This window comes from Sphingomonas turrisvirgatae, assembly GCF_001721295.1.
GTDB lineage: Bacteria > Pseudomonadota > Alphaproteobacteria > Sphingomonadales > Sphingomonadaceae > Sphingomonas > Sphingomonas turrisvirgatae.
This window is the reverse complement of record NZ_MDDS01000005.1, coordinates 1-110,545: the sequence shown is the minus strand read 5'-3', so window position 1 is coordinate 110,545 and position 110,545 is coordinate 1. Positions and strand designations below refer to the sequence as shown.

The window sequence follows — 110,545 nt, the reverse complement described above, 5'->3', positions numbered from 1 at the left end:
CGCTGCGGGAACGGCCTGGCATCATGAAGTCGGCAAGGGCCGGCTGTTCTATCGCGACGAGCAAGGTGAGATCGAGACACCACTTCCAAGACTTTCCGGTCCTCATCAGCCAGCCAACCTTGCCCTGGCAATCGCGACGCTGCGGCATCAGCAGGATATTCCCATTCCTGACTCCGCGCTTGCGTCCGCCGCCGCCAACGCCCGGTGGCCCGCGCGCATGCAGCGGCTGACCGGCGGTCCGCTCACCGCGCTTCTGCCGCCCGGCAGCGAACTTTGGCTGGACGGCGGTCATAACGAAGCGGCCGCACGGTCAGTGAGTGCCGCTTTGGCAGAGGTCGCCGAGGATCGGCCCGTTCACCTCATCGTCGGCATGTTGGCGAACAAGGACGCAGCCGGGCTGCTCGCGCCATTCGCCACACTGGCCAGATCGCTTACCGCCGTGCCTGTACCCGGCCACGCCCATCACGCCCCAACCAACCTCGCGGCCGCTGCACAAGGGCTCGGCATCGCCTCAGCCGACGTGGCAAGCGACGTCAAGACCGCGCTCAGCCGGATTGCGCAGACCTCGGACCGGAATTGCACGGTGTTGATCCTCGGCTCGCTGTACCTCGCCGGCGAAGTGCTCGCCGCCAACGACGAGCTGCCTGACTGACACTTATTGCGATTGACTATCAATAACAGAATGGCAGGATGCGGCGACGGATCACGGAGTCGCTGTATGTCGCAATCACCGCCTGCCCTCGCCGTGCTGGGCCAGACCTTGTATCGCCTTCAGCCAGAAGGCGCAGGTTCCAGGCTGTTGCTGTTCGGAATCCGCCAGATCGGGTCCAGCGGCCTGTATGATGCCGCCACGGCGCACGCCTTCGTTACCGCCTTTGGCAAGGGATTCCGCCGGCCGCTGCTCATGCTTCGAACGCTGATGGCGGAAATGTCGGGCGCGGCGTCCGGTCCGATCCAGATCGCGCCATGGTGCTGCGCACGCGTAACTCCCAACGAAGGCGCGCTGCTCGACCTCATCGCGCTCAGCACCACCGATCCATGTCGCGCCCGCATACTCCTTGCAGATCTGCTCGGTGCGCGTCACGTCGACGGCATGCTCGCGACCTCCGCCGGCTTGGCCCAAGCGTTCAGCGATCTCGGCTTGCCGCTCGACGGCTAGGCGGCAGGATCGGCTCGCGCATCGCCTTCCCCTTCGATCCCGGCGCTGCCGATCGAGCGATCGACCAGCCCGCTTCGCACCATCCACGCGAACAGCACGACACCAGGCAGCGCGAGCACGGTGGTAAGCAGGTAGAAATTTAAATAGCCGATACCCTCGATCATCTTGCCGGCCGACGTACCGCTCAAGAACCGGCCGAGAATGCTGGCCGCTGCCGAGAGCATCGCGAACTGGGTCGCCGTAAAGCTCAGGTTGCATAGCGAGGCGAGATAGGCGCCCACGCAGACACCGCCGATGCCGCTCGCGAAATTTTCGAACCCCATCGCGACGGCCATTCCGGCATTGGTGTGGCCGACGGCCGCCATGCCCGCGAAGCTCAGGTTCGATACCATCATCAGCACAAGCGAAATCAGCACCGACCGCTTCATGCCCAGCTTGGCATAGAGCACGCCGCCCACGAAGATGCCCGCCATCAATGCCCAAAACCCGACGAACACGTCGTAGAACGCGACCTCCTTGAGCGTATAGCCCTGGTCAGTGAACAACAACCGCAGGGTCAAGTTCGCCAGCGTGTCGCCCAGCTTGTGCAGCAATACGAACAGCAGGACGATTAGTCCGCCATCGCGACGGAAAAATTCCATCAGCGGCCCGATCTTGCCGCCTTCCGCCACGGCGGGGTCGCGCGGCTGGAGCGAGGCAATCCACAACAGCGTCGCCGCTCCGAGGACGAGCAGGGCCACTGCCTCCGGCGCAGTCCACCCGCGCCACAACGCAAGCGCCACTCCGGCGATCGGGACCAGTCCGATCCAGGCAAGTGCGCTCGGCTTACCGGCGTCGCGTGCACGGCGGGCCGACAGGTCGAACAGCGGGAATAGGTAGCCGACCAGCACCATGTTGGAGAGGATGTTGACGCCGAGCGCCGCATCGACCGAACGCGCCGCGACATAGAGCGGGACAAACGCCAGGATAAACAGCAGGTAAGGACGCCGGGCCATCCGCTCGGGCCATTCGCGATAGACCTTGCGCGTCGGTTCGCCGACGATCAGGCCGGCCAGCACCGCTGGCAGCGCGAAAAGCGCACAGATCGCATAGGCGGCGGCCCAGCCATAGTCGGCGGCCATGTACAGCGCTAGCCCGCCGGCCGCGTTCGACCCGATCCGCCAGCCATATTGCGACATGCCCGAACCCACGCCCAACTGACGCGGCTCGAGCAACTCGATGCGATAGGCGTCGATCACGATGTCGAACGTCGCACCAGCGAGCCCGACCAGGATTGCCGCCGCCGCGACCCAGCCGAGTGACGCCTTGGGATCGAGGCTGCCGAGGAAGATCACTGCGGCCGCGACCATGGCTCCGGTGACGATCAACCACGACCGGCGGGCGCCGAGTGCGCCGAGCAGCGGGATGCGAAATTTATCGACGATGGGCGCCCACGCCCATTTGAGGTTGTAGGCAAGGAACGTCAGCGCGAACGCGGTCACCGCCGACTTGGTGATGCCGTCGGCTGCCAGGCGCGACGTCAGCGTCGCGCCGATCATCGCAAACGGGAATCCAGATGAGATGCCGAGTGCAAGCGCGGCGAGCGGCGCTTTTTCGAAATACGGCCGAATGCCGTCGAGCAGCGTGCCCTGCCCCTCAACCGCCACGCCAGAACTCATGAAACCCTCTCCCTCGACGCAGGCGACCGTAGCGGGAAAAACGGCAATGCAAAGCCCGGCGCGGGCTATTGCGCGGTCGATTGGAACAGATGAAGGCTGGACGGCAGGCGTCGCGGCGACTTTCCGGCAATCAACGCTTCGATCGCATCAATGGCGACCAGCAGGTCGCGCTGGGCGTAGGGTTTTGAGAGGCAGCCCAGCGCAATCGCCTCTACCTCCTCGATCGGCCGTCCGGTGACGAACAACGCGGGAATGCCCTCGGCTCGCGCAGCGTGCGCGACGTCCGCGCCAGTCCCATCGGCAAGGCCCAGGTCGATCAGTACCAGGTCGACCTTGTCCGGCGCAATGATGTGGCCGATCGCCTCACCCACCGAATCGGTGGTGGCGACGACGAGGAATCCTTCTTCGGTCAGGAAATGTTCGGCGTCGAACGCGACCAGCGGCTCGTCCTCAACGATGAGGAGCCGCGTGATCCGCCGCTTCTTTCTTCCGAACACCATCCCGCACTCATCAATGTTACGGTTGGACAACGCGATAATGCGCGCACCGGCTCCCCTCGCACAAGAATTTTTGCGTCATGCCGCGCGCCCCTGTATCGCGCTTCAAATGTCAGTGCCTCCCCCCGCCGAACCGTCCAAACAGGAACACCGTATCGCCAAGTTGCTGGCCCGCGCGGGGGTCGCATCGCGGCGCGAGATCGAACGGATGATCGCCGACGGCCGGGTCGCGATCGACGGTCAGGTGCTCACCACGCCGGCGACCACCCTGTCCTCTCTCAATGGCGTGACCGTCGATGGCGAACCGGTCTCGGCGGCTGCGCCGGCGCGGCTGTTCCGATTTCACAAGCCGGCCGGCGTGCTGACGACCGAGCGTGACCCGGGCGGGCGGCCGACGATCTATTCGCGTCTGCCCGGCGGCTTGCCCCGGCTGATGCCGGTCGGTCGGCTCGACCTCAATACCGAGGGCTTGTTGCTGATGACGACCGACGGCGAGCTCAAGCGTCAGCTGGAGCTGCCATCAGTCGGCGTCGAACGGAGTTACCGCGCCCGTGCCTATGGTCAGGTCAGCCAGGATCAGCTCGAGGAACTCATGCTGGGCGTCGAGATCGACGGCATCCGTTACGGCTCGATCGACGCCAATCTGGAACGGCGGACCGGCGCGAATGTCTGGATCGAGTTGACGCTCACCGAGGGCAAGAACCGCGAGGTACGTCGGGTGCTCGAGCATCTCGGGCTCAAGGTCAGCCGACTGATCCGCACCCGCTACGGCCCGTTCCGGCTCGACGACATGCCGGTCGCGGCGGTGGACGAGGTACGTCAACATGACCTGATCCTGTTCCGCAAGGCGCTGTCCGGTCCCGCCGGCGGCAAGGCAGCGTCGAACCTGCAACTCTCCGGCCGGCCCAAGCCCGAGCGCGCGGCGCCTGCCGTCCAGGCAGCATCGCTGGACGCTGCGCCCGCAAACCGTGCCGAGCGCCGCAAGGTCGTTGGGAAGCGGGCAGCGACAACTCCCCCGCCCAAGGCCGCCGCAAAGCCTACGCGCGCGGCGATCAAGCCGAAACCGGACGCGAAGTCGGGACCCAAGGGCTGGGGTGCAAACCAGAAGCGCAGATTGGCCAGCAAGCCTCGGGATGACGACGCCGGCGAATTGATCGATCGGCCTAAGCGGCGCTATCGATCCGCTGACCGGCGACCGGCTCCCAAGGGCCCGCGCAAGGGACCTCGGGCATGAGGATTATCGCCGGGAAGTGGCGCGGTCGTGTGCTTGCCGCGCCCAAGGGCGACGCAACGCGCCCGACGGCCGATCGCACCCGTGAGGCGCTGTTCTCGATGCTGACCAGCCGGGTCGGCGATTTCGAGGGACTTGCGGTGGCCGACCTTTTCGCCGGATCAGGCGCTCTTGGGTTCGAGGCGCTGAGCCGGGGCGCTGCGTCGTGCCTGTTCGTCGAGCAGGACCGCGCCGCGCTCGACGCGCTGCGCGCCAACGCCGACAAGCTGGGGGTGCGGGCCGACATTCGCGCTTCCTCGGTCATGGCGCTGGGCCCTGCGCCGAGGCCGCTCGACGTCATCCTGATGGACCCGCCCTACGGCACCGGCGCGGGGAGCGTTGCGCTCGACAAGCTGGCGCGGCTCGGCTGGACGTCGCCGGCGACCTGGGTCAGCATCGAAACGGGCAAGGCGGAAACCGTCGACGTCGCCGGCTTCGTCATCGATGCCGAGCGTGTGCACGGAAAGGCCAAGCTGACGCTGTTGCGCGCGGCCTAACCCGCGCCGGGAGGGGCAATGACGGGGTTCGATCTGGTCTTTGCGGTGTACGGCCTGCTGCTCGGGCTGGCGGTCGCGGAAGTGCTTGGCGGGTTTGCGCGGGCATTGAAGCTCAAGCGCGGCGCGAAGCCGGTCAAGATCGGGTGGCTAACGCCGCTGCTCGGGACGCTCGTGATCTTCGACCTGACCAGCTTCTGGCTGCTCGCCTTCGACGCGCGGGAGCAGATCGGGGCGGATTACCTGACGCTGCTGGGTGTGCTGATCATGGTCGGGATCTACTACCTCGCTGCGTCGGTCATTTTCCCGGACGAGCCGGCGGAATGGCCGGACTTCGACCAGTGGTACGACAAGCAGAACCGACTGGTGATCGCCGGCCTGCTCGCCGCAAACGTGCTGAGCTGGATCGGGCTTGGCGTGCTGGACGCCATGGCGCCGGCCGCCGTGGAGGCGCCGGACACCTGGCATCCTGTGTTCACGCCAGTCTACCTGCTAAGCGGGCTCGGCATCCTCGTGCTGCTCGCCGCGCTGCTGAAGGTCAAGTCGCGGCGGTGGAACGTGGCGCTGCTGGCGACGCTGATCGCCCTGTTCTTCATCAGCGGCGTGGTGGAGCCGTTCGCTTAGCCATCGACCAGCGTGGGCCGGCCCAGCGCCGGGGCCAGCGCGGCCTTGTCCTCAGCCGTCAGCGGCGCGTCCATGTTCGGGCGGAAGTGCGGGTCAGCGCGGTCTTCGGGGCCGGGATGATCGGCGCGCTCGAGGTCCGGCGCGGGGTGCCCGTCGGCAGGCGCGTCGGGATCGCGGCGAGTGAAGAAGATCGCCGCGGCGGTCGCCGCCGCCGCGCCGGCGAGCGCACCCGCCAGCGGCAGGGCATTGCGGCGTAGCGTATCGGCGACGCCGCCGCCTGCGGTCGATTTGGATTTCCGGGTCGTGGCCATGAGGCACCTCGTTTGAATGACTTGCATTCCAAACGGCGAAACGTCGCGAAGGTTGCCCAGAAGCGGGCCGGCGCGAAACGTGGCGAACGTCGCGCCACCTTTGCGATGTTAGCCCAGCACCTCGATCGCGGCGGCACGGGCGATTTCGCACGTGCGGGAATCGGTGGCGGGGCGGCGGAACAGCGAGAGCTTTGCCCGCTTGATATGAAGTTCGATCGGTAAGTTATTCGTATGATTGATATTCACGTAAGGTCCTGTGTTGATTTGACCGCCGCTTCACGCACGGCGCGAGCCTCGTCCACCCGCTCCTGGCGCTCGGCCATGGCAATCCAGGCAGCTTCGGCACGCAGATTGCGGTCGCGGACATTGTCCAGCGTCGCCGAATTGGCGTCCTCGCGGCACTTGGCGGCGTTGGCACGGTAGCTGAGGATCTGGGCCATGAAGGCTCCTTTCGGACGGAAGTGAGGGTCATGGGGTTGGGCGGCACACCATGGCATGCCGCCCGAAAAGCGAATTACTCGGCCGGCGAGATATTCACCGCGGCCATCTTGCCACGGCGATCCTCTTCCAGCTCGTACGTCACGCGCTGATCCTGGTTCAGCGTCGCCATGCCGGCGCGCTCGACCGCCGAGATATGGACGAAGGCATCGTTGCCGCCATTGTCCGGCGCGATGAAGCCATAACCCTTGTCGGCGTTGAAGAATTTGACGGTACCGGTGATGCTCATATTCATTCCTTCATGTAGAAGCCCATCCCGAGTGGACGGACCTGTGGCCGCGGAAGCAGATGAAGGAAGAAGGGGCCGCAAAGCTCCGTAGACCGACGATTTGCGACAGTAGCGGACCCAATATGGGGCGTCCGTCAGGGATTACAAGGCCAGGCGTGAGCCGCGGCCGAAACGAGCCGCGCGGCCCGCCCGATCAGCCGGCGTCGTGCAGCGCCGCCGCGCTTGCCGCGACCTGCATCGGCGCGTCGGTATGCGGGCGCAGCGCGTCGATCCGCTCGGCATAGAGCGTCGCCATACCGCGATGCGCATAGCGCGCCTCAGGACAGACGGCAGCCTGCGCGCACATCAGCGCGATCTGGTGGCGGTGAAGCAGTTGATTGAGATCCATGAAAACGCCCCTGCAGCTGTAAGCAAGAGCGCGTTTCGGTCTCTCAGCCGCTGAAGCCTACGATAATGTTTTCAGCGATTTAGCCGATATGGGGTGGCGGCCGCCGGTTGCAAGCGCGGGCGCCGCTGGCGTGGCGGCGCAGGGCGTGGTAGGCCGGACTCATCAGTGGCTATCGACCCAATCGTGAGCGCCACTGGCTGAGAGACCCCGTGTGCTCCCGCTTGCCAGCCGGAGACACGTCATCGAACAGCCCTTTATCATCAGCTATGCCGTCGCGGTTGCGCTGACCACGATCGCCGCGACTACCGCAGTCGGCGCCTTGCGCTGCTCGCTGGAGCGGCAGGCTCGCGCGGCCCAGGCGCTGGCCCCGCGCGTTCGACCGAAATGGTCGTGGCGCCGGTAAGTGGAACGCGAGCTGGCGCTGTGGACCGACGCGCTGGCATTTGCCGACAGCCATGGCGGCGAAGGCCCCGATGCGATCGCGCGCAAGATCGACGACCTGCGCACGCGTGAGCGAGTCGAGGAAGCGGCGTGGTGGCTGTCGGTCGGCCGCCGGCTGACGCGGCTGTACCAGATGCACGCCGCGCCGCCGAACTAGCGGCAGTCAGGCGACGGCGGGCGCGGCGGCGCGAGTCAGCCCCTGCGGTTCGATCGAGCTGTAGCCGGCGCGTTCATGCTGCCGCGCGGCGGCGTCCCCCTCCCCGGCCCGTTTCGGGCTGGCTTTGCCGGTTTCGCGGTCGAGGCCGCGCGCGGTGAGAATATCGACGGTGGCGGCGGCCGCGACGAAGGCGATTGCGCCCCACACGGCGGGGTTGCGCGGCGCGCGGGTGACGGCAATGCCGAGCGCGGCCATGTCGATCCCGTCGCCGGCGACGCGGTTCCACATGTTGGTCGAATGCGCGGGCGCGGCGATGAGGTTGGCCCCGGCGGCGATCTCCCGCACGCCGAACGCCTTGAGCGTGGTGCGCGCGGCGTCGTCATCCTGATCCATCGCCTGCGCGATGCGCCGGTTGGCAATGATCTCCACCGCGCCGAGCGCGATCGAGAAGATGCCGAGGCCGAAGGATAAGCCTTTGTAGTTCATGGTGGTTTTCCCGTTGCGAGCGGTGTGCGGCGGGAACGGGTGGCGGGGGAAAGAGGTTCCGCGCCTTATATTTGACGAAGCAGGTTCGCTATCGCGAATGCTAATTCAGTTCAGGCCCAACGGTATCTGCCCATCATCATTGGCGATGGGAATTACCACAAATCGCTCAAGTTCAGTATAGCTTGGCGCAAGAACGTCTACCATTGGACAAGGCACGTCATAAAACCATTTCTTAGCTACACTACCGCTCTTTCGCTTGCCGCGCTTTTCAAAAATATCTCGGTACCGAAACGGTGATATGCCTAAAAATGGCAAAAATGATACTCGCTTGTCTGATATGGTATCCAACTCGATCTCGTTATTGTGGAGCTGCTTAGCTTTGCTTTTCGGATACGGCTCCATAAAACTACTGTTTGAACTCCAGCAGCGAGAATATGCTTCGCGCAATTGTGACACGGAAAAGTAGTACAGAAGAGTATACTTCTTTTTACAGAACGCCCCAATCTTGCGGCATCACATAGCGCGCACATTTCAGCGTGAACCACGCGACCATACTCGGTAAGATCGAGTATCTTGGAGCCCCTTAAAGCTCCTAACGATTTGTCGCGATGATCTTTCTTCGAGCTCGTCAGATGATCGATGAGATCGTTAAGATCGCGCTTCGACTTGGTCGGAAGTTTAATCATTTCTGCAGTGTCAAGGCGCTCTAGAACATCTCGAACAACTTCTCTTTTTTCATCTTCATTTGGGTCTGATCCACGGGAAATATCTCTATAGTCGGGTGCTTCGCAATCCCAATATGTGCCACCAAACGCCTTTGGAACCTCATTGCATCCCTGGACGATTAGCTCGCCGTCCTCACTGAATATGGCAGCTCCAACTTGACGAGATAGATCCGCCGAGCGCAGCGAAGCGGATTTAGCGCAATACATGCCGTACTCAAACTTGTTTGGCGTTATAGAGTTCAGCCCAAATAGAGCGTTGAAGAATCTACCCAGAGTAGAAGCCATTGGAGCTTTCGATATTCCATCCACGAAAACATCAGCTAAATGAAAAGCGTCTCGAAGATGTTGCCCATGGCTATCCTCACCCTCATCAGCATCTCGGTCCATCAACTCTTGAGCGCTGAAGGAAACAGTATTTCCAGATGTGTTGAGGGGCATCGTTCGCCTTATTTTTTCCTCCAGAATGGCTTTCCGGTCACCTTCTGATCCGTATGCCGACACTAAAATGAACTGTCGACCATAAACGCGTCTCATCATGTCCACTTCGTCGGGGCGTTTGATCTGACGAACAATGTACGCCACCTTCTGCGCCACACGGTCGGTTGCTCCCACCGCTTCGTAGGCGACCGGTTGAACAGGGCCGATAAAGTCGTTCTGGCTGTTAGCGGGAGCGTCTTCGACCCATAATCCTTTCCCATCTGCAATAAAGGCGTCGCGCTCACGACGAATTGCTGCGATCGCAATCCGCATCATGAACGCGGAATCTTCACGCGATCGGCATAGATCACTTGCATGATCCATCTTGAATTTCATGAGATGATGAAACCCTTTTCGAGTGGGCTTCTTATATGACGAACTCAGATCTTTGATCTCATCCGTCAATTTGATCGTGGCACTCTCGTATTCCACAGATCTGAGCGCGTCGCTCACTGCGCTGCAGATCGCATCCACGTCCACTCCGATCGGTCCTGCGATACCGATCACGAGTTCCGGAAACCGGATTAATGCCAGATCATCGTGCAACAGGCCAGCCCCTCTTTGCGTTTGATAACCACACTCGAATGAGTAGTGTGGCCGCTAGCAGGGGAGATGCAACATGGATTCGCGCAAGGCAGATGTGGAAATCCGGAAAGTTGCATTTTCGAACCGAAAAATTGCGACGCAATTGGGCCGCCCTGTGAGGGACGCGCCTCGCTCCACATCGATCTATGCGACGATTTTGATGCGTCCTACGTCAAATCATAAGTAAGTTAGGCGATCAGATAAATCTGTCCAATTACATCAAAGGCTACCCGCAGCGACGATTCCAAGCGGTTTAGTCACTCCGCCGCCACGCTCTCCCCTACCCCGCCCCGCTCCAGCAACGGCGCAAGATACTTCCCGGTATAGCTGCGCGGTTCCTTCGCGACCTTCTCGGGCGTGCCTTCGGCGACGATCTCGCCGCCCTTGACGCCGCCTTCGGGGCCGAGGTCGAGGATCCAATCGGCGGTCTTGATGACATCCAGATTGTGTTCGATCACCACCACGGTGTTGCCCTGTTCGACCAGCGCGTGAAGCACTTCGAGCAGCTTGCGCACATCCTCGAAGTGAAGCCCGGTGGTGGGCTCGTCGAGGATGTAGAGCGTCTGGCCGGTGGCGCGGCGGGCGAGTTCCTTGGCGAGCTTGACGCGCTGTGCCTCACCGCCAGACAGGGTCGTCGCCTGTTGCCCGACCTTGATATAGCCAAGGCCCACTTCGGCGAGCATCGCCATCTTGTCGCGGATCGGGGGGACGGCCTTGAAGAATTCGACCGCATCCTCGACCGTCATGTCGAGCACGTCGGCGATGCTGTGCCCCTTGAACTTCACTTCCAGCGTTTCGCGGTTGTAGCGTTTGCCGTGGCACACATCGCACTCGACATAGACGTCGGGGAGGAAGTGCATCTCGATCTTGAGCACGCCGTCGCCCTGGCACGCTTCGCAGCGGCCGCCCTTGACGTTGAAGCTGAAGCGGCCGGGCTTGTAGCCGCGCGCCTGCGCTTCGGGGAGGCCGGCGAACCAGTCGCGGATCGAGGTGAAGGCGCCGGTATAGGTCGCGGGGTTGGAGCGCGGGGTGCGGCCGATCGGCGACTGGTCGATGTCGATCACCTTGTCGCAATGATCGAGGCCAGCGATCCTGTCGTGCTTGCCGGCGAGGATGCGCGCGCCGTTCAAGTGCCGCGCGGCGGCGGCGTAGAGCGTGTCGATGGTGAAGCTGGACTTGCCCGAGCCGGAGACGCCGGTGATGCAGGTGAAGGTGCCGAGCGGGATCGACGCGGTGACGCCGGTCAGATTGTTGGCGGTGGCGTTGTGGACGGTGATCTTCTTGCCATTGCCCTTGCGACGCTTGGCCGGGACCGCGATGCTGCGCGTGCCGTTCAAGTAATCGGCGGTGACCGAGCCTTGCGTCGCCAGCACCTGATCGAGCGTGCCTTGCGCGACGATCTCACCGCCATGGACGCCGGCGCCGGGGCCCATGTCGATGAGGTAATCGGCGGTGCGGATCGCATCCTCGTCATGCTCGACCACCAGGACGGTGTTGCCGAGGTCGCGCAGGCGGCGGAGCGTGGCGAGCAGCATGTCGTTGTCGCGCTGGTGAAGGCCGATCGACGGTTCATCGAGCACGTAGAGCACGCCGGAGAGGCCCGAGCCGATCTGTGACGCGAGGCGGATGCGTTGGGATTCGCCGCCCGAGAGCGTGCCGCTGGTGCGGTTCAAGTTCAGGTAATCGAGGCCGACATTGTTGAGGAAGCCGAGGCGCTCGTCGATTTCCTTCAGGATCGCGCGGGCGATCTCCTGCTGCTGGGGCGTGAGGGCGCCGGGCAGGTCGCGGAAGAAGGGCAGCGCGTCGGTGACGCTGAGCCGCGTGACGCTGGAGATGTCGCGGCCGGCGACCTTGACCGCCAGCGCTTCGGGCTTGAGGCGCGCGCCGCCGCAGGTCTCGCACGGGTGCGCGGCCTGATATTTGGACAGCTCCTCGCGCATCCAGGCGCTCTCGGTCTGGAGCATGCGGCGATTGAGGTTGCCGATGACGCCCTCAAACGGCTTCTTGACGTCATACGACTTCTTGCCGTCGATGAAGGTGAGCGTGACCGGCTTGCCGCCGGTGCCGTGAAGGATGATGAGCTGGACCTCGCCCGGCAGGTCCTTCCACGGCGTGTCGAGGTTGAAGCCGAACTCGCGCGCGAGGCTGCCGAGGACCTGCATGTAATAGGGCGAAGGCGGGTTGGATTTCGCCCAGGGGACGACCGCGCCCTTCTTGATCGTGAGGTCGTGGTTGGGAACGACGAGGTCCTCGTCGAAGATCTGCTTTTCGCCCAGTCCATCGCACGCCGGGCACGCGCCCTGCGGGGCGTTGAAGCTGAACAGGCGCGGCTCGATCTCGGGGATGGTGAAGCCGCTGACCGGGCAGGCGAACTTCTCGGAGAAGACGATGCGGTTGGCCGGGATGCCCGCGCCCTTCATGGCGCCGGCGTCGGCCGCCTCCCCTTCCCGCCCCGGCACCACGCCGTCGACGATGTCGACATAGGCCAGGCCATCGGCGAGCTTGAGCGCGGTTTCGAAGCTTTCGGCGAGGCGGGTGGCGATGTCTTCGCGGACGACGAGGCGGTCGACCACCACCTCGATGTCATGCTTGTACTTCTTGTCGAGCGCGGGGGCTTCCTCGATCAGACAGGTCTCGCCATCGATGCGCACGCGCTGGAAGCCGGCCTTCTGCCACTCGGCCAGCTCCTTGCGATACTCGCCCTTGCGGCCGCGCACCACGGGCGCGAGCAGCAGCAGGCGGGTGCCCTCGGGCAGCGCGAGGACGCGGTCGACCATCTGGCTGACCGTCTGCGCGGCGATCGGAAGGCCGGTCGCGGGGCTGTAAGGGATGCCGACGCGCGCCCAGAGCAGGCGCATGTAATCGTAGATCTCGGTCACGGTCGCCACGGTCGAGCGCGGGTTGCGGCTGGTCGTCTTCTGCTCGATCGAGATCGCGGGCGAGAGGCCCTCGATGTGCTCGACATTGGGCTTCTGCATCATCTCGAGGAACTGGCGCGCATAGGCGGAGAGCGACTCCACATAGCGCCGCTGCCCCTCGGCATAGATGGTGTCGAACGCCAGGCTGGACTTGCCCGAGCCGGACAGGCCGGTGATGACCGTCAGCGTATCGCGCGGGATGTCGATGTCCACGCCCTTGAGATTATGCTCGCGCGCGCCGCGGACGGAAATGTGGGTCAAGCTCATGGGACGTGGTTCTAGCTTTGTTCTGAAGGGGATGCCAGAGGGGGAGATAGGTGCGGGTGCCCGCCTTCGCTAGCCGTCACGAGATATGCCCGAACTGGACGCAGTTTCTCACGCGCTCCGATTGCGAAATCCATGACATAGAGGTGATAGGCGCAACCATATTGGAGACAGTCGTCGTCGCCACGACATAGCTCGCCGTCGATCATGGGGCGATGGGGAGACAACATCGCGAAACCGGCGACGGTTACGTCCGAAATCGAGTTTGTTCGCGACTAGTTCGCGATATGTTCGGATACATTCAGCGGCCTTTGCAGACGGGCGGAGCCGCAACGTGAGCCAGCTATATTATGGAGACAATCTCGACGTTCTGCGAGAGCACGTCCCGGACGAGAGTGTGGACCTGATTTATCTCGACCCGCCGTTCAACTCGAATGCCAATTACAACATTCTGTTCAAGTCACCAGACGGGCAACAGTCTCAATCGCAGATTGAGGCATTTGAGGACACATGGCATTGGAACGACCGTGCCGAGGCCGCTTTCGACGATGTGATGCGGAGTGGCAATACCAACGCCTTCACGCTGCTGCGCGCAATGCGCGAGTTCCTGGGCGACAATGACATGATGGCGTACCTCGCCATGATGACGGTGCGGCTAATCGAGCTACACCGCGTGCTGAAGCCGACTGGGTCGCTGTACCTACACTGTGATCCAACCGCGAGCCATTATCTGAAGCTGTTGCTGGATGGGGTGTTCGGGGCCACCAATTTCAAGAACGAGATCGTATGGAAGAGAACGACCGCCCACTCAGCAGCTAGGCGGTTCGGTGATGTCCATGACATCATCCTGTTTTACAGCAAGTCGGGCGACTTCACTTGGAACGAGATATTATTGCCCCACTCGGATGGTTACTCGGATCGGTATAGGAACGAAGACGAAAAAGGTCGAGTTTGGGCTGACGACAATCTTACGGCGCCGGGCATTCGGAATGGGCATTCGGGAGAAGCCTGGCGCGGCTTCGATGTGACAGCGAAGGGGAGTCATTGGAAAATCAGTCGAAAAGCCGTCGAAAGAATTGTGGGAGCAGACAAAGCCGCTTCAATGACGACGATTGAGAAGCTTGATTTGCTCGATGCGGACGGCTTGATCCACTGGCCGCGCAACGGCGGATTTCCGCGGTTCAAGCGAGTCCTATCATCAGGAACGCTTGTCCAGGATGTGGTGACGGATATCCCACCGCTAAATTCACAAGCCCAGGAACGCCTGGGCTACCCCACGCAAAAGCCCTTAGCCTTGCTCGAACGCATCATCGACGCTTCCTCAAACGAAGGCGATCTCGTCCTCGACCCGTTCTGCGGCTGTGGCACCGCTGTGCACGCCGCGCAGAAGCTGGGGCGTCGGTGGACCGGGATCGACGTCACGCATCTCGCCATCGGCCTGATCGAAAAGCGCATGAGCGACGCCTATCCCAGCCTGCAATTCGATGTGATCGGCCGTCCGCAATCGCTGGCCGATGCGGAGGAACTGGTTCGTCGCGACAAGCATCAGTTCGAACTGTGGGCGCTGTCCGTCGTCGATGCGGCCCCATGGAAGGGCGGGCGCAAGGGACCGGACGGCGGCATCGACGGCATCATCTGGTTCAAGCCTGATGGGAAGAAGACGGAAAAGGCGATCGTCGAAGTAAAGGGCGGCGCGACAGGGGTGAAGGATGTCGGGCGGCTGGCACAGGTCATGGAGCGTGAGAACGCAAAGATCGGTGTGTTGCTTACGGCGCAGCCACCGACACGGACGATGGAGCGTGACGCAGCGGCCGTGGGAATATGGGAGAATAAATACACCGGCCGCAAGCATGCACGGCTTCAGATCCTGACCCTCGACGATCTGTTCCACAACAGGAGGCCGGATATCCCGTGGGTCGATACGACCGTCGGCAAGAAGGCAAAGCGCGAGACGACGCAGCAACAAGGCACGCTGCTTTAGTATTGTGTGCGGGACGGCGGCGCTTCCATTTGCGCCGCCAGCGCGGCCCACCATCTTGCCCTCGCTCCAAATGTCGGCGGTGGCACATGTAGCTGAGCCGAGAAGCACCCCAGTGCAGTGCAGTGCTGCGCTGCCGCGGCTCTGGTCGAACCAGCAGCTCCCCTCAAACTTCGACGCAGCTTGGCAGCAGCAGCGCGTAGCGGAGGTTCCGCACTGCCGCCTCGGGCCTCTCGACGGTAGCGGCGGCGGGTGCATGGCGGAGCAAGCACGATTGAGCCACCCGCCCTTTGCGGTTCAAGCGCTGCGCTCGTCCACCCCACTAAACGGCAACACCCCGCGATACTGCTCCAGCGGCGGCGCGCCCGGCAGGAGCGCGCCGTTACGCAGCAGGAAGACGTGGCGGACGATTTCGGCCTGTTGCTCGAGGCCATAGCGGCGGAGCGTCCAGCCGGGCTTGAGGCTGTAGCCATAGCGGCAGAACGGGTGGCGCCGGATCGGCAGGAAGATGCCTTGCTGGTGCTGCCAGATATGCACCATCTCGTGAATGAAGAGGCCTTGCAGGTCGAGGCCGGCCGTGGCGAAGTCTTCGCGGTAGCTGCCGCCCCCGGGGTGGAAGTGGATGCAGCCGAGCGGGGCCATGGTCACGGTGCGCGGCTGGAAGAAGATCCATTTGCGATTGGCGATGCTGGCGCGTGCGTAATCGATCGCATCGCCGAACATGGTGCGGGCAAGCGTGATTTCGCCTTGGGTCAGCGCGCGACGGTGTTTCATCTGTGCTAGGTGGCGCGAGGTATGATTCCTGTCCAGTGCGGCGGCGTGCTGAACGCCCTCACCCTTTCGGCGTTTTGCGCCTCCTTGCCTCCTTCACAGGGCGAGGAAAGTGAGCCTGTGCGATGACCCTGATCCTGTTCAACAAACCCTATGGCGTGCTGTCGCAATTCACGGACGAGGGGAGCGGGCATCCGACGCTGGCGGATCATATAGACGTGCCCGGCGTGTATCCCGCAGGACGGCTGGATCGCGACAGCGAGGGGCTGTTGTTGCTGACTGACGATGGCCGGTTGCAGGCGCAGATCGCCGATCCGCGGCACAAGATGGCCAAGACCTATTGGGCACAGGTCGAAGGCGTGCCGGACGAAGCGGCGCTGGATGCGTTGCGCGCCGGCGTGCGGCTGAAGGACGGGCTGACGCGGCCGGCATTGGCGGAACGGATCGATCCGCCTGCGCTGTGGCCGCGCGATCCGCCCGTGCGATATCGCAAGAGCGTGCCGGATTGCTGGATCGCACTGACTCTCCAGGAGGGTCGCAACCGGCAGGTGCGGCGAATGACGGCGGCGGTCGGGCACCCGACGCTGCGGCTGGTACGCCAGCGAATATGGGGGCGGTTCGGCGACTGGTCACTCGAAGGACTTGTGCCCGGCAGCTGGCGCGAGGCGTAAGGCCGCTCAGCCCGGGATCAGCGGATCCGTCGCATGATCGGCATAGGCCTGAAACGACTTGAGCTGCGCGCGCGTGGCGGACCAGGCCTGCAGCGAGTGCGCGCCGGAGAACAGCGCCAGATCGCCCGCCGCAAGGAAGCAGATCATGATGATGACTGACTTCATCCGGCCATGCTAGCGTGCAAGGCTGAACAATTCGTTGCCGTCGAACGAGGCATGATTTGAGTCAGGCGACGGCCCGCGCCGGAACTAGTCGGCGTCGCCTGCCGCCTTCACCTTGGCGCTTACTTCGAGAACGCGGCCGTCGGCAAAGCTCAGCTTGAGCGGGACTGCCGAGCCGGCCCTTACGCTGGGCGAGATGTCGTAGAGCATGACGTGGATGCCGCCGGGCTTCAGTTCGACCGTCTGGCCCGCCGGAACCGCGACATCGCGGCGTGGCGCCATCGTCATCATGCCGCCCTCCTGCTTCATTTCATGCAATTCGGTGCGGATCGCGGCAGGACTGGAGACGGCGACCAGCGTGGTCGGTTCGCTGCCGCCCCGGATCGTCAAATAGGCAGCGCCCGGGCGACCCGTCACCGCCGGCAGCCGGACCCAGGCATCGTTCGCGCCAAGTTCGGCCTGCTGGCACGCGGCAAGCGTCGCAGTGACGAGGCAAAGAGCAAACAACCGGCGCATTGTCGAAATCCCTCCCGATTCGGGAACCATTTGCGATTTTCGTAAGTGGGGCATGACCTTGCGGCAAGGGAACGCTCACCTATATGCGGCTTACAGTTGCTGCGTTGCCGCTTCAGGGGCGCGGCAACGTATTGGTTTGAAACGATTTAGCAGACGGGGGCCTTAGAGGACTCATGGGTAAGGTTATCGGAATCGATCTGGGCACGACCAATAGCTGCGTCGCTGTCATGGAAGCGGGCAAGCCCAAGGTTATCGAGAATGCGGAAGGCGCGCGCACGACGCCTTCGATCGTCGCGTTTGCCAAGGATGGCGAGCGACTGGTCGGCCAGCCGGCGAAGCGCCAGGCGGTGACCAATGGCGACAACACGATTTTCGCGGTGAAGCGCCTGATCGGCCGCCGCTTCGACGATCCGGTGACCAAGAAGGACACCGAACTGGTCCCCTATACCATCGTAAAGGGTCCGAACGGCGACGCGTGGGTCAAGGCCGGTGGCGAGGATTATTCGCCTTCGCAGATCAGCGCCTTCACGCTGCAGAAGATGAAGGAAACCGCCGAGAGCTATCTGGGCGAAACCGTGACGCAGGCCGTCATCACGGTGCCGGCTTACTTCAACGACGCGCAGCGTCAGGCGACCAAGGACGCCGGCAAGATCGCAGGGCTCGAAGTGCTGCGCATCATCAACGAGCCGACGGCGGCGGCGCTGGCCTATGGCCTGGAAAAGACCGACGGCAAGACGATCGCGGTCTATGACCTTGGCGGCGGCACGTTCGACGTCTCGATCCTGGAGATCGGCGACGGCGTGTTCGAGGTGAAGGCGACCAATGGCGACACCTTCCTGGGCGGTGAGGATTTCGACTCCAAGGTCGTGCAGTTCCTGGCCGATGACTTCAAGAAGGCCGAGGGCATCGACCTTACCAAGGACAAGCTGGCGCTGCAGCGGCTGAAGGAAGCGGCCGAGAAGGCGAAGATCGAGCTGTCGTCGGCGGCGTCGACCGAGGTCAATCTGCCCTTCATCACCGCCGACGCCAATGGGCCCAAGCACCTGGTCAAGTCGATCAGCCGTGCGGACCTCGAGCGTCTGGTCGATGATCTCGTCACCCGCACGCTCGAGCCGTGCCGCAAGGCGCTGGCCGACGCTGGCCTCAAGGCGAATGCGATTGACGAAGTGGTGCTGGTCGGCGGCATGACCCGCATGCCCAAGGTGCGCGAAGTCGTGAAGCAGTTCTTCGGCAAGGAACCGCATACCGGCGTGAACCCCGACGAAGTCGTGGCGATCGGCGCGGCGATCCAGGCCGGCGTGCTGCAGGGCGACGTCAAGGACGTGCTGCTGCTTGACGTCACTCCGCTGTCGCTGGGCATCGAGACGCTGGGCGGCGTGTTCACCCGCATGATCGATCGCAACACGACGATCCCGACCAAGAAGTCGCAGGTTTATTCGACCGCTGACGACAATCAGCAGGCGGTGACCATCCGCGTCTTCCAGGGCGAGCGCGAAATGGCGGCGGACAACAAGCTGCTGGGCCAGTTCGACCTGGTCGGCATCCCCCCTGCTCCGCGCGGCGTGCCGCAGATCGAGGTGACGTTCGACATCGACGCCAACGGTCTCGTCAACGTGTCGGCCAAGGACAAGGGCACCGGCAAGGAGCAGCAGATCCGCATCCAGGCCTCGGGCGGGCTCAGCGACAGCGACATCGAACAGATGGTTCGCGACGCCGAGAGCTTTGCCGAAGAGGACAAGAAGCGCCGTGCCGCGGCCGAGGCGAAGAACAACGCCGAAAGCCTGGTGCACACGACCGAACGCCAGCTCGCCGAGAATGGCGACAAGGTGGACGACGTGCTGAAGGGCGAGATCCAGGCCGCGATCGACGAGACCAAGTCGGCGATCGAGGGCGGTGACGCCGATGCGATGAACGAGAAGAGCCAGGCCCTTGCGCAAGTCGCGATGAAGCTGGGTCAGGCGATCTACGAGAAGCAGCAGCAGGCGGAGGCTTCGCCATCGTCTGCTTCTGGGGCCGACGCAGGCGCGGAGAAGGCGGACGACGTGGTCGACGCTGAATTCTCCGAGGTGGACGACAACAAGGCGTAATGCGCATGCTCACCCCCGCCCTTTCCTATCGAAAGCGGCGGGGGCATGGGCGGGGGCCGAGTGAATGACCACCGAAGTTGATTATTACGAGCTGCTCGGCATCGAGCGGACAGCCGATGACACGACGATCAAGTCGGCGTTTCGCAAGCTGGCGATCAAATACCACCCGGACAAGAATGGCGGGGGCAAGGAGCATGAGGCAAAGTTCAAGGCGATCAACGAAGCCTATGACTGCCTGAAGGATCCGCAGAAGCGCGCCGCCTATGACCGGTTCGGCCATGCCGCGTTCCAGAATGGCGGCGGTGGCGGCGGGCGTCAGCATCCCGGGTTCGACGCCTTTTCCGACATCTTCGAATCCATGTTCGGCGAATTTGCCGGCGGTGGTGGGCGCCAGCGCCAGGCGCGCGGCGCGGACTTGCGCTACGACATGGAGATCAGCCTGGAAGACGCCTTCCATGGCAAAGAGACGGACATCACCATCGATGTTTCCGGCCCATGCGAACCGTGCGGCGGCACCGGCGCGTCGCCGGGCACGATGGCCAAGACCTGCGGCACCTGTCGCGGCCATGGCAAGGTGCGCGCGCAGCAGGGCTTCTTCATGGTCGAGCGGCCCTGTCCGACCTGTCATGGCGCCGGCCAGACGATCAGCGATCCGTGCAAGAGCTGCCGCGGCGAAGGGCGTGTCGACAAGACGGTGACGCTGGCGGTCAACGTGCCGCCCGGCGTGGACGATGGCACGCGCATCCGTCTGTCCGGCCAGGGCGAGGCCGGCGCACGCGGCGCGCCTCCCGGCGACCTCTATATCTTCCTGCACGTGAAGCCGCACGCGATCTTCGAGCGAGAGGGCACGACGCTGTACGCCCGCGCGCCGATCAGCTTCACCACCGCGGCGCTGGGCGGCGAGATCGAAATCCCGGGCCTGGACGGTGAGCTCCACACGATCCGCGTCGCCGCGGGTACGCAGAGCGGCCGCGAAGTTCGCCAGCGCGGCGCGGGCATGCCGGTCCTGCAAGGTCGCGGCCAGGGCGACCTGGTGGTGCGGATCGAGGTGGAAATCCCGACCAAGCTGTCCGCGCGGCAGAAGGAACTGCTTGAGGAATTTCGGGGCCTTGAGACCGGCGACGAATGCCCGGTGTCGCATGGCTTCTTCGACAAGCTGAAAAAGGCGGTGGGGGGCTGACCGCCCTCCCCGCTTATCTTTCGTTCATCGTCGACGCTATCGCGGCATGATACTGGCGCCAAAATGCCGCCGACATGCACGCTAGCGTTCGCGGAACCGTTGCCATGGCTGCTGCGGCTATCGACGGCAAAGGCCGACACGGGTGGTTAGCGGTCGTTTGCGGCAGCAGCGTCAGGGCCACCGACAAGGATCTCGAACAGCGTCAGGTCGTCCCCGGGACGTGACTCGAACTTTGAGATTCGAGTCAGATACGGACGGCTCACCGTGCTTCAGCATTTCGCCAGCGAAGGCTTGCGCCATCGCGCGCGCGTCATGTGCGCTTGCAAGCGCTAGACGCTCGAAGTGCTCCGCTCTTCCATTGTGCAAAAGGTGGAAGGTGTAGCAGGCCATTGCTCGCCCAACGCGACCTGATTGCATTATCTCCGCCAGTTAACATGCATTAGGGAACACTGAGACACAGCGGATCAGCTATGGTACGGTCTGTCATCGTGCATACCAACCGAGCAACGCACGCCTGAGAGATTGATTCTCCCGCTCCACTGGAGCAAGGCCATGGACATCAACTATTTTCTTCGTCGGGAGCAGGAAGAGCTGCACCGCGCCGAGACTTCCCCGTCGCGATCGGCACGAATTGTTCACCGCGCACTCGCCTTGGCGTATGCAAAATTGCTTATGAAAAGCACTTACCCCCATAATCGCCTCGAGACGGATGCAGAACGCAGCGTCAAACGTGACGAACGCCAGCAAGTTGCTGCTGAAGACGCTTCCTGGGAGAACGAGGGCGGCACCTCCCGTTAGTTACAATGCGGGTGAACGCCTCAAACTGGCCGAGACGCCACGAATATGCCGCGTGGGCTTACATCCGAACTACGGCAGCCCCATGTAAAGGCTATCGCTGCCCTAGCCTTGAGCCCCGCCGCGACTGAGAGATGCTTTGCGCTCCCGCTCGAATGGGACAAAAGCTATGACCATCGACCATACGGACGGGCCGCTTCCATCCACAGACGTTGAGGAATTGCTCGGACGATACGGCATAAAGCGTGTAAGCGCGGACAGCTTTTTGGTGAATGGCTTTCGCTATACGAACGCTCTGGATGCGATCGCGGAAGCGAAACGTCATCCGACGAGTTCGATCCGTGCAACGTCTGAGGACGAGCCCCTGCATACAGGTAGGTGACCGCCCTTGCGATAGTAGTGGCGATCGTCTGGAGCATTCCGCTGCTCGGCGGAGCCGTGATGTGGATCGCCTTTCCTTATTCCGCGAAGCTGCGGCAGAGCCTGTTTGGCGATGACGCGCTCTAAGCCGAAATGCAGGACGGAAGGACCTATCATGCATTTTACGCAGTATTTGCGCTGCATTCTGCGACGCGGACATCGTTATTTTGGCAGTCAATCGCGACCCGGCATGGAAACTTGCATGTATTGTGGCAAGCGCCGCCATCCCAGGGCGGGCAGTCTCAAAATCGGAGCACGTAGCCCACCTTAGTTAAACAGGGTGCTCAATCAGACGACGTTCGTGAGCGCTCGGCCGAACCGGCCAAAGCAGAAGAAGCCGGCCTCGGATCACCGTCCCTTAGCTCTCGTCCAGCTAGTTGCCGCAACGAACGGTCGATGCTTGCAAGAACCTCGAGCAAGCTGGACTCAAAATCGGTCATTTCAACTCTCCTGCTGTCAGCCCTCGGCTCAGACGACCGTACGTATCCGGAAAGAGGTAAGACCGGCGAGGAACGTCCACAATGGGGTCGTGAGTTGCCCGTCAGCATCGCCTCACGCCCACGATGACGTTGCCGACGCGCCGGATGGCCTGGTCGCACTTCCAAAAGTAACCGGACAGAAAAAGGGGGTCGGCGTCGCCGCCGGCCCCCTGTCGCCTTGTTTCCGGCGGCGCGGCCCGGGGGCTGCGCGCCTGCTGTCGGCGGCATGTCCATGTTCGCGCCGGCAAGGGCGGCGAACCTGGACATCCTTGGGTCCACGATCGGCAAGCCGTCCGCTTCTCCGGGTCACCGGGCGGGCGGGCATGTCCGAAGACCGCCCCGTCCGCCGCGATGTCCTTTGCTCCGCCGGCTCCTTGCGGTTCCGGCTTTGCGGGCGGTCATTGCAATTCAAGTGTCCCGAGGGGGCACTCGCTTGCAATCACCCTGCGCCGCGCATGTCGCCATGCGGCTTGCAGTTCGATCCCCGGTCTTGCGCATCGCCGAAGCGTTGCGCCGTTCCGAAGATCCGCCCATCGCACGCCTGAGCGCTCGATCAGCGTTCGGACACCGGTTCCGTTTCGTATCCGCCCAAGCCCGCTCTCGCGAGCCGGACGGGCCGTTTCCCGGGGTGGCGTCCCCGTCCCGACGGTGCGGTTTCCAAAAGGCACCAGCAGCTGTCGGTCCGTCGTAAACCTTTGACTTCTTTCCGATTTCTCGGCGTTCCGTCATCCGCTTACAGATGTGATGCTGTCATCGAATGCGAGTCGCGCAAAGCCGCAACCCGCTGTTCCCATCTGTGGATAACGTGGATTGCGGGGATCGGTCAGCCGCCCGGCTGCCAGCCGGGCGGAGCAAGGTTAAAGCCCGCAAAGTCGAAGCCGGGCACGACGACACAGCTGACCAGCGCCCAGCCGCGCCGCGCCTCTGCCGCCTGCCAGTGCGTTGCCGGGACGAGCGCCTGTGGCACATGGCCGGCAAGCACGTCGCCGCCCAGCGTGATCGTACGCGGTGGCGCGTCATCGCCCGGTGCGATCATCAGGTCGAGCGGCGCGCCGGCATGCCAGAGCCATAGCTCGTCCGCATCGACGCGATACCAGTGGGAACGCTCGCCTGCCTCAAGCAGATAGAGGATGCCCGTGCCCGGCGAACGCCGGCCGTCCGCCGCCGGCGCGCGCCCCGTTTCACGGTACCAGCCGCCCTCTGGATGTCGGGCCAGGCCGAGACGGGCGACGATGTCCTGCGATTGATCCTGCATCGCGCATGAACTGCACGAAATGTTACGTTCATGAAACCGGCCATAACGTCGGCCGTTCTTTGCACAGGGTTCAAGGTAGAGAATGGAGTTTTCTGATGCGTAACCTGATGATGGCGCTGGGCGCCGCGTCGCTGACCATCCCCGCCACCGCCATGCTGCCCAGCATCGGTGGACCGAGCTTTGGCACCGAGGCACAGGCGCAGAGCCGCGCCCGCTATCGCGAATGGCGTGGCCGCGACGGCCGCCGTTACTGCCGCAAGCCCGACGGCACGACCGGCCTGGTGGTTGGCGGCGTTGCCGGCGCGCTGGTCGGCCGGTCGATCGACACGCGCGGCGACCGCACGGTCGGCACGCTGCTGGGCGCGGCAGCCGGCGCGGTCGCAGGGCGCGAGATCGAGCGCAGCGGAAGCAAGCGTCGCTGCCGCTAAATCGATCCAGATCAAGATGACTTGGGGCGCGGGAGGAAACTTCCGCGCCCCGTTTCGTTGAGCAGACGCCAGAAGTTCCGCCAGGAGAGATGCGATGAAGAAGCTGATGATTGCCGCGAGCACCGCGGCCATGGCGCTGACCGGCGCCTGCACGGACTATGGCTCGGGCGGCCGGCCGGGCTATGCCAGCGGCGACGATTACTGGGATGCGCCGCGTTACTATCGCGATGGCAGCTATGAGGAACGCCGCCTTGGCCGCGACGACCGCGTCTATGTCGGTCGCGACGGCCGCTATTATTGCCGCCGCGGCGACGGGTCGGCCGGGCTGATCGTCGGCGGATTGGCCGGCGGCGTGCTGGGCAACATCATCGCGCCGGGCGGATCGAAGACGCTGGGCACGATCCTGGGTGCAGCCGGTGGTGCCGCGGTAGGCGCTTCGGTCGACAAGGGCGAAGTCCGCTGCCGCTGACCTAAGCGCGTTTTAACCGAAAGGCGTGTAGCGCGTGGAGCAATGCTCCGCGTGCTCACCCTTTCCTCGCTATATCCTGATGCGTCACGGCCCAATTTCGGCGTGTTCGTCGAACGACAGACGCTTGGCCTTGCCACGCATTGGGACGTCGAACTGCAGGTCGTCGCTCCTGTCGGCCTGCCGCCCTGGCCGTTTCATGCGGCGGGCCATTACCGGGCGCTTGGCAAGCTGCCGCCGCACGAAGCGTGGAAGGGCGTGCCGACATGGCGTCCGCCCTTCACCGTCCTGCCCGGCACGGCCGGGCGCTTTCACGTGCCGCTGCTGGTACGCCGGCTGACGCCGCTCCTGAACCGCATCCGGGCCGATTTCCCGTTCGACGTTATCGATGCGAGCTTCTTCTTCCCCGACGGCGTGGCGGCGATCGCGCTCGGCCGCCGGTTCGGCGTTCCGGTGTCGATCAAGGCGCGCGGCGCGGATATCCACTTGTGGGGCAATGCCCCGGCAACGCGACACCAGGTCGCCGCCGGCGGGCGCGCGGCGGACGGGTTGCTGTGCGTATCGCAAGCGATGAAGGCCGACATGATCGCCCTCGGCATGCCACCCGAGCGCATCCGCGTGCATCACACCGGGGTCGATTTGACGCGCTTCGCACCCGGCGATCAAGCCGCCGCCAAGGCAGGCCTAGGCATCCAGGGCCCGCTCGTCGCATCGATCGGCGCGCTGATCCCGCGCAAGGGGCACGACATCGTGATCGATGCGGTGGCGCGGCTGCCCGGCGTATCGTTGAGGATCGCCGGTGAGGGGCCGGAGCGTCAGCGGCTGGCGGCGCAAATCGTCAGCCTGGGGGTGGCCGATCGCGTCAAGCTGCTGGGCAGCGTGGCGCATGACGAATTGCCGCCGTTGCTGGCCGCCGCCGACGTCATGGCGCTCGCTTCCGCATCCGAAGGGCTGGCCAACGCCTGGGTCGAGGCGCTGGCGAGCGGCGCACCCCTTGTCACTTCCGATGCAGGCGGCGCGCGCGAGGTCGTGACCGCGCCGCAGGCCGGGCGTGTGGTCGCGCGCGATCCTGCCGCCTTTGCCGCCGCCATCGCCGAACTGCTCGCCGCCCCGCCCCCACGCGCGGCGGTGCGGCGCATGGCCGCCGGGTTCACCTGGGAAGCGAACACGGCGGCCCTCTACGATCACTTGCGCGGCTTGGTCGCCGCCCACGCATCGGCCTGAGTTGCGGCGAGCTTCACCAGGTCGCCCATCGCCAGGTTCATGTCGACCAGGTGCAGGCCCCAATCGTCCAGCCGGCGCGATCCGTCCATCACGTCGCCCGGAATATCGTCGGTGCGCGGGTCGGCGGGATCGGCGTCGAGCGTGATCGAGAGATAGCTCGCCCCGTCACGCTCGACGCATTCGCCCGCGACCATGCCGGGCAGCTTGACGAACGGCGTGATGACCGGCGCGCTGCCCTTGCTCCACTGAACGGGCTGCGGCGTGCCGACGAGCGATCCGGTCGGCAGATAGGCGTCGAGCCGCGCCTTGCCGCCGCCTGGTGCCGCGGGGTTGACACAAGCGACGCGCATCCCCTGCCCGGCCCGCGCGAAGCGGCTCTGTGCCGGTGGCGGAACGGTCGCACGGAAACTGACATAGCTGACGACGCAGCCAGTGTCGTTCGCGGTGGTGCAAGTCGGGATCGACTTCAGCACGCCGGTGCGCTGACCGGCCGTCAGATCGACATTGGCGCCGATCGGCATGGCGGAGATCAGCTGTTTCATCGCCTGCGGCTTGCCGTCGAACTCGCGCGCAAGCAGCATGGTGAGCATCCGCGACCCCTGGCTGTGCCCAATCAGCACGACGCCGCGCCCGCCATTGTCGCGCGCCATATAGCTGTCGAACGCCGCCTTCACGTCGGCATAGGCAATCGAGAAATCTGCGGTCATCGGCTTGCCCATCATGACCTCACGCAGCGCCTTCAGCGTTACCTGCCGGTACATTGGCGCATAGACGCGGCAGACGCTGCGGAAACGGGCGGCCTGGATCTGCGCCACCCTGCGCTCGGCCTCGTCGATATTCAGGTCGCTATTGGGCGTGTCGTCGGTCGACACCGTAGGATAGACATAGAAGCAATCGAACTTCGGGTTTGCCGCCGGGACGAACCGCTCGATCGTGCGCGAGCCATCCGCCGCGATCACCGTCGCATCGAGCGGCGCGGTGCACGCGTCTTGCCGGCCGGGGCGGCACAGCCAGTTTGCTTCCTTGGAATAGTCGGTCACTACGGGCGCGGCGGCCTGCGCAGCGATGAGCGCAATGACGGTGTTCAGCATGATCCTCTCCCCTGTTGCACCTGTGGTGCGCGCGCCGATCATGCATCAGTCGCAACGGAATTGGAAGATCAGGTATGGAACCGACGCTTGATCACCCGATGCTCATTGCGAGCAGTGGGGCCGTGCGGCCAAACGCGCGTCAGTCCAAGGGATAAAGCGCGGCCACAATCCAGCGCAGTTCCGCGCGCAGCACGCCCCAGGCGCGTGCGGCGGCGCGGCTGTCCATCACCTCGATCCCGAACGGCAGCGCCGCTTCCAGTGCAGGTGACGGGCGGCGCAGCGTGGGCCCAGTGCCCAGCAGCAAAAACTCCGGCTGCGGATCGAGCGCCAGCAGCGGCGCGAAATCGGCTGGCGTCAGCGCTTCGAGTGCAGGCGGTGCCCAGCCATCCGCACGGTTGGGCGTCAGCAGCAGCCCTTCATAGACATTGTCATCGACGCGGAAGCCCCGGCCGCTGAAGCCGGATACGACCGGCCCCTCCACCCGGGACCGGTCCATGCGCATCAGGGCATGTCCTTGAAGCTGACCTGGCCGGTCTTCGCCGCTCCCTCGGCCGCCTTGTCCTCATTCGACTTGAAGCTGCCCGGTCCGACCTTGAACTGGATCAGGATGCCGTTGCCGACGAACATCGAAGACCATGTGCCGATGGCGATGCCGAGCAGCATGGCGAGCGAGAAGCCGAAGATCACGTCCGGGCCAAGGATCACAAGCGCGGCCAGCGCGATGACGAGGGTGAGCGACGTCATCACTGTGCGCGCCAGCGTCTCGTTGATCGAGAGGTTGAGCAGCGGGATGATCTCCATCTTGCGATATTTGCGCAGGTTCTCGCGCACGCGGTCGAAGATGACGATCTTGTCGTTCAGCGAATAGCCGATGATCGTCAGCAGCGCGGCAACCGTATTGAGGTTGAACTCGAGCTGAGTCGCGGCAAAGAAGCCGAGCGTGACGATCATGTCCTGCGCTAGCGCGAGCAGCGCGCCGACGCCGAACTGCCATTCAAAGCGGAACCAGATGTAGATGGCGATCGCGAGCATCGCCAGGCCGAGCGCCAGCGCGCCCTTCTCGAACAATTCGCCCGACACCTTGCCCGACACCGCCTCGACCGAATTGACGCGCGCACCGGGATAGTTCTTCGCGATCACCTCGCGCACCTGAGCGGTCGCGCGAGCGGTCGCGCCATCCTCGTCCCCCGGCACCGGCATGCGGATCGCGACATCCTTCGCCGATCCGAACTGCTGGATCGTCGACTCGCCATAGCCGAGCGCGTCCACACGCTCGCGGAGCGTGTCGAGCTGCACCGGCTGGGCAAAGGTGACGCGGACGTTCTGGCCACCGACGAAATCGATGCCGAAGTTGAGACCGCGCATCACGAGGAAGGCGATCGACACCACGACCATCAGGACCGTGATGGCGGTCGCCCAATGGCGAAACCCCATGAAGTCGATGTTCGTGTTATCGGGGACGAGCTTTAGCGGGCGCATGTCGTTTTCCTCAGATCACCAGCTCTTTGGGCCGGGTCTTGAGCCAATTGGCAACCATCAGACGCGTGAAGGTCACGGCCGTGAAGACCGAGGTCACGATGCCGATCGTCAGCACGACGGCGAAGCCGCGCACCGGGCCGGCACCGAACACGAACATGATGACGGCGGCGATGACGTTGGTGACGTTCGCGTCGAAAATTGCCCGGCTGGCTTCCTTGTAGCCGAATTCGATCGATGCGTTGTTGGTCCGCCCGCGTCGCAATTCCTCTCGGATACGCTCGTTGATCAGCACGTTGGCGTCGACCGCCGCACCGATCGTCAACACGAAGCCAGCGATACCGGGCAACGTCAGCGTGGCGTTGAACAACGCCATCACGCCGATGATCATCAGAACGTTCACGACCAGCGCGATGTTGGCGTATATGCCGAAACGGACATAAGCTAGGATCATCAGCACGACCACGGCCAGCGTGCCGACGATGCCGGCGATGATGCCGGCCTCGATCGAATCCGCGCCGAGTTCGGGACTGATCGTCGATTCCTCGACGACGTTGAGCTTCACCGGCATCTTGCCCGAACGAAGGGCAATGGCGAGCTGGTTGGCGCTTTCGACCGTGAATCCGCCCGAAATCTGTCCGCGACCGCCCAGGATCGGTTCGTTGATGTTGGGAGCCGAGATGATCGTGTTGTCGACGATGATCGCGAACGGCTTGCCGGTATTGGCCTGAGTAACCTGTGCGAAGCGGCGGCCGCCCTGGCTGTCGAACGTGAAGGCGACGACGACGTCCTGATTCTGCCCGAACTCCTGCCGGGCGTCGATCAGCTGGTCGCCGCTGACGATCGTCTGCCGCCGCACCGCGACCATGGGAACCTGGCCCTCCTGAGTCGGATAGGCGACGTAAGGGATGCCCGGCGGCGCGCTGGGCCACGGCAGCACCTCTGCGCCGATCGGCGCGGTGCCGCGCGCGAGGTCCGCGGGGTTCGCTTGCTGATCGACCAGCTTGAACTCGAGCCGCGCGGTCTGGCCGAGCAGCTGCTTCAAGGCTTCGGGATCCTGCAACCCCGGCACCTGGACGACGATGCGGTCGGTGCCCTGGCGCACGATCGTCGGCTCCAGCGTGCCGAGCGCGTTGATGCGGCGGTCCACCACTTCGCGCGCGTCGCCCATCGCCTGGTCGATCGCCTGCTGCTGGCCGGCGCTAGTCTGGCTGACGATGAAGCGAGTCGAGTCGCGGACCTCGATCGTCCATTCGCGCTGGCCGGTCATGCCGACGCCGCTGCCGGTCAGCTGGAGCAGCCGTTCGCGGGCGGCATCGACCTGGGCGGGATCGCGCACCATGAAGCTGATGCGGTCATTCTGCAGCGAGATATCGCCGATATCGATGCGCGGATCCTGGCGGCGGAACTCGGTCTCGATCTCGTCGCGCTTGGCGGCAAGGCGCACCTTGCGGAAATCGGCCGTGTCGGCTTCGAGCAGAATGTAGCTGCCGCCGGCAAGATCGAGACCCAAATTGACCGTCGGCTGCGGCACCCAGGACGGCCAGTGCTGGCGCACGCTGCCAGGCATCAGGCTGGGAATGGCGCACAGGATGCCCAGGGCGATCGTCAGCCAGACCGCCCATACCTTCCACTTCGGAAAGTCCAGCATGGTTTAGTCGTTCGCCGGCTTGCCGCCGAGCGGCTGGACTTCCACGATGGTCGCCTTGACGACCTTGACCTTCACCGTCGGGGCGATCTCGACCTGCGCATAGGTTTCGTCGACCGAAACCACCTTGCCGACCAGACCGCCAGCGGTGACGACCGTGTCGTTCTTCTTGATCCCCGCGATCGAGGCCTGAAGCGTCTTCATCCGCTTTTGCTGCGGACGGATCATCAGGAAGTAGAAAGCGACGAAGATCAGGACGAGCGGCAGGATGCCCATGATGCCGCCCATCGCGCTCTGTTGTCCCGCGGCGCCCGCAGTTTGTGCATATGCTGGTGAGATGATCATGGTTCCCCGCGGCCCTGTGACATGGCCAGAAATGGTGGGGGCGCGCGGCCCCAGGTTCAAGCGGCGCGCGCTACCATGGGCGTTGCTGGCGCGCAACTGTGGCGGATGCGAAACGCCTGACCGGGCGCTTGCCCCTTCCCTCTTGCATCATGGGCTGCGCGGGCCTAGAGGCCGCTCCCTCGGTCGGGGCGTAGCGCAGCCTGGTAGCGCATCACACTGGGGGTGTGGGGGTCGCAGGTTCGAATCCTGTCGCCCCGACCAAGATTTCTCGAACCTTCAAGCATCATGGCGGGTCGCGCGGGCGCGCCAACAGGCGCCGCCGCCGGTCACTCGTCCAGTTCGTCGAGCAGCGCGGACACGCGCGCCAGCCGCGCCGGTGCATCGTCGATCCGCTCCGCCAGGATGAGGCGGTCGCCCTTTTTCTCAAGTCCCGCGAACGTCGTTGCAAATCCCCTGCCTGGGGTCAGTGCAATCGCCGCCGGGCCCGCATCGATGCGCCGGATATCGAGCGCGCGGGCCGCGATGCGGATGCGGGCGGTCGCGAGCAGCGTCGCCGCTTCGTCCGGGACTGCCCCGAAGCGATCCTCCAGTTCCGCCTCGAACGAATCAAGCGCACCCGGCTCGGTGATCCGCGCCAGCCGCGCATAAAGGCTGACGCGAAGCTCGGGATCGGGAATCCAGCTTTCGGGCAGGCCGCCGGTGATGCCGAGGTGAAGCTCGGGCTGCCAGCGCTCGACCGCTTCGCCGCGCGCCGTGCGCAACGCGGACTCGAGCAGATGCTGGTACAGATCGATGCCGATCAGCTTCATATGCCCCGCCTGCGTCTCGCCCAGCAGGTCGCCGGCGCCGCGCATGTCCAGATCCTGCGCGCTGATCGCGAAGCCCGCACCGAGCCGGTCGAAGGCTTCGAGCGTGCGCAGACGCTTCAGCGTGCGCGGCGCGATTTCCCTGTCCGGTTCGGTCAGCAGCAGGACCTGCCCGCGCCTGCTGCCTCGCCCGACCCGGCCGCGCAACTGGTGAAGCTGGCTAAGGCCGAACCGGTCGGCGCGCCAGATCACCATGGTATTCGCGCGGGGCACGTCGAGGCCCGCTTCGATGATGTTGGTGGCGAGCAGCACGTCGCCGTCGCCAGTGCCGAAGCGCACCATCGTCTCGTCGATCTCGGCCGCCGGCAGCTTGCCATGCGCTTGCAGGCAGTCGAGTTCGGGGACGAGCCTGGCGAGCAGCGTGGTGAGCGTTGCCATGTCCTCGATCCGCGGCACGACGACGAAGCTCTGGCCGCCGCGACTCGCCTCACGCAGCAACGCGGCGCGCACCACCTGTTCGTCGAATGCGCCAACCGAGGTGCGGATCGGTTGGCGGCGCGCGGGCGGCGTCGCGATGACCGACAACTGCTGGATGCCGACCAGTGCAGACTGCAGCGTGCGCGGGATCGGCGTGGCGCTGAGCGTGAGGACATGCCCGGCGCCCAGTTCGCGCAGCCGTGCCTTGTCCGCCGCGCCGAACCGCTGCTCCTCGTCGATGATGGTGAGCGCGAGGTTCTTGTACGTCACGCCCTTTCCGGCGACCGCGCCAGTGCCGACCACGATCCGGACCGAACCATCGGCAAGGCCGGCCTTCACGCGCTTCTTCTCGGCCGGCGTGGACAGGCGCGACAGGCCCTCGACCGTGATGCCGGCATCCTCGAAACGCGCCCTGAACGTCTCAAGATGCTGGCGCGCCAGCACGGTGGTGGGTGCCGTGATGGCGACCTGGAAACCGGCCAGTGCAGCAAGCGCCGCAGCACGCAGCGCCACCTCGGTCTTGCCGAAGCCGACATCGCCGACGACCAGCCGGTCCATCGGCTTGCCCGATGCAAGGTCGCTGCGCACGGCCTCGATCGCGCGCGCCTGATCGCGGGTCTCAGCAAACGGGAAGCCGGCGACGAAGCGTTCATAGGCACCAGGATCGGGTGCAAGGACCGGGGCCGACAGATCGGCGCGCGCCTGCGCCAGCGCGGTCATGCCGCGCGCGGTTTCGGCAATGGCGGCATCCACCGACTGGCGCCGCTTCTGCCAGCTCGATCCGTCGAGCTTGTCGAGCGTCACCGCATCGCCGTCGCCCCCATAGCGCCAGATGCGATCGGCCTCCGCCACCGGCACGAGCCGACTGCTCTCGCCGGCATAGCGCAAGACGATCGCGTCGCCCGGCACGTCCCCGCCCTCCCCCGGCATCGCTTCGAGACCGGCGACGATGCCGATGCCGTGATCCTCGTGCACCACGACATCGCCGATGCGGATGTCGCCAAATCCGAACAGGGCAAGATCGACAGGCCCCGCATCGTCCTGATGCTGCTGCGCGCGGCTGCCGAGCAAGTCGGCGGCGGCAACGGCAAACACGTCCTGGGTGGTAAAGCCGCGCTCGACCGGTGCCTCCAGCGTGAGGATGCTCCCGGGCGGAGCCGAGCGGATCGCGGCCCAGCCCACCGCTTCGGTTGGGTCCTGCTTCAGCGCCGTCGCAATACGCCCGCGCAGGAATCGCAGATCGCGCGCGCTGCCCAACAGGGCAACTCGCCGGCCGTCGTCTGTCGCTGCTCGCGCCGCCTTTACGAAGGCCCGTAACGGCGCCTTCGCTTCGACGAAGCGCGGTGGCGGATCGCCTGCCTGAGCAAGCTGAACCAGTGCCCGGTTCGCCATTGCCCCCTTCCATTCCGCATCCTTGACGACACGGCGATTGGCGCGATCCGGCCGCCGCTTTTCGGCGTCGGCGGCAAGCAGCAGGAAGCGGGCTCGCCGATCTTCGGCGGCGGGTTCGATCGCCAGCGCCGCGCCCGGCAGATGATCGATCAGGGCGACCGCCTCGCCCTGGGACACCGGCTCGGCAACCCGGCCGAGTTCGCGGGCGGCCAGTTCCTCGATCGTCAGCTGAGTCGCCGGATCGTAGCTGCGGATCGACACCGCCGTTCCGTCCGCCACCTCGATCCGGCACGGCATTTGCGCGTCGGCGGGGTAGACGTCCAGCACCTGGCCGCGGAGCGCCGCCTCGCCGGGTTCGTCCACCCGTTCGTCGCTCACATACCCAGTTGCATCCAGCTGTTCGAACAGTTCGCTAAGGCCGAGCGGCGCGCCGACCTTCACTTGCGGCGGAGCGGCCTCGTAGGCGGTCGGGGACGCATAGGCGTGAGCGAGCGCTTCGCCCGTCGTCACGAGTGCGACACGCGGGCGCGCGTCGTCGGCCTGCAGCAGGCGCAACCGGCGCAGCGCCGCCACGCGCCGGCCGACATTGGCGGGCGACGCCGGCGCGGCATCGCCGGGTAGCGCGTCGCTGCCCGGGCAGAACAGGATCTCTGAGCCCGGCGCCATCGCTGCCAGCGCGCCTGCCACCGCCATGCCGCGCTGCTCATCGGCGGCGGCATAGACGACGTCCTCGCGATCCAGCCACTCGCTCAGGATTGCGGCGGTTTCGCCGATGCCAAGTGATAAGGTCTGTTTCAATGGGGCCAGCGCTAGGGAAACGGACTTGGTCTTTGCCATGGGCGCTCGCACATTCGGGAGGGTGCACGGGAACGAGCGTGAGCGGCGGGTGTTCCGGTCAGCCTTGCGCCACGCCGCGTAACCGCCGCCGGCCGACCCGGCAGAGCCAGTCGCGCAGTGCCGGCGTTCGCCCCTCGGTCTGCGCCGCGAACACCCAGGCAAAGCTGATCGACAGCAGCAGCGCCAGCGCCACCAGCGCCATGCCATAGACGTCGGGAACAAGCCGCTCGCTGCCCAGCAGGAGCGCGCAGGCAAAGGCCATCACCGGAAAGTGCGTGGCGTAGAAGGAGAAGCTCGCGCGTGCGCCATAGCTGGCCATTGGCCGCAAGCCTGCAACCGCGGGCGGATCAAGCAGGATCAGGCCCAGCAGAAAGGCCGAGAAGACCAGCGCCAGCGCCGGGTCCTGCCACGTATTCTCGACGAAGCGCTCATCCGCCAGAGTGGCCAGCAGCGCGATGGCGGCAGTGACGGTGAACGCGAGGACCAGCCGACGCCGCGGCGGCGGGCGGCGGGCGAGCCAGTCGACGACGCCATACAGCGCCGCGCCGCACAGCCAGCTCAGAAACGCGAGCGCAAGCTTTGGCACGAACCAGCCGAGCGTCAGCGCGACAAGGGCGAGCGACAGGCGCCGATGCCGCAGCGCCAGCCACAGCGCGGGAAACCAGATGTAGAACCAGAACTCGTACGACAGGCTCCACAGCGGCCCATTGGTGCCGAACGTCGGAACGATCACTTGAAGAAACGCCATGTTGGCCAGCAGCACCTCCCATGACAGGTGCCTGGCGATATCGATCCGGAGCACATAGGTGTCGGTAAGGCCGAGATGCGTTGGCGAATGCAGCAGACGAACCGCAATCGTGTCGAGCAGGCCGCCCACCGCCAGCGCGCCGAGCAGAACCGGCATCAGGCGCGTGAGCCGGTCGACCAGGTAGGACCGCCATGACCAGCCGCGCACCGCCCGCCGCACGACACTGCGCGAGATCCAGAAGCCGCTGAGCACGAAGAACAGGATAACCGCCTGATGCCCGAAGCCGGCAAAGTAATAGCCGGCCTCCGCCAGCCAGCCCGCCGGCGGGCGATAGTCGCGGATGATCAGCGCCCAGGCGTGACCGAAGGCGACCAGCAGCGCGAACATCGTGCGCATCGCGTCCATGTGGAAATAAGCGCCGGTCGGCTCCGCACGCACGGTTGCCGCATCGGCATCAGGATCGGGTCGCGGGATCGTCATCACGGGCTCTGCCGCTGCGCTAGGCGCAGAGCGTGAAGAAAGCGGAAAGGTTCGCGGTGTGTTCAGTCGCCGCGAAGTGCGCGGGCACGCCGAATGTCATTGGCGATGACCGCGCGCGAGATGCGGCGCACCAGTCGCTGTGCGCTGCCCCAGGCGCGCACCTCTGCCCCGCCACGCTGGCGACCCCCGGCAAGTTGTCGCCCGCCCCACGCCTCGACCTGCGCACCCAGCGCAGGGTCGCGGTCGAAGTCGGCATCCTCTCCGGTCAGCACCAGCGCCGGGAACGGCAGGGCGACCGCGGGGGAAGCGAACAGCTGCCGCTTTTCATCATCTTGCGGCGGCGCCACCGGATCGAGCAGCAGCGCGCCGGCGACCTTCGACACATAATGCGACGGCGAGAGCCGCGCCCACCACGACGCCGCGAAACAGCCAACCCCCTCCGCGACGAACAGCACCGTGCGATCGGCCTGCATCACCGCGTCGTCCAGTTGAGTCGCCCACACGCTCTGGCGGCGTGGACGGTTCATTTCGAGCGCGATATGCGAGTCACCGGCATGCGGCCAATGCAGGCGCGATTCCCACACCGGCGGCCGCGCGCCGGCTTCGGCAATGGTGATGACGGAGAACAGGTCGGGCGAGAAGCCGCGCGGGTTCGTGGCAAGCGTCAGCGACATCGGCGTGGCTCCTTCGTGGCGCGCAACAATATCTCATCTGCCGTGACGTGGACGCAACAATTTCTATGGCCGACCCTGCCCTTTCGGCGCGTTGGCGCAACGGTTCACCGGCTGGGCGCGAATTCCCGAGCGACAAGCGGGCCGACCCTCGTGGCGATCTTCGCCACGCCTTGCGCGTTGGGATGAATCCCATCGGCGAGCAGCAGCGTACGGTCGGTGATCACGCCATCGAGGAAAAAGGGATAGAGCGGCAGGTCGTATTTCCTGGCAAGATCAGGGTAGATCGAATTGAATTGCCGCGCATAATCCGCGCCCATGTTCGGCGCGGCGACCATGCCCGTCAGCATCGCGGGGATCTCCCGCTGCTTGAGCTCGGCCAGGATCGCGTCGAGGTTGCGGCGCGTGTCGGCCGGGTCCAGCCCCCGCAGCATGTCGTTGGCGCCAAGGCCCACGATGACGAGGTCCGGCTTGCGCGCCTGTCCGTCCAGTGTGAAGGCGAGCCGTTGCAGCCCGGCAGCGCTGGTGTCGCCCGAAACGCCGGCGTTGAACACATTGGCCTTGACCCCCTGCCCCGCCAGCACGCGCTGCAGCGCCGGCGCGAAGCCCTGGTCCTGCGGCAGGTTATAGCCTGCGAACAGGCTGTCCCCGAACACGACGACCGCCCTGGTGTCCGCCGCGGGCGTGGCCGCTGTAGCGGTCGGACTGGCGGTCGCGGGCGCATCGGGCGCAGCGGGCGAGCAGGCGGCGAGGTGGACAAGCGCCAGCGCCGCTCCATATTGCACGGACTTCTTCAAGGGATTTCCTTTCACTGATGCACGCACCCGGCCAAGCGGACCATATTGCGATCCGCGCGCGCGATGTCACCCTGTCGCTCGGCACGCGCGATGCGCCGGTCGAGATCCTGAAGGGCATCGACCTCGACATCGCGCGCGGGGAAAGCATCGCGATCCTGGGCGCGTCCGGTTCCGGCAAATCCTCGCTGATGGCAGTGCTCTCGGGCCTGGAGCGCGCAAGCGGGGGCAGCGTGCAGGTCGGCGGCGTCGATTACGGCACGTTGAACGAAGATGAATTGGCCAGGGCACGGCGCGGCCATGTCGGCATCGTGCTTCAGGCGTTTCACCTGCTGCCGACCATGACGGCGCTGGAAAATGTCGCCGTGCCGCTCGAACTGTCGGGCGCTGCCGATGCCTTTGCGCGTGCCGAGGCGGAGCTGGTCGCGGTCGGCCTGGGGCATCGGCTGGATCATTACCCGGCACAGCTGTCGGGCGGCGAGCAGCAGCGCGTGGCGATCGCCCGCGCGGTTGCGCCGCGTCCGGAGATCTTGTTCGCCGACGAACCCACGGGCAATCTCGACGCATCGACCGGCGCATCGGTCACCGACCTGCTGTTCGAGCGGCACCGCGCTGCCGGGGCGACGTTGCTCATCATCACGCACGACCCGGCGCTGGCCGAGCGATGCCAGTGCGTGGTGGAGATGTCGGACGGCCGGATCGTGAGCGAGCGCCGGGCGGAAGCCGCCGCAGTATGACCCTTCCCTGGGCGCAAAGCTGGCGGATCGCGCGGCGTGACCTCAATGCCGGATTCCGGGGGCTGCGGCTGCTGTTCGTGTGCCTGTTCCTGGGCGTGGGCACGCTCGCCGCGATCGGCAGCCTGACCGCATCGATCACCGGCGAACTCGCCGCGCGCGGCCGGGTGCTGCTGGGCGGCGATGTCGAAGTCAGCATGACCCAGCGCGAGGCGAGCGAGACGGAAAAGGCGGAATTGCGCCGACTGGGCACGGTTAGCGAGACCATCCGCATGCGCGCCATGGCGCAACGCGGCGAGGGCGCAAATGCGAGCGGGCCGGCGGCGGTGCTGACCGAGCTTAAAGGCGTCGACGGCGCCTATCCGCTCTATGGCGCACTCACGCTTGCGCAGGGCAGCTATACGCCCCTGCCCGCCGATCGCATCATGATCGGAAAGGCGCTGGCCGAGCGGTTGCTGGTCACGTCCGGCGACCGGCTGCGCTACGGCACGGCCGACTTTACCGTCGCCGGCGTGATCGCCGACGAGCCGGACCGCGTGAGCGAGGGCTTTACGCTTGGCCCGGTCGCGATCGTCTCGATGGACGGGCTGCGGCGCACGGGCCTGGTCCAGCCGGGCAGCCTGTTCGAGAGCAAGTATCGCGTGCGCCTGCCCGCCGGCGCCGATGCCAAGGCGGTGCGGGATACGCTTGAGAAAGCGCATCGCAGCGATGGCTGGGACTTGAAGGATCATGAGCGTGCCGCACCGGGTGCGAACCGCTTTTTCGAGCGGATGGGCCAGTTCCTCTCGCTCATCGGTCTGGCCGCCCTGGTCATCGCCGGGATCGGCGTGAGCAACGGCGTCTCGTCCTATCTCGCGCAAAAACGCGGCGGCATCGCGACACTGAAGGTGCTGGGCGCGACATCGCGCGATATCGAGCGAATCTACCTCTTGCAGGTCGCGGCGGTTGCCGTGGTGGCGATCGCTGCCGGATTGATCGTCGGCGCGCTGCTGCCGCCGGCGATCGTTACGCTGGCAGGTGACATCCTGCCGGTGCAGCCCGGGTTCGCCGTGCATTCGCTGCCGCTCGCGACCAGCGCCGCCTATGGCTTGCTCATCGCGCTCATCTTCACCCTGCCCCCGCTCGCGCGAGCGCGCACGCAGCCCGCCGCCGCGATCTTTCGCGCGCATGTCGACCCACGGCGCAAGCTGGACTGGCGCAGCACGCGGATCGTCGCGGCGGCCGGCGCGGTGCTGGTGGCGGTGGCACTACTGACCGCGCGCGAGCCGATCTTCTCCGCCGCCGTGCTCGGCGCGGTGTCGGCTGTTCTACTCCTGCTGCTCGCGCTCGGCTGGGGGATCAGCCGCCTTGCCCGCCGCGTGCCGCGCCCCCGCCGACCGCTCCCGCGGCTGGCGCTGGCCAACCTCTATCGCCCCGGCGCGCAAACCTCGGCGCTGGTGGTAGCGCTGGGCCTGGCGCTCACGCTGTTCGTGACGCTTGCCGGCATTCAGACCAGCCTGAATGCCGAGATCGCGCGGACCGTCCCGCAAAAGGCACCGAACCTGTTCGTGCTCGACGTCCCCTCGACGCAGGAGGCCAACTTCCGCGCGACGATCGAACGCGAGGCGACCGGCGCGCAACTCAACATCGTTCCCGCGCTGCGTGGCACGATCGTCGCCTATGCCGGCAAGCGCGTCGCAGACATGGCCCGAAGGCCGGAGGGCGCGTGGTTCCTGCGCGGCGAACGCGGCGTGACCTACAGCGCCACGCTGCCGCAGGGTAGCGACCTGGTCGCGGGAACGTGGTGGCCGACGGACTATGCCGCCCCGCCGCTGCTCTCGCTCGACGCCGATGCCGCGCGGATCCTGGGGGTCGGCGTCGGCGACACGATGACGGTGAGCGTGCTGGGCCGCGAGATCGAGGCAAAGATCGCCTCCCTGCGCAAGGTCAACTGGGACACGATGGGGTTCAACTATGTCCTCGTCTTCTCGCCCAATACGCTGAAGGCCGCGCCGCACAGCCTGACCGCGACGGTGACGATGCCGGCGACTCGCGACGCCGCGGTTACCCGCGCGCTGCTCGCCGCCTTCCCCGGCGCATCGGTGATCGCCGTCAGCGAGGTGATCGGGCAGATCGGCGGCATCCTCGAACAGATGTCGAGTGCGATCGTCGCCGCGGCATCGATCGCGATCCTCGCGGGCATTGCGGTGCTGGTCGGCGCGATTGCGGCGTCGCGGCAGGCGCGTGGCTATGACAGCGTGATCCTCAAGACGCTGGGCGCAACGCGCTGGCAGGTGCTGGGGACCCAGGCGCTCGAATATGGCCTGCTTGCCGCGATCCTGGCGAGCGTGTCGCTGCTGCTCGGCATGGGCGCGGCCTGGTATGTGATCGTGCAGGTGTTCGAATTCGGCTGGGCGCCGGATTGGGGCACGGTACTGGCGACGCTGGGCGGCGGCGCACTGATTACGCTGGGCATTGGCCTGGCCGGTTCGATCCCGCTCATGTCGGTGCGCCCGTCACAGGCGCTGCGAACGCTTTGATGTGGGCGGCGCCGGCTAGCTCCCCCACTCGGCCACCCGACGGCAGGGTATTCTATGGGTGGCCGGATGGGGGAGCGGGCCGGCGCCGCGCGTCAGCGTAGCTGACCGGACAGGCTAAAGCCCTTCGCCGCCGACCCATTGCGCATTCGACAGTCGCCGCGCGACATCCCAGGTCTGCCGGCGGATGTCGGGAACCGCGACGATTTCCCAGAACGCGCCGCGCGTCATCGGGCCGATCGCATAGAGCCGTTCGCTCGGGCTTCCGTCCGCGCCGATCACCTGCCCGACGCCATTTACGTCGATGCCGAGATGCGCGGCATCCGGCCGGATCGCACCCCGGCCGCGCAGGGCGGAGAGCAGCGGGTCGGTGGTGCGCGAAAGGTCGCCGAGCGGCCCAGTGCAATTCACGATGCGCCGTGCGCGCAGGGTTTGCGGACGATCCGCCCCGCGCGGTCGCCAGACCATTTCGACGCCCCCGTCCTTTGGCGTGAATGCCAGCGTCTTGCCGGCCACGACCTGCAACCGCCGGCTTGCCTGCATCGCCTCGAGTCGATCGGCAACCTGTGGCGCCAGGCGATGGCGATGCACGTCCCACCATGGCCGCAGATGCCGCAGGAACCGTGCGCGTTCCGCTTCACTGGCATTGGCCCACATCGGCTGGGTAAAGGGGCGAAGCTCGTCCACCGCATGGCGCCAGCCGATGGCTTTGGCCCGATGCCGCACGCACCGGACCAGCGCTGAGGCGACCGTCGCCGGCCGATCCTCGATCCGCGCCCACTCGCCAGCGCCCTCGTGCCGGCGCGGCAGCAGGCCGCGCCGTGAAATCGCGACGATGCGGCCGGCAAAGCCCTTCGCCTCCAGCATCAGTGCCACGTCGATCATCGTCAGACCGGTGCCGATCACCACCACGATATCGTCAGGCGTCAGGCCATCGGCGAGATCGGACGCCCATGGATCGCCCTTGTACAAATCGTCAGGTAGCGAATCCGCAGTCAGACCCGGCGGGTCGTGCGGCGGCAGGTTCCCGACCGCCAGCACCGCCGCATCGGCATCGAACACCGTCCCGTCAGCCAGCGCCAACGCGACGCCCGCGCCCCGCGGCATCGCGTCCACGACCTCACCATAGCGAACGCTCAACCGCCCGCCGCTCGTCGCGATCGCCCGGTCCAGCATCTCGCGCAGATATTCGCCATAGGTGACGCGCGAGGCAAAGGTGGTCGCCGCATCCTTCACGCCGCGCCCTTCCAGCCAGCGCACGAAATGCGCAGGATCGTCGGGAAACGCGCTCATGTTTCCAGCGCGCACGTTCAGCACATGGCTGGGATGCGCCGCGCCATAGGCCAGCCCCTCGCCGGCCCGGCCACCGCGTTCGATCAGCGTCGCGCGCGGGCCGTCGTGGCGCAGCAGATTGATCGCCTGAAGCGTGCCGGAAAAGCCCGCGCCGACGATGCCGACATGCTGGATCGCCACGCCTCAAATCTCGTATTCGAGCTGCCACTCCGGTTCGGCGAAGGCCGGCGGACGACTTGCGAATGCGGGTTGGCGCGCCTTCATGCGGGCATAGAGCGACTTCACCGTGTCGCTCGCGGTACGCACGAACAACGACGGCACCACGGCATGGACGATGCAGGCCAGCCCGCCCACCACCATGCGTGCGCCAAAGCCGGCGGCGGTCGCGAAATGCTCGCCATAGCTTTCCCCCACCTCACGCGGATGGCCCAGAAACAGCCGGTCGAACATGCGAATCTCCTGGAACGTAGCGCGTGATACTATATCGCCGGTGCTTCCGGAGGGACAGCCGCGTTGCGCCAGCGGGCGACCGGAACGACCTCGACCGTGCGTTCGTCGAGGCGGCGGCGCTGGATCAGCGTCGCACCGTCCTGCACCGTATCGCCGATCGTCGCGCGCACACGCACCCAGAAGGTGTTCGACCTGAACGAAGTGCCGGGCGGCTGCGTGACCTTGAGATCGGACAGGTCGCGCAGCGTGATCTGGCCGTTGCGCTTGCGCAGGGCGACCAGCCGCGTGGCCACCAGCGGGTCGTCGAACAGCAGGGCCAGAAGTTCCTGATCGGCGGCATTCAGGTTGACCGCCGTGGTGCCCGGCAGGGCGGTGACCATTCGCTCCAGCCGCGCAATGGCGTCGCGGTCCGCGCCGGGGATCAGGCGGATCGGCCGCGTGTCGCTGACCGGCCCCTGCGCACGAACATAGGCGATCGCCTCGGTCGTCTGCGCTTCATCGAGACCGGCAATCGCGGCGAGCTTCTGGAACAGCACGACCGGATCGACCGCGCCGCTGCGCAGCGAGTTGACGTTGAAGCGCCCCTCCGCATCCGAAATGGCAAGGTCGAAGCTGCCACCATCGATCGACGCCCCCCTGGCGCCGATGCCGGCCCAGGGTTCGCCGGCGTGGTCGACATCCGGCGCATCGATCGCATCGCGTTGCAGCGCGGTGATCGCGGACAGCTCGCCGCCGCGCACGATCGCCGCCGCCCGTGCCGCCTCACGCCCGCGCAGTGACCGGTCGAGCGCCAGTTCCTCGCGGCTGATCATCAGCAGGACCAGGCCGCTGGCGATAGCGACGAACATCAGAACGTTGACCAGGATCATGCCCTGCTCGTCATCACGCGCGGAAGTCACGGCGTTTCCTTGGCACGCACCGGCAACACGACGATGCGGCGCAGCGTCCCTTGCGGCCCCTGCCCGGTCAGCTGGAACTCGACCGACACGGCGCGCGGCCACTCACCCCGGCGTTCCTCATTCGGTGGCCAGCGTTCGACCCACGCATTCCCGTCGCGGAAGCGCCACCGCGCTCCACTGACTCCGCTCAGCAGCGCCTGCGGCTGCGGGGCATTGCGGATCAACACGCCACGCGCTTCGCCATAGCTAATCGGAACGGCCGGCCCCCCGACGCCGCCGGCGACGCGGGTAAAGGCAACACCGTTCCCGCCGCCCGAAATGTCGCCGCGCGTCACCTGGTCGAGGTCGCTCTGCAGCACGAACATGGCGCGCTGCACCTCGGCAAGCCGGCTAAGTCGTGCCTCGGTGCGCCCCTGAACGTTCAGCACACTGTCGAGCAGTCCCAGCCCTGCGACCGAGATCAGCGCAAACAGGCCGAGCGAGATGATGAGTTCGAGAAGGGTGAAGCCATCCTCGCCTGGCGGAGCGGACCGGCGCGGACGACGGGAAGCGCTCACGCGCCCTGGCTCACCGCCACCGGCTTGTACCCCTCGCCACTCGCGACCAGGATCGCCATCTCACGCGACACGCTGCCGTCGGTGCGGAACCGGGCGCTGCCGGTGACGCACGGATAGCTCGTCTCCGCCAGCAAGCCCGCCGCACTCAGCGCACCCTTGTCGCGCAGTACCTTGACGATCCCGCCCGCGTCATAGGCCAGCGCCGCGAGCGCGCCGGGATCGCCGCCGTGACGCGCGCGATATTCGCCCGCGAACTTGCCGAATGCCGCCGGATCGGGACTTGCGATCCACGCGCCGTCCAGCACCTCCAGCGCGGCGGGGCGATGGTCGAGCGCCTGAACCGTGCCGAGCAGTTGGATGCCGGTGGACTTCAAGTTGCGCGCCGCCGCCAGCACCGCTTCCCCGCTGCCGGGCAGCAGCACCGCATCGGGCGCGTCGCCCGATGGCGGCAGCGGCTGGCCGGGCGTGACCTGCAGCACGCGCACATCGACCCCGATCTCACCCTGGATGCGTCCGGCGGCCAGCGCGGCTGCGGCGCTCCACGGCGTGGCATCGTCGATTACCACCACGTTACGCACCCCGCGCGAACGGGCATATCGCAGGATCGCGCTGGTCACCTGGGCTGGGGTAATGCCGAAGATGAAGGTCCCGGGCGCGCGTGCGACGGCGTTGTTGCTGAACGCGATCACCGGCACGCGGCCAGCGGTCTGCGCCGCGACGGCGATGGCTTCCTCAGCCGTGATCGGACCCAGGATCATCGCCGCCTTGGCCTTCAGCGCGTTGCGCGCAGCGAGCGTCGCGCCCGCCGCCGTGCCGCCGGTGTCATAAGCAATCATCTCGGGCCCAGAATCCGCGAGCAACGCCGCCTGCCGCATGCTAAGCCCCAGCGCGGCGCGCGGGCCGCTTAATGGCAGCAAAAGCGCGACCGGCCGCTTGTCGCGCTTGATCTTGTCGGCCGCAAAAGAGGGACTCGCCATCGATGCCAACGGCAACAACAGGCCTGATTGCAGCAGATCCCGGCGTCGCAGCACCGGCGTTGGAACGGGCGTCTTGGTCGGCACGGCGGCGTCTTACCGTGTTCGTCGTGCTCGGCATAGCCGCATATGCGCTGGCGATGGTCGCGATGATGCCGGCTGGCGTGGCGTTCAGCAACCGGCCCTGGCGCACCGGCATCGCCGGAACGGTATGGAACGGCGAGGTCGGCATCGCCGGCGGCACCAAGGTCGAATGGAACTGGGCGCCGCTGCGCTCGCTCACCAGCCTCGGCTTTGCGATGGACTGGAAGGCGACCGGGCCGGACACCGACCTTGGCGGACGCGGCCTGGTGCGGTTCGGCGGCACCGTGCTCGACAAGGTGAGCGGCAGCGCGCACGCCTCGCTGCTCCAGGCGCTTCAGCCCAACCTGCCCTTCACCTGCGACCTGGTGACGCAGAGCGAGTTCGATCGCATCGCCATCGGCGGATCGGATCAGATGATCGCGGGCAAGCTGACCACCGATCCCGGCACCTGCACGCCCAAGGGCGGCGGCGCGGCGGTGCCGGTCCCGTCGCTGCTGCTGACCGCCGAGAAGATCGGCACCACCACCCGCATCCGCATAGCGCCCGCAACGCAACGGCTACAGACGCTGATCGAAGCCACGCTGACCGAGGACGGCGCGCTGACGGTACGAATGACGAACGAGGGCGCGCGCGTCCTGCCGTTTGTCGGCATGCCGGCAGGGGCGTCGATCTCGGGCGTGATCTGACCAGGAAGGAAGAGGATGTTTCACGCAGAGGCGCGGAGGACGCAGGGATGTTGACCTACTGCGCGAAGCGCACGCTCACCCTCCGGCCGATCGGCTAGCGGAACCGTTGCATGGAAGAAAGCCGCTGGCGCGGCAGAACCACATTTCTGCGTCCTCCGCGTCTCCGCGTGAAAAAATCTTCTCATCTTAGCGCCTTCGCGCCTTCGCGTGCACCAACTCTACAACGTCACCAGATCGTTCAGGTTGATGATCGGCAGCAGGATCGCCAGCACCATCATCAGCACCATCCCGCCCATCAGCAGCAGCACCAGCGGCTCGACCAGCGCGACCAGCGCCGTCGTCACTGCGTCCAGCTCGCGGTCGAGCTCGTCCGCCGCGCGGCTGAGCGCGGGCCCCAGCTGGCCACTCGCCTCGCCAGATGCGACGATCGCAGTCAGCATCAGCGGGAATACCCCCGCCTCGGTCATCGCCGCGCGCAGGCTGATGCCTTCGCGAACCCGCGCCGCGACGTGCAGCGCGCGTTCCCGCACCCAGCGATTGGGCGTGACGGCGGCGGCGGCGTGCAGCGCCTCGACCAGCGGCACCGCGCTTGAGACCAGCGTCGCCAGGCTGCCGGCGAAGCGCGCGGCATTGTGCTGGCGCGAGAAGCGGCGGAACGGCCAGCGGATCGTGAAGCCACGATGCACCTTCAGCCGATTGGCCGGCACCGCTACCCAGCGGCTGAAGACCAGAAACGCCACCAGACCAGCGAGCAGGATGTACAGCCCCCAGTCCTGCAGGAAGCTCGACAGCGCGATCAGGATGCGCGTCAGCAGCGGCAGGTCGGTTCCGCGCGAGACGAATACCTTCACGATGTCGGGAATGACATAGACGAGCAGCAGCACGATGACGCCCAGCGAAACGGTCGCCAGCAGCCCCGGATAGAGCAGCGCCAGTTGCAGCTTTTGCGCGTTCGCCTGCCGATGCTCGACAAACTGCGCCAGGTGGTTGAGCACGTCGGTCAGCTTGCCCGATGCCTCGCCCGCCGCGACCGATGCGCGATAGAATTCGGGAAAGACCTTCGGATGCTGGCCGAGCGCATTGGCGAAGCTGCGCCCGTCGAGGATCGCGGCGCGCACGTCGAGCAGGATGGTCGACACACGCTGCGCCTCGGACTGGCTGGCGGCGAGCCGCAGCGCTTCCTCGACTGGAATGTCGGAACCGACCAGCGTCGCGATCTGCCGCGTGGCGGTGGCGAGTTCGCGCGACGACATGCCAGCGCGTTTGAGGCGCGGCAGCTGGATGCTGCCGACCGACCTGCGCTCGCTCGCGGCATCGACGCTGAGCGGCAGCAAGCCCTGTTCGCGCAGCAGCGCCCGGGCGGCGGCCGGGCTGGTCGCCTCCACCACGCCCTTCTTCTGCGCACCCGCCCGGTCGGCGGCGCGATAGGCAAAGCTCGCCACTATGCCTCTTCCCGCGTCACCCGCGCGACTTCCTCGATCGTCGTGACCCCGGCGTGCAGCTTGGCGACGCCGTCGTCGAGCAAGCTGGGATTGTCCTTGCGCGCGTGCGCTTCGATCTCGGCCTCGGACGCGCCGTCGTGGATCATGGCCTGGAACCGCTCGTCGACCGCCACGACCTCATACACCCCGGCACGCCCGCGATAGCCGTCGCCGCCGCATTCGTTGCAGCCGACCGCGCGCCACACCGGCTCGCCCGGCTTCAGCACGCCGCCCAGCATCAGCGAATCGCCTTCGCCTGCTACGTCCTGCCGCCGGCACGTCGGGCACAGCCGCCGCACCAGCCGCTGCGCCGCCAGACCCACCAGCATCGGCGCGAGCAGATAGCGCTCGACCCCCATGTCGATCAGCCGCGTCACCGATCCGACCGCGCTGTTGGTGTGCAGCGTCGACAGCACGAAATGCCCGGTCATCGCCGATCGCACCGCGACCTCGGCCGTTTCCTGATCGCGAATCTCACCGACCATGATGACGTCGGGATCCTGGCGCAGGATCGCGCGCAAGCCCCGGGCAAAGGTCATGCCGGTGCGCGAATTGACCTGAGTCTGCCCGATCCCGGCAAGTTCATATTCGATGGGATCTTCCACCGTCATGATATTGCGTTTGCGGTCGTTCAGACGCGCGAGCGCGGCATAAAGGCTGGTCGTCTTGCCCGACCCCGTCGGCCCGGTGACCAGCAACATGCCGTGCGGCCGCTCGAGCAGGCGCGCGAACACCGTTCGATCGCGCTCGCTCATGCCGAGGTGTTCGAGATCGAGCTTCAGCGACCCCTTTTCCAGCAGGCGCAGCACGACTCGTTCGCCATGCTGGGTCGGCAGCGTCGAAACGCGCGCGTCCACGTCGTGCCCGCCGATGCGCAGCGTCACGCGCCCGTCCTGCGGCACGCGCTTTTCCGCGATGTCGAGCTTGGCCATCACCTTGATCCGGCTGACCAGCAACGGCGCGAGTTCGCGGCGTGGTTCCAGCTTGTCGCGCAGCACGCCGTCGATGCGGAAACGCACGACGACGCGCTTCTCCTGCGTTTCGACATGCACGTCCGACGCGCCTTCCTTCACCGCTTCCAGCAGCAGCGCGTTGATGAGGCGGATGACGGGCGAATCATCACGCGTGTCGAGCAAGTCGTCCACCGCCGCCGCGCTGTCGGCCAGTGCGGCCAGGTCCATCTCGCCCAGATCGAACTCGGCCGCCGCCGCGCCGCTGCCCCCGTAAGTGGCGGCGAGCGCGGCATCGAACGCGGCATCGTCGGCGACGGCGAAGCGCGCGGCGGGGGCGATCCGCTGCACCTCGAGCAGCGCATCCAGCGACGCTGAGGCTCGGTGCAGGCACTCCAGCCCCGCCGGACCAGGGCGCAGCACCACCCCGGCGCGCCGCGCATAGCTATAGGGCAGCGTCACCGGCTCGACGTCGCTGACGATGATCGTCTCGTCCATCAGCCGAACACCACAGTGGCAAGCACGCGGCCCGCCGCGGCGCCCCTGCGCAACTCGACGCGGCGGGCGCGAAGCGACGTGGTGCGCTCGACATTGGCGATCCAGCCGAGCACGGCCTCATAGGGCGCTTCCGCGAGCGTGGTGGTCATGTCGGGCGCGACCGCGGCCGTCAGCCCTGCTTCCCGCGCGATATTCTGCACCGCCTGCGCTGGCGGCTCGGATCGCTGCGCCGGGCGCGCGCCCGCTGGCACCAGCACGCCGGCGGCGCGCACCCGTGCGGTCAGCGTCTCATAGGTGCGGATATCGGCCAGCGCTTGCGCCCGCGCGGCCTGCAGCGGCTTGACGACACCGAACACCAGGATCAGCGCCGCGAGCAGCCCGCCCAGCGTCCCGACCAGCCAACGCTCGCGCGTGGTGAGGCCGCTCCACCACAGCTCGGCCCGCAGCAAGGCGGCTTCCAGCGCGGGCATGCGGATGATGCGGATCACGCTCATGCGCGCACCGTCACGCGAAGTGCTCCATCGGGCGCGGCGATGACGTCGCCAGCCACCCCGCCCGCCCGCAACGCGCCGCGTACGCGATCGGCCAGGCCCGGATCGCCGGGATCGAGGTCCAGCACCAGCGCATTGCCGTCGAACCGCATCGCGCGCGCCGTCACCGCGCTCGACAGCGGGGCAAGTGCGGACGACGTGCGGGCGATCAGCGGCACGAACGCGCTTGCTTCCTGCCCGGGCGGCGGCAGCAGGTCGGCAACGCTGGTGCGCAGGTCGCCCGAGATGCTTGCACCCGGTGCGGCCTGTGCGATCGCGGCACGCGTGTCGTCTGCGCGGCGCTCGGCGATGACGCGCAACATCACGGTATCGGCGGCGGCGATGACGGTGTGCGCGGCGATGCCCGCGGCGGCGACCCAGCCCAGCCGGCGCAACCAGCTGCCGCGGGCCACCGCCCGCCGCGCATAGGGCCCCTGGCGCAGATCGACCGGCGGCGTTAGCAGCCGCTCGGCCAGCCCCCCGCCTCCGGTCACGCGCGGCTCGTGCGGCAGTTCGCCGATCGGCGAGCCGCCGATATTCCAGATGCGCGGCCGTCCCGCCGCTTCCCAGGCCTGAGCGATCAGCGCGGTCGGCAGCGCAAAGCCCGTGCCGTCGCCGGTGCGTACCAGCACGCGTCCGTCCGCTGCCTCGGCGCTCCACTCGCCCGCGTCCGGCACCGGCAGCGCGAGCGCGTCCGGAACCAGCGCCGCATGGCCGAGCGCGGCGGCATCGGCGAGCTCGATCCAGCGCAGCATGACGGAATGGCGCACCACCGCGACCAGATAGCGCTGCGGCGCGATCTCGGCGCCCAGCGCGATGTGCACCGCGTCGAGCGGATCGGCGATGCGGTCCTCGATCGCAAAGGGCAGCGCCGCCAGCCGCTTCGCCCGGCTTGCCAGCGGCAAGTCCACGGCCAGCAGCAACACCGACTCGCTCGGCACCAGCACGGTTGCAGGGCCGCCCGGCTCGGCTATGATCAGCCGCTCGCCCGAGAGCGTCCACACGCCCCCGGCACGGGCTTCGACGGCGTTGGGAACCGCCGGAGAAATCGCTGGGCCAGTCATGATTCCGCCGTCATGAGTTGTAACATTGCTTTCACGAGAAGGACGCATGGGGCCGCGATGCGCATAGTTTTGAAACAGTTCGATGACACCGTGGCATCCGCGCCGCTCAAGGGCAAGCGTCGCGCCATTCCGGACAGCGAGGCCGGGCTGACCCTGCTCGAGATGATCGTGGTCCTCGTCATCATCGCGATCGTCGCGGGCCTGGTCACGATGAACGTGGTCGGCCGCCCCGACCAGGCGCGCGTCACCACGACGAAGACCAACCTCGCCAGCCTGTCGAGCGCGCTCAAGATGTACCGGCTCGACAACGGCCAGTATCCGACGACGCAGCAGGGGCTAAAGGCGTTGGCGGAAAAACCGGTTACCCCGCCCCTCCCCGCCGCTTGGCCCGACGGCGGCTACGTCTCGGAAGACCCGGTCGACGCCTGGGGCAATCCCTATGTCTACAGCTCGACCGGGGCATCGTTCGAGTTGAAGTCGCTGGGCAAGGACGGCAAGCCCGGCGGCGAAGGGCTGGACGCCGACCTCGACACCAAGGGCGGCTGAGGCCCTTGCGGGGGGAAGGCATCTCTGACGCCGAACACGGCATGACGCTGATCGAGATGCTGATCGTGCTGGTCATCATCGGCATCGCCGCCGGCGGCGTCGCGCTCGGCATCGGCACCGCAACCCGCGCGCCGTCGGTCGAGACGGAGGCGCGGCGGCTGGCGCTGCGGCTCCAGGCGGCGGCCGACGATGCGATGCTGGGCGATCGGATCATCGCCTTCACGACCCAGGAACATGGCTATGGCTTTGCCGCGGTGAAGCGCGACGGGTCCATGGTCCCGCTGAGCGACGCGCTCGCCCCGCACACCTTGCCCAGTGGGATCGTCGTGACCATCGACACCGCCCCGCCCGTGATCCTGGGCGTCGATGGCGGGGGCAAGCCGCTGTCGGCCACGATCGAAAATGGCGAGCAGCGCTGGATCGTGCGCTATGACGGCGTGACGGCAACGGCCAGCAAGGTGGCGGTGCAGTGAGGGACGACGGCTTCTCGCTGATCGAGGCGCTGGTCGCGCTGGCCGTGCTCGCCATTGCCACGGTCGGCCTGATCCGCGCGGTCGAAACGCATATCGATTCGACTCGCGCGATGGAGCGCCGCGCCGCCGCGATGTGGGTGGCAGAGAATCGGCTGGCCGAAATCCAGCTCGCCGATCCCGCCGCCAACGCCGCCGAAACGCAGCTGTTGGGCCAGCAATGGCGGGTGGCGATCGCGCGCTCGCGCACCGCCGACGCCGGGATCGACAAGGTGCGCATCCAGGTCTTCGCACAGGGCGCCGAACGAACCCCGCTTGCATCGCTCGACGGCTTCGTGGAGGGCAGCGGGACATGATCCGCATCCTCGACCTCACCGCGCGCCAATCGCGCACCGCGCTCGACATCGTGACGGCGGGGGTGATCGTGTCGGTGGCGGTGGCACTGGCCGGGCTGACCTGGCGCATTGCGGGCCATGCCGGCACGGGCACGGTCACGGTGCCGTCGGGCGCACGCCCCGTCGCGCAGGTCGCCGACCTCACCCCGGCGCTCGCCTTCGCGCCGTTCGGCAAGGGCAGCAGCGAGGCGACGACGGCGACCGCCCTGCCATTGAAGCTCAAGGGCGTGTTCGCCGCCTCACCTGCCGCGCTTTCCGTCGCCTATATCGAAGTGGGCAGCGAGCCGGCCAAGCCGTTCCGCATCGGCGAAGCCCCGGGCGGCGGGGTGATCGAGGGCATATTGCGCGACCGCGTCCTGCTGCGCGTCAACGGCCGGATCGAATTCCTGGCCTTCCCCGATCCCACGCTCACCGCCGAGCAACAGGCCGCCGCGCTCGCTCAGCCCGCGCCGGCACCTCAGCCTCAGCCCGGCACCGCTGCATCGGCCTCGCCGCCGCTCTCGCCAAATGCGGTCGGGCTGGCGTCGCCGCTGGTTGCGGGACTGACCCCTGTCCCCGGCGGCGTGCAGATCGGCGCCGGAGCGCCCCCGGGCTTGCAGCAGGGCGACGTCGTGACTTCGGTCAACGGACGGCCCGTCAGCACCCAGGCCCAGGCCGCTAACGCCCTTGCCGCCGCGCAGTCGGCCGGTTCCGCTCAAATTCAGATCACCCGCGACGGAAAGCCACTGACGCTGACCGTCCCGACCCGCTAGGTATCCGACTCGTGCGCAATCCGATCCGCAGTTCGCTCCTCGCTCTTGCGGCCACCGCCATGGTGGCCCAGCCGGCCTTCGCGCAAAGCGGCGACGCCGCGGACATCGTCGTCAACATGCGCGGGGTCGAAATCGCCGATGTCGCCGACCAGATTTCGCGTCTCACCGGCCGCACGCTGATCCTCGACCCGGCGGTCAAGGGCACGGTCACCGTGACCTCGGCCCAGCCGCTCTCGCCCGCCGGCGTATGGGAGCTGTTCCAGTCGGTGCTGCGCGCGAACGGCTTTGCCGCCGTGCGCTCGGGCCGGGCGTGGCGCATCGTGCCGCAGGGCAATGCGGTGCGCGACGGCGGCGTCTCGACCCGCAGCGCGTCGGGACAGGAACTCATCACGCGCATGATCCGCCTGTCGAACGTTCCGGCTGCGGAGGCTGCGCGCGTCGCGCGGCCGCTGGTGGCAAGCTTTGGCAGCGTGGAGCCGCTGGCCCAGCCCAATGCGGTGGTCGTCACCGACTATGCCGACAATGTCCGCCGGGTCGAGGCGATCCTGCGCTCGCTCGACGGCAATGGCGGTGGCCTGACCTTTGCCACCGTCACGCTGCGCAACGGCAGTGCGCCCGAAGTCGCCCAGTCGCTTCAGGCCGTGCTGGGCGATGGCGGCGCGAAGGTCGCGGGCGATCCGCGCAGCAACACGATCATCGTGCGCGGCACGCCCAGCGCCGTCGCGGATGCGCGGCGCATGATCGCGTCGCTGGATGCGCCCGGCGGCGCGACGCCGATCACCCGCGTATTCCGCCTCGATTATGCCGACGCCGAAGCGGTGACCGAAGTGCTGCGCGGCGTGCTGGGACAGGAGGCAACGACCAACAACCCGATCGCGCGCAGCCTGTCCGCCGGATCGCGCAACAATCCTCGCAGCCCTAGCGGCGTGCTCGGCGGCCTGATCGCCTCTGGCGGACAAAGCCCTGCGCAACTGGCCGCCGCCGCCGGTGCAGCGGGCGCTGCCGCGCAGGACCGGCAGTCCGCGCAACTCGGCACGGGCGAACAGGGCGCGGTTCAGGGCTTCTCGACCCCCGACCTTACCGTCCAGCCGTCGCCCGACATCAACGCCGTCGTCTTGCGCGGCACACCGACAGCCATCGCCGCGCTCGAACCGCTCATCGCCGATCTCGACGTGCGCCGTCCGCAGGTGCTGATCGAGGCTGCGATCGCCGAGATCACCGGCGAGGAGGCGGAAGCGCTGGCGGTCCAGCTCGGTACCGGCGCCGCGGCGCTCACTCAGGTCGAGGGTGCGGCCACCTCCTTCAACACCAGTCCCGGCGTCCCCTCGCTTGGCACCATCCTCACCGCGCTTGGCGTGCCGGCCGCCGGTCTGGTCGGTCCGGGGCTGAGCGCGAATATCGGGATCGGCAACGATTTCTCGATCCTGGTCCAGGCGCTCGGCACCTCGTCCAAGTCGAACCTGCTCTCGACGCCTCAGATCACGACGCTGGACAACAAGGTCGGCGAGTTCGTCGTGGCGCAGGAAGTGCCCTTCGTGACCGGCTCGATCCTGCCGAGCAGCGGCGGGGCCGTGAACCCCTATACCTCGATCGAGCGCAAGGATGTCGGCATCACCTTGAAAGTGCTGCCGCGCATCAACGCCGGCGACACGATCCGGCTCGAGGTGGTGCAAGAGGCATCGTCGATCGCCGCGACTCAGCTCAGCCAGGCCAGCGACCTCATCACCAATCGCCGCGCGATCAACACGACCGTGCTGGCTGACAATGGCCAGACGATCGTGCTCGGCGGTCTGACGTCGGACGATTATGGCCAGGTGAAAAGCCAAGTGCCGATCCTGGGCGACATTCCCATCCTGGGCGAGTTGTTCAAGGGCCGGCGCGAGAGCCGGCAGAAGCGCACGCTGTTCATCTTCCTGAAGCCCACCATCCTGCGCAATGGCGAGGATGCGGCGGCGGTGGCCAGGGCGAAATATGCGCGGCTGCGCGCCGACGAACTGGATCACAACCGGCCGAGCAACCTGCTGCTCAAGCCGCTGCCACCACGCCTGACGCTGGAGATCGACGGGATCTATTGATCGGCGGCGCCGTCGGCCGCCATCGCCACCCGCACCCGCTCACGCCCGCGGGTAAAGAACGCCGCATCGATCGCCAGGCTCTCCAGCCGCCAGCCGTCGACGCTCTCGCCCAGCTTCAGGCTGCGCGAACTGCCGTCGCCGAGCCGCACAAGCGCCACCGCATCGCGGTTCAGCCGCCCGGCGATCCCGACCAGCGCGGGCGCGTCGGCGGGCGCCGTATCGCCGCCCTCTGCCGGCGCGAACAGGCTGCGCTCATAGATCGCGGCCACCGCTGGAATCGGTGGCGGTATCACCGTGCGCACCTCCGGCACGGCCTTGCGCGGCGTGGCGATGTTTCCGGACGACAGCAGCAGGGCGGGCAGCGCGACGGCGAACGCGCCTGCCCCAGCCAGCGGCACCCAGGTTGTGCGGCTTGGCTTCATGCCGCCACCGCCTCGCCCGTCAGCCGCACCTCGGCCTCGCCCAGCGCCTGAAGCTGCCAGCTGTCAAAGCGGATCAGCGGCGCATCGCGCTCGATCCGGTCGATCAGCGCGATGACGGCCTTGTCAGCCCCGGACAGCTTCACTCGCAGCCGAATAACGCCGCCTTGCGATGATAATATATCGGTCTGCTCGACCAGCACGCCGCCTGCCGCCGCAAGGCTGCGGATGCGCGCGATCGCCGCCTTCGCGCCGCCCGGCAGGCGCAGCCTGGCCGCCAGCAGCGGCGGCGCGGGCGTGCTCGGCCGTGCGGCAAGCGCCGCCGCCTCGGCCCGCGCGGCGCGCGCACGCGCCAGGTCCTCGAGCGCGGTGCCAGTCGCCGGCGCGAGCGACAGCAACGCCACCAATCCGCCCGCCAGCCCAGTCAGGGTCGTCGCCCGATTCACGCCGCGCGCCGATAGCGGATCAGGATCAGCGCGCCCGCCCGGCGCTGTCCGGCCTCGCGAAAGCCGGCGAAGGCCGGATCGCGGCGCAGCGCGGTCCGCACCGGATCGGGGTCCGGCGCTGTGATCTCCAACTCGACCGCGCCGTCCGCGGCCTGCGTCATACGCGCCACCCGCGCTTCGGCTGGCAGCGCCGCGGCGACCCGGTCCAGCCAAACCGAAGCAGTCGGGCGACGAACGGCGGCGCGCAGCAACTCGCGCGCATCGTGGTCCTGTGCGGCGGCTGCAATGCGCGGCGCAGCCTCTGCCTGCACTCGCGCTGCCGTCGCCAGTGCATCGCGCTCCAGCATCTTGGCGCCGCCGATCGTGAGCACCGGCCCCAGCGCGATCAGGCCGATCAGCGCCGCGGCCCATCGCCAATCGATCGCCGGCATGTCGGGCGTGCGCATCGGCGCTGCCGGCGGCGACAGCCGCTCCGTCATGCGGTCGATCAGGCTCTGGCGCGGCTCGTCCATCGCCTGCGCATTACATCGCTCCCCCGGCCGGCGGCAATCGCGTCATCGAACTGACGCGAAAGCGCAACGCCTTCGTCAACGCGCGCTCATCAACCTGTCAAATGCGCCCGCCACACGCCCCCTGTGGCTGTCCCGCGCCCGGGATAGTCGAGGGGACACGCAGCAATGACGCAGATCATGAACGCCGACTTCGCCTATTGTGACGGCGATATCGAGACCAACCGCTCCACCACAACGCCGCTCGGCGCGATGATCGAACAGCGCTATTCGCGGCGCGCGACGCTGCGCTCGGGCGGCGGCGCGGCGGCGGCGGCGCTGCTGGGCGGCACGATGCTGTCGGCCTGCGATGGCGGCGATTTCGATTCCTCGCCGACCGTCGTTTCGATCGGATCGAGCGGCAGCACGACCGCTGGTCGAGTCGTCACGCTGACGGCCGAGGCCAAGGACGATGGCGCGCTCACCGCTGCCTGGGTGCAGACGGCGGGACCGCCCGTCGCGCTGTCGGGCGCAAACACCAACGCGGCCTCGTTCATCGCGCCGGGCGTGTCAGCGCCGACGGTGCTGACCTTCCAGTACAACGCAACCGACACGTCGGGACAGATCGGCCGCGACACGGTCAGCGTGACCATCGCGCCCGCGGCGATCGGCTTCGCCGCCGTGGCCAAGAACAAGAACGACGTCGTCACCGTGCCGGCGGGCTACACCGTCACGATCGGCGGCCGCACCGGCGATCCCATCGCGGCGGGCGTCGCAGCCTATGCCAACAATGGCACCGATACCAACTTCGCGCAGCGCGTCGGCGATCAGCATGACGGCCTCAACTATTTCGGGCTCAGCGCCACCGGCACGCGCGACGACGCCAGTTCGACGCGCGGGCTGATCGTCCAAAATTACGAGAACATCCTGACCCAATATCTGCACGTCGGCGGATCGACCTCGCCCGGCGGCGTGCGCCCGGAAAGCGAAGCGATCAAGGAGATCGAGGCACATGGCGTGGGCGTGCTCGAATATGTCGAGGGCGCAGGCCGCTCCTGGGCTTATGTCCCGGCCAGCAGCTTCAACCGCCGCATCACGCCCAACACGCCGATGACGTTCAGCGGCCCGGTGCGCGGCACCGACTATCTCGTCACGCCCTATTCGACCGATGGCACGGCCGGTCGCGGCACGATCAACAACTGCGCCAATGGCAGCACCGCCTGGGCGACGTACCTGACGTGCGAAGAGAATTGGGCGGGCTATTTCCGCCGCTCGGGCGACAATGCCAACCGCACGGCAAAGGAAATCACCGCCCTGGCCCGCGCCGGCGTGAGCAGCAGCACCGGCAGCTATGGCTGGTCGACCGTGGTCGCCGCCGACAGCGGCAACACGCTGTTCCGTCGCTGGGACGCGCGCGCCACGACAGGTGGCACCGCCACGACCGACTGGCGCAACGAACCCAATCAGTTCGGCTGGGTGGTCGAGATCGACCCCTATGTGCCCACCTCGACCCCGCGCAAGCGCACCGCGCTCGGCCGCTTCAACCATGAAGGCTGCTGGCCGGGCAACATGGTCGCGGGCCGCAAGCCGGCCTGGTACATGGGCGACGACGCGCAGAACGAATATCTCTACAAGTTCGTCTCGGCGACGCCATGGACCGCGAACGATGCCGCCGCGACCGATCGCCTCGCGATGGGCGACAAATATCTCGACACGGGCATCCTCTATGTCGCGGTGTTCAACGCCAACGGCACGGGCGAATGGCGTCCGCTGGTGTTCGGCACCGGGCCGCTGACGGCGTCGAACGCGACCTATCCCTTCGCCAGCCAGGCCGATGTGCTGGTCAACACCCGGCTTGCCGCCGATGCGCTGGGTGCCACGCCGATGGATCGACCGGAATGGACCGCGGTCAATCCGGCGACAGGTGAGCTCTATCTGACGCTCACCAACAATTCGAGCCGCACGCCGGCGCGAGTCGATGCGACCAACCCGCGCGCCTATCTCGATCCGCCCAGCACCTCGCGCAGCAACCGCAACGGCCACATCCTCCGCCTGCGCGAAGCGGGCGATACGACCGAGGCACTGACCTTCGCCTGGGACATCTATGCCTTTGGCGCAGGCTCGGACCTCGACCCGACCAACATCAACCTGTCGGGCCTGACGGCGGACAACGATTTTTCCAGCCCCGATGGCCTTCGCTTCGGCCGCGCCAGCAACGTCAGCGGCCAGAACAAGCCGTTCGTGTGGCTGCAGACCGACGATGGCGCGTTCACCGATGTCACCAACAACCAGATGCTGCTGGGCCTGCCCGGCTCCGTGAACGACGGCGGCACGCGCACGGTCAGCAACGCCGACGGCGCGGGCGGCACGGTCACGGCGGTCACCCGCATCGGCGCGGCGCCCGGCGGCAATCTGCGCCGCTTCCTGATCGGGCCCGTCGATTGCGAGATCACCGGCGTCGATTCGACTCCGGACGGCCGCACGCTGTTCGTCGGCGTCCAGCATCCGGGCGAAGGCGGCACGCCGACCGCGCCGACCAGCAACTGGCCGGCGACCCAGGCCAGCGGCACCGCGCCGGCCGGAACGCGACCCCGGTCGGCGCTGGTCGTCATCACCAAGAACGACGGCGGCGTCGTCGGTCTCTAGAAGCGCCCCGAACTTGCGGGGGAGCGCGTCACGGCGCGCTTCCCCCCTTTTCTCGTTCGGATCAGCCGCGCGGGGCGTCGGTCCGGCTCACGATCTTGGCGGTGCCGTCACGCGTGATCGAGATAAGGTGCGGGTTGTTCCCGTCGCACGTCGCGCGCCAGGTCGGGTTGCCCTGGCGATCCTCCAGCCGCTCGCTCTTCGTCACCTTCTGACAGGCAAGGCGGGCATCGCGAACGGCGCGGAGGAACACGCCTTCCTGCGCGGCGACCGGCAGCGCGATGACTTCGGCCTGGTAATTGGTCGCGTCGGCCTCGTTCGCCGCCACCTCGTTCATCGCGACATTGGCGGCCGGTTGAGCGCCGTCGTTGCACGCTGTGACAAGCAGCGCGGCGAGGATCACGAAACTGGTGTTGCGCATCGATCGCTCCTTCTCTTTTGGCCAAACAACGCGGATCGTCACGCCTTCGATCCGACCATCTTTAGAAACAGTCGCGTGGCGCGACGCACCCGTCGCCGGATCGCGTCGACGCTCGGCAGCGGCGCCAGCCCCAGCTTGATCTCAAGATCCCCCGCGCCCAGCCACAGCCCGACCAGGTCGTCGGCGGCAAGCATCGGGTCGTCGACCTCGATTTCTCCGCGCGTTGCGGCAGCGCCGATCACTTCATTGAGCCGGTTCATGCAAAGCCGCGGGCCGGCCGCAAAGAAACGCTGCGCCAGCGCCGGGATCTGCGCGATCTCGTTCATCAGCACGCGATCGACCGCGACATGCTCCTCGCTGAACTTGAGCCCGGCCAGCGCCACGCCAAAGGCATTGAGCTGATCCTCCAGCGTCGTTCCCGCCGCGATCTCGGCCTCGAACACGGCGGCCATCCGCACGCTTTCGACCCGGATCACCTCTTCGAACAACGTCTCCTTGTCGCCAAAGCGGCTGTAAACGGTGACCTTGGACACGCCGGCGGCGGCGGCAATGTCCTCGATCGTTGCGGCGTGAAAGCCGCGCGCGAAAAAGGCTGCACGCGCCGCCGCGACGATCGCGTTGTGCTTGGCCGGATCGCGCGGGCGGCCGGCCTTGCGAGGTTCAGCATTCACGCAGCTGCCCGGCGCGTTCAACGTTCATATGCCTTGGGCAGCACACCTTCCTTGGGATCGAGGTAGCGCTGCTTGAGCTTGTCCTGCCGCGTGATCAGCGGCTGTTCGATCCCGTCGATATAAACGCGCACTGCCGCGCTGCCGATCTCCAGCGGATCGCCGTCCCACATCACCAGGTCGCCGCGGCGTCCCGTCCGCAACGAGCCGAACTCGGTGCCCATGCCCATTGCCTCGGCCGGCTTCGAGCTGATCGCGGCGAATGCCTGGCCCCAATCGAGGCCGGATGCGCCGGGGATCTTGTTCAGCGCCACCAGGTTGCCGGCATATTGCTTCACCAGCCGCGCCTGACGCGCCTCGTCATCGTTGATCATGCCGATGCCGACGGTGACGCCGGCCTTCTGCATCCGCCCGATATTCGACTGCGTCGCGGCCAGCTGCTCGAACGAGGCTGGCAGGTCGGCCAGCGCCGAGGCGAGCACCGGCACGCCCGCCGCCGCGATCTGCGGCGCGACCATCCAGCCTTCGCTGGCGCCGACCAGCACCAGCTTGAGCGCCGGCACCTCACGCTTGAGGCCGAGGATGGTCAGGATGTCCGACGCGCGCTCGACATGAACCAGCAGCGGCACCTGTCCATTGACGACCGGCACCAGCGCCTGCGCATCGGCCCGCGTGAGCAGCGCGTCCTTGCCGCGATCGGCGAAGCTGCCCGGCACGCGGGCATAGTCGCGTACCTCAAACAGGATGTTCTTGAGCATCGCATAGGCTGCCGGGCGGCTGCCCCCGCCGCGCGATGCGCCGGTCTCGCCATATTCCATGAACTGGAAGGCGCGCGGTTTGGTCACCGCGTCCATGTCCGCACCAAGGTCGATGATCGCCCCCTGCCCGGCAAAGATCGATCCGCGTGCCTGCGGCGCGACGACGGCGCGCGTGATGCCCTCGGCCCGGTTGAGCGTGATCGCGCTGGTCCGGGGATTGACGCCCGGCACCACGTCGATCGATGCGTTGAACGGCGTGTTGCCGGCTCCGGCATCGTTGGCCTCGCTCACGCCATCGACTTCGACGATGCCCATGCGAGTGAAGCCCGCAAAGATGCCCGGCGTCACATAGCGGCCACCGGCATCGACGACCGGCACGCCGGCCGGGACTGAAACGCCGCGGCCGGCGGCGACCACGCGCCCGTCGCGCACGACGACCGTGCCGTCCTCGACCGGGGCAGAGCCATCGCCGATGACCAGCCTGGCGTTGGTAAACGCCACGGTCTGCGCGGCGGCAGGGAATGCGGTCAGCGCCGCAGCGGCAAGCAGGAGGCGCTTCACTTCACGTCTCCTTCGCCCGGCTGGCCCAGTTCGAAATCGGACACCGGCCGCTTTTTCGGATCGAGCGCATCGTACATCATCGCACCGTCGATCCACACCTTTTCGGGCCGGGTATAGACGCTGAACGGATTGCCGTTCCACAACACCACATCGGCCATCTTGCCCGGCTTCAGGCTGCCGGTCACCTGGTCGATGCCAAGCGCCCGTGCCGGCGTGATCGCCGCCCAGCGCCAGGCGCGTTCCTCGGGAATGTCATAGCCCGCGCGCTTGGCCGCGGCGCGAACCTTGGCGATTTCCTGGTTCAGGCGCTGGATGCCGTTCGCATCGTCCGAATGGATCATCGCGCAGGCGCCCTCGCGCTCCAGGATGGCGAGGTTCTCCTGGATCGCATCATAGCTTTCCATCTTGAAGCCCCACCAGTCGGCCCACACCGCCGCGCAGGTGCCGTTGGCCTTGAGCAGGTCGGCGATCTTGTACGCCTCGACCGCGTGGTGGAAGGTGCCGACCTTGTAGCCGAATTCCTTGGCCATATCGAGGACGATGGCCATTTCGTCGGCGCGATAGCAGTGGTTGTGGACGATGATCTCGCCCGCCAGCACGCCGCGCAGCGTATCCATGGCGATGTCGCGCGTCGGCGCCTCGCCGCCGTCCTTCTCATAACGGTCCCAGCGCCGGCGATAGTCCTGCGCCTTGGCCCAGGTGCCGCGATCGACCGCGATATTGCCCATCCGGGTCGACGGCATCCGCCCCTTGCCGCCATAGACGCGCTTGGGGTTCTCGCCGCACGCCATCTTGAGCCCATAAGGCGCGCCGGGGAACTTCATCCCCTGCATCGTGCGGGCGTAGACGTTCTTGAGCGTCACCGAGCGCCCGCCGAACAGGTTTGCCGATCCCGGCAGGATCTGAAGCGTCGTCACCCCGCCATTGGTCAGCGCGCGCGAAAAGCCGGGATCCTGCGGCCAGACGCTATGCTCGGCCCACACCTCTGCCGTTACCGGCCCGGTCGCCTCGTTGCCGTCGGAATGCGCATCCACGCCGGGGCTCGGATAATCGCCGAGATGGCTGTGCACGTCGATCACGCCCGGCGTGACATATTTGCCCTGCCCGTCGATGACCGTTGCCCCGTCCGGCGCGGCGATCGACTGCCCTACCTCGACGATGCGGCCGTCACGAAACAGCACCGATCCGCCGTCGATCCGCCCGCCCTCGCCGTCAAAGATCGTGACGTTGGTGACCAGCGTCGGCACGCCGGGGTAAGCGCGATAGGTCGAGGGATAGGGATTGCGGTCATAGGCCTTGCCCGGGTTGCGGGAAGGCGCGTCGCTGGACGCGCTCTTGGGCCGTGCATCGCTGGTGCACGCGGCAAGCGTCGCCACGGCGGCGACACCGATAAGGGTGCGGATCAAGAGGCGGTCACTCCCTGTAACATTCGTTTCTTCGTTGCCGGGACGTTAGGAGCGAAAAGCGTTGCGCGCAAACGGGTGATTTGCTCCAACGGATGCGTGACGGGGGATTGCGAGTGACTGTACCGGCCGCGCCGGCAAGCGGCGCCCCCCCTCCCGCCGGGCCGGTCTTCGGCGATGCCGCCGCGGTCGATGCCGCGCATCGCGCGATCCGGGCCGACAGCAGCATCCAGTTCGACCTACCCTGGTTCAAGCCCGACACCGCTCCGCCGCCGCGCTGGCTGCTCGAGCTGTTCGACGCGCTCGGCCGCTTCGTCAAATGGGTCGGCGGCGGATGGACCGTGCTGATGTGGCTGGCGATCGCCGCGGCGGTCGCGGCGGCGCTGTTCATCCTCTATCGTCCGCTGCGCGAGTGGCTGGCGCTGCGGCTTGGCCGCCAGCCCCAGTCAGAAGCGCCGCGCTGGGTGCCGCAGGCCGCAGCCGCCCGCGCCCTGCTCGACGAAGCCGACCAGCTCGCCGCGCAGGGCCGCTTTGCCGAAGCGGTGCGCCTGATCCTCCATCGCAGCATCCAGGATATCGAGGCGTGGCGCGGCGATCCGCTGCGCCCCTCGCTCACCAGTCGCGACATTGCCCGCTTCGACGCGCTGCCCGATGCGGCGCGCGGCATCTTCGCCCGCATCGTCGCCGATGTCGAACGCAGCTTGTTCGCCGGCGGCATGCTGACCCGCACCGACTGGGAGCGAGCCCGCGGCGACTATGCCGGTTTCGCGCTGGGCAGCCGGTGAGCGAAGCGTCGCCCTTTCGCCGCCGCACGGTGCTGATCCTCATCGGCGTGGGGCTGGTGGCGATGCTCGGCTTCCTGCTGACCGCGACCTATGGCGACCGCTTCGACCGGCCGCGCAGCAACGCCCCTTCGCCGACCTCGCGCTACGCCACCGGCTTCCAGGCGCTGTTCCAGCTGATCGAACAGGCGGCCGGCAGCGCCTGGCTCAGCGGCGATAGCGAGGATCGCGGTGAGGGCCTGCTGGTCCTCCTGCCCAATCTTCGCACGCAGCCGGACGAGTTGCGCGCCGCGATGGGCGGGCATGAAGGGCCGACGCTGGTCGTGCTGCCCAAATGGCTCACCGCCCCGCAAAGGCTGCGTCGCGACCGGGAAGATCGGCATGGCATGGTGCCCCCCGCGGCGATCCAGCGGCTGATGAGCGCGCTGACGCAGGTTGAGCCACATCAGGAAGACGGTTCGACCAGGCTGCGCTATCCGTCCGGCCTGGCGCTGAAGCCGTTCGCGACGAGCGAACCGATCCAGGCGATCGCCGGGAAGGACCTGGTCGGCCTGATCGAAGCGCCCGACGGCGCGGCGGTGCTCGCCGAGATCAAGGGCACCAATGTCTATGTGCTCGCCGATCCCGACCTGCTCAACAATGTCGGCCTTGCCAGCGGGCAGAACGCGCAGGCCGCGATTGCGCTGCTCCGGGCGCTCGATCCGGATCATCCGGGCGAGGTCGCGTTCGATATCATGCTGCCGCATGGCGCGGGCGGGCGGAACATGGGGCAACTGCTGTTCGAGCCGCCCTTTGTCGGTGTGACGATCGCGCTGCTCGCCGCCGCGCTGCTGGCCGGCGTCGCGACCTTCAGCCGCTTCGGCCCGCCGCGCCGCGAGCCGCGCGCGCTGGCATTCGGCAAGCGCGCGCTGATCGAGAATATCGTGAGCCTTGCCCGCCGCGCGGGCCGCACGCGTGAGGGCGGCGGGGCCTTTGCCGATGCGGTGCGCGACTGGGCGGCGCGACGCCTCGCCCTGCCCCGCACGCTGCAGGGCGAGGCGCTCGATGCGCATCTCGATACCCTGCACACAGCGACCCCCTATGCCGCGACCGCGCAAAAGGTGCGCGACGCGAACAGCGAACCCGACCTGCTGCGCGCGGCGCAGCAACTCGACGACTGGCGAAAGGAAGTGAAGGCATGACCCTGGAAGACGTGCGCGCATTGGGCGCGGCGATCGATGCAGAGGTGAGCAAGGCAGTGGTCGGCCAGTCGGGCGCGACGCGACTGCTGACCATCGCGCTCCTTTCTGGCGGTCACGTCCTGCTCGAAGGCGCCCCGGGCACGGCCAAGACGCTGCTTGCGCAAAGCTTCGCGCGCACGCTTGGCCTCGATTTCGGGCGCATTCAGTTCACCCCCGACCTGATGCCCGGCGACATCATCGGCGCGAGCCTGTTCAACTTCCAGACCTCATCCTTTCAGCTGACGCGCGGGCCGGTATTCACCGAGCTGCTGCTGGCCGACGAGATCAACCGCACGCCGCCCAAGACTCAGGCCGCACTTCTCGAAGCAATGCAGGAACGGGCCGTAACCATCGACGGGGAAACGCAAAAACTATCCGACCGCTTCACCGTGGTCGCGACCCAGAACCCGATCGAGCAGCAGGGCGTCTACCCGCTGCCCGAGGCGCAGCTCGACCGCTTTTTGTTCAAGCTCGCCATCGACTATCCCGACGAGGCAGGCGAACGCGCGATCGTCGCGCAATATGGCGCGCGTACCGGTTCGCCCCGGCCGGCGGACAGCGGCGTTGCGCAGATCGCCGACGGCGCCGCGCTGGCCGCGGCGAGCGACGCGGTGCTCGGCGTGCGGCTGGCGGACGAGATCATCGGCTATGTCGTAGCGCTGGTGCGCGCGACGCGCGGGCATCCTGACCTCGCCAATGGCGCCTCCCCTCGCGCTGCCTCGGCGCTGGCCGCCGCCGCGCGTGCCGCCGCCGCAATGGACGGGCGCGATTATGTCATTCCCGATGATGTGAAGCTGCTCGCACAGCCGCTGTTGCGGCATCGCGTGGTGCTTTCGCCCTCGGCCGAGATCGACGGGCGGCGCGCGGACGATATCGTCGCGCAGCTGATTGACCGGGTCGAGGCGCCTCGATGAGCGCGGTGCCGCTCAACGTCCGGGCGCAAGCGCGTTGATCGTCCCGACTCAGCGGGCCGTGCTGCTGGTCGCCGCTGCCGCGCCGCTGGCGCTGGTGCTGGGTGTCCTGCTGCCGGGCGGCTGGCTCGCGGCGGTGGCACTCGTGCTCGCGCTCTGCCTCCTCACCCTGATCGACGGCCTGACCGCACCGGCGATCCGGGACGACGACCTTGCCCTCGCCGCGCCAGGCTCGGTCGAGGTCGGCGCCAAGATCGATCTGACGGGGCCGAACCCTGCACTTGCCTACGCCGCGCAGGCCACGGCACCGCTCGAACCGCAGCCGGAGTCCACCCGCTTCATCGCCGCCCGGCGCGGTGCGGCGCGGGTCGAGCGCGTCTGGGCTCGCGTCACCGGCCCGCTCGGCCTTGCCTGGCGGCAGCGCAGCAGACCGCTCGATCGAACGATCGCGGTCCTGCCCGACCTTGCTTCAGTGCGCGAACAGGGGATGCGCCAGTTCATGCGCAGTTGCCAGTTCGGCACGCGCATCCGCCCCGACAGCGGCGACGGCACCGAATTTCAGTCGCTCACCGATTTCCAGCCCGGCATGGAACGCCGCGCGATCGACTGGAAGGCGTCGGCGCGGCACTTTTCGCTGCTCGCCCGCGAATTCCGGCCCGAGCGTGACAACAGCGTCGTGTTCGCCGTCGATTGCGGCCGCGCGATGAGCGAGCCGGTCGACGGCCTGCCCCGCGTTGATCGCGCAATTTCGGCTGCATTGCTTTCCGCCTTCGTGGCGCTGAAGTCCGGCGACAATGTGCGTCTGTTCGGCTTCGCGGGACGCCCCAATGCGGATTCGGGCAGCGTCACCGGAACAAGCGGTTTGGCCACGCTGCACCGCACCGCCGCGCAGATCGACTATGGCGCAGTCGAGAGCAACTATACGCTCAGCCTCGTCAGCCTCGACCAGCGGCTGCAACGCCGCAGTCTCGTCATTCTCTTCACCGAATTCACCGATCCAACCGCCGCCGAGCTGATGATCGCCGCGGCCGCGCGAATGCTGAAGCGCCATCGCGTGCTGTTCGTGCTGTTCCACGATACCGAGCTTGAACGGCTGATCGACGCGCGGCCCGCAAGCGCCGACGACATCATCCGCGCGAACGTGGCACATACCCTGCTGCGAGAGCGGCGCATCGTGATCGAACGACTGCGGCGCGCAGGCATCGACGTACTCGAAGCCGCGCCCGACGCCCTCCCGCTCGCATTGGCCGAGCGCTATGTCCGGGATCGCGGACGGCCATGAGCGGAGCCGCCCTCGCCCCCAGTTTCGGTCTCAGCCAGTTCCGTGCCGAGCGCGAAAGCGATTGGCAGCGGCTGGAGCAATTGCTCGACCTGGTGGAAAAGAAGTCGCCCAAGCGGCTGACCAACCAGGACCTCATCGAACTTCCGCGGCTTTATCGCGCCACGCTGTCGGCCCTGTCGATCGCGCGCGAGACCTCGCTCGATGGTTCGATGATCGCCTATCTGGAGAGCCTGTCCACTCGCGCCTATTTCATCCTTTATGGCTGCCGCGAACCGCTATGGCATCAAGTCGGCTCGTTCTTCGCAAGTGGCTGGGCGGCGGCGGTGCGCGGCATTCGGGGCGAGATCGTCCTCATCGCCGCCCTGTTCTTCGCCAGCGCACTCGCCGGCTATGCGCTCGTGCTGAGCGATCCCACATGGTTCTCCGCGCTCGTGCCCGGCGAGATGGCGAGCGGACGCGACATGCAGGCGAGCGCCGACTATCTGCGCGGCACTCTATACGATCCTCCGGAGCAAGGCGGGCTGGAGGTCTTCGCCACCTATCTCTTCACGCACAATGCCCAGATTTCGATCCTGGCGTTCGCGCTCGGTTTCGCCTTTGGCATTCCGACTTTCTTCCTCATTGCGCAGAACGGCGTGATGCTTGGCGCCTTCTATGCCGTCTTCGTGCCCAAGGGGCTTGGCTGGGGCCTCACCGGCTGGCTGATGATCCACGGCACGACCGAATTGTCGGCAATCATCCTGGCCGGCGCGGCGGGACTGCATATCGGGCGCGCTGTCGCCTTCCCTGGCATGCGTACCCGCTTCGCTGCCGCCGGGGATGCGGGTCGCCGCGGCGCGCTGGTGATGATCGGCGTCGTCATCATGCTGCTGGTCGCAGGCCTGCTGGAGGGGTTCGCGCGGCAACTGATCGTCGACGACGGCGCGCGCTATGCCATCGCCGCGCTGATGCTTGCCTTCTGGATCCTCTATTTCACCCTTGCCGGGCGGAGCCTGGATGATCGACCCTGACGCCAGGCGCATTCGCGAGCTGGTGACGCCCGAGGGGGTCGCGCTTCATCTCAGGCTGGCGACCGCGGGCGCGCGCGCCGCCGCCTTCGCGGTGGACGCCGCGATCATGCTGGCCAGCCTGATCGCGATCACGATCCTGGCCTTCTTCATCCTCGGCGGCTTTCGCACCTTCGGCCCCGCCGCGATCATCTGGCTGCTCGGCCTGTTCCTGTTGCGCAACTTCTACTTCACCCTGTTCGAAAGCGGCGTTCGCGCCGCGACGCCGGGCAAGCGGCTGCTTAAGCTGCGGGTCGTAGCGCGCGACGGCGGACAACTGACCGGCGGCGCAGTGCTGGCGCGCAACCTGATGCGCGAGATCGAGGTGTTCCTGCCGCTGATCTTCCTTGCCAGCGCCTCGCAAGAGGGGTTCAGCAGCAAATGGCTGTCGATCTTCGGCTTCGCCTGGACGGGCATCTTCCTGTTCATGCCGCTGTTCAACCGCGACCGGCTGCGCGCGGGCGACATGCTCGCGGGGACTTGGGTGGTCGAGAATGAGCGGCAGAGGATCGCACCCGACCTGATCGCCCGACCCAATCCCGGGGCGGATCGCTACAGCTTCACGCCCGCCGAGCTTGCCGTCTATGGCCAGTTCGAGATCCAGCGGCTTGCCGACGTGCTGCACCATGACGACCCCGACACCATCGTCACCGTCGCCGGCGTGATCCGCCGCAAGCTGGGCCGCAGCGACGAGGCCGATGGCGCGGGCGACGATCGCGCGTTCCTCGACGCCTATTACACCGCCGCGCGCCTGCACCTCGAACGCGGCCTGCTGTTCGGGCAGCGCAAGCGCGACAAGCACGATTCAGCAAGCTAAAGGGCCGGCATGACTGAACCGAACCGCGACATTGCCGGCGTCATCGCCCCGCCGCCGCTGATCTTCCTGGCGTTCCTCGGCCTTGGCATCGCGCTCGAATATGGCCTCGTGCGCACGCAGGGGCTGGACATGCCCGCTTCGCTGCGCGTGACGGTGATCGGCGCGTTGTTCCTCGTCGGTGCGGCGCTGATCGCCGCCGCCACGCTGCGCTTCCGCAAGGCCGGCACCCCGGCCCCGCCCTGGCACCCCACCACCAGCTTCGTCGCGGAGGGCGTTTACCGCTGGACGCGCAACCCGATGTACCTCGGCATGATGCTGATCTACCTCGCCGGCGGTGTCGCCGCCGATGCGCCGGTCGTGTTCTGGCTGCTCGTGCTATTGATTCCGACGATCCACTACGGCGTCATCCTGCGCGAAGAGCGCTACATGGCGGGCAAGTTCGGTCAGCCCTATATCGATTATACGCACCGCGTACCGCGCTGGCTTTAGGCCTAGCCTTCGCGCTTGCCGAAGAAATGCTCAACGACATGCTCGGCGATCCGTGCCGGACGCAGCGTCTTGGCGTCGATGCAGCACCAGCTCGACTTGACCTCGGCCAGCACCTCGTCGCCGCGGCGGATGATCGTCTCGTAAAAGGCGCGCACGCCCTGCACCTTCTCCAGCAGCACCGTCGCGACGACCTCATCGTTCAGGAACGCGGGTTTGCGATAGGTGATCTCGTGCTTCAGCGCGACCCACAGGTGCCTCGCAACTTCGTCGCTCGGCGCCAGCTTCTGCCAATGGCTCAGCACCGCGGTCTGCACCCATTTGAGGTAGCTGGCATTGTTGACGTGCCCCATGAAGTCGATGTCGGCCGGATCGACCGGGATCGGCACATCGAACGGGGTGGCGGCATGGGTCATGGATTGACCTTAACGTAAAGCGCGTCGCCATGCGAGTGGAATATCGCGCACAATGCCGCTTGCCCGGCTTTTAGAACGTGCGGTATGGTCGATGCCAACCAAAAGAGAGGATGCCCATGACCGACTCCGCCTCCGCCCCGACCCAGGCGCGCCAGCTGTTCTCGACCGTGACGCAAGATGGCGCGCTCGAGCTGGACCTGCGCGACGTGCCGGTCCCGACACCGACCGGGGACCAGCTTCTGGTGCGGGTGGAGGCGACGCCGATCAACCCGTCCGACCTCGCCGTCCTGCTCTCGGCCGCCGATCCAAGCGGCTTTACGGCATTCGGCGCCAGCGCGCGCAGTCCCATTCCAGAGGCCGCCCGGCGCTTCACCGCGGCGCGGGCCGGGCACTCGCTGCCGGTAGGTAATGAGGGTGCGGGTACGGTGATCGCCGCCGGCGAAGATCCCGCGGCCCAGGCGTTGATCGGCAAGACCGTGGCGGCAGCGGGCGGCAGCTTCTATGCGCAGTACAAGCTGCTGCGCGCGCACGACTGCCTCGTCCTGCCGGACGGGGTCAGCGCCGCGGAGGGCGCATCGTCCTTCGTCAATCCGCTCACCGCGCTCGGCATGGTCGGCACGATGCGGCGCGAGGGATACCGCGGCCTCGTCCATACCGCCGCTGCCTCGAACCTGGGGCAGATGCTGGTCAAGCTGACTCAGGCGGAGGGCGTGCCGCTCGTCTGCATCGTCCGCAATCAGGCCCAGGCCGATCTGCTGCGCGGCCTTGGCGCGACTCACGTCGTCGACAGCACCACGCCCGACTTCATGGGCCAGTTGATCGAGGCGATTGCGCAAACCCAGGCCTTCCTCGCCTTCGACGCGATCGGCGGTGGCAAGCTTGCCGGGCAGATCCTCACCGCGATGGAACAGGCGGCGCTGCGCACCCAGCCGGCCAATGGCCCCTATGGCTCCAGCCAGATGAAGCAGGTCTATATCTATGGCCGGCTCAGCACCGAACCGACTGAAATCGGGCATAATTTCGGCATGAAGTGGGGCGTCGGCGGCTGGCTGCTCACCCCCTATCTGCAAAGCGCGGGGATCGAGGAGGTCGCCCGGATGCGCGCCAGGGTCGCGGCCGAAATCCGCACCACCTTCGCCAGCGCCTATACCGCGCGGATCACGCTGGATGGAGCCATCCAGCCCGATACGATCGCGGCCTATGCCCGCCGCGCGACGGGTGAGAAATACCTGATCATGCCGAACGCTTGAAGCGAAGGGGGTGGCGGCGCGGGGCCGCGATTGGCTATCGGCGGCGCATGATCAGATCGCTCCGCTTGTTCCTCGCCCTGCTCGCCATCCCCGTCTCCAGCGCGCCGGCCATCGCGCAGGTCGCCGCGCGCGCGCCCGCACCGGCAGCCCCCACGACGGCCGCGCCGCGCACGATCCTGTTCGTCGGCAACAGCTTCACGCAAGGCGCGCATTCGGCGGTGCGCAACTATCGCGCCGGCAGCGTCACTGACCTGACCGGACGCGGCTATGGCGGCGTGCCCGCGCTGTTCAAGCTGTTCGCCGAACAGGCGGGCCTCAGCTACGCGGTGAGTTCGGTGACGCAGGGCGGCAGCACGCTCGGCCTCCATTTGGCGGAGCGGCGTCCACTGTGGGACCGGCGGTGGGACGTCGTGGTGCTTCAGGATTTCAGCACCTTCTCGCGCGAGCGGCCCGGCGATCCCGCCAGCCATGTGCGCGACGCCGGCGCGATCGCGGCATTGCTCAAACGTGCCAATCCGCGCGCGCGAATCGAATTGCTGGCAACGTGGAGCCGTGCCGACCTCATCTATCGCCCGGGCAGCCGCTGGACCGGCACGTCGATCGACCGCATGGCGATCGACCTGCGTCGGGGCAACGACGCGGCACGGCGGGCCAGTCGCGACATCGACGGTGTCATCCCGGTCGGACAGGCATGGAACCGCGCCTTCGCGACGCGGGTCGCCGATCCCAACCCCTATGACGGAATCGCCTTCGGACAGCTCAACCTGTGGAGCTACGATCACTACCACGCCAGCATCGCCGGCTATTATCTCGAGGCGCTGGTGGTCTTCGGCAAGGTGACCGGCGTCGATCCCCGCCGACTGGGCGAGCGCGAGCGCGCGGCGGACGATCTGGGTCTGTCCGGTCCGCAAGCCAAGGCGCTGCAACAGGTCGCATGGGAGACGCTGTCCGCAGAGTGGCCGTGATTTTTAGAAGTTGGTGCCCCTGGCCGGACTTGAACCAGCATGCCTTTCGGCGTTCGATTTTGAGTCGAATGCGTCTACCATTTCGCCACAGGGGCAGCGCGCCGGCGTCGCTAGACCATCAGCGACGCCGGAGCAAGCGGCTTAGCCGAACACCTCTTCGACGTTGGTCGCGACGCCCTTGGGATCGTCACCGAAACGGTTGGGTCCGCGCGTGCCCTCCATGAACATCCACACCAGCAGCACCAAGGCGCAGATCGCGCCGATGCCCATCAGCACCAGGCCCGCCATCGCGGCACCGCCAGCCCCCGATCCGCTGCCATCGAGCGCACCCACCGCGCCCACGGCGAGCAGAATGCCGCCCAGCAGCATGGGACCGAGCGGCAGCAGGATGAACCAGCCGCTGCGATTGAGGTCGTGAAGCCGCCGCACCGCCACGGCCAGGCTCGGGATGAAGGTCGCGATCGAGAAGACGTTGGCGAGCAGCCCGCCGGTCAGCGCTGCCGATCCGCCGATCGTCGTGTCGGTCGCCACACTGTCGCTCGTGGCGCTGCCGCCCAGCCCTAGCGCCGCATCGATCAGGCTCAGCACGATCGACACGATCACCAGGAACAGGGTGTACATCCAATATTCCTTGCGCCGCGAGCGCCCCTTGAAGTCGAAATACCGCTTCAGCGGCAGGATCATCCAGTTCATGCGCCCCCCTGTGTCGCCCGCCAAGCGCGCGAGCCCGGCGACGGTAACTCAATGCCCCGGCAATGTGAATTCGCCCGCCGTCTCGCCTGTCGCCAGGTCGGCAATGGTCCGCGCCCCGCGCAGCATATGCGTACAGGTAAGCGGCGTCCGGTTTTTGAGCGGTAAGCGGACGGCGCGGATCTTCAGGAGATTAGCTGCTGTCCTGCCACTTGCCAGCCGTAGTAAACGATTATGAAACCTAGGGTAAGGATGTTGAACCAGCGTCGCCGCACGAAGATCATCGACACATACAAGACCGGATACAGGATCATGTTGACAGCCATTCCAATCGTCAGGACTGACGGAATCCCGTCAATGGCTATACTATATATGCGAAAGAGCAGAAGCGATAAGACCAAAGAGCCGAACGACAGCAATCGCGTGCTATCGTAATAGCTCCGCAGGTCGATAGGCTCGGCTACAACCGGTTCCGGAAGGCATGATGCCGCTGCAAAATAGAGCGTCAGCAACTTGGCGACTTGAAGCAGAGTTTGCCCAACAGTAACTTCCGCCTGCTCTCTGTCGCCCCATGCTCCCAGCCATACTGAGACGATTAGCAGAATAACGATGGCCGCCAGAAGAACCGGCTCAATCGCCCACTTAACCTGTTTACCTAAAAGCAGAAGCTTGTGGATCGTAGCGGCGATATGGGTCAGCGCCAATCCAAGGATAACCGCGCTTAGTGCAAAGGTAAACTCGAACAGGCTCATCACATGCTCCCCCCTTGGACGCGTATGTCAGCTCCCTACAGGGTCAGCAATAGGACGGAACCAGCAGACTAACTGGCTGTCAGCAATGGGGTCGTCACCGGTCCGTCTGCTGTTGGCGCGTCGCATAAATGCCGGAATGGCTCAGAGCGGGTGGGAAGCTGCCGCGAACCCCGTAATCTTACGCAGCAATCGCGCATTGTCCTCCCGTCCGTAGACAATCGCCAAGTTGACGAGTGTCGGCAATGGAATCGATTACCGCCATCAACTTACGGGCGGCCGCCGCCGATAGCTGAGCGCCTCGGCAACGTGAATGCGCGTGACCTGCTCGGAACTGGCAAGATCAGCGATGGTCCGGCTTGTCCTGAGCACGCGGGTATAGCCGCGCGCGGACATGCGCATCGCCTCGGCCGCCTGCGCCAGCAGCTTGCGGCCCGCCTCGTCCGGGGTTGAATGCGCGTCCAGAACCGGCCCCTCCGCCTCGGCATTGGTCCGCGCCGGCGTATCGCGATAGCGTGCCGTCTGCACCGCGCGCGCTGCCGCGACGCGCGCTGCCACTTCGGCCGATCCCTCGGCCGGCGGCGGCAGCACCAGGTCGGCGGCGGTCACCGGCTGAACCTCGACATGCAGGTCGATGCGGTCGAGCAGCGGCCCCGACACCTTGGCCTGATAATCCGCCGCGCATTTCGGTGCGCGAGCGCACGCCAGCGCCGGATCGCCAAGATGCCCGCAGCGGCACGGGTTCATCGCCGCGACCAGCTGCACCCGCGCCGGTAAGGTCACATGCGCATTCGCCCGCGCGACACTCACCGTCCCGGTCTCGAGCGGCTGGCGCAACGAATCGAGCACGGCGCGCTGGAACTCGGGCAACTCGTCCAGGAACAGCACGCCCAGATGGGCCATGCTGACCTCGCCCGGCTTCACCTTCAGCCCGCCGCCGGTCAGCGCAGCCATCGACGCCGAATGATGTGGGCTGCGAAACGGCCGGGTCCGCGTGAGCTTCCCGCCCTGCAGCGTGCCCGCGACGCTCGCCACCATCGATACTTCCAGCGCCTCGGCGGCTTCCAGTGGCGGAAGGATGCCGGGCAGGCAGCTTGCCATCAGCGACTTGCCCGCACCCGGCGGCCCGATCATCAACAAATTATGCCCGCCCGCCGCCGCGATCTCCAGCGCGCGCTTCGCAGTCTCCTGCCCCTTGACCTGATTGAGGTCGGGACCGCGCGCCAGCTCCTCCGCCTCCCCCGCAACCGGCGCGGCGAGCAATTGCTGGCCCTTGAAGTGATTGATCAGCCCGATCAGGTCGGGCGCGGCAATGACGCCGGTGGTACCCGCCCATGCCGCTTCGGCCCCCTGCGCCACGGGACACACCAGCCCCTTGCCCAGCTCAGCCGCATGGAGCGCCGCAAGCAGTACGCCGGGCGACGGCGCGATCCGACCGTCCAGCCCCAGTTCGCCGACGAAGACATGCTCGCTCAGCGATTCGGCGTCGACCACGCCCATCGCGCCGAGCAGAGCGAGCGCGATCGGCAAATCGAAATGCGATCCTTCCTTGGGTAGGTCGGCGGGCGAGAGGTTCAGGATCACGCGCTTGGGCGGCAGCGAGAGTCCGATTGCCGCCATCGCGGCGCGCACCCGCTCGCGGCTCTCCCCCACCGCCTTGTCGGGCAGGCCGACGACGACGAAATTGGGCAGGCCCGGCACCAGGTTGCACTGCACCTCGACCGCGCGCGCCTCCAGCCCCAGATACGCCACCGTCGAGACGCTCGCGACCATGATTCCCCCTTTGTTCGGCAGGTGGTAGCAAGTTTTCGCCGGCAGGAAACGGCTCATCGCAATGATACTTGCGATAAACGGCATCCTGCCCATCTCGGCTGGATGCGCCGCCCGCCGCATCCCGTTATCCGCGTCGCGCTGCTCGCGCTGGGCGTGCTGCTGTTCGCCGTGGTCGCGCCGTTGGTATCGCCCCTGCCCGGTCCTGGCGGCACGGTCGTGGCCACCGCCGGACTCGTCCTGATCCTGCGCAATTCGGTCTGGGCGCGTCACCGCTTCGTTCGGATGAAGGCGCGCTGGCCGCGCGTGGGCGCCTTTCTCGATCGCGTCCTCGTGCGGGCCAGCGCCCGGCGGCGGCGCCAGCGTGCCAAGACGCTCGCCGCGAATTGACTTCCACGCTGCTTTTGCATAGAGGCGCGCCATCCAAGGCCGTCCCTGTGGCGGCCCTTTTACGTTTTGATATTCAGGGAATGAACGATGAAGCGGACCTTTCAGCCGAGCAACCTGGTGCGTGCGCGCCGGCACGGCTTCCGCGCGCGGATGGCGACTCCGGGCGGCCGCAACGTGATCCGGGCGCGTCGTGCGCGCGGTCGCAACAAGCTGAGCGCCTGACTTCAGCCCCGCTTGCGCGGCTGACTCAGCGCAAGGATTATCTCGCCGCGAATGCCGGAAAGCGCGCCCCGATGCCGGGGTTCGTATTGCTGGTCCGTGCGCGCGGCGACGATGACATGACGATGCGGATCGGCATCACCGTTTCCCGGAAGGTCGGCAACGCGGTCGTGCGCAATCGCATGAAACGGCGGTTCCGCGAGCTCGCACGAGAGATCCTTCCAGAACAAGGGTTTCGCGGCTGCGATCATGTTCTGATCGGACGCGCTGTGGGCAACGATCGCGACTTTTCCGCGCTCCGCACCGATCTGGCCAGGGCGCTGGCGCGCCTGCGCAAATGATCGCCCGCCTGCTCATCCTGATCGCACGCAGCTGGCAACTCGGCCCCTCGCGCATCCTCCCGCCCAGTTGCCGCTTCGCGCCAAGCTGTTCGGCCTATGCAATCGAGGCGTTGAACCGCTATGGCGCGCTCAAAGGGGGATGGCTGGCGCTGCGACGCATCCTTCGCTGCCATCCATTTGGCGGGCACGGCTACGATCCAGTGCCGTGACGTGAACCGGGGACTGACGTGAAAGACGACCAGAAGAATTTCCTGCTCTTCGCGGTGATCGCGGCGCTGCTGCTGTTCGCGTGGCCGCTCGTCGCCGATCAGTTCTTCCCCACGGCGCAGCCCCCGGCGACGCAGGTCAAGGGCGGCAAGACGGAAGTCGTTCCGAACCCCGGCGCCGATCCCGCTGCCGATTCGCCGGCTGCGCTCCGCGACCGTCGCATCGTCCTTGCCGAAACGCCGCGCGTCGCCATCGACACGCCGCTGCTCAAGGGGTCGATCAACCTGAAGGGCGCGCGGATCGACGACCTGGTGCTGGTCAAGCACAAGGAAACGATCGCCAAGGACAGCGACCCCATCCGCCTGCTGTCGCCGTCGGGCACGCGCGACGCCTATTTCGCTGGCTTTGGCTGGAGCGGCCAGGGCCTCACCGCGCCCGGTCCAGACACGGTCTGGCAGGCGAGCGGTAACCGGCTGACAGTCGACACGCCGGTGACGCTGACCGCAACCAGCGGCTCGCAGCGCTTCATCATCGAGCTCGCGATCGACAGCGGCTATATGTTCACCGTGCGGCAAAAGGTGGCGAACCTGGGCCCTCAGGCGATCAGCATTGCGCCCTATGGCTATCTCTATCGCTACGGCGCGGGCAAGGACGTCGATACTTGGACGATCCATGCCGGCCCGGTCGCGTCCTACAACAACTCGGTCAATTACGGCGTCGATTACAAGACCGTCGCCGAGGAAGGCGCGCAGCGCTTCGATGCGACGGGCGGCTGGCTCGGCTATACCGACCATTACTGGCTGACCGCGCTGGTTCCCGATCAGGGCGCAAAGGGCTTGCTCAGCTTCCGCCCCGCGCCGGGCGGCGCCACCCAGGCCCAGTTCGAACCGGCCAGCGCGCAGCAGGTCGGCCCGGGCCAGATGGTCACGCAGACCTCGCGCTTCTTTGCGGGCGCAAAGGACATCAACCTGCTCGACGACTATGAGGAAAAGGGCGGCATCAGCCAGTTCGGTCGTGCGATCGACTGGGGCTGGTTCGAGATCTTCGAAAAGCCGATCTTCCACTACCTCAACTGGCTGTTCCGCATGGTCGGCAATTTTGGCGTGGCGATCATCCTCCTGACGCTGACCGTCCGTGCGCTGCTGTTCCCGATTGCGCAGCGTCAGTTCGCGTCGATGGCCTCGATGCGCGCGCTTCAGCCCAAGATGAAGGCGCTGCAGGAACGCTACAAGGACGACAAGCCGCGCCAGCAGCAGGAGATCATGAAGCTGTACAAGGACGAGAAGGTCAACCCGCTTGCGGGTTGCCTCCCCACCCTGCTTCAGATCCCGATCCTCTACGCGCTCTACAAGTGCCTGATGCTGTCGATCGAGATGCGGCATCAGCCGTTCATCCTGTGGATCAAGGATCTGTCTGCGCCCGATCCGCTGCACATCCTCAACCTGTTCGGCCTGCTCGATTTCAACCCGCCGGCATTCCTGGCCATCGGGGTCCTGCCGATCCTGCTCGGCCTGTCGATGTGGGCGCAGTTCAAGCTCAACCCCGCGCCGATGGACGAGGTCCAGAAGCAGGTGTTCAGCCTGATGCCGTGGGTGCTGATGTTCGTGATGGCGCCGTTCGCAGCCGGGCTCCAGCTCTACTGGATCACCTCGAACCTGCTCACCATCGCGCAGCAGAAGTTCCTCTACATGCGTCACCCGGCGCTCAAGGAACCAGCGCCCGCCGCCGGAGCCGTGATCGAAGGCAAAGCTGCCAAGAGGAAGAAGTGAGCGATTTCGATCCCGAACTGGTCGAGACGGCGCGCAAGACCTTTGCAGGTCCGGTCGCCTTCCTGAAATCGGCGCCGGCGCTTCACTTCCTGCCCGATCCAACGGTGCCGGAAGTGGCGTTCGCGGGCCGGTCGAACGTCGGCAAATCCTCGCTGCTCAACGCGCTGGCGGGTCGCAACGGCCTTGCGCGCACGTCGAACACGCCCGGCCGCACGCAGGAGCTGAACTTCTTCGACATCGGCGATCCGGTGAAGTTCCGCCTCGTCGACATGCCGGGCTATGGCTTTGCCAAGGCGCCGAAGGATGTCGTCAAGAAGTGGCGATTCCTGGTCAACGACTTCCTGCGCGGGCGCGATGTGCTGAAGCGCGCGCTGGTGCTGATCGACAGCCGCCACGGCATCAAGGAAGTTGATCGCGACATTCTCGACATGCTCGATGCCGCCGCCGTCAGCTACCGCATCGTGCTGACCAAGCGCGACAAGGTCAGCGCCGCCGAGGCGGACGAGGTGCTCGCCAGGACCGAGGTCGAAGCCCGCAAACGACCAGCCGCGCACCCCGACATCCTCGTCACCTCGAGCGAGAAGAACGTAGGGATCGCCGAACTGCGCGCTGCGGTGCTGGAGGCAGTCAGCGTCTGAACAGGCGGATCAGGCCGGGTTGTGCTTGGCCAGAAATGCCTCGAGCGCCTTCAGGAACTCCAGGCGGTCCTCCGCGCGGCTGAAGAAGTGATCGGCTTCCTTCTGGGCGATGAAGGTCACGTCCTTGCCAGCGGCTTTCAGCTTCTGGGCCATCACGCGCGACTGGATGATCGGCACCCGGCGATCCTTCTCGCCATGCATCAACAGCAGCGGGATCGACACCTGCTCGGGATAATTGACGGGCGAGACGCTCCGCAGGTCGGGCGCCTGTTTCTTGAGCCAGTCCGTGCCGGAGCCTGAAAACAGGAAGTTGCGCTGGTGCGCGACCATGCGCCCGAGGTCCGACACCCCGGCATAGGACACGGCGCAGCGATATTTTGCACCGTCACGCTGAGCTGCTCGCATGGCAGCATAGCCGCCGTACGAGCCGCCGACCATGCAGACGCGCGTGGAATCGGCGATGCCCAGATCGGCCAGCGCCTGCACCGCGTCATTCAGGTCGTCCTGCATTGCCAGGCCCCATTGCCCCTCCCCCTTCTTGGTGAAAGGCGTGCCGAAACCGGACGAACCGCGATAGTTGGGTTGAATGACGGCGTAACCGCGATCGGCCAGGAATTGCGGCCACCAGTCCCAGGTCTCGCTATCGCGCGCGAACGGTCCGCCGTGCGGCATCACGATCAGCGGCAGCTTTCCCCTACGGCCGCGCGGCAGGGTCATCACCGCCGGGATTTCCAGCCCGTCGCGCGCCTTGTAGCGGATCGTCCTGACCGGATGCAGCCGACGCATTCCCATCACGCCGTTGTTCTCGGCAAGCAACGTCAGCGCATTCTCGCTAAGCCGATACAGGTACCAGGCGCCCGGCGCGTCCGCGCCCCCGATGCGCAGAATCGCGACCGAGCGATCCTTGCTGAGCGAGGCGATCTCGACCTGCGCGCCTTTGACCAGCGCACTCACCCTGGTCTGCATTGCGCTCATCTCGGCATCGGTCCACCGCACTTCGGGTCGATCCTCCTCAATCGAGACGCCCAGATACCCAAAGCCGTCCTCGGTCGGCACGAGGCCGCCAATGTCATAGCCCTTGCTCGCTATCAGCTGCTTGCCGCGTTCCAGGGTGGTGAGGTCCAGCTCGTACAGCGCTGAATAGCCGCCCTCATCGTCGTCGATGATCAGGGCCTTGCGCTTGTCGCGCAAGAACATCGCCGGCACGGTGAGCCGGCTTTCGCTGCCTTTGGCGCGATCGATCGTGCGGAACGGCGCCTCTGCCGTGTCGCGATAGAGCAGGCGCCGGGATCGGCCGTCCTCGCTGATGCCGATCCCCATGCGCAGCACGCCTTGCGGATCGGCATACCAGGACAGCACGCCGATGCGCGGCCCCTGCACCTGCTTGCGCTTCCCGGTCGCTAGGTCGACCTCATCGACGCGCGGCCAGAACCCGGCCTCCTCCGAGTAGATCGACGTCTGATAGGCGATCATGACCCGGGCCGAACCGTCTCGCGCCATCCAGATCACGTCGTCCGCGTCCTGCGCAGCCATGCGATTGACGATGGGCTGCGGCTTGCCCGTCGTCGCTTCGACGCCGATCGCCCGTGATATGTACCATGGCCGCCCCTCGACATTCTGCTCGTCGCCGATCCCGACGATCAGCCAGGCATCGTTGACCCAGCGCCACCAGTTGAGGTCCGCTTCGCCGGCGGCGACGAGCGTGCGGCTGCCTCCGTCCACCGGCATGATCGCCAGATATTGCTTGCCGTTGATGGCAATCTTCGCCGCAAAGCGCGTGCCGTCCGGCGAGATTTGAGGCTGCTCCACCTTCGGGAGTTCGGCAAATGCCTCCGCCGGTAAAGGCGCTCGCGGGTCCGGCGCGGTCTGCGACGACGCAGTCCCGCCAAGCATGACAACCGCCAACGCCGACGCGCGCAATCGCAACATATGATTCCCACCATCCCCGGTCGGCATGGTGTCGGCGAATCTTCTGCGCCGCAAGAGGGGTCGGCATGGTTGCCCCGCTCCGCCGCCCCAGCTATCCCGCGGCCATGCTCAAGCTCTTCATCGGCAACAAGGCCTATTCTTCCTGGTCGCTGCGCGGCTGGCTCGCGTGCAAGCTGTCGGGCCTGCCGTTCGAGGAAGTGGTCGTCCCGCTGTACGATCAGGAATGGGAAAAGCGCCGCGAGGGTGACGAGTTCGCGCCGTCCTCGGGCAAGGTCCCCATTCTGTGGGATGGGGATGCCGTGGTTTGGGACAGCCTCGCCATCGTCGAATATCTCAACGAGAAGTCCGGCGGCGACAAGTTCTGGCCGCAGGACAGCGCCGCGCGGGCGATGGCCCGATCGATGGCGGCCGAAATGCACTCCGGCTTCGCTGCCCTGCGCCGCGAGCACAGCATGAACATCCGCCAGGTCTACGAACCCAAGATGCCGAGCGCCGAGGTGCTGCAGGATATTCAGCGCATCATGGAGCTGTGGGCGCAGGCCCGGGCGCGCTATGGTGGCGATGGCGATTTCCTGTTCGGCGAATTCGGCGCGGTGGACGTGATGTTCGCGCCGGTGGTCACCCGGCTCGTGACCTATTCGCTGCCCGTCGCGCGCTTTGCCCCACCCTATATGCAGGTAGTGCTCGGCCACCGTTTCATGCAGGACTGGATCGCCAGCGCGCAGGCCGAGGACTGGGTGATCGAGAAGTTCGAGCAGGCCCCGGCCTGATCGCGATGGACGTCGTCGAACTCACCAGCGCGCTGATCGCAGCCGAAAGCATTACCCCGGCGCAAGGCGCTGTGTTCGACGTGCTGGAACAGGCGCTCGTCCCGATCGGCTTCACGGTCGAGCGGTTCGTAGCGGGCGAGGCGCCCGACGGTCCGGTCGAGAATCTGCTGGCCGTGCGCCGCGCCGGAGCCGGACCGCATTTTGCCTTTGCCGGCCATCTCGATGTGGTGCCGCCGGGCGAGGGCTGGACGTCCAGCGCATTCGATCCGCAGGTGCGCGGCGATCTGCTCTACGGTCGGGGCGCGGTCGACATGAAGGGAGCGATTGCTGCCTTCACCGCCGCGCTCGCTCACCTGCCCGCCGCCGGCACCGTCAGCCTCATCATCACCGGCGACGAGGAAGGGCCGGCGACCTATGGCACCGTCGCGCTGATCGAACGGATGCAGGCGACGGGCCTCATCCCGGACCTCTGCCTGGTCGGCGAGCCCACCAGCAGCGCGCGCCTTGGCGATACGATTAAGATCGGCCGGCGCGGGTCCACCGTCATCGACATCGATGTGCCGGGTCGGCAGGGTCATGTCGCCTACCCCCATCTGGCCGACAATCCGGTTCCACGGCTGGTCCGTGCGCTGGCCGAGATCGACGGCATCGTGCTGGACGAGGGCACCGACTGGTTCCAGCCGTCGAACATCGAAATCATCGACCTGACCGTCGGCAATCGCGCCACCAACGTCATCCCCGGCAAGGCGGCGGCGCGAATAAGCATCCGCTTCAACGATCGGCATCGCGGTCAGGATCTGATCGAGCGGATCGAACGGATCGTCCACACGCACGCGCCGGCCGCCATCGTTCGCGGGCGCGTCTATGGCGATGCGTTCCTGACCGAACCGGGCAGGTTGTCCGACGTCATCTCGGACGCGGTCGAGGCGAGGCTTGGTTTCCGGCCCGAGCTTTCGACCAGCGGCGGCACGTCGGACGCGCGCTTCCTGTCGCGCATCTGCCCCGTGGCCGAGTTCGGCCTGGTCAATGCAACGATGCACAAGCTCGACGAGGCAGTGGCAATCCCGGATCTGCACGATCTAACCGCGATCTATGCCGACATCCTGCGGCGGGTGTTCGCCTAGCGCCTAACCGGCAGCGCGGATCGCCTCACCGGGTGCCGACCGCGCCCAAGCCAGGAAGTCGGCTTCCGCCATCGGCGGGGCGATTGCAAATCCCTGCAACACATCGCAACCGATCACGCGCAACACGTCGAGCTGCGCCTGGGTCTCGATCCCTTCCGCCACTGCCTCACAGCCCAGGCCATGGATCAGGCCGATAACGGCCTGTGCGATCGTACGCGCCTCGGCCTCTACCGCGACATGCTCGATCAGGCTGCGGTCGACCTTGACGCGATCGACCGGCAGGTCGCGTAGGCGGGCAAGGTTGGAATAGCCCGTGCCGAAATCGTCGATCGCGATACTGGCCCCGTCCGCCCGCAACATGGCGATCGCGTCGATCACCTCGTCCGAACAATGCATGGCCAGCGTTTCGGTGATCTCCAGCTCGAGCAACCTGGCAGGCGCGCCGGCGTCATGCATCGCTTCTCGCAAGCGACGGAAAAAGGCCGCATGGTCCAGTTGCCGCGGGCTGATATTCACCGCCATCCGCTGCTCGACGCCCAGCGCGCCCCAACGCGCGATCGAGCGCGCGACGCTCTGCACCACCCATTCGCCGATCTCGACCATCAGGCCGGTCTCCTCAGCGCGCGCGATGAAACTGCTCGGCAAGCGCTCGCCCTGCTCGGGATGTTGCCAGCGCAGCAGCGCCTCCGCGGCGACGATCCGCCCGTCCGCGGCCGCGATCTGCGGCTGGTAGACCAAGCTGAACTGGTCATGCTCCACCGCTTCGCGCAGCTCGCTTTCCAACTGAACGCGATCCGCCATCTGGATCGCAAGGCGGTCGCTGAAATGCTCGGCCCTGCCACGCCCGTTGCTCTTGGCATGATACATGGCCGCATCGGCGGCGCGCATCAGGTCGGTCAGCGTACTGCCGTGCTCCGGCCGCAACGCAATGCCGACCGAAGCGCCGATCGAGACTTCGTGATCGCCGAGGTCGAACGGCTCGGACAATGCAAAAAGGATGCCGCGTCCGATCCGTTCCGCCTCGCGCACTTGCGCCAGCGCTGGAAAGAACATGGTGAATTCGTCGCCCGACAACCGCCCGATCAGCGGCATGGCCGCTTCGCCATCGCGAGCGAAACGGTCGACGACGGCGCGGAGGCGATTGGCGACCATCGCCAGCAACTGGTCGCCCATCGCATGGCCGAGCGTGTCGTTGACCGTCTTGAACCGGTCGAGATCGATGAAGAGCAGCGCCGCGGTGCGGTCGGGCGGCATGTCAGTCAGCAGTTGCTCGCAGCTTCGGCGGAAATGGACGCGATTGGGCAGCGCGGTAACCGGGTCGAACAGGGCAAGCCGCTGAACGCTGTCGAGATTGGCGTGAAGCTGCCGGAACAGCGCATCCATCGCGGTGGACAGCTGGGGTACACATTCGCTGACCTCGGCAGGAATCGGGCTTTCCAGATCCCCACCTGCCGCACGTGCCATGCGGTCGATCGCGGCATCGATCGCCCCTGCGGTCGAGGCGATGGTCCGCTCGGCATAGGCCCAGCACATCACCGCACAAATGATCGCAGCCATCAGCGCGCGCGTGGCGTTGGTACCATCGAACCCGCCGCGCCATGTCGTCGCGAGCGCGAGGATGAACACGAACGCTCCGGCGCAGATCGCGAACACGATCGCACGGCTTTTGAGCGTAACGCCAGTCATCGCGAATTCGCGCGCTCCCCTTGCGGCCGCGAGATGCGACCTCCGGGTCTAACATAGGTTCAAAGCGTTAAGATTTTCGCGCGGTGCCGACGTCTTTGTCGCGTCGCAGCACAATATATAGCGCGCCCTGCCCACCGTGGCGCGGATGGGCGTTGCGCACCGCAGCAATCCGATCGGCATGGCGCGAAGCGGCCAGCCAGTCCCCCACGGCAGCACGAATTGCGCCCCGCGCATGCGGCCGCTCGGACTCGGGGCGCGGCGGCTTGCCGGTGATGAGCAACAGCACGCGATCGCCCTGCAGAATCGCGCGATCCAGTCCCCGGTCAAGCAACGCATGTGCGCTCGACAGCGTATGGCCATGCAGATCGATGCTGCTTTCGGGCGAAACGAGCCCGCGGGAGAGCCGGCGATCCCAACCACCGTCCAGCGTCGCGGCGCGCGGCGCTGCCGCTTTTGGCGCTGGCAGGCGTGGCGGCGGCACACGGCCTTTCGGCGCCTTGGCGACCGGCTTGGAAGCGATCGGAGCCGACGGTGGCGATGGCCGCGGCGGTGGCGGTGGCGGCGGTGGCGCCGCCATGCTCGTCTCGCGCTTGAGCGGAGTCACGCTGGCGATCACGCGCGCCCACAGCGCCCGCTCCTCGGCGGTCATGCTGCGAGACGGCGGCGCCACGCTATTTGCCGGTCAGGCGGGCGAGCGTTCCCTTGGGCAGCAGCAGCCAGGCCGTGCCGCGCGCCGCCATGCCGCCTGAAATCGCCCGCGCCTCTTCGCCCGCGCCCCAGAACGTGTCGAACCGGTTACTGCCCTTGATCGCGCCGCCCGTGTCCTGCGCCACCCACAGCCCATTGGCCTCCTGTCTGTCCATCGACAGAAATACTGGCGCGCCCAGCGGCACGAATTTCGGGTCCGTCGCGACCGTGGCCTGCCCCGTCACCGGATGTCCCATCGCGCCGAGCGGTCCCGGTCCGGTCAGCTCGCGGAAGAACACGTAACTCTTGTTCTCGCGCATGATCGCACGGCCCTGCTCCGGATTCGCGCGCAACCAGGCCATGATCCCTTGCATCGACGCTTGGCCCTTCGGCAGAATACCACGGTCGAGCATCAGCTTGCCGATACCGGTATAGTCGCGGCCGTTCTGACTGGCATAGCCGATGCGCATGACCCCGCCGTCGGGCAGCCGCAGCCGGCCCGATCCCTGGATCTGCAGGAAGAACAGCTCGACCGGATCGGCCGCCCAGGCGATTTCGAGCCCACGACCCGCCAGCGCGCCCTGCTCGATCGCCGTGCGGTCGTGAAAGGGCACGAGGTTCGTCCCGTCGACTCGCCCGCGGATCGACTTGCCCTTCAGCGCGTCGGAAAACTTGCCCAGATCGACATCGACCAGATCGGCCGGGCGACCATAGACCGGCACATCGTGCCCGGGACGGCGTGTGCGCGACCCGGCGATCTCAGGCTCGTAATATCCGGTGGCGAATGCCTTGCCGTCCGCAACCTGCACCGCCTCGAAATGGCGCGCGAAAAAGCTTGCCGCGGCGCTGTCGGCGGTGCTGCGCGCAGCGTCGCACGCGGCCTGCCAGCCCTCGCCGCGCGTCAGCCCGCTGGCGTCGGTGCGGCGCACCAGGCTGGGGCAGCTGATGCGGAACGCGGCCAGCGCGCGCGCTGCGCCGTCCGCCGCGATCGGCAGCGACTCGATTGCGGGACCGGGCACCAGGCTCGCCTTCGCGGCAATGGTCTGATCGGCCGAAAGCGCCGGCGCGGCAGCGGCCGGAATCGGGGTCGCCGCGACAGGCTGGCGAACCGGGTCAGCCGAGCCGGTCGGCGGCGCAATTGGACGGGACGCGGTCGATTGCGGGCGCGACGGCACCACGCCGGACGAGCATGCGCTCAACAGCGCGGCAACGGCCGCAACGCTCCAGATGCGCATACCGCCCCCTACGCCCGATTACGCCTCGTCGGTGTCGCTCAGCTTCCAGTTGGGATCGCCGCTCTTGAGATCGCGGCTGAATTCCCAGACGTCGTGAGTTTCGACCGCATCGCTCATCGATCCGCTGATGACATTGCCGTCGGCGTCGCGCGTGACCATCGCAATGTCGGCGTCGAAGCGCACCGTCACGCGCGCCACTCGACCGTCGATCTCGATGTTCGAGATACTGGCGCGTTCGATCGACACCAGTCGGTTTTCGACGACATGCCCTTCCGCCTCGCGCGCGTCGATCGCGGCGACGAACGTGTCGCGCACCTCATCCTCGACCAGCCAGGTCAATGTCTCGCGATCACCCTTCCAGAACGCTTCCAGGATCATGCGGTACGCCGATTTGGCGCCGTCCACGAACTGGGCGACGTCGAAGCTGGGGTCGGCTGCGACCAGCGCGCGCAGACCGCCCTCGGCATTCTGATCGATCGCCCGCGGCCCGCTTTCGCGCACCTCGGCCGGCATATCCAGCGTGCGCGGCATCGACGGCGCGCCGACCCGCTCCTCTGCGGGACGCGGCAAGGCCTGTTCATGCCCGGTGCGCTTGCCCAGCGCCGAGTAGAGACGAAGCGCCAGAAAGGCCGCAATCGCTGCGAATAGAACGACAAAAGTCACGCCAACCACCTCTTTTCCGTCTCTCACATAGGCAGGAAGCGCATTGCTTTCAAATGCCGAACCGCGCGCCCGTTGAATCGCCCGAACGCGCCTGCTAGGCGCGGCCTCTGTTTGAACGCGGCGCGCCGCAATCATATCCCAGATCAAAGAGGACTTAGTTAAGATGAGCGAGCCCGACAACGCAGGTTTCGGTAGCGAACCGCTGGCGAACGGCGCCGACACCTCGACCTCGGTCGGCGTGATCTCGCAATATGTGAAGGACTTCTCGTTCGAGAACCCGAACGCACCGGCGATCTATCAGGTTCAGGCCCAGCCCGCCTTCGACGTGCAGTTCAACATCGGCGCTGCCGAAGTCGGCGCTGATGTCCACGAAGTGACGCTGAAGATCGACGTCAAGGCACAGCTTGAAGATCAGGCTGCTTTCGTCGTCGAGCTTGCCTATGCCGGTCTGTTCGGCATTCGCAACATGCCCGCGGAGCATCTTCAGCCCTTCCTGCTCGGCGAAGCGCCGCGCATCCTGTTCCCGTTCGCGCGCCGCGTCCTGGCCGATGCCGTTCGCGACGGCGGTTTCCCACCGCTGATGCTCGAGCCGATCGATTTCAACGGCCTTTATTACCAGCAGCTCGAACAACAGGCGCTGGCGCAGGGCGACGAAGCCGGCCAGGCTTGAGCTCAGCCGAGCGCGCCCTTCATATACATCCGTCACCCCGGCCTCGCGCCGGGGGCCACGGTGCCGCACCGGAAGGACTGGAAGGGTGAAGGCAGTCCTGGCCGCGCGGTGGATCCCGGCACAAGGCCGGGATAACAGTCGGCGGCGAAGGCAGCACCCATGAACCTCGTCAAGGCTCTTGGCTCGATCGGCGGGCTCACCCTTGCCAGCCGCGTACTGGGTCTGGTGCGCGATTCGCTTTTCGCGCGCTATGTCGGGGCAAGCTTCGCGTCCGACGCCTTTCTCATCGCCTTTCGCCTGCCCAACCTTTTTCGCGCGCTGTTCGCCGAAGGCGCGTTCAGCGCCGCCTTCGTACCGATGTTCGCCAAGAAGGTCGGCGAAGCGGACGGCGACACGGCCCCTGCCCTGACCTTCGCCGAAGAGGCATTGTCGGTCCTGCTGCCGGTCCTGATCGTGATGACCGCTGTCATGGAAATCGCGGCCTTCCCCGTCGTCTGGGCGTTGTCGGGCGGGTTCAACGACGTGACGCCCGATCAGTTCGCCTATGCGGTCGAGCTGTCGCGCCTTACCTTTCCCTATCTTCTGTTCATCAGCCTCGTCTCGCTGCTCGGCGGGATCCTCAATTCGCTGCACAAATTCTGGGTCAATGCGGCCGCGCCGATTCTGCTCAACCTGACGCTGATCGTCGCGCTGCTGTTCTTCCATCATGACGACACGCTGATCACCGCGCGCAATCAGGCGATCGCCGTCACCGTATCGGGCGCGCTTCAGCTGCTGTGGCTGATCCTCGCCGCCCGCGCCGCGGGGGTAAAGCTTCGGCCCCGCATGCCGCGCCTGTCGCCCGACGTGCGCAAGCTGCTGTCGCTGATCGCCCCCGCCGCTGCCGGTGCTGGCGCAGTCCAGATCAACCTCGTCATCTCGACCGCGCTTGCCGCCAGCCTGCTGGCTGAGGGTTCGGTTTCGTACATTTATTATGCCGACCGGTTGAACCAGCTGCCCCTCGGCCTCATCGGCATCGGCCTTGGCACCGTCCTCCTCCCCACCATCGCGCGCCAGCTCGGCGCGGGCAAGGCAGCGGAGGCGATGCATACGCAGAACCGCGGCATGGAGCTGGCTCTGTTCCTGACCCTGCCCGCCACGGCCGCGCTGGTGATCTGCGGCGCACCGATCATCGCCGCCCTGTTCCAGCATGGCGCATTCACGCGGCAGGACACGCTTCTCACCGCGCAGGCGCTCGCCGCCTTTTCGATCGGCTTGCCGGCCTATATTCTCGTGAAGGTGCTCACCCCGGGCTATTATGCGCGGTCGGACACGAAAACGCCCGTGCGCTACGCCACGATCTCGATGCTGGTGAACCTCGGCGGCAATCTCGCGCTGATCTATCCGCTCCAGCATATGGGGCCGCCACTTGCCACCGCGATCGCCGCCTGGGTCAACGTCGCCCTGCTCTATCGCACGCTGAGTAGGCGCGGCGACTTCGTGATGGATGCGCAGCTTACCCGGCGCGTGTGGCGGCTGGTGGGCGCAGCGGTCGCAATGGGCGCGGTCATGTTCTTCCTCAACGACCTCTTCACGCCATACATATCGGGCAGCTGGACGATCCGCACCACGGCCATGCTGGTGCTGGTCGGCGCCGGCTGCCTCGTCTATGCGGCAGCCTGTTTCGTGACTGGCGCGGTGCGGATCGGCGACCTCAAGGCGCTCGTCCGCCGCCGCGCCTAACAGCAGAGAGCAATCATGCGCGTCATCTCCGGCATCAAGCCAACCGGCAATCTCCACCTCGGCAACTATCTTGGCGCGATCAAGCAATGGGTGGGCATGCAGGCGCAGATCGAGGCGGCCGGCGGCGAGAGCATGTACTTCATCGCCGACCTGCATGGCCTGACCGAGTGGATCGAACCACAGGCGCTGCACGCCAACACGTTCGAGATCGCCGCCGCGATGATCGCGTCCGGCATCGATCCCAAACGCTCGATCCTGTTCAACCAGACCCGCGTGCCGGCGCATAGCGAACTGTCCTGGCTGCTCAACAATGTCGCGCGCGTTGGCTGGCTCAACCGCATGACCCAGTTCAAGGACAAGGCGGGCAAGAACCGCGAGGGTGCAAGCGTCGGCCTCTACGACTATCCCGTGCTGATGGCTGCCGACGTGCTTCTGTATTCGGCCACGCACGTCCCGGTGGGCGAAGACCAGAAACAGCATCTCGAGCTTGCCCGCGACATCGCCGCCAAGTTCAACCAGGATTATGGCGTCGAGCTGCTCGTCCAGCCCGCGCCGCTGGTGAGCAAGGCCGCACCGCGCATCATGAGCCTGCGCGACGCTGGGTCGAAAATGTCCAAGTCCAATCCCTCGGACGCGGCGCGCATCAACCTGGTCGATGACGACGACGCCATCGCGCAGAAATTCCGCAAGGCGAAGACCGATCCCGAACCGCTGGGCGAAACGTTCGAATCGCTCAAGGACCGGCCAGAGGCGAGGAACCTCGTCACCATCTTCGCCGCGCTGTCCGATCGGACGCCTGACGATGTCGTGGCGGAATATGCCGGCCAGGGCTTCGGCAGCTTCAAGCCGGCACTGGCCGACCTCGCCGTGGCCAAGCTCGGCCCGATCCGCGACGAGATGGTGCGCCTGACCCCGGACCGCCCCGCCGTCGATGCCATCCTGCGTGAAGGCGCCGACCGCGCCGCCGCCCTCGCCGCCCCCCTGCTGCGCCGCGTGCAGGAAACCATGGGGTTGCTGGTCTAGCCTCCGTCCCAATAGACGAGCCATCCCCGCCGCCGCCGTCATCCCGGCGCAAGCCGGGATCTCGGGCGGCTCCTGCCCTGCGCTCTCGCCAGAGATCCCGGTTTGCGCCGGGATGACGAATTTAAAGGAGCAGCAGCCCGACGACCGCGCCGGTCTGCACCGCGACGATCCCCCACAACCAGGCAGAGAACGGCTGCTTGCGCGTCTTGTGGCGAAACACCCGGCGCGCAAGCAGCGCCCCCGGCGACCCGTCAATCGCGGCCAGTGCCAGCAAATTCGCCTCGGAAACTCGCCGCCCGCTCGCCATCGCGCGAGCTTTGTCGTGTCCGAAGACAATAAATGTCCACAGATTGACCGCGACCAGCGCGGCCAGCATCGCGGCGTTCAGGCTTCCAGCTGCCGCATCAGGCTGCGTACCGCGCCGTCGATCTCGCTGTCGGTGCCGCGCAGTTCCTCGATCCGGCGCACGGCGTGGATCACGGTCGAATGGTCGCGATTGCCGAACTTGCGGCCGATCTCGGGCAGCGAGCGCGTGGTGAGCCGCTTGGCGAGATACATCGCGATCTGGCGCGGGCGGGCGATCGCCACCGCGCGGCGCTGCGACACCAGGTCAAGCTGCTTGACGTCGAAGTGCGACGATACCGCCTTCTGAATCTCGTCGATCGTGATGCGGCGCTGGCTGCCGCGCAGCGCCTCGCCCAGCACGCTTTCGGCGAACTCGATCGTGACGACTTCACCGTTCAGCTGCGCATAGGCGACCAGACGATTGAGCGCGCCTTCCAGCTCGCGCACGCTGCTGCTGATGCGCGCGGCGAGCAGGTCGAGCACCTGGCCCGGCACGACGGCACCCGGCATATCCTCAAGCTTGCGGTCGAGGATCGTGCGGCGCAGGCCCATTTCGGCGGGCTTGATGTCCGCCGCCAGCCCGGAACCCAGCCGCGACGCCAGCCGCGCTTCAATCCCCTCGAGCGCCAGCGGGCTGCGATCGGCGGCGATCACCAGCCTTTTGCCCTCGCGCATGAACTCGTCGACCGTGTGGAAGAATTCTTCCTGGGTCGATTCCTTGCCGGCGATGAACTGAAGGTCATCGATCATCAGCAGGTCGACGCCGCGCAGCCGCTGCTTGAACGCGAACGTATCGCGTTCGCGCACCGCACGGACGAACTCGAACATGAAGCGCTCGGCCGGCATGTAGATCGCCGATGCCTCCGGCACCGCGTCCAGATACGCCTGACCGATCGCGTGCATCAGGTGAGTCTTGCCCTGCCCGGTATTGCTGTGAAGGTAGAGCGGGCTGAAGCGCGGCGCACCTGGCTCGGCCAGCGCCTTGGCGGCGTTGAACGCAACGCGGTTCGAAGTGTCGACCACGAAACGCTCGAAGGTGAAGCGCGTGTCGAAACGCGGCCGGTCAGCCGATGCCTTGGGTTCAGCCGCCGCGATGGGCATCACCGCCCCCGCTGACGCAACGGGTTCAGCAGCCAGTTCGCGCGTCGCCCGGGCACTGCTCGTCTCGATCGAAACGCTGCGCACCTGCGGCAACAGCGCCTTGAACTCCATCAGCAGTCGCTCGGCATAGTGGCCCTTGACCCAGTTGGTCATGAAAGGCGACGGCAGCCCCAGGCGCACCGTCTCGAGATCTTCGCTATCGAGCAGCACGATGGGCTTCAGCCACTGGTCGAACAGCCGCTGGCCCGCGGACAGCCGCAGATTGCCACGCACACGTGTCCAGGCCTTGGCTTGATCCATCTTCACACAGCCCCTCAGTTCGCGCCCGCGCGCCGTTCCAGCCACAATGCGGTGCGCTTCGAGCCCCCTCCGCACACCGATCCGCATCAGGCAAAACCCTCCCACAGCCGGAATCGCATCCGCCCTGGGCTGTTGTCTCACGCTGATTCCGCCGACGAGAACGCCGTGGCGGAGGTGCGTTTTAGGGCCGGATTTCGAGATCGATCAAGAGGGCCGGATGCAAAGAAACTGAAATAAGTAGGCTTGACTCATCCCCGCCGCGGAAATCCGTCGATCCTTACCTAAGCTATTGAATTATCTCGGAAAATCCAGATCGTTACGCCTTCGCGACACGACGACTCGTGGTCTGCGGCCGATTCGGGATTCGGCAGATTACCAAGCTATTGAGCACGCACGAAAAACCCCGCCAGCGCGTGCCGGCGGGGCCTGAATTCGCCCGAAAAACGGAGGCTTAGCCGAGCGCGGTCAGGCGCTTGGTCAGGCGCGAGAACTTGCGCGCCGCAGTGTTCTTGTGAACCACGCCCTTCGCAACGCCACGTGCCAGTTCCGGCTGCATCGCCTTCAGCGCCGATTCGGCGGCCGACTTGTCGCCCGACTCAAGCGCGCTTTCGACCTTCTTGACGAAGGTACGGATGCGGCTGACGCGTGCACCGTTGACTTCGGCGCGGACGGCGTTGCGACGGATGCGCTTCTTGGCTTGCGGCGTGTTCGCCATGGAGGTCTCGTTCCTGTTTTCGTGCGAATAGAGGCGCGGAACAGCGTCCAAGCCTCGGGAAAGCGCGGCCCTTAGCCATTTAGGCGATTCGGGTCAACTGCGCCGGCAGCGTTTCGGAGCCTGCCCACTCCCCACGCGCCGGCTCGACGCAGTCGAACTGACGATCAACGCTGGCATTTGGGGCACCAGAATGTGGACCGCCCGCCTTCGGCATAGCGCGCGACCGTGCCGCCGCATTCGCACGGCTGCCCCTCGCGGCCATAGACCTTGAACTGCTTGGAAAAATAGCCGAGCTCCCCATCGGGTCTCGCATAGTCGCGCAGCGTCGACCCGCCCGCTTCGATCGCCGCATCCAGCACCAGATGCACTGCCTCGACCAGCCGGGCCAGCCGCGGCCTGGTCAGCGATCCGCCGGCGCGTCGGGGTGAAATACGCGATTCGTACAGCGCTTCGCACACATAGATATTGCCCAGCCCGGCCACGATCTTCTGGTCGAGCAGCAGCAGCTTGATCGAAGCCGTCCGGCCGGCCAACGCGGCTTTCAGATGATCGGCGGTGAACTGCGCCCCCAGCGGCTCGGGCCCCAGCGCCCTGAACGGCGCCCATTGCTCAACCTCGGCCATCGGCACCAGATCGACCGACCCGAACCGCCGCGCGTCGTTGAGCGCCAGCCGCCTGCCGGCCTCCGTTTCGATCACCAGATGATCGTGCGGCAACAACTCGGCCGGATCGACTCGCCAGCGCCCCGACATGCCCAGGTGAAAGATCATCGTGTCGCCCCGATCGGTATCGATCAGGCCGTATTTGGCTCGTCGCCCCAGCGCCGTTACCCGCGCGCCGGTCAGCCGCTGCCCCAGATCCTGCGGCATCGCGCGGCGCAGGTCGGGCCGGCGCAACTGCACGCGCGCGATCCGCTGGTCCTGCAGCACGGGGCGCAGGCCGCGAACGGTTGTTTCCACTTCGGGGAGTTCTGGCATCCAGATCAGCTATGTTGCGTTTGCTCCCATCACAACCCTTGGCTAGAGCCTCGCCCATGACCAGCACCTCCGCCGACACCGTCTCCTTCGGCTATGAAGACGTCGCCCCATCGGAAAAGACCGCTCGCGTCGGCGGCGTCTTCTCCAGCGTGGCGTCCAGCTACGATCTGATGAACGACGCCATGTCGGGCGGGCTGCATCGCATCTGGAAGGACGTGTTCGTCCGCCGCGTGAAGCCGCGCGAAGGGGAAACGATCCTCGACATGGCCGGCGGCACCGGCGACATCGCCTTCCGCCTCGCCGAATCGGGTGCGGCGGTGACCGTCGCGGACATCAATCCGGACATGCTGGCAGTCGGCATCGAACGCGCCGCCAAGCGTGGCATCGACGGCCTCGTCTGGTCCGAAGCCAATGCCGAGACGCTGCAATGGCCCGACCGATTCTTCGACGCCTATACCATCGCCTTCGGCATCCGGAACGTGACCGACATTCCCAAGGCACTGCGCGAAGCGCATCGTGTGCTGAAGCGCGGCGGTCGCTTCTTCGTGCTGGAATTCTCGACCACCACGTGGCCCGGCTTTTCCGACGTTTACGACGCCTATTCGCACCATCTGGTGCCAAAGCTCGGCAAGCTGCTGGCGAATGACGAGGACAGCTACCGCTACCTCATCGAGTCGATCCGCCGCTTTCCCGACATGCCGACGTTCGAGCGGATGATCAGGGAAGCCGGCTTCGTTCAGACCCGCGTCGAGCCGATGCTCGGCGGCCTGGTGGCCATTCACAGCGGCTGGAAGATTTGACCTCCTCGACCACGCACGTCTGGCGGCTTCTCAAATGGGGCCGCATCCTCGCACGCCACGGCGCGCTGCGCGGGATCGAGCGCGACCGCAACACGCCCGCCCCGGTGCGTCGCCTCGCCCGCATCGCCCGGATCGGCACGATCCAACCCGCAACGCCGCGCTATGCCGATGCGCTTCAGGCGATCGGCCCGGCGGCGATCAAGCTCGGCCAGACGCTTGCTACCCGACCCGACCTGATCGGCGAAGCGGCGGCGCACGATCTGATGCGGCTTCAGGATCAGCTTCCGCCGGTCCCCTTCCCGATCATCCGCGCGGCGATTGAGCGCAGTTTCGACCGGCCGCTCGACTCGCTGTTCGCTGAGGTCGAGGAAACACCGATCGGTGCCGCGTCGATCGCTCAGGTTCATCGCGCCGTGACCATCGATGGCCGCCGCGTGGCGATAAAGGTGCTGCGCCCGGGGATCGAGGGCGACTTCGCCCGCGCGATCGAAACCTATGAATGGGCGGCCGCGCAGCTGGAGGGGATGGGCCGGGAAGCCGCCCGCCTGCGCCCGCGCCTGGTGATCGAGACGTTCAAGCGGTGGACCGCGCGCGAGCTGGACTTGCGGCGTGAGGCTGCCTCTGCATCGGAATTGTCCGAGGCGATGGAGGCCGAACCCGATTTCACCGTACCGCAGATCGACTGGCAGCGCACCACCGGCAAGGTGATGACGCTGGAATGGATCGACGGCATCAAGCTGTCGAACCGTGACGCGCTGGTCGCTGCCGGTCATGACACCGAAGCGCTCGCGAACACGCTGATCCGCGCCTTTCTGCGCCAGGCGATCTCCGAAGGCTTCTTCCACGCCGACATGCATCAGGGGAACCTGTTCGCACTCCCCGACGGCCGGATCGCCGCGATCGACTTCGGCATCATGGGCCGCATCGACCGCCGTGCGCGCGTATGGCTGGCTGAGATTCTCTATGGTCTCATCACCGGCAATTACCGCCGCGTGGCCGAGATCCATTTCGAGGCTGGCTACGTCCCTCCCCATCACAATGTCGCCGAATTCGCCACGGCCCTGCGCGCGGTGGGCGAACCGATGCGCGGGTTGCCGGTCAAGGACATGAGCGTCGGCATGATGCTCGACAGCCTGTTCAACATCACGCGCGACTTCGACATGCAGACCCAGCCGCATCTGCTGCTCCTGCAAAAGACGATGGTGATGGTCGAGGGCGTCGCCACCCGTTTGCACCCCGATATCAACCTGTGGGACAGTGCCGCGCCGTTCGTGCGCGAATGGATCCGCACGGAATTGGGGCCCGAGGCGTTCATCGCCGACCGGCTCGTCGAGGATATCCAGACGCTCGCGCGCTTGCCCCGTCTGATCCGCAACATCGAGCGGCACTTCCCCGATCCCGGCGGCGCGCCGCCTGCCCCGCCGCTGCGCGAGATCGAGGTGGTCAAGGTCGGCGGTGGCTGGCGCTATGGCGCGGTTGCGCTGCTGGCAGCCGGGTTGGGTGTGGCGACGACGCTGCTGCTGACCTAGCCTGCGCCGATGCCGGTCCCCCGCGCCATCTTCCTCGCACATGCCAGCCGCTTCGCAGCGCTGTCACCGGTGCAGGCGCGGTCGGTGCTTGCGGCGCTCGTCGTCCTCCTGCTCGCCGCGCTGGCCGTCCTCGCCGTTCCGCAACCGCCCGCAGCCACAGCGGGCAGCGGGATCGATCAAACGACCGATCTCGCGCTGTACGAAGGAGTCGCCTCCGCGGTACGCCACGGAGAGGACTACTACACCGCCGCTGCCGACGCATTGCGCGCCGGCGGCTATCCGCTGCGGCCGTTCCTCACCTTCCGCATGCCGGCACTCGCCGCGGCGCAGGGCCTGCTCCCTGTGCCGGCCGTGCTCGCTCTGCTCTACGCCCTGGCCGCCGCAACGGCTCTGGCATGGCACCGTCGGCTGGGCGAGGCGCTGACCGGCGTCCCCGCCCGCGCTGCCGCACTGGTCCTGCTGGCCGGCAGCATGCTGGCCTTCGTTCAGCCCGACCTCGTCGCCTTCCATGAAATCTGGGCCGGGCTGCTCGTCGCGCTTAGTCTCGCGCTGCGCCGCCCGGGCCGCTGGATCGAGGCCGTGGCAATTGCACTGATCGCAATGCTGGTGCGCGAGACGGCGGCGCTGTTCGTCCTCGTCATGGCCGGGCTGGCGCTTGCCGAACGCGAACGGCGCGAGGCGATCGGGTGGAGCGTGGCGCTCGCCGTCTTCGCGCTGGCGCTATCCGCGCATGCCGTCGCGGTCCATGGCGTGACCGGTCCACTCGATGCGATCTCGCCCGGCTGGACCGGATTGCACGGCTTCGGCCTGTTCGTGCGCGCGATGACGCTGGCGACCGCGCTTCAGCTCTTTCCCGTCGCCGCGGCTGCGCTGCTCACCGGCCTGGCGCTGTTCGGTTGGGCCAGCTGGCGCGACCCGCTCGCGCTTCGCGTCGTCGCGACGTTCAGCGCCTATGCAGCCGCGATCGGCTTGTTCGCGCGGCTCGACACCTTCTACTGGGGTTTGATGATCGCACCTGTCTTCCTGGTCGGCCTTGCCTTCGCACCCGATGGCCTGCGCGACCTTGTCTCACGTACGCTCGACAGGCGGCGCGTGCGCGTGCAGAGCGTGGAACGATGAAGCGTATCCTTCTGATCGTCGGCGGCGGCATTGCGGCTTACAAGGCGTGTGAGCTGATCCGCTTGTGCCGCAAGGCGGGGATCGACGTCACCTGCGTGCTGACCGAGGGCGGCCAGCATTTCGTCACCCCCATGACGCTCGCTGCCTTGTCCGAAAATCCGATCTACACGACATTGTGGGACCTCAAGGACGAGGCCGAGATGGGCCATATCCAGCTCAGCCGCAAGGCCGACCTTGTCGTGGTGGCGCCTGCGACCGCCGACCTGATGGCCAAGATGGCAGCCGGCATCGCCGACGACCTTGCCACCACCTTGCTGCTCGCCACGGACAAGCCGGTTCTAGCCGCGCCCGCGATGAACGTACGGATGTGGCAACACCCGGCCACGCGGCGCAACGTCGCGACGCTGCGCGGCGATGGCGTCACCGTGCTCGAACCGGACGAAGGCGCGATGGCATGCGGCGAATACGGCCCCGGCCGCCTGCCCGAGCCGGCAGCGATCCTCGCAGCGATCCAGGCCGCGCTCGCCCCCCACGCCGGGCCGCTCGCGGGCAAGCACATCCTGGTGACCGCCGGACCGACGCATGAGCCGATCGATCCGGTTCGCTACATCGCCAATCGCTCATCGGGAAAACAGGGGTTCGAGATCGCTGGCGCGCTGGCCGAACTGGGTGCGCGCGTCACGCTCGTCGCCGGCCCGGTCGCCCTTCCCACGCCGCTGCTGGTCGACCGCGTCGATGTCGAGACAGCGCGCGAAATGGCCGCTGCCGTCGATGCGGCGCTGCCCGCCGACGCTGCCGTCATGGTGGCCGCCGTCGCCGATTGGCGGCCGGTCGATGTCGCACGCCAAAAACTCAAGAAGGGCGATGTCCTGCCGCCGCTTGCCGTGGCGGAAAATCCGGACATCCTCGCCGCGCTGGCCAGATCCGCCGGCCGCCCCCGCCTCGTTGTCGGTTTCGCCGCCGAAACGGAACGGGTGGTCGAACATGCCACCGCAAAGCGGGCGCGAAAGGGCGCGGACTGGATTGTGGCGAACGACGTTTCGGGTGATGTGATGGGCGGAGATGCGAACACCATTCACCTTGTCACCGCGCACGGCGTCGAAAATTGGGAAAAGCTGCCCAAGGCCGATGTCGCGCGCCGCCTGGCTCAGCGGATCGCCGATGCGCTCTAGCCTCGCCCTGCTCGCCCTGCTTGCGACCGCCGCCGCGCCGGCCAAGAATCCGCCACAGCTTCAGGCGCAACGCTATGGCGAAACGCGCGCCGGCCGCGTGCAGACGCTCGCCGTCGTGCTTCACGGTGATACCGACAGTAGTGTCGCGTCAGCCTATTCCTTCAGCGAAGCGGCGGCGAAGGCGATGCCCGGCAGCACGGCGATCGCGCTGCTTCGCCCTGGCTATGTCGATGGCGCGGGCCGCAAGTCGCCGGGTGAGCGCGGCACCGGCAATGGCGATGGCTATACGCGTGAGCGGGTTGGCGAGGTCGCACGCTCGATGATCGATTTGCGCAAGCGCTACCGCAAGGCCAAAATCATCCTCATCGGCGATGGCGGCGGCGCGGCGCTCGCTGCCAACCTGATCGGCATCTACCCGACGCTGGCCGATGGCGTGATGCTGCTTTCCTGCCCCTGCGCGCTGCCCGAATGGCGCCGTGCGATGGCCAAGCGCGCGCCCGGCCAGGGCTATGACCAGCCCGTCGCCAGCCTCGACCCGCTGCAGACGATCGGCGGCATTCCCGCCACGATCCGTGCGGCCATGCTGGTCGGCGCGGACGACCCCGCAACGCTGCCGCGTTATTCGCGCACTTACGCCGAAGCGCTGGCGCTGCGCGGCATCGCCGTCGACTTTCGCATCCTGCCCGGCCGCAACGGCACGTTGCTGACCGAGCCTGAGGTGACCGATGCGATGAAGCGGCTCGTCTCCGGCCTGCCGGCGAAGCGGAAATGAGTTCGGCCCCGATCCGCATCGCGATCCAGCGACTGCCGCATGGCGAAGGGCTGCCGTTGCCAGGCTATGCCAGCGCGGGCGCCGCAGGCATGGACGTTGTCGCGGCCGAGGATCTGGTCCTTGCCCCCGGTGCCCGACATGCCGTGGCGACCGGCTTCGCGCTGGCGATTCCGCACGGCTATGAAGTTCAGGTTCGCCCTCGCTCCGGCTTGGCGCTCAAACATGGCATCACCTGCCTCAACACGCCCGGCACGATCGATTGCGACTATCGCGGCGAGGTGAAGGTGATCCTCGCCAATCTGGGCAACGAACCATTCGCCGTCGTTCGTGGCGAACGGATCGCCCAGTTGGTCCCTGCCGCCGTTCAACATGCGGCGTTCGATGAAGTCGCCTCGCTCGACGAAACCGCGCGGGGTGCCGGCGGGTTCGGCTCGACGGGACGGTAGATGAGCGGACTGCTGCTCCCCCTCCTGATCGCGCAACAGGCAGCTCAGCCGGCGCCCGTGCCGGTGCCGCTGGTGACGCCGCGGCTGGCGATCGACTGGGCGAGCTTGCCGGACCTGCCCTACCGTCACGCGCCGCAAGTCACCCCCGCGATGCACGCCTATGTAAAGGCGCAGACGCGAGCGCATCGTTGCCCGGTGCAACGCCGCGTTGCCGACAAGCTGCCGGCGATCCGCATCCAGGTGGCGGTGCTCGTCCATCCCGAGGATGGCGTGCGAACATCCGTGCCTCATGCTGCGGGTTGCCCGGTGGTCGAACAATATGCCGCCGGGCTGGTCACTGCGTTCGCCCGCAACAACCTGGCGGCACGAACTGCCGCGGCCGAACAATGGTATCGCGCCACGGTTACCTTCGTCTGGCGGAAATGAACCTCACCGACGAAGAACTCGACCGCTACGCCCGGCATATCGTGCTGAAGGAGATCGGCGGCGCAGGCCAGCTGAAATTGGCTCGCGCCCATGTCGTCGTGATCGGCGCCGGCGGCATCGGCTCCCCCGCAATTCAGTATCTCGCCGCTGCCGGCCTCGGACGGCTGACGATCATCGACGATGATCGCGTCGATCTGTCGAACCTGCAACGCCAGACGATCTTCGGCACGGCGGATATCGGCATGGCCAAGGCCAGTGCGGCGGCGACCCGCGCTCGTGCGCTCAACCCGCATGTCGATGCGCTTGGCCTTGTGCAGCGCCTGACCGCACAGGCCGCAGCACGGCTGTTCGAAGACGCCGGGGCCGATGTCATCCTCGACGGCACCGACAATTTCGAAACGCGGCTGATGGTCGCCGACCTGGCGCTGCGGCATCGCATCCCGCTGGTCAGCGCCGCGGTCGGCCAGTTCGAGGGGCAGCTCGGCGTGTTCCGCGGCTGGGAGGCGGACAAGCCCTGCTATCGCTGCTTCACGGGTCCCTCACCCGAAATGCCAGGCATCAACTGCGCCGAACAGGGCGTGCTGGGCGCACTGACCGGCATGCTCGGCAGTCTCGCCGCGCTCGAAGTCATCCGCGCCATCGTTCCCTTCGGTGAGGACAGCGCGGGCAAGCTCCTGATCGCCGATACGCTCGCGCTGCGGTTCAGAACCTTGCGCCTGCCCAAGGACCCCGCTTGCCCGGCCTGCAGCAAGGTCTAGAAGCGCGACCCGTCATAGATGCGCGTCAGGTCGCCGTCCCATACGCCGCGATACTGGTCCAGCAGCAGTTCCGCCGGCACTTTTCCGGTCCGCACGATCTCGCGCAACGGATCGAGGAAGCCGCTCTCGCTGTCGCCCGCCGCGTTGAGCCGGCCACGCGCGCGCAAGCCCGCGCCGGCGATCTCGACCACCTCGCCGGCGATGTCGCGCAGCTTGCCCCCGCCCGGCAGCGGCGCATCCAGGCCGAGCCGGGGCACGCTGTCGCGCAACGCCTGCCGCTCGTCCATGCGCCAGCCCTTAACCAGATCCCATGCCGCATCGAGCGCACCCTGATCGTACAGCAGCCCGACCCACAGCGCGGGCAAGGCGCAGATCCGGTCCCACGGCCCGCCATCGGCGCCGCGCATCTCAAGGAATGTCTTCAACCGCACTTCGGGAAAGGCGGTCGACAGGTGGTCCGCCCAATCGTCGATCGTCGGCTTCTCACCCGGCAGGACCGACAGCTCGCCACGAAGGAAATCGCGAAAGCTCAGGCCCGCCGCATCGATATAGCGACCGTCGCGATAAACGAAGTACATCGGCACATCGAGCGCATAGTCGGCATAGCGCTCATAGCCGAACCCGTCCTCGAACACGAACGGCAGCATCCCGGTGCGGTGCGGATCGGTGTCCGACCAGATGTGCGAACGGTACGAGAGCATGCCGTTGGGCTTGCCTTCGGTGAATGGCGAGTTGGCGAACAGCGCAGTGGCCAGCGGCTGCAGCGCCAGGCCGACGCGGAACTTCTGCGCCATGTCGGCTTCGCTCGAATAGTCGAGATTGACCTGGATCGTGCAGGTCCGCAGCATCATGTCGAGGCCAAGCGATCCCACGCGCGGCATGTGATTGAGCATGATGCCATAGCGGCCCTTGGGCATCACCGGCAGTTCGGCGCGCGTCTTGTCCGGCCACATGCCAAGGCCCAGGAAGCCCAGGCCCAGCCTCTCGCCCACCGCCTTGACCTGCTGCAAATGCCGCCCCGTCTCGGCGCAGGTCTGGTGCAGATTCTCGAGCGGCGCGCCCGACAGTTCCAGCTGCCCCGCGGGCTCCAGGCTGACCGTACCGTCGGGCCCGGACAGGGCGATAACTTTGCCGCCCTCTTCGACCGGCGACCAGCCGAACTGGGTCAGCTCGGCAAGCAGATCGCGGATGCCGCCCGGCTCGTCATAGGACGGTGCGCGGTGGTCGGCGGTGCGATACACGAACTTCTCATGCTCGGTACCGATGCGCCAGCGCGGCTCGGGCTTCTCGCCACCGGCGAAATATTCGAGGAGCTGCTGACGGCTCTCGATGACAGGCGCGTTGCTGTTTGAAACCGTCTTGGTGCTCATTCGCGCGCCTTACGACTGTGCAACGAAGCGGGAAAGAGAATATCGCGTCTACCAGTCGCCGGCCGCGCCCATCCACAGGCTGACCGCCGCCGCCGCTGCCGTCTCGGCCCGCAGGATACGGGGGCCGAGCGAGACGCCCACCGCCTGCGGAACGGCGCGAATCGTGTCACGCTCGTCCGCGTCGAAGCCCCCCTCCGGCCCGATCAGGATCGCCGCAGGGCCAGGCCGCGCTCGCATTGCGTCGAGCGCGGGCACGCCGCCGCTCTCGTCGGCGAAGAACAGCGCGCGCTCGGCCGGCCAGTCCCTCAGCAGCGCGGGCAGCTTCACCGGCTCGGCCAGTTGCGGCAGCGCGGTGCGCCCGCATTGCTCCGCCGCCTCCACCATATGCGCGCGCAGCCGGTCGAGGTTCAGCTTGTCGACAACCGCGCGCCGCGTCAGCACCGGCGCGACCCGCGCAACGCCCAGTTCGCACGCCTTTTCGACCACCCAGTCGATGCGCCCCTTCTTGATCGGTGCGGCGCACAACCACAGGTCGGGCACAACTTCGCGCTCGCGCAGCAACTCACGAACTTCCAGCGTCACGTCGCGCTTGCGCACCTCGCTCGCAACAACCAGCCACTCGCCCGTGACATCATCGAACAACTTGACCGGATCGCCGGCGCGCAGTCGCATTACCGTCGCGAGATAATGGCCCTGGGCTCCGTCGATGCGCCGCATCTCGCCGGCGGACAGCGACGGTTCGACATACAGCCGCGGGGTCGATTGCGGGGGCCAGGCGGGCGTGGCGATCATTGCCGCCCCCTAGCCGTGCCGGCGGCGCACGACAATCAGTCGATGCGCCCCCAATGCCGCGACTGGCAGATGAGCCCGCCCAGCACGCATCCCGATACACGCAGCTCGTCGACGCGCGTACGCACCACGGTCGCGGTCGCACGGCGGTCGAGGTCGGGAACATAGGCCTTGCCCCGCCATTTGCCGGGTCCCGTCGGGCGCAGGTCGGTGAGCAGCTGGCTGCCGATCAATTCCCGACCGCTGCCCTTTCGTGCGTCGGCCCGCGCCTTGTCCGTCGCCCACACCACCGTCGCGCAGAGCGCATCGCCGCAGGGCGCCAGGCGCAGGCGGATCGTTCGGTGTGCATTCTGGTACACGCCCTCAATGCCCTGCTGGGGCGGCGCCGCACCGGCCAGCAACGCCGCCATTGCGATCAAACCGAACGTGCGGATCGACTTCACCATCACTCCTTCGACGACGCGGACTCGTCGCGACACCGCAATCGTGCCGCAATGCGGCTTGACGCGGGCTGAACCTTGGCGTCTTCGTGATGGCAAGTCATGTCTGATCTATCCGCGTCCGTTCCCGACACCGAATATCGCGGCCTGATGCGGCTGCTGCCCGCCGCTGCCCGCCCCTATGCGCTGCTCGCCCGATTCGACCGGCCGATCGGCTGGTGGCTGCTGTTCTGGCCCGGCGCTTGGGCGATCGCCCTGTCGGGGGGCGCGGTTCAGCGATCGGATCTGATCCTCTGGTTCCTGCTCGGCGCGATCGCGATGCGCGGCGCTGGCTGCGTCTACAATGACATCGTCGATCGCGACCTCGATCGCCAGGTCGCGCGAACGCGCAGCCGCCCGCTGGCGAGCGGTGCGGTCAGCCTCAGGGCGGCGTGGATCTGGCTGGTGGCCCTGTGCCTCATCGGCCTAGTCGTGCTGCTTCAGCTGAACATGGTGGCTGCCATGGTCGCGCTCGGCAGCCTTGCCCTGGTCGCGGCCTACCCGTTCATGAAGCGGATTACCTGGTGGCCGCAGGCATGGCTGGGCATCGTTTTCTCCTGGGCGGCAATCACCGGGTGGGCGGCGATTACGCGCGACCTGCCGGCCGCGGCGCTGCTGCTCTATGCCGGCAGCATCGCCTGGGTGATCGGCTACGACACCATCTATGCCCTGCAGGACGTCGAGGATGACGCGCTGGTCGGCGTCCGCTCCTCGGCACGGCGCATGGGGCGACATGTCCGTCCGGGCGTCGCGATCTTCTACACCTTCGCGCTCGCGCTGTGGGCGGCGGCATTCTGGCAGTTGAGGCCCGATCCTGTGGCGCTGCTCGCGCTCGCCCCGATGGCACTTCACCTCGTGTGGCAGGTCGCGACGCTGGTGCCGACCGACGGCGCCAACGCGCTTCACCGCTTCCGCTCCAACCGCAATGCCGGGCTGCTCATGTTCGCGGCCTGCTTCGTCGTCGGCACGACCGCCTTTTGACCTTCCGCCCCGCAGTTCCTAGATCGCCGCGATGTTGACACCCGATCAAGCCCGCGACCGAGTTCAGGACGCGATTGCCCGTGCGCGCAAAGCCGGCGCAGACGCCGCCGACGCCGTGATTTCCAGCGGGGAATCCCTGTCGGTTTCGGTGCGGCTTGGCGCGGTCGAGGATGTCGGGCGCGCAGAGCATGAGGAACTAGGCCTGCGCGTGTTCGTCGGCCAGCGCTCGGCCAGCATCTCGGCGACCGATCTCGCGCCGGCCTCGCTAGACATGTTGGCCGATCGCGCCGTCACCATGGCGCGTGAGGCGCCCGAGGACGAATGGGCCGGGCTCGCGCCGATGGAACGGCTGCTCAAGGGCAATGTCCCCGATCTCGATCTCGATGACGAAACCTTGGGCGATCCCGCCGAATTGAAGGCGCGCGCGCTCGAGGCCGAAGATGCCGCGCGTGCCGTTCCGGGCGTCACGAACAGCGAAGGGGGCAGCGCCGGAGCGAGCCGCAGCATCTGGGCGCTCGCCACCAGCCACGGCTTTTCCGGTGCGTATGCTGCGACCAGCCACGGCATTTCGGCAAGCGTCCTTGCCGGACAGACCGGCGCGATGGAACGCGATTATGCGCATCACAGCGCCCGGCACGTCCATCACCTCGAACCGGCGGTCGAGGTGGGTCGCCGCGCCGGAGAGCGCGCCGTCGCGCGCGTCAACCCTGGCAGCGTGCGCAGCGGCGCGATGCCGGTCGTGTTCGATCCGCGCGTCGGTGCAGGCCTGATCGGCAACCTGACCGGCGCCATCTCGGGCAGCGCGATCACGCGCAAGACCAGCTTCCTGCTCGACGCGATGGGCACGCAGATCTTCGCGCCCGGTATTCGCATTGTCGACGACCCGCACCGCCCGCACGGCCTGCGCTCGCGCCCGTTCGATGGCGAGGGGTTGCCCGTGTCGCCGCTGGCGATCGTCGAGGACGGCATGCTCGAAACCTGGCTGCTCGACAGCGCCTCGGCCCGACAGCTCGGCCTCGAACCCACCGGCCATGCCAGCCGCGGCATCGGCGGTGCCCCCGGCGTGGCGGTGTCCAATTTCTACATGGAAAATGGCCATGTGCCGGTCGAGACGCTGATCGGCGATATCGATTATGGCGTCTACGTCACCGATCTGTTCGGCCAGGGGATCAACCTGGTCACCGGCGATTACAGCCGCGGCGCCGCTGGCTTCCTGATCGAACGCGGCGAGATCACCCGTCCGGTGAGCGAAATCACCATCGCCGGCACGCTCCAGGCGATGCTTCGTGCGCTGACGCCGGCCAGCGATCTCGAATTCCGCTATGGCATCAACGTGCCGACCTTCCGCATCGAGGGGATGACCGTCGCCAGCAGCTGACGACCTTCTCCAGGCCACCGCCGATATCGCGCAGGAGGCTGGCGCGTTCGCGCTCGCGCGCTTCCGCACCGGCGTGCGCAAATGGGAGAAGTCGCCCGACAATTTCGTGTGCGAAGTCGATCTCGACGTCGATGCCTTCCTTCACGAGCGGCTGTCCGCCTTGCTGCCTGACAGCGGCTGGTTGTCGGAAGAGACGGCGGACGATCTTGCGCGCCTCTCGCATGATCGGGTCTGGGTGGTCGATCCGATCGACGGCACGCGCGACTATATCCGCGATCGCCCCGGCTGGGCCGTGTCGGTGGCGCTGGTCGAGCGCGGCCAGCCGGTGATCGGCGTACTCGCCGCGCCCGCACGAGGCGAATTATGGCTGGCGCAGGCCGGTGGCGGCGCGACGCGCAATAGCGTGCCGATCGCAGCGTCCGAGCGTACCACCCTGCCCGGCGCGCGGGTCCCGGCCGACGACTTGCCCCGGGTCGATCGCGATCTGGTCATGGTGCACAAGCCCAACTCGATCGCGCTGCGGATGGCGATGGTCGCGGCGGGCGAAGCCGATCTGCTCGCCACCTTCCGGTGGGGCGCGGACTGGGACATTGCCGCGGCAACCCTGATCGCACGTGAAGCCGGGGCGACGATAACCGATGCCCTGGCCAAGAAGCTGCGCTTCAACACCCCGCGGGGCGAAAGCTTCGGCATCCTGGCCACGGCGCCGGGCATCCATGCGGCCGCGGTGGAGCGACTGCGCAGCCGCGCGATCGATGCGTTGGGCAAGCAGCCGGCGCGATAGGCATTGCTGCGTCGTTCAGCGACGAACGCCGGCAATTTCGATGGAAATGGCCATTTCACGCATCCCACCATCGGCTCTACGATCGAATAGCCGGTCGCGGCTCGGCTGCATCGGCCCGTGGCAAAGGTCCAGCGCATTCCCCTCAAGGGTTTGTGCGACGCCGGTCCGGCATCGTGCAATCGAACCGTCCGGCGCTATCGTGGCGGAGGCCCGGGCCAAGGTGACGCGATCTACGTTTGCAACCGCGCTTATGACGAATTCGGACGGCGCTACGTCCATCGCCAGCGTCAAGCTGATGGATCGATAACCTGCAAGCGGCAGCGGCAGGACACGAGCCGCAAGGGTGCCGATCATCCAGGCGTCGCAACGAAGATCGTCCTCCTCGAATTCGTGCCGCTCGATCTGGCAATCGGTCAGCTCCCCTTGCGGACCGACAGCAAAGGTCACGCGCCCACCCTGGGTGATGAGCTTCGTTCGCGGAATCCGCCACGTCACCCGGGTCCGATAGATCGCCATCGGCTCCGCTGAACTTGTTTGCGGTGTGAAGCGAGCGCGCTGCCTGAGCAGCTCACACGTCAGGGCGTCCAGCTCGGCGCTCCCGGACGTCGCACTGATGGCACAGCTTGCGACCGCACCACCAGCATCGACCTGCAGTTCGACGCCGGCTGTCCCCTCGACGTCCGCTTGCACAAGCGCGGCGGGATAATCCGAATCGGAAACCCAGCGCGATGGGTCACCAGCCGGCACTGGCTGGTCGGCGAGCAGACTCAGCGCGGCTGCGACGAGCGTCACTCCCCCGTTACCGTGTCATCACCCCGGTATTTGACTTGCAGATAGCGTCCGCGCGTGGCCAGCGCGTCGAGGTCGCCCTGCGCCAGCTGCGCCGACATCTGCGCGATCTCCTGGTCGATCAGGGCGAGGCCGTCGACCAGCTGCCGATCCGGCGACTGTCCGAAGCGATCCACCGATCGCAGGTTGTCCGGCACGCGCTGATAACCCTTGATCAGTTCCGGCAGCTGCTCGCCGACAAGCTTGCGCACCTCTGCCGCCGCTGGCTCGCCCTCGTTCAGCGATTTCAGCTGGCTGGCGAGCACGTCCAGCTTGACGCCGATCGAATCGACCAGCGGCATCGCGGCGCCCGGAAGGGTCGGCCGCTGACGATCGAGCCACTCTTCCGTCCGCAATGGCAGGGTACCGAGCGGCGCTTCGCCGAACTTTTCCGGCTCGACCGTCGCGCTGCCGGGCATGATGCCGAAGAACAGCGTCGCCGCGATCAGCAGCGCCATGACCAGCAACGCGCCGAACATGCCGAGCGGCACGAAGAAACCGATCACCATCGCCGCAACGATGATGAGGCCATCCGCCGCCGCGATGCGGCCGACGCGCCGCACGATCTCGCCCTCGCGCCGCTTCCTGGCCCGTGCGTTCAGGCTCGTATAGCGTTCGCGCGAGCGGTTCAGCACCTCGCTCGCGCGATCGATCTGTCGATCGATCTCGGTCGGCATGGGCTTACAGCGCCTCCAGCTTGAACGTCTCGGTCCCACCCGAAATCTGGTTCTGCTGCGCGCCTTCGGCCCGCGCGATGTAGCCCTTCGACTTCTCGACCTCGTTCGAGAGCACGTTGACCGTCGTCTTCATCGTGTCGAGCGCCTTTACCTTGAACACGTCGATCGCATCCATCGTGTCATAGATGTTCTGGAACGCGCGCTGCAGCGTCTCGATCGGGATCGTGCTCGACGCCGCCTGTTCGTGAATCCGCGCGGTATTTTCCTTCAGCAGCTTGCCGGTCGAATCGATGATGTTGGACGTCGTGGTATTAAGCGCGGTGATCTGATCTAGAACGAGTTTCTGCGCCGTCAGCGCCTGCGCCACCGTCACCGCCGTTCGCAGCGCGCCGACGGTCGTGGTGCTGGCGCGATCAACGCCCTTCACCAGCTCGACATTGTTCTTCTTGACCAGATCAAGCGCGAGATAACCCTGCACCGTCACCGCCATCTGCGTCAGCAGGTCCTGCGTGCGCTGGCGCGTGTAAAACAGCGCGGTCTCACGGATCGCCTTGGCCTTGGCGGGATCGGTATGATCCAGTTCATTGGCCTTGTCCTCCAGCCGGCTGTCCATTACCTTGGAGATATAGATCATCTGCTCGAGCCGCCCCATCGCCGCCCACAGATTTTGCCGCTCCACGTCGATCGCGGCATTGTCCATCAGCAGTTCGTCCTTACCCGACTGAAGGCGCTTCAGGATCGAGGCGATATGCGTCTGGCTCGACTTGTAGCTGTCGAAATAATTGCGCATCTTGTTGCCGAATGGGATGATGCCGAAAATCTTCTTGGGCTGCATCAGGTCGCCGCGCTTGCCCGGATCGAGATCCTCGATTGTCCGGCGCAGCTCCGCCAGATCGCTTCCGACGCCCGCATCCTTGTCCATCGCGCGAACCGGACGATCGAGGAAACGATTGGACTGACCCGCGGCATCGCGAATTTCCTTCGAGCCCATCGCGGTGATCGCATCGACTCGCTTGCCGAACTCGGGCGAGTTGACGTCCTGCGCCACCAGATCGTCGATGAAGCTCTCGACCCGCGTGACCAGCTCGTTCTTCTTGGCTTCCTCGACGGGCACCAGCCCGGCCATTTTCTCGACGGGCCGTTCCTTGAGCGGCTCGGGCGCGGTCAGCACCAGATCGTCGGTCTTCTCGGCAGTCTCAGTCTGCGTCGCCATATGATGCCCATTCTCTTCGTCGGTTCGCGCCAAGATGAACGGGAACCGCGCCACCTTCAAGTGTGTCGCCAATATAATACACCTTGCCCGCGCTGCAACCGATCAGCTTGGTCAGATGTTCGGTGTCGCGACATGTTAACATGTCGAAGTTAGGATGCTGGAATGGAACGCAGGCTGAAGATGATGATCGCCGGTTCGATCGCGGTGTGGGTGCCGGTGGCTTCGGCCGCGCAGACGACTCCGGGTGTCGTCGATCCGGGCAAGGTCTTCCGCCTGAAAGCCGCTGCATCGGCTGAGAATTCTGCACCAGCCACTTGAACGGCCTCTAGCGTCGATTATCTCGCTCAAGCGGACCGGGCCCCTCTGACGATCGGATGATCGTGATGTCGGACCGCATCGGATCATCCGGTGCGCGACGGACCCCCTCCACCCCCTCCCTCGCCGCCGGATGCTCCGATCGATGCGACATCGAAGGAGGCACTATGATGAGCGGCATGCTGTACCGGTTGAGCGTGGTTCACCGGAAGCTCGAGGACGAGATCCGACGCGAAACGCTGCGCGAGGCGCCGGACACGTTTCGACTGCTGCGGCTGAAGAAGCTGCGGCTGGCGGTGAAGGACCGGTTGTCGGGGCACTGGCGACGGGCGTTCGCGGCAGTCTGACGCGCACGGGCGGGCTTAGCCTCTTTCGCGAGCGCAGCAAATCGGCTATGCGCCCGCCCGAACCGCGCTCCCGCGGCATCCAGGAACCTGTATGAATCTGCGCAACGTGGCGATCATCGCCCACGTCGACCACGGCAAGACCACGCTCGTCGACCAGCTCTTCCGCCAGTCCGGCACCTTCCGCGACAACCAGCGCGTTGAAGAAAGAGCCATGGATTCCAATGACTTGGAGAAAGAGCGCGGGATCACCATCCTGGCCAAGCCGACGTCGGTCGAGTGGAACGGCACGCGCATCAACATCGTCGACACGCCCGGCCACGCCGATTTCGGCGGCGAGGTCGAGCGCATCCTGTCGATGGTCGACGGCGTCATCCTGCTGGTCGACAGTTCGGAAGGCGCGATGCCGCAGACCAAGTTCGTGACCGGCAAGGCGCTGAAGCTGGGCCTGCGTCCGATCGTCGTCGTCAACAAGGTCGACCGTCCGGACGAGCGCATCCAAGAAGTGCTGGACGAAGTATTCGACCTGTTCGTCAGCCTGGACGCGACCGACGAACAGCTTGATTTCCCGGTCCTCTACGCCTCGGGCCGCAACGGTTACGCCAATGCCGAGCCGGACAAGCGCGAGGGCACGCTGGAGCCGCTGTTCCAAAAGATCGTCGACCATGTCCCGCCGCCCGCGCTGGACGTCGATGCGCCGTTCACCTTCCTGGTCACGCTGCTCGACCGCGACAACTTCCTGGGCCGCGTGCTGACCGGCCGCGTCACCAGCGGCAAGATCAAGGCGAACCAGGCGATCCACGCGCTCGACATGGACGGCAACGTCATCGAGACGGGCCGTGCGTCGAAGATCATGTCGTTCCGCGGCCTGGAGCGCGTGCCGGTGGACGAAGCGTCGGCAGGCGACATCATCTCCCTGGCCGGCCTGACCGTCGCGACCGTCTCCAACACCATTGCCGATACCTCGGTCTCCGTGCCCATCCAGGCGCAGCCGATCGATCCGCCCACGCTGTCGATGCGCTTTGCCGTCAACGATTCGCCGATGGCGGGGCGTGAGGGCAGCAAGGTGACGAGCCGCATGATCCGCGACCGCCTGCTGCGCGAAGCGGAAAGCAACGTCGCGATCAAGGTGACCGAAGCGGCCGACAAGGACAGTTTTGAAGTCGCCGGCCGCGGCGAGCTTCAGCTGGGCGTGCTGATCGAGACGATGCGCCGCGAAGGCTTTGAACTCGGCATCAGCCGCCCGCGCGTGCTGCTTCAGGAAGAGAACGGCCAAAAGATGGAGCCGTACGAAACCGTCATCATCGACGTGGACGACGAGCATTCGGGTTCGGTGGTCGAGAAGATGAACCTGCGCAAGGCCGAGATGACTGACATGCGCCCGTCGGGCGGCGGCAAGACGCGCATCACGTTCAGCGCGCCCAGCCGCGGCATGATCGGCTATCACGGCGAATTCCTGTCCGACACGCGCGGCACCGGCATCATGAACCGGCTGTTCGAGAAGTATGGCCCGTACAAGGGCGTGATCGAGGGCCGCAAGAACGGCGTGCTCATCTCCAACGGCACGGGCGAGGCCAACGCCTATTCGCTCAACAGCCTGGAAGAGCGCGGCATCCTGTTCGTCGGCCATGGCGAGGCGCTGTACGAAGGCATGATCATCGGCGAGAACGCCAAGCCGGACGACCTTGAGGTCAATCCGATGAAGGCCAAGCAGCTGACCAACATCCGTTCGTCCGGCAAGGACGACGCGATCCGCCTGACCCCGCCCAAGAAGATGACGCTGGAACAGGCTATCGCCTATATCGACGATGACGAGATGGTCGAGGTGACCCCCAAGACGATCCGCTTGCGCAAGCGCTTCCTGGACCCGCATGAGCGCAAGCGGCAGAGCCGGGCCAAGCAGGCGGCCTGAGGGTTTCAGGGTTGGATTAAGTGGAAGGCGCCGGGGGAAACTCCGGCGCTTTTCGTTTACCGCAGGTTTGCGCCCTAATAGCGGCCGTTCAGCAGAATGACTGATGGCTCCGGAAACTGCCATCGGCTGAGACGACGGCCTTGCGTCCGCAGCGGGTGGATTTCCGACAGTCCGCTTACTGTTGTAAGTAGAAAGGCGTTGTGATCGCGGCCAAGATCGCAGACGTCGATGCTCATGCGCTTCCGTTGTCGATCATGCCACTATTCAAGTGGCATCGCTCACCGGTTCGCTCGGTGACGTGACCCCCGTTTCTTCATCCAGTTGGAACTAGAGACCGGCCCCTACAAGGGACGGACAGATGAAGCGGAAGCAGTTTTCGGAAGAGCAGATTATTGGCATCCTGAAGGAGGCTGAGGCGG

Annotated in this window: 115 protein-coding genes, 2 tRNA genes and 2 pseudogenes (1 of these 119 cut by a window edge); 58 read left to right on the top strand and 61 right to left on the bottom strand. The window is 66.5% G+C overall.

What is annotated here, in order from left to right; genetic code table 11:
- Together BFL28_RS02025 and BFL28_RS02020 are read left to right on the top strand one after the other, a co-directional pair.
- Positions 1-652: the final stretch of a bifunctional folylpolyglutamate synthase/dihydrofolate synthase gene (locus BFL28_RS02025; protein ID WP_069318965.1), read on the top strand. Its footprint begins 668 nt before the window's first position; 652 of the gene's 1,320 nt are visible here — the last part of the coding sequence; its start codon lies beyond the left edge, outside the window; its stop codon occupies positions 650-652.
- 66 nt (positions 653-718) lie between these two features.
- Complete coding sequence (locus BFL28_RS02020) at positions 719-1,159, top strand: DUF6628 family protein (protein ID WP_069318964.1); 441 nt, start codon at positions 719-721, stop codon at positions 1,157-1,159.
- Here BFL28_RS02020 and BFL28_RS20010 read toward each other — a convergent pair.
- Both BFL28_RS20010 and BFL28_RS02005 read right to left on the bottom strand, forming a co-directional pair.
- On the bottom strand, positions 1,156-2,817 hold the full coding sequence (locus tag BFL28_RS20010) for an AmpG family muropeptide MFS transporter (RefSeq protein ID WP_079246872.1): 1,662 nt from the start codon (positions 2,815-2,817) through the stop codon (positions 1,156-1,158). The two genes, BFL28_RS02020 and BFL28_RS20010, sit on opposite strands and share 4 nt — an antisense overlap.
- A 65-nt stretch (positions 2,818-2,882) precedes the next feature.
- The gene (locus tag BFL28_RS02005; protein ID WP_069318963.1) at positions 2,883-3,317 is read right to left on the bottom strand and encodes a response regulator; all 435 of its coding nucleotides are present in this window, start codon (positions 3,315-3,317) and stop codon (positions 2,883-2,885) included.
- Positions 3,318-3,330: 13 nt separating this feature from the next.
- Here BFL28_RS02005 and BFL28_RS21380 point away from each other — a divergent pair.
- The 3 genes and pseudogenes from BFL28_RS21380 to BFL28_RS01990 all read left to right on the top strand — a co-directional run.
- Positions 3,331-4,173: pseudogene (locus tag BFL28_RS21380) on the top strand (pseudouridine synthase); the annotation flags it as partial.
- Between the two features lie 371 nt (positions 4,174-4,544).
- Positions 4,545-5,081, top strand: a complete 537-nt coding sequence (gene rsmD, locus BFL28_RS01995) for a 16S rRNA (guanine(966)-N(2))-methyltransferase RsmD (protein ID WP_069318962.1) — start codon at positions 4,545-4,547, stop codon at positions 5,079-5,081.
- A gap of 18 nt (positions 5,082-5,099) precedes the next feature.
- Positions 5,100-5,702, top strand: a complete 603-nt coding sequence (locus tag BFL28_RS01990; protein WP_069318961.1) for a hypothetical protein — start codon at positions 5,100-5,102, stop codon at positions 5,700-5,702.
- Here the strand turns inward: BFL28_RS01990 and BFL28_RS01985 are convergent.
- The 5 genes from BFL28_RS01985 to BFL28_RS01970 form a co-directional block, all read right to left on the bottom strand.
- Positions 5,699-6,013 (bottom strand): hypothetical protein, encoded by a 315-nt coding sequence (locus BFL28_RS01985; RefSeq protein ID WP_069318960.1) that lies wholly within the window; start codon positions 6,011-6,013, stop codon positions 5,699-5,701. The two genes, BFL28_RS01990 and BFL28_RS01985, sit on opposite strands and share 4 nt — an antisense overlap.
- Positions 6,014-6,121: 108 nt before the next feature.
- Positions 6,122-6,259 (bottom strand): hypothetical protein, encoded by a 138-nt coding sequence (locus BFL28_RS20835; protein WP_158011614.1) that lies wholly within the window; start codon positions 6,257-6,259, stop codon positions 6,122-6,124.
- On the bottom strand, positions 6,256-6,453 hold the full coding sequence (locus BFL28_RS01980) for a hypothetical protein (RefSeq protein ID WP_069318959.1): 198 nt from the start codon (positions 6,451-6,453) through the stop codon (positions 6,256-6,258). The genes BFL28_RS20835 and BFL28_RS01980 overlap by 4 nt, the downstream gene beginning before the upstream one ends.
- Positions 6,454-6,527: 74 nt before the next feature.
- Positions 6,528-6,740, bottom strand: a complete 213-nt coding sequence (locus tag BFL28_RS01975; RefSeq protein ID WP_069319000.1) for a cold-shock protein — start codon at positions 6,738-6,740, stop codon at positions 6,528-6,530.
- 193 nt (positions 6,741-6,933) lie between these two features.
- Positions 6,934-7,128 carry a hypothetical protein gene (locus BFL28_RS01970; protein WP_069318958.1) on the bottom strand — a complete coding sequence of 65 codons (195 nt, stop codon included), beginning with the start codon at positions 7,126-7,128 and terminating at the stop codon, positions 6,934-6,936.
- Between the two features lie 403 nt (positions 7,129-7,531).
- Between BFL28_RS01970 and BFL28_RS01960 the strand changes: the two genes are divergently transcribed.
- The gene (locus tag BFL28_RS01960; protein ID WP_069318956.1) at positions 7,532-7,726 is read left to right on the top strand and encodes a hypothetical protein; all 195 of its coding nucleotides are present in this window, start codon (positions 7,532-7,534) and stop codon (positions 7,724-7,726) included.
- Positions 7,727-7,732: 6 nt separating this feature from the next.
- On the opposite strand, the gene BFL28_RS01955 is transcribed toward BFL28_RS01960, so the two are convergent.
- The 3 genes from BFL28_RS01955 to uvrA form a co-directional block, all read right to left on the bottom strand.
- A complete protein-coding gene (locus tag BFL28_RS01955) occupies positions 7,733-8,212 on the bottom strand; it encodes a hypothetical protein (RefSeq protein WP_069318955.1) in 480 nt (159 codons plus the stop codon).
- Between the two features lie 302 nt (positions 8,213-8,514).
- Positions 8,515-9,960, bottom strand: a complete 1,446-nt coding sequence (locus BFL28_RS20005; protein ID WP_079246870.1) for a cytidine/deoxycytidylate deaminase family protein — start codon at positions 9,958-9,960, stop codon at positions 8,515-8,517.
- Between the two features lie 296 nt (positions 9,961-10,256).
- A complete protein-coding gene (uvrA, locus tag BFL28_RS01950) occupies positions 10,257-13,184 on the bottom strand; it encodes an excinuclease ABC subunit UvrA (RefSeq protein WP_069318954.1) in 2,928 nt (975 codons plus the stop codon).
- Positions 13,185-13,515: 331 nt separating this feature from the next.
- Here uvrA and BFL28_RS01945 point away from each other — a divergent pair, with 331 nt between their 5' ends.
- Positions 13,516-15,162, top strand: coding sequence for a DNA methyltransferase (locus BFL28_RS01945; protein ID WP_069318953.1), 1,647 nt, complete (start codon positions 13,516-13,518; stop codon positions 15,160-15,162).
- A 294-nt stretch (positions 15,163-15,456) separates the two neighbouring features.
- On the opposite strand, the gene BFL28_RS01940 is transcribed toward BFL28_RS01945, so the two are convergent.
- Positions 15,457-15,933 (bottom strand): vgr related protein, encoded by a 477-nt coding sequence (locus BFL28_RS01940; protein WP_069318952.1) that lies wholly within the window; start codon positions 15,931-15,933, stop codon positions 15,457-15,459.
- A gap of 122 nt (positions 15,934-16,055) precedes the next feature.
- Between BFL28_RS01940 and BFL28_RS01935 the strand changes: the two genes are divergently transcribed.
- A complete protein-coding gene (locus tag BFL28_RS01935) occupies positions 16,056-16,601 on the top strand; it encodes an rRNA large subunit pseudouridine synthase E (protein ID WP_069318951.1) in 546 nt (181 codons plus the stop codon).
- Between the two features lie 6 nt (positions 16,602-16,607).
- Here BFL28_RS01935 and BFL28_RS20830 read toward each other — a convergent pair whose 3' ends face one another.
- Both BFL28_RS20830 and BFL28_RS01930 read right to left on the bottom strand, forming a co-directional pair.
- Positions 16,608-16,766, bottom strand: coding sequence for a hypothetical protein (locus BFL28_RS20830; protein WP_158011613.1), 159 nt, complete (start codon positions 16,764-16,766; stop codon positions 16,608-16,610).
- Positions 16,767-16,850: 84 nt separating this feature from the next.
- On the bottom strand, positions 16,851-17,279 hold the full coding sequence (locus BFL28_RS01930; RefSeq protein WP_069318950.1) for a copper chaperone PCu(A)C: 429 nt from the start codon (positions 17,277-17,279) through the stop codon (positions 16,851-16,853).
- 173 nt (positions 17,280-17,452) lie between these two features.
- On the opposite strand from BFL28_RS01930, the gene dnaK reads away from it, so the two are divergent.
- Positions 17,453-19,366, top strand: a complete 1,914-nt coding sequence (gene dnaK / locus BFL28_RS01925; protein WP_069318949.1) for a molecular chaperone DnaK — start codon at positions 17,453-17,455, stop codon at positions 19,364-19,366.
- 64 nt (positions 19,367-19,430) lie between these two features.
- Entirely contained in the window at positions 19,431-20,546 is a 1,116-nt protein-coding gene (gene dnaJ / locus BFL28_RS01920; RefSeq protein ID WP_069318948.1) for a molecular chaperone DnaJ, read from the top strand.
- A gap of 171 nt (positions 20,547-20,717) precedes the next feature.
- On the opposite strand, the gene BFL28_RS21825 is transcribed toward dnaJ, so the two are convergent.
- Positions 20,718-20,936, bottom strand: a complete 219-nt coding sequence (locus tag BFL28_RS21825) for a DUF6894 family protein (RefSeq protein ID WP_420911747.1) — start codon at positions 20,934-20,936, stop codon at positions 20,718-20,720.
- A gap of 162 nt (positions 20,937-21,098) precedes the next feature.
- On the opposite strand from BFL28_RS21825, the gene BFL28_RS20630 reads away from it, so the two are divergent.
- Entirely contained in the window at positions 21,099-21,344 is a 246-nt protein-coding gene (locus BFL28_RS20630) for a hypothetical protein (protein ID WP_131818563.1), read from the top strand.
- 1,719 nt (positions 21,345-23,063) lie between these two features.
- On the opposite strand, the gene BFL28_RS01915 is transcribed toward BFL28_RS20630, so the two are convergent.
- A complete protein-coding gene (locus BFL28_RS01915; protein WP_069318947.1) occupies positions 23,064-23,495 on the bottom strand; it encodes a cupin domain-containing protein in 432 nt (143 codons plus the stop codon).
- A gap of 95 nt (positions 23,496-23,590) precedes the next feature.
- Between BFL28_RS01915 and BFL28_RS01910 the strand changes: the two genes are divergently transcribed.
- The 3 genes from BFL28_RS01910 (at position 23,591) to BFL28_RS01900 (ending at position 25,613) form a co-directional block, all read left to right on the top strand.
- Complete coding sequence (locus BFL28_RS01910; RefSeq protein ID WP_173655652.1) at positions 23,591-23,923, top strand: glycine zipper 2TM domain-containing protein; 333 nt, start codon at positions 23,591-23,593, stop codon at positions 23,921-23,923.
- A 94-nt stretch (positions 23,924-24,017) separates the two neighbouring features.
- Complete coding sequence (locus tag BFL28_RS01905; RefSeq protein WP_069318946.1) at positions 24,018-24,392, top strand: glycine zipper 2TM domain-containing protein; 375 nt, start codon at positions 24,018-24,020, stop codon at positions 24,390-24,392.
- 42 nt (positions 24,393-24,434) lie between these two features.
- The gene (locus BFL28_RS01900) at positions 24,435-25,613 is read left to right on the top strand and encodes a glycosyltransferase (RefSeq protein ID WP_069318945.1); all 1,179 of its coding nucleotides are present in this window, start codon (positions 24,435-24,437) and stop codon (positions 25,611-25,613) included.
- Here BFL28_RS01900 and BFL28_RS01895 read toward each other — a convergent pair.
- The 5 genes from BFL28_RS01895 to yajC form a co-directional block, all read right to left on the bottom strand.
- Complete coding sequence (locus tag BFL28_RS01895; RefSeq protein ID WP_241527186.1) at positions 25,574-26,704, bottom strand: DUF3089 domain-containing protein; 1,131 nt, start codon at positions 26,702-26,704, stop codon at positions 25,574-25,576. The genes BFL28_RS01900 and BFL28_RS01895 overlap by 40 nt on opposite strands.
- 139 nt (positions 26,705-26,843) lie before the next feature.
- The gene (locus BFL28_RS01890; RefSeq protein ID WP_069318943.1) at positions 26,844-27,206 is read right to left on the bottom strand and encodes an MTH938/NDUFAF3 family protein; all 363 of its coding nucleotides are present in this window, start codon (positions 27,204-27,206) and stop codon (positions 26,844-26,846) included.
- Positions 27,206-28,183: a protein translocase subunit SecF gene (secF, locus tag BFL28_RS01885; RefSeq protein WP_069318942.1), complete on the bottom strand. Its 978-nt coding sequence runs from the start codon at positions 28,181-28,183 to the stop codon at positions 27,206-27,208. The genes BFL28_RS01890 and secF overlap by 1 nt, the downstream gene beginning before the upstream one ends.
- 10 nt (positions 28,184-28,193) lie before the next feature.
- Positions 28,194-29,831: a protein translocase subunit SecD gene (gene secD / locus BFL28_RS01880; protein WP_069318941.1), complete on the bottom strand. Its 1,638-nt coding sequence runs from the start codon at positions 29,829-29,831 to the stop codon at positions 28,194-28,196.
- A gap of 3 nt (positions 29,832-29,834) precedes the next feature.
- On the bottom strand, positions 29,835-30,173 hold the full coding sequence (gene yajC, locus BFL28_RS01875) for a preprotein translocase subunit YajC (protein ID WP_069318940.1): 339 nt from the start codon (positions 30,171-30,173) through the stop codon (positions 29,835-29,837).
- A gap of 184 nt (positions 30,174-30,357) precedes the next feature.
- Between yajC and BFL28_RS01870 the strand changes: the two genes are divergently transcribed.
- Positions 30,358-30,434, top strand: a tRNA-Pro gene (locus BFL28_RS01870).
- A gap of 65 nt (positions 30,435-30,499) precedes the next feature.
- Here the strand turns inward: BFL28_RS01870 and BFL28_RS01865 are convergent.
- From BFL28_RS01865 to BFL28_RS01850, 4 genes are all read right to left on the bottom strand, one after another.
- On the bottom strand, positions 30,500-33,685 hold the full coding sequence (locus tag BFL28_RS01865) for a helicase-related protein (protein WP_079246869.1): 3,186 nt from the start codon (positions 33,683-33,685) through the stop codon (positions 30,500-30,502).
- 58 nt (positions 33,686-33,743) lie between these two features.
- A complete protein-coding gene (locus BFL28_RS01860; protein ID WP_069318939.1) occupies positions 33,744-34,913 on the bottom strand; it encodes an acyltransferase family protein in 1,170 nt (389 codons plus the stop codon).
- Between the two features lie 62 nt (positions 34,914-34,975).
- The gene (locus tag BFL28_RS01855) at positions 34,976-35,587 is read right to left on the bottom strand and encodes an alpha/beta hydrolase (protein WP_069318938.1); all 612 of its coding nucleotides are present in this window, start codon (positions 35,585-35,587) and stop codon (positions 34,976-34,978) included.
- 104 nt (positions 35,588-35,691) lie between these two features.
- Positions 35,692-36,381, bottom strand: a complete 690-nt coding sequence (locus tag BFL28_RS01850; RefSeq protein WP_241527185.1) for an arylesterase — start codon at positions 36,379-36,381, stop codon at positions 35,692-35,694.
- 17 nt (positions 36,382-36,398) lie between these two features.
- Here BFL28_RS01850 and BFL28_RS01845 point away from each other — a divergent pair, with 17 nt between their 5' ends.
- Positions 36,399-37,115, top strand: a complete 717-nt coding sequence (locus tag BFL28_RS01845) for an ABC transporter ATP-binding protein (protein ID WP_069318936.1) — start codon at positions 36,399-36,401, stop codon at positions 37,113-37,115.
- The gene (locus BFL28_RS01840; RefSeq protein ID WP_069318935.1) at positions 37,112-39,631 is read left to right on the top strand and encodes an ABC transporter permease; all 2,520 of its coding nucleotides are present in this window, start codon (positions 37,112-37,114) and stop codon (positions 39,629-39,631) included. The genes BFL28_RS01845 and BFL28_RS01840 overlap by 4 nt, the downstream gene beginning before the upstream one ends.
- A 114-nt stretch (positions 39,632-39,745) precedes the next feature.
- Here BFL28_RS01840 and BFL28_RS01835 read toward each other — a convergent pair whose 3' ends face one another.
- Genes BFL28_RS01835 through BFL28_RS01815 form a run of 5 tightly spaced genes read right to left on the bottom strand, consistent with a single transcriptional unit; the run spans position 39,746 to position 43,804 of the window.
- Complete coding sequence (locus BFL28_RS01835; RefSeq protein WP_069318934.1) at positions 39,746-41,101, bottom strand: FAD/NAD(P)-binding protein; 1,356 nt, start codon at positions 41,099-41,101, stop codon at positions 39,746-39,748.
- 3 nt (positions 41,102-41,104) lie between these two features.
- Positions 41,105-41,371, bottom strand: a complete 267-nt coding sequence (locus BFL28_RS01830; protein WP_069318933.1) for a DUF6356 family protein — start codon at positions 41,369-41,371, stop codon at positions 41,105-41,107.
- 29 nt (positions 41,372-41,400) lie between these two features.
- Positions 41,401-42,270: a type II secretion system minor pseudopilin gene (locus BFL28_RS01825; RefSeq protein ID WP_241527184.1), complete on the bottom strand. Its 870-nt coding sequence runs from the start codon at positions 42,268-42,270 to the stop codon at positions 41,401-41,403.
- A complete protein-coding gene (locus BFL28_RS01820) occupies positions 42,267-42,827 on the bottom strand; it encodes a type II secretion system protein GspJ (protein WP_069318932.1) in 561 nt (186 codons plus the stop codon). The genes BFL28_RS01825 and BFL28_RS01820 overlap by 4 nt, the downstream gene beginning before the upstream one ends.
- A complete protein-coding gene (locus BFL28_RS01815; protein ID WP_241527183.1) occupies positions 42,824-43,804 on the bottom strand; it encodes a penicillin-binding protein activator in 981 nt (326 codons plus the stop codon). The genes BFL28_RS01820 and BFL28_RS01815 overlap by 4 nt, the downstream gene beginning before the upstream one ends.
- Positions 43,805-43,863: 59 nt before the next feature.
- Between BFL28_RS01815 and gspN the strand changes: the two genes are divergently transcribed.
- Positions 43,864-44,571 carry a type II secretion system protein N gene (gene gspN, locus BFL28_RS01810; RefSeq protein WP_241527182.1) on the top strand — a complete coding sequence of 236 codons (708 nt, stop codon included), beginning with the start codon at positions 43,864-43,866 and terminating at the stop codon, positions 44,569-44,571.
- Positions 44,572-44,789: 218 nt separating this feature from the next.
- Here gspN and BFL28_RS01805 read toward each other — a convergent pair whose 3' ends face one another.
- From BFL28_RS01805 to gspL, 4 genes are read right to left on the bottom strand one after another with little or no spacing between them, the layout of a single operon-like run.
- A complete protein-coding gene (locus tag BFL28_RS01805) occupies positions 44,790-46,013 on the bottom strand; it encodes a type II secretion system F family protein (RefSeq protein WP_069318931.1) in 1,224 nt (407 codons plus the stop codon).
- Positions 46,013-47,500, bottom strand: a complete 1,488-nt coding sequence (locus tag BFL28_RS01800; protein WP_069318930.1) for a GspE/PulE family protein — start codon at positions 47,498-47,500, stop codon at positions 46,013-46,015. The genes BFL28_RS01805 and BFL28_RS01800 overlap by 1 nt, the downstream gene beginning before the upstream one ends.
- Positions 47,500-47,994: a type II secretion system protein GspM gene (gene gspM / locus BFL28_RS01795; protein WP_069318929.1), complete on the bottom strand. Its 495-nt coding sequence runs from the start codon at positions 47,992-47,994 to the stop codon at positions 47,500-47,502. The genes BFL28_RS01800 and gspM overlap by 1 nt, the downstream gene beginning before the upstream one ends.
- Positions 47,991-49,094: a type II secretion system protein GspL gene (gspL, locus tag BFL28_RS01790; RefSeq protein ID WP_069318928.1), complete on the bottom strand. Its 1,104-nt coding sequence runs from the start codon at positions 49,092-49,094 to the stop codon at positions 47,991-47,993. The genes gspM and gspL overlap by 4 nt, the downstream gene beginning before the upstream one ends.
- 57 nt (positions 49,095-49,151) lie before the next feature.
- Here gspL and gspG point away from each other — a divergent pair, with 57 nt between their 5' ends.
- From gspG to gspD, 5 genes are read left to right on the top strand one after another with little or no spacing between them, the layout of a single operon-like run.
- Positions 49,152-49,640 (top strand): type II secretion system major pseudopilin GspG, encoded by a 489-nt coding sequence (gene gspG, locus BFL28_RS01785; RefSeq protein ID WP_069318927.1) that lies wholly within the window; start codon positions 49,152-49,154, stop codon positions 49,638-49,640.
- A gap of 5 nt (positions 49,641-49,645) precedes the next feature.
- Entirely contained in the window at positions 49,646-50,113 is a 468-nt protein-coding gene (locus BFL28_RS01780; protein ID WP_420911744.1) for a prepilin-type N-terminal cleavage/methylation domain-containing protein, read from the top strand.
- On the top strand, positions 50,110-50,466 hold the full coding sequence (gspI, locus tag BFL28_RS01775) for a type II secretion system minor pseudopilin GspI (RefSeq protein ID WP_069318925.1): 357 nt from the start codon (positions 50,110-50,112) through the stop codon (positions 50,464-50,466). The genes BFL28_RS01780 and gspI overlap by 4 nt, the downstream gene beginning before the upstream one ends.
- Positions 50,463-51,257 carry a type II secretion system protein N gene (locus tag BFL28_RS01770; protein WP_069318924.1) on the top strand — a complete coding sequence of 265 codons (795 nt, stop codon included), beginning with the start codon at positions 50,463-50,465 and terminating at the stop codon, positions 51,255-51,257. The genes gspI and BFL28_RS01770 overlap by 4 nt, the downstream gene beginning before the upstream one ends.
- Positions 51,258-51,268: 11 nt before the next feature.
- Positions 51,269-53,332 carry a type II secretion system secretin GspD gene (gene gspD, locus BFL28_RS01765; RefSeq protein ID WP_241527181.1) on the top strand — a complete coding sequence of 688 codons (2,064 nt, stop codon included), beginning with the start codon at positions 51,269-51,271 and terminating at the stop codon, positions 53,330-53,332.
- On the opposite strand, the gene BFL28_RS01760 is transcribed toward gspD, so the two are convergent.
- The 3 genes from BFL28_RS01760 to BFL28_RS01750 are packed head-to-tail and all read right to left on the bottom strand — an operon-like array spanning position 53,326 to position 54,709.
- Complete coding sequence (locus BFL28_RS01760) at positions 53,326-53,754, bottom strand: hypothetical protein (RefSeq protein ID WP_069318922.1); 429 nt, start codon at positions 53,752-53,754, stop codon at positions 53,326-53,328. The two genes, gspD and BFL28_RS01760, sit on opposite strands and share 7 nt — an antisense overlap.
- On the bottom strand, positions 53,751-54,197 hold the full coding sequence (locus tag BFL28_RS01755) for a hypothetical protein (protein ID WP_069318921.1): 447 nt from the start codon (positions 54,195-54,197) through the stop codon (positions 53,751-53,753). The genes BFL28_RS01760 and BFL28_RS01755 overlap by 4 nt, the downstream gene beginning before the upstream one ends.
- Positions 54,194-54,709: a hypothetical protein gene (locus tag BFL28_RS01750; protein ID WP_079246868.1), complete on the bottom strand. Its 516-nt coding sequence runs from the start codon at positions 54,707-54,709 to the stop codon at positions 54,194-54,196. The genes BFL28_RS01755 and BFL28_RS01750 overlap by 4 nt, the downstream gene beginning before the upstream one ends.
- A gap of 165 nt (positions 54,710-54,874) precedes the next feature.
- Here BFL28_RS01750 and BFL28_RS01745 point away from each other — a divergent pair, with 165 nt between their 5' ends.
- A complete protein-coding gene (locus BFL28_RS01745; RefSeq protein WP_069318920.1) occupies positions 54,875-57,331 on the top strand; it encodes a PhoX family protein in 2,457 nt (818 codons plus the stop codon).
- A gap of 61 nt (positions 57,332-57,392) precedes the next feature.
- Here the strand turns inward: BFL28_RS01745 and BFL28_RS01740 are convergent, their stop codons facing one another.
- Genes BFL28_RS01740 through BFL28_RS01725 form a run of 4 tightly spaced genes read right to left on the bottom strand, consistent with a single transcriptional unit; the run spans position 57,393 to position 61,142 of the window.
- Positions 57,393-57,749, bottom strand: a complete 357-nt coding sequence (locus tag BFL28_RS01740; protein WP_069318993.1) for a hypothetical protein — start codon at positions 57,747-57,749, stop codon at positions 57,393-57,395.
- 38 nt (positions 57,750-57,787) lie between these two features.
- A complete protein-coding gene (locus tag BFL28_RS01735; RefSeq protein WP_069318992.1) occupies positions 57,788-58,420 on the bottom strand; it encodes a TetR/AcrR family transcriptional regulator in 633 nt (210 codons plus the stop codon).
- A gap of 17 nt (positions 58,421-58,437) precedes the next feature.
- Positions 58,438-59,736 (bottom strand): amidohydrolase family protein, encoded by a 1,299-nt coding sequence (locus BFL28_RS01730; protein ID WP_069318919.1) that lies wholly within the window; start codon positions 59,734-59,736, stop codon positions 58,438-58,440.
- Positions 59,733-61,142: an amidohydrolase gene (locus tag BFL28_RS01725; RefSeq protein ID WP_241527180.1), complete on the bottom strand. Its 1,410-nt coding sequence runs from the start codon at positions 61,140-61,142 to the stop codon at positions 59,733-59,735. Before BFL28_RS01725 ends, BFL28_RS01730 begins: the two co-directional genes overlap by 4 nt.
- 113 nt (positions 61,143-61,255) lie before the next feature.
- Between BFL28_RS01725 and BFL28_RS01720 the strand changes: the two genes are divergently transcribed.
- Genes BFL28_RS01720 through BFL28_RS01690 form a run of 7 tightly spaced genes read left to right on the top strand, consistent with a single transcriptional unit; the run spans position 61,256 to position 67,686 of the window.
- The gene (locus BFL28_RS01720; RefSeq protein ID WP_119184521.1) at positions 61,256-61,924 is read left to right on the top strand and encodes a hypothetical protein; all 669 of its coding nucleotides are present in this window, start codon (positions 61,256-61,258) and stop codon (positions 61,922-61,924) included.
- Entirely contained in the window at positions 61,921-63,102 is a 1,182-nt protein-coding gene (locus BFL28_RS01715) for a hypothetical protein (protein WP_069318918.1), read from the top strand. Before BFL28_RS01720 ends, BFL28_RS01715 begins: the two co-directional genes overlap by 4 nt.
- Entirely contained in the window at positions 63,099-64,055 is a 957-nt protein-coding gene (locus BFL28_RS01710; protein ID WP_069318917.1) for an AAA family ATPase, read from the top strand. The genes BFL28_RS01715 and BFL28_RS01710 overlap by 4 nt, the downstream gene beginning before the upstream one ends.
- Before the next feature lie 34 nt (positions 64,056-64,089).
- The gene (locus BFL28_RS01705) at positions 64,090-65,334 is read left to right on the top strand and encodes a DUF58 domain-containing protein (protein WP_069318989.1); all 1,245 of its coding nucleotides are present in this window, start codon (positions 64,090-64,092) and stop codon (positions 65,332-65,334) included.
- Positions 65,331-66,344, top strand: coding sequence for a stage II sporulation protein M (locus tag BFL28_RS01700; protein ID WP_069318916.1), 1,014 nt, complete (start codon positions 65,331-65,333; stop codon positions 66,342-66,344). The genes BFL28_RS01705 and BFL28_RS01700 overlap by 4 nt, the downstream gene beginning before the upstream one ends.
- The gene (locus tag BFL28_RS01695; RefSeq protein ID WP_069318915.1) at positions 66,331-67,197 is read left to right on the top strand and encodes an RDD family protein; all 867 of its coding nucleotides are present in this window, start codon (positions 66,331-66,333) and stop codon (positions 67,195-67,197) included. Before BFL28_RS01700 ends, BFL28_RS01695 begins: the two co-directional genes overlap by 14 nt.
- 9 nt (positions 67,198-67,206) lie before the next feature.
- Positions 67,207-67,686: a methyltransferase family protein gene (locus BFL28_RS01690; RefSeq protein WP_069318914.1), complete on the top strand. Its 480-nt coding sequence runs from the start codon at positions 67,207-67,209 to the stop codon at positions 67,684-67,686.
- Positions 67,687-67,688: 2 nt separating this feature from the next.
- Here the strand turns inward: BFL28_RS01690 and BFL28_RS01685 are convergent, their stop codons facing one another.
- Positions 67,689-68,099, bottom strand: coding sequence for an acyl-CoA thioesterase (locus BFL28_RS01685; RefSeq protein WP_069318913.1), 411 nt, complete (start codon positions 68,097-68,099; stop codon positions 67,689-67,691).
- Positions 68,100-68,215: 116 nt separating this feature from the next.
- Between BFL28_RS01685 and BFL28_RS01680 the strand changes: the two genes are divergently transcribed.
- Positions 68,216-69,349: a zinc-binding dehydrogenase gene (locus BFL28_RS01680; RefSeq protein ID WP_069318912.1), complete on the top strand. Its 1,134-nt coding sequence runs from the start codon at positions 68,216-68,218 to the stop codon at positions 69,347-69,349.
- Positions 69,350-69,396: 47 nt separating this feature from the next.
- On the top strand, positions 69,397-70,314 hold the full coding sequence (locus BFL28_RS01675) for a glycosyl transferase family 1 (protein WP_069318911.1): 918 nt from the start codon (positions 69,397-69,399) through the stop codon (positions 70,312-70,314).
- Positions 70,315-70,325: 11 nt separating this feature from the next.
- On the opposite strand, the gene BFL28_RS01670 is transcribed toward BFL28_RS01675, so the two are convergent.
- The 4 genes from BFL28_RS01670 to BFL28_RS01655 all read right to left on the bottom strand — a co-directional run bounded on the left by BFL28_RS01670 (position 70,326) and on the right by BFL28_RS01655 (position 73,526).
- Positions 70,326-70,409: transfer RNA gene (locus BFL28_RS01670), tRNA-Leu, on the bottom strand.
- A gap of 46 nt (positions 70,410-70,455) precedes the next feature.
- On the bottom strand, positions 70,456-71,007 hold the full coding sequence (locus tag BFL28_RS01665) for a DUF805 domain-containing protein (RefSeq protein ID WP_069318910.1): 552 nt from the start codon (positions 71,005-71,007) through the stop codon (positions 70,456-70,458).
- Positions 71,008-71,189: 182 nt separating this feature from the next.
- The gene (locus BFL28_RS01660; protein ID WP_069318909.1) at positions 71,190-71,756 is read right to left on the bottom strand and encodes a hypothetical protein; all 567 of its coding nucleotides are present in this window, start codon (positions 71,754-71,756) and stop codon (positions 71,190-71,192) included.
- A gap of 261 nt (positions 71,757-72,017) precedes the next feature.
- Positions 72,018-73,526, bottom strand: coding sequence for a YifB family Mg chelatase-like AAA ATPase (locus BFL28_RS01655; protein ID WP_069318988.1), 1,509 nt, complete (start codon positions 73,524-73,526; stop codon positions 72,018-72,020).
- 102 nt (positions 73,527-73,628) lie between these two features.
- Here BFL28_RS01655 and BFL28_RS01650 point away from each other — a divergent pair, with 102 nt between their 5' ends.
- The 6 genes from BFL28_RS01650 (at position 73,629) to yihA (ending at position 77,087) form a co-directional block, all read left to right on the top strand.
- Complete coding sequence (locus BFL28_RS01650; protein WP_069318908.1) at positions 73,629-73,913, top strand: hypothetical protein; 285 nt, start codon at positions 73,629-73,631, stop codon at positions 73,911-73,913.
- An 87-nt stretch (positions 73,914-74,000) separates the two neighbouring features.
- A complete protein-coding gene (gene rpmH / locus BFL28_RS01645; RefSeq protein WP_044332822.1) occupies positions 74,001-74,135 on the top strand; it encodes a 50S ribosomal protein L34 in 135 nt (44 codons plus the stop codon).
- Positions 74,132-74,473: a ribonuclease P protein component gene (rnpA, locus tag BFL28_RS01640; RefSeq protein WP_277620986.1), complete on the top strand. Its 342-nt coding sequence runs from the start codon at positions 74,132-74,134 to the stop codon at positions 74,471-74,473. The genes rpmH and rnpA overlap by 4 nt, the downstream gene beginning before the upstream one ends.
- Entirely contained in the window at positions 74,470-74,682 is a 213-nt protein-coding gene (gene yidD, locus BFL28_RS01635; RefSeq protein WP_069318906.1) for a membrane protein insertion efficiency factor YidD, read from the top strand. The genes rnpA and yidD overlap by 4 nt, the downstream gene beginning before the upstream one ends.
- 18 nt (positions 74,683-74,700) lie before the next feature.
- Positions 74,701-76,449, top strand: a complete 1,749-nt coding sequence (gene yidC, locus BFL28_RS01630) for a membrane protein insertase YidC (protein WP_069318905.1) — start codon at positions 74,701-74,703, stop codon at positions 76,447-76,449.
- Positions 76,446-77,087 (top strand): ribosome biogenesis GTP-binding protein YihA/YsxC, encoded by a 642-nt coding sequence (yihA, locus tag BFL28_RS01625; RefSeq protein WP_069318904.1) that lies wholly within the window; start codon positions 76,446-76,448, stop codon positions 77,085-77,087. The genes yidC and yihA overlap by 4 nt, the downstream gene beginning before the upstream one ends.
- Before the next feature lie 9 nt (positions 77,088-77,096).
- Here the strand turns inward: yihA and BFL28_RS01620 are convergent, their stop codons facing one another.
- On the bottom strand, positions 77,097-79,016 hold the full coding sequence (locus BFL28_RS01620) for an alpha/beta hydrolase family protein (protein ID WP_069318903.1): 1,920 nt from the start codon (positions 79,014-79,016) through the stop codon (positions 77,097-77,099).
- A 104-nt stretch (positions 79,017-79,120) separates the two neighbouring features.
- On the opposite strand from BFL28_RS01620, the gene BFL28_RS01615 reads away from it, so the two are divergent.
- Both BFL28_RS01615 and dapE read left to right on the top strand, forming a co-directional pair.
- The gene (locus BFL28_RS01615) at positions 79,121-79,786 is read left to right on the top strand and encodes a glutathione S-transferase family protein (protein ID WP_069318987.1); all 666 of its coding nucleotides are present in this window, start codon (positions 79,121-79,123) and stop codon (positions 79,784-79,786) included.
- A 5-nt stretch (positions 79,787-79,791) separates the two neighbouring features.
- The gene (gene dapE, locus BFL28_RS01610) at positions 79,792-80,910 is read left to right on the top strand and encodes a succinyl-diaminopimelate desuccinylase (RefSeq protein ID WP_069318902.1); all 1,119 of its coding nucleotides are present in this window, start codon (positions 79,792-79,794) and stop codon (positions 80,908-80,910) included.
- Positions 80,911-80,913: 3 nt separating this feature from the next.
- Here the strand turns inward: dapE and BFL28_RS01605 are convergent, their stop codons facing one another.
- The 4 genes from BFL28_RS01605 to BFL28_RS01590 all read right to left on the bottom strand — a co-directional run bounded on the left by BFL28_RS01605 (position 80,914) and on the right by BFL28_RS01590 (position 85,181).
- The gene (locus BFL28_RS01605) at positions 80,914-82,596 is read right to left on the bottom strand and encodes a putative bifunctional diguanylate cyclase/phosphodiesterase (RefSeq protein ID WP_069318901.1); all 1,683 of its coding nucleotides are present in this window, start codon (positions 82,594-82,596) and stop codon (positions 80,914-80,916) included.
- Between the two features lie 67 nt (positions 82,597-82,663).
- Positions 82,664-83,245, bottom strand: coding sequence for a Smr/MutS family protein (locus BFL28_RS01600; protein WP_069318900.1), 582 nt, complete (start codon positions 83,243-83,245; stop codon positions 82,664-82,666).
- A 22-nt stretch (positions 83,246-83,267) separates the two neighbouring features.
- A complete protein-coding gene (gene mltA, locus BFL28_RS01595; protein WP_069318899.1) occupies positions 83,268-84,518 on the bottom strand; it encodes a murein transglycosylase A in 1,251 nt (416 codons plus the stop codon).
- A gap of 18 nt (positions 84,519-84,536) precedes the next feature.
- On the bottom strand, positions 84,537-85,181 hold the full coding sequence (locus tag BFL28_RS01590; protein WP_131818562.1) for a Tim44/TimA family putative adaptor protein: 645 nt from the start codon (positions 85,179-85,181) through the stop codon (positions 84,537-84,539).
- A gap of 163 nt (positions 85,182-85,344) precedes the next feature.
- On the opposite strand from BFL28_RS01590, the gene secB reads away from it, so the two are divergent.
- The 3 genes from secB (at position 85,345) to trpS (ending at position 88,596) form a co-directional block, all read left to right on the top strand.
- A complete protein-coding gene (gene secB, locus BFL28_RS01585; protein WP_069318898.1) occupies positions 85,345-85,851 on the top strand; it encodes a protein-export chaperone SecB in 507 nt (168 codons plus the stop codon).
- Positions 85,852-86,010: 159 nt separating this feature from the next.
- Positions 86,011-87,573, top strand: coding sequence for a murein biosynthesis integral membrane protein MurJ (gene murJ / locus BFL28_RS01580; RefSeq protein WP_069318897.1), 1,563 nt, complete (start codon positions 86,011-86,013; stop codon positions 87,571-87,573).
- 15 nt (positions 87,574-87,588) lie between these two features.
- On the top strand, positions 87,589-88,596 hold the full coding sequence (gene trpS, locus BFL28_RS01575) for a tryptophan--tRNA ligase (RefSeq protein WP_069318896.1): 1,008 nt from the start codon (positions 87,589-87,591) through the stop codon (positions 88,594-88,596).
- 121 nt (positions 88,597-88,717) lie between these two features.
- Here trpS and BFL28_RS01570 read toward each other — a convergent pair whose 3' ends face one another.
- The 4 genes from BFL28_RS01570 to mutM all read right to left on the bottom strand — a co-directional run bounded on the left by BFL28_RS01570 (position 88,718) and on the right by mutM (position 92,034).
- The gene (locus BFL28_RS01570; RefSeq protein ID WP_069318895.1) at positions 88,718-88,972 is read right to left on the bottom strand and encodes a DUF1294 domain-containing protein; all 255 of its coding nucleotides are present in this window, start codon (positions 88,970-88,972) and stop codon (positions 88,718-88,720) included.
- An 8-nt stretch (positions 88,973-88,980) separates the two neighbouring features.
- Positions 88,981-90,342, bottom strand: a complete 1,362-nt coding sequence (dnaA, locus tag BFL28_RS01565; RefSeq protein WP_069318985.1) for a chromosomal replication initiator protein DnaA — start codon at positions 90,340-90,342, stop codon at positions 88,981-88,983.
- A gap of 451 nt (positions 90,343-90,793) precedes the next feature.
- Positions 90,794-91,057, bottom strand: a complete 264-nt coding sequence (gene rpsT, locus BFL28_RS01560; protein ID WP_069318984.1) for a 30S ribosomal protein S20 — start codon at positions 91,055-91,057, stop codon at positions 90,794-90,796.
- Between the two features lie 164 nt (positions 91,058-91,221).
- A complete protein-coding gene (mutM, locus tag BFL28_RS01555) occupies positions 91,222-92,034 on the bottom strand; it encodes a bifunctional DNA-formamidopyrimidine glycosylase/DNA-(apurinic or apyrimidinic site) lyase (protein WP_069318894.1) in 813 nt (270 codons plus the stop codon).
- A 56-nt stretch (positions 92,035-92,090) separates the two neighbouring features.
- Here mutM and BFL28_RS01550 point away from each other — a divergent pair, with 56 nt between their 5' ends.
- The 8 genes from BFL28_RS01550 to BFL28_RS01515 are packed head-to-tail and all read left to right on the top strand — an operon-like array spanning position 92,091 to position 99,056.
- On the top strand, positions 92,091-92,834 hold the full coding sequence (locus BFL28_RS01550) for a class I SAM-dependent methyltransferase (RefSeq protein ID WP_069318893.1): 744 nt from the start codon (positions 92,091-92,093) through the stop codon (positions 92,832-92,834).
- Positions 92,831-94,363 carry a 2-polyprenylphenol 6-hydroxylase gene (gene ubiB, locus BFL28_RS01545; RefSeq protein ID WP_069318892.1) on the top strand — a complete coding sequence of 511 codons (1,533 nt, stop codon included), beginning with the start codon at positions 92,831-92,833 and terminating at the stop codon, positions 94,361-94,363. Before BFL28_RS01550 ends, ubiB begins: the two co-directional genes overlap by 4 nt.
- A gap of 9 nt (positions 94,364-94,372) precedes the next feature.
- Positions 94,373-95,482: a hypothetical protein gene (locus BFL28_RS01540; protein WP_069318891.1), complete on the top strand. Its 1,110-nt coding sequence runs from the start codon at positions 94,373-94,375 to the stop codon at positions 95,480-95,482.
- Positions 95,479-96,654, top strand: coding sequence for a bifunctional phosphopantothenoylcysteine decarboxylase/phosphopantothenate--cysteine ligase CoaBC (gene coaBC / locus BFL28_RS01535; RefSeq protein WP_069318890.1), 1,176 nt, complete (start codon positions 95,479-95,481; stop codon positions 96,652-96,654). The genes BFL28_RS01540 and coaBC overlap by 4 nt, the downstream gene beginning before the upstream one ends.
- Positions 96,644-97,426, top strand: a complete 783-nt coding sequence (locus tag BFL28_RS01530) for a hypothetical protein (RefSeq protein ID WP_241527179.1) — start codon at positions 96,644-96,646, stop codon at positions 97,424-97,426. The genes coaBC and BFL28_RS01530 overlap by 11 nt, the downstream gene beginning before the upstream one ends.
- Positions 97,423-97,872 (top strand): dUTP diphosphatase, encoded by a 450-nt coding sequence (gene dut / locus BFL28_RS01525; RefSeq protein WP_069318888.1) that lies wholly within the window; start codon positions 97,423-97,425, stop codon positions 97,870-97,872. Before BFL28_RS01530 ends, dut begins: the two co-directional genes overlap by 4 nt.
- Positions 97,873-98,298 carry a hypothetical protein gene (locus BFL28_RS01520; RefSeq protein ID WP_069318887.1) on the top strand — a complete coding sequence of 142 codons (426 nt, stop codon included), beginning with the start codon at positions 97,873-97,875 and terminating at the stop codon, positions 98,296-98,298. It begins immediately after the preceding gene.
- Entirely contained in the window at positions 98,295-99,056 is a 762-nt protein-coding gene (locus BFL28_RS01515) for a HesA/MoeB/ThiF family protein (RefSeq protein WP_069318886.1), read from the top strand. The genes BFL28_RS01520 and BFL28_RS01515 overlap by 4 nt, the downstream gene beginning before the upstream one ends.
- On the opposite strand, the gene BFL28_RS01510 is transcribed toward BFL28_RS01515, so the two are convergent.
- From BFL28_RS01510 to BFL28_RS01500, 3 genes are read right to left on the bottom strand one after another with little or no spacing between them, the layout of a single operon-like run.
- Positions 99,053-100,426 carry a glutamate--cysteine ligase gene (locus tag BFL28_RS01510; protein WP_069318885.1) on the bottom strand — a complete coding sequence of 458 codons (1,374 nt, stop codon included), beginning with the start codon at positions 100,424-100,426 and terminating at the stop codon, positions 99,053-99,055. The genes BFL28_RS01515 and BFL28_RS01510 overlap by 4 nt on opposite strands.
- A 48-nt stretch (positions 100,427-100,474) precedes the next feature.
- Entirely contained in the window at positions 100,475-101,218 is a 744-nt protein-coding gene (locus BFL28_RS01505) for a 16S rRNA (uracil(1498)-N(3))-methyltransferase (protein ID WP_069318884.1), read from the bottom strand.
- 35 nt (positions 101,219-101,253) lie between these two features.
- Entirely contained in the window at positions 101,254-101,658 is a 405-nt protein-coding gene (locus tag BFL28_RS01500; RefSeq protein WP_158011612.1) for a DUF2147 domain-containing protein, read from the bottom strand.
- Positions 101,659-101,757: 99 nt separating this feature from the next.
- On the opposite strand from BFL28_RS01500, the gene ubiA reads away from it, so the two are divergent.
- The 3 genes and pseudogenes from ubiA to BFL28_RS01485 form a co-directional block, all read left to right on the top strand.
- A complete protein-coding gene (gene ubiA, locus BFL28_RS01495; protein WP_069318882.1) occupies positions 101,758-102,675 on the top strand; it encodes a 4-hydroxybenzoate octaprenyltransferase in 918 nt (305 codons plus the stop codon).
- Positions 102,676-102,706: 31 nt separating this feature from the next.
- Positions 102,707-104,053 (top strand): TldD/PmbA family protein, encoded by a 1,347-nt coding sequence (locus BFL28_RS01490; RefSeq protein WP_069318881.1) that lies wholly within the window; start codon positions 102,707-102,709, stop codon positions 104,051-104,053.
- Positions 104,052-104,837, top strand: a pseudogene (locus BFL28_RS01485) (3'(2'),5'-bisphosphate nucleotidase CysQ); the annotation flags it as partial. The gene BFL28_RS01490 and the pseudogene BFL28_RS01485, both read left to right, overlap by 2 nt.
- 15 nt (positions 104,838-104,852) lie before the next feature.
- Here the strand turns inward: BFL28_RS01485 and BFL28_RS01480 are convergent.
- Genes BFL28_RS01480 through BFL28_RS01470 form a run of 3 tightly spaced genes read right to left on the bottom strand, consistent with a single transcriptional unit; the run spans position 104,853 to position 107,555 of the window.
- Positions 104,853-105,629, bottom strand: a complete 777-nt coding sequence (locus BFL28_RS01480; protein ID WP_069318879.1) for a TonB family protein — start codon at positions 105,627-105,629, stop codon at positions 104,853-104,855.
- Positions 105,626-106,342, bottom strand: a complete 717-nt coding sequence (locus BFL28_RS01475; protein ID WP_069318878.1) for a hypothetical protein — start codon at positions 106,340-106,342, stop codon at positions 105,626-105,628. The genes BFL28_RS01480 and BFL28_RS01475 overlap by 4 nt, the downstream gene beginning before the upstream one ends.
- A gap of 4 nt (positions 106,343-106,346) precedes the next feature.
- On the bottom strand, positions 106,347-107,555 hold the full coding sequence (locus BFL28_RS01470) for a toxic anion resistance protein (protein WP_069318983.1): 1,209 nt from the start codon (positions 107,553-107,555) through the stop codon (positions 106,347-106,349).
- Positions 107,556-107,717: 162 nt separating this feature from the next.
- Between BFL28_RS01470 and BFL28_RS20825 the strand changes: the two genes are divergently transcribed.
- The 3 genes from BFL28_RS20825 (at position 107,718) to typA (ending at position 110,126) form a co-directional block, all read left to right on the top strand.
- Positions 107,718-107,873, top strand: a complete 156-nt coding sequence (locus tag BFL28_RS20825) for a hypothetical protein (protein WP_158011611.1) — start codon at positions 107,718-107,720, stop codon at positions 107,871-107,873.
- Between the two features lie 167 nt (positions 107,874-108,040).
- Positions 108,041-108,217, top strand: coding sequence for a DUF465 domain-containing protein (locus tag BFL28_RS01465; RefSeq protein WP_079246874.1), 177 nt, complete (start codon positions 108,041-108,043; stop codon positions 108,215-108,217).
- 91 nt (positions 108,218-108,308) lie between these two features.
- On the top strand, positions 108,309-110,126 hold the full coding sequence (typA, locus tag BFL28_RS01460) for a translational GTPase TypA (RefSeq protein ID WP_069318876.1): 1,818 nt from the start codon (positions 108,309-108,311) through the stop codon (positions 110,124-110,126).
- Positions 110,127-110,200: 74 nt separating this feature from the next.
- Here typA and BFL28_RS20820 read toward each other — a convergent pair whose 3' ends face one another.
- On the bottom strand, positions 110,201-110,362 hold the full coding sequence (locus tag BFL28_RS20820; protein ID WP_158011610.1) for a hypothetical protein: 162 nt from the start codon (positions 110,360-110,362) through the stop codon (positions 110,201-110,203).
- Positions 110,363-110,545 lie beyond the last annotated feature (183 nt).

What these genes read in the sequence shown, in the direction of transcription:
- BFL28_RS02020 (WP_069318964.1), top strand. Translation starts at nt 719, where the DNA reads ATGTCGCAATCACCGCCTGCCCTCGCCGTGCTGGGCCAGACCTTGTAT.
- BFL28_RS20010 (WP_079246872.1), bottom strand. Translation starts at nt 2,817, where the DNA reads ATGAGTTCTGGCGTGGCGGTTGAGGGGCAGGGCACGCTGCTCGACGGC.
- BFL28_RS02005 (WP_069318963.1), bottom strand. Translation starts at nt 3,317, where the DNA reads ATGGTGTTCGGAAGAAAGAAGCGGCGGATCACGCGGCTCCTCATCGTT.
- rsmD (WP_069318962.1), top strand. Translation starts at nt 4,545, where the DNA reads ATGAGGATTATCGCCGGGAAGTGGCGCGGTCGTGTGCTTGCCGCGCCC.
- BFL28_RS01990 (WP_069318961.1), top strand. Translation starts at nt 5,100, where the DNA reads ATGACGGGGTTCGATCTGGTCTTTGCGGTGTACGGCCTGCTGCTCGGG.
- BFL28_RS01985 (WP_069318960.1), bottom strand. Translation starts at nt 6,013, where the DNA reads ATGGCCACGACCCGGAAATCCAAATCGACCGCAGGCGGCGGCGTCGCC.
- BFL28_RS01980 (WP_069318959.1), bottom strand. Translation starts at nt 6,453, where the DNA reads ATGGCCCAGATCCTCAGCTACCGTGCCAACGCCGCCAAGTGCCGCGAG.
- BFL28_RS01975 (WP_069319000.1), bottom strand. Translation starts at nt 6,740, where the DNA reads ATGAGCATCACCGGTACCGTCAAATTCTTCAACGCCGACAAGGGTTAT.
- BFL28_RS01970 (WP_069318958.1), bottom strand. Translation starts at nt 7,128, where the DNA reads ATGGATCTCAATCAACTGCTTCACCGCCACCAGATCGCGCTGATGTGC.
- BFL28_RS01955 (WP_069318955.1), bottom strand. Translation starts at nt 8,212, where the DNA reads ATGAACTACAAAGGCTTATCCTTCGGCCTCGGCATCTTCTCGATCGCG.
- uvrA (WP_069318954.1), bottom strand. Translation starts at nt 13,184, where the DNA reads ATGAGCTTGACCCACATTTCCGTCCGCGGCGCGCGCGAGCATAATCTC.
- BFL28_RS01940 (WP_069318952.1), bottom strand. Translation starts at nt 15,933, where the DNA reads ATGAAACACCGTCGCGCGCTGACCCAAGGCGAAATCACGCTTGCCCGC.
- BFL28_RS01935 (WP_069318951.1), top strand. Translation starts at nt 16,056, where the DNA reads ATGACCCTGATCCTGTTCAACAAACCCTATGGCGTGCTGTCGCAATTC.
- BFL28_RS20830 (WP_158011613.1), bottom strand. Translation starts at nt 16,766, where the DNA reads ATGAAGTCAGTCATCATCATGATCTGCTTCCTTGCGGCGGGCGATCTG.
- BFL28_RS01930 (WP_069318950.1), bottom strand. Translation starts at nt 17,279, where the DNA reads ATGCGCCGGTTGTTTGCTCTTTGCCTCGTCACTGCGACGCTTGCCGCG.
- dnaK (WP_069318949.1), top strand. Translation starts at nt 17,453, where the DNA reads ATGGGTAAGGTTATCGGAATCGATCTGGGCACGACCAATAGCTGCGTC.
- dnaJ (WP_069318948.1), top strand. Translation starts at nt 19,431, where the DNA reads ATGACCACCGAAGTTGATTATTACGAGCTGCTCGGCATCGAGCGGACA.
- BFL28_RS21825 (WP_420911747.1), bottom strand. Translation starts at nt 20,936, where the DNA reads ATGGCCTGCTACACCTTCCACCTTTTGCACAATGGAAGAGCGGAGCAC.
- BFL28_RS20630 (WP_131818563.1), top strand. Translation starts at nt 21,099, where the DNA reads ATGGACATCAACTATTTTCTTCGTCGGGAGCAGGAAGAGCTGCACCGC.
- BFL28_RS01915 (WP_069318947.1), bottom strand. Translation starts at nt 23,495, where the DNA reads ATGCAGGATCAATCGCAGGACATCGTCGCCCGTCTCGGCCTGGCCCGA.
- BFL28_RS01910 (WP_173655652.1), top strand. Translation starts at nt 23,591, where the DNA reads ATGCGTAACCTGATGATGGCGCTGGGCGCCGCGTCGCTGACCATCCCC.
- BFL28_RS01905 (WP_069318946.1), top strand. Translation starts at nt 24,018, where the DNA reads ATGAAGAAGCTGATGATTGCCGCGAGCACCGCGGCCATGGCGCTGACC.
- BFL28_RS01900 (WP_069318945.1), top strand. Translation starts at nt 24,435, where the DNA reads ATGCTCCGCGTGCTCACCCTTTCCTCGCTATATCCTGATGCGTCACGG.
- BFL28_RS01895 (WP_241527186.1), bottom strand. Translation starts at nt 26,704, where the DNA reads ATGCTGAACACCGTCATTGCGCTCATCGCTGCGCAGGCCGCCGCGCCC.
- BFL28_RS01890 (WP_069318943.1), bottom strand. Translation starts at nt 27,206, where the DNA reads ATGCGCATGGACCGGTCCCGGGTGGAGGGGCCGGTCGTATCCGGCTTC.
- secF (WP_069318942.1), bottom strand. Translation starts at nt 28,183, where the DNA reads ATGCGCCCGCTAAAGCTCGTCCCCGATAACACGAACATCGACTTCATG.
- secD (WP_069318941.1), bottom strand. Translation starts at nt 29,831, where the DNA reads ATGCTGGACTTTCCGAAGTGGAAGGTATGGGCGGTCTGGCTGACGATC.
- yajC (WP_069318940.1), bottom strand. Translation starts at nt 30,173, where the DNA reads ATGATCATCTCACCAGCATATGCACAAACTGCGGGCGCCGCGGGACAA.
- BFL28_RS01865 (WP_079246869.1), bottom strand. Translation starts at nt 33,685, where the DNA reads ATGGCAAAGACCAAGTCCGTTTCCCTAGCGCTGGCCCCATTGAAACAG.
- BFL28_RS01860 (WP_069318939.1), bottom strand. Translation starts at nt 34,913, where the DNA reads ATGACGATCCCGCGACCCGATCCTGATGCCGATGCGGCAACCGTGCGT.
- BFL28_RS01855 (WP_069318938.1), bottom strand. Translation starts at nt 35,587, where the DNA reads ATGTCGCTGACGCTTGCCACGAACCCGCGCGGCTTCTCGCCCGACCTG.
- BFL28_RS01845 (WP_069318936.1), top strand. Translation starts at nt 36,399, where the DNA reads ATGCACGCACCCGGCCAAGCGGACCATATTGCGATCCGCGCGCGCGAT.
- BFL28_RS01840 (WP_069318935.1), top strand. Translation starts at nt 37,112, where the DNA reads ATGACCCTTCCCTGGGCGCAAAGCTGGCGGATCGCGCGGCGTGACCTC.
- BFL28_RS01830 (WP_069318933.1), bottom strand. Translation starts at nt 41,371, where the DNA reads ATGTTCGACCGGCTGTTTCTGGGCCATCCGCGTGAGGTGGGGGAAAGC.
- BFL28_RS01815 (WP_241527183.1), bottom strand. Translation starts at nt 43,804, where the DNA reads ATGGCGAGTCCCTCTTTTGCGGCCGACAAGATCAAGCGCGACAAGCGG.
- BFL28_RS01800 (WP_069318930.1), bottom strand. Translation starts at nt 47,500, where the DNA reads ATGGACGAGACGATCATCGTCAGCGACGTCGAGCCGGTGACGCTGCCC.
- gspM (WP_069318929.1), bottom strand. Translation starts at nt 47,994, where the DNA reads ATGAGCGTGATCCGCATCATCCGCATGCCCGCGCTGGAAGCCGCCTTG.
- gspL (WP_069318928.1), bottom strand. Translation starts at nt 49,094, where the DNA reads ATGACTGGCCCAGCGATTTCTCCGGCGGTTCCCAACGCCGTCGAAGCC.
- gspG (WP_069318927.1), top strand. Translation starts at nt 49,152, where the DNA reads ATGCGCATAGTTTTGAAACAGTTCGATGACACCGTGGCATCCGCGCCG.
- BFL28_RS01770 (WP_069318924.1), top strand. Translation starts at nt 50,463, where the DNA reads ATGATCCGCATCCTCGACCTCACCGCGCGCCAATCGCGCACCGCGCTC.
- BFL28_RS01760 (WP_069318922.1), bottom strand. Translation starts at nt 53,754, where the DNA reads ATGAAGCCAAGCCGCACAACCTGGGTGCCGCTGGCTGGGGCAGGCGCG.
- BFL28_RS01750 (WP_079246868.1), bottom strand. Translation starts at nt 54,709, where the DNA reads ATGGACGAGCCGCGCCAGAGCCTGATCGACCGCATGACGGAGCGGCTG.
- BFL28_RS01745 (WP_069318920.1), top strand. Translation starts at nt 54,875, where the DNA reads ATGACGCAGATCATGAACGCCGACTTCGCCTATTGTGACGGCGATATC.
- BFL28_RS01740 (WP_069318993.1), bottom strand. Translation starts at nt 57,749, where the DNA reads ATGCGCAACACCAGTTTCGTGATCCTCGCCGCGCTGCTTGTCACAGCG.
- BFL28_RS01710 (WP_069318917.1), top strand. Translation starts at nt 63,099, where the DNA reads ATGACCCTGGAAGACGTGCGCGCATTGGGCGCGGCGATCGATGCAGAG.
- BFL28_RS01700 (WP_069318916.1), top strand. Translation starts at nt 65,331, where the DNA reads ATGAGCGGAGCCGCCCTCGCCCCCAGTTTCGGTCTCAGCCAGTTCCGT.
- BFL28_RS01695 (WP_069318915.1), top strand. Translation starts at nt 66,331, where the DNA reads ATGATCGACCCTGACGCCAGGCGCATTCGCGAGCTGGTGACGCCCGAG.
- BFL28_RS01690 (WP_069318914.1), top strand. Translation starts at nt 67,207, where the DNA reads ATGACTGAACCGAACCGCGACATTGCCGGCGTCATCGCCCCGCCGCCG.
- BFL28_RS01685 (WP_069318913.1), bottom strand. Translation starts at nt 68,099, where the DNA reads ATGACCCATGCCGCCACCCCGTTCGATGTGCCGATCCCGGTCGATCCG.
- BFL28_RS01680 (WP_069318912.1), top strand. Translation starts at nt 68,216, where the DNA reads ATGACCGACTCCGCCTCCGCCCCGACCCAGGCGCGCCAGCTGTTCTCG.
- BFL28_RS01675 (WP_069318911.1), top strand. Translation starts at nt 69,397, where the DNA reads ATGATCAGATCGCTCCGCTTGTTCCTCGCCCTGCTCGCCATCCCCGTC.
- BFL28_RS01665 (WP_069318910.1), bottom strand. Translation starts at nt 71,007, where the DNA reads ATGAACTGGATGATCCTGCCGCTGAAGCGGTATTTCGACTTCAAGGGG.
- BFL28_RS01660 (WP_069318909.1), bottom strand. Translation starts at nt 71,756, where the DNA reads ATGAGCCTGTTCGAGTTTACCTTTGCACTAAGCGCGGTTATCCTTGGA.
- BFL28_RS01655 (WP_069318988.1), bottom strand. Translation starts at nt 73,526, where the DNA reads ATGGTCGCGAGCGTCTCGACGGTGGCGTATCTGGGGCTGGAGGCGCGC.
- BFL28_RS01650 (WP_069318908.1), top strand. Translation starts at nt 73,629, where the DNA reads ATGCGCCGCCCGCCGCATCCCGTTATCCGCGTCGCGCTGCTCGCGCTG.
- rpmH (WP_044332822.1), top strand. Translation starts at nt 74,001, where the DNA reads ATGAAGCGGACCTTTCAGCCGAGCAACCTGGTGCGTGCGCGCCGGCAC.
- yidD (WP_069318906.1), top strand. Translation starts at nt 74,470, where the DNA reads ATGATCGCCCGCCTGCTCATCCTGATCGCACGCAGCTGGCAACTCGGC.
- BFL28_RS01620 (WP_069318903.1), bottom strand. Translation starts at nt 79,016, where the DNA reads ATGTTGCGATTGCGCGCGTCGGCGTTGGCGGTTGTCATGCTTGGCGGG.
- BFL28_RS01615 (WP_069318987.1), top strand. Translation starts at nt 79,121, where the DNA reads ATGCTCAAGCTCTTCATCGGCAACAAGGCCTATTCTTCCTGGTCGCTG.
- dapE (WP_069318902.1), top strand. Translation starts at nt 79,792, where the DNA reads ATGGACGTCGTCGAACTCACCAGCGCGCTGATCGCAGCCGAAAGCATT.
- BFL28_RS01605 (WP_069318901.1), bottom strand. Translation starts at nt 82,596, where the DNA reads ATGACTGGCGTTACGCTCAAAAGCCGTGCGATCGTGTTCGCGATCTGC.
- BFL28_RS01600 (WP_069318900.1), bottom strand. Translation starts at nt 83,245, where the DNA reads ATGACCGCCGAGGAGCGGGCGCTGTGGGCGCGCGTGATCGCCAGCGTG.
- mltA (WP_069318899.1), bottom strand. Translation starts at nt 84,518, where the DNA reads ATGCGCATCTGGAGCGTTGCGGCCGTTGCCGCGCTGTTGAGCGCATGC.
- secB (WP_069318898.1), top strand. Translation starts at nt 85,345, where the DNA reads ATGAGCGAGCCCGACAACGCAGGTTTCGGTAGCGAACCGCTGGCGAAC.
- murJ (WP_069318897.1), top strand. Translation starts at nt 86,011, where the DNA reads ATGAACCTCGTCAAGGCTCTTGGCTCGATCGGCGGGCTCACCCTTGCC.
- trpS (WP_069318896.1), top strand. Translation starts at nt 87,589, where the DNA reads ATGCGCGTCATCTCCGGCATCAAGCCAACCGGCAATCTCCACCTCGGC.
- BFL28_RS01570 (WP_069318895.1), bottom strand. Translation starts at nt 88,972, where the DNA reads ATGCTGGCCGCGCTGGTCGCGGTCAATCTGTGGACATTTATTGTCTTC.
- dnaA (WP_069318985.1), bottom strand. Translation starts at nt 90,342, where the DNA reads ATGGATCAAGCCAAGGCCTGGACACGTGTGCGTGGCAATCTGCGGCTG.
- rpsT (WP_069318984.1), bottom strand. Translation starts at nt 91,057, where the DNA reads ATGGCGAACACGCCGCAAGCCAAGAAGCGCATCCGTCGCAACGCCGTC.
- mutM (WP_069318894.1), bottom strand. Translation starts at nt 92,034, where the DNA reads ATGCCAGAACTCCCCGAAGTGGAAACAACCGTTCGCGGCCTGCGCCCC.
- BFL28_RS01550 (WP_069318893.1), top strand. Translation starts at nt 92,091, where the DNA reads ATGACCAGCACCTCCGCCGACACCGTCTCCTTCGGCTATGAAGACGTC.
- BFL28_RS01540 (WP_069318891.1), top strand. Translation starts at nt 94,373, where the DNA reads ATGCCGGTCCCCCGCGCCATCTTCCTCGCACATGCCAGCCGCTTCGCA.
- coaBC (WP_069318890.1), top strand. Translation starts at nt 95,479, where the DNA reads ATGAAGCGTATCCTTCTGATCGTCGGCGGCGGCATTGCGGCTTACAAG.
- BFL28_RS01530 (WP_241527179.1), top strand. Translation starts at nt 96,644, where the DNA reads ATGCGCTCTAGCCTCGCCCTGCTCGCCCTGCTTGCGACCGCCGCCGCG.
- dut (WP_069318888.1), top strand. Translation starts at nt 97,423, where the DNA reads ATGAGTTCGGCCCCGATCCGCATCGCGATCCAGCGACTGCCGCATGGC.
- BFL28_RS01520 (WP_069318887.1), top strand. Translation starts at nt 97,873, where the DNA reads ATGAGCGGACTGCTGCTCCCCCTCCTGATCGCGCAACAGGCAGCTCAG.
- BFL28_RS01515 (WP_069318886.1), top strand. Translation starts at nt 98,295, where the DNA reads ATGAACCTCACCGACGAAGAACTCGACCGCTACGCCCGGCATATCGTG.
- BFL28_RS01510 (WP_069318885.1), bottom strand. Translation starts at nt 100,426, where the DNA reads ATGAGCACCAAGACGGTTTCAAACAGCAACGCGCCTGTCATCGAGAGC.
- BFL28_RS01505 (WP_069318884.1), bottom strand. Translation starts at nt 101,218, where the DNA reads ATGATCGCCACGCCCGCCTGGCCCCCGCAATCGACCCCGCGGCTGTAT.
- ubiA (WP_069318882.1), top strand. Translation starts at nt 101,758, where the DNA reads ATGTCTGATCTATCCGCGTCCGTTCCCGACACCGAATATCGCGGCCTG.
- BFL28_RS01490 (WP_069318881.1), top strand. Translation starts at nt 102,707, where the DNA reads ATGTTGACACCCGATCAAGCCCGCGACCGAGTTCAGGACGCGATTGCC.
- BFL28_RS01475 (WP_069318878.1), bottom strand. Translation starts at nt 106,342, where the DNA reads ATGCCGACCGAGATCGATCGACAGATCGATCGCGCGAGCGAGGTGCTG.
- BFL28_RS01470 (WP_069318983.1), bottom strand. Translation starts at nt 107,555, where the DNA reads ATGGCGACGCAGACTGAGACTGCCGAGAAGACCGACGATCTGGTGCTG.
- BFL28_RS20825 (WP_158011611.1), top strand. Translation starts at nt 107,718, where the DNA reads ATGGAACGCAGGCTGAAGATGATGATCGCCGGTTCGATCGCGGTGTGG.
- BFL28_RS01465 (WP_079246874.1), top strand. Translation starts at nt 108,041, where the DNA reads ATGAGCGGCATGCTGTACCGGTTGAGCGTGGTTCACCGGAAGCTCGAG.
- typA (WP_069318876.1), top strand. Translation starts at nt 108,309, where the DNA reads ATGAATCTGCGCAACGTGGCGATCATCGCCCACGTCGACCACGGCAAG.
- BFL28_RS20820 (WP_158011610.1), bottom strand. Translation starts at nt 110,362, where the DNA reads ATGAGCATCGACGTCTGCGATCTTGGCCGCGATCACAACGCCTTTCTA.